Consider the following 113773-nt stretch of genomic DNA (forward strand, 5'->3'; position numbering starts at 1 on the left):
GTACCAGGTCGCACGTTTCGTCCAGGAATTGAGGCCCGGCGTCCTTCCGTGTCGAAGAGGCTGAGTTCCTGAATCTCACCGAAGCTCAGCAAGTCCTTGAGGTCGCTCGAATCGCGTACAGGGTTGATGACCTCGCGATAGAAAACTGTGATCAACATCTTTCCGAGTCAGCAGCGGCGGCTGTCCTACGAGCGGACAGCGAGGCAGGGGAGCAGCCATGTCAGATCTTCCGCGGCACTCTGTCAGCGTCACCGCAGCTGTCTTCCATGAAGACGGACGAGTCCTTGCCATCCGCCGCGAAGACGACGGACGCTGGGTTCCGCCCGGGGGAGTGGTTGAGCTCGACGAGACCCCGGAGCACGCGGTCATCCGCGAAGTGCTCGAAGAGACCGGAGTTCAGGTCGAGCCGGAAAGTGCTGACCGGGGTCTACAAGAACATGAACCTTGGAGTCGTATCTCTCACCTTCAGGTGCCGTCCCATCGGCGGGGAACCGCGGCCGAGCGATGAAGCCCTGGAATCGACCTGGCTGACACTCGACGAGGTGAAGCAACGCATGCCTGAGGCGCGAGGTATCCGGATCATGGATGCACTTCGCGAAGACGGCCCGTTCGTGCGAGTCCACGACGGAACGCGACTGCTGTAAGAGTGTCCCGGCCCGCCCCTTCCGAATGACCAGGACCGGCATAGCTTGGCCGGAGCATCCAAGTCGCGCACGACATCCCGAGCCTGTGACGCCAGCCAAATAGGCGGGTCTCGGTGGAGTTCGACCTCAGAGGACCTTGACGGGTCGGCCACGGTTAAGGTGCTGGCCGCCGTCATCCGGACGATTCAGCAGAGGGCGCAGGCTCTAGCCCGTCCCTCAGAAATACGTCTCCATCACCACGTCGTCCGGTGACGGCACCCACGACACGTACGAGCCCGGCCCCGCTTGATATTGGCGAGCGAGAACGAGCCGAGGGCTTGGACAGTCCCGACTCTCGGGCGTGTTGGGCACGGAAAGATCATTGACATTCGTTAGGGAGGCTTACAAACTATCAACGGCGGCAGTTTCGCTGGGACACATCCTCGGTAGTCGCAGACCTGGGAACGGAGGTCGGACCCGCCCATTGACCCGGATCCACGAGCGGCTGGACCAGTGATGGTTACTAACCGATGCAAACCTTGGCAGCCGGATCAGTCAGATAAAGATGGGAGAACTTCGCATGAGATGTTTCTCTAGGGCGCGGGGTCGAGGGACACGCTTGGCTTCGCGTCTTAGCCTCCTAATCGCCACGGTCTTCACGGTTTCGTTTGTGCACGTGCCGGCATCTTCTGCGCTGGCGGCCCCGAGTCTCACGATCTCCGCAACCCACAGCCTCGCCACATTTCTCAAAGGACAGCCCGACAACACAACCGTGTACTCCGGAACGCTTCGGCTGAAGGTCACGAACTCCGGAGATGGCCCGACCCAGAGCGCGGTTACCGTGTCCGACGTGCTCCCGGTCGGCCTGTCGGCGCTTGTCAACAACGCTGGGTTCGGTGCCGGGCCGGTCGCCGCGTCTGGGAACGGGTGGACCTGCTCCGGCGCCACGTCCATCACGTGTACGCGCAGCGACCCATTGCGCGCGGGATCCTCCTACCCTCCGATCACGATCACCGTGAAAGTCGCCACCAATACAGCGGCATTGCTGACCAACACCCCCACGGTTGCCGGTGGTGGGGACGAGACTCCTGGCTCCGCCACCGATTCCATCCCGGTGACGCGGGACGCCTGTCCCAATGGGTGGTCGCGGGAGGAGGCGGTGTCGTTCGCGCCGCCGGTACCGGCGATTGACTCGGGCGTCCGCAACCCTGAGCGCGCCGACGGGTGCACGCTGCTCGACGTCATCTGGAATGCGGAACCTTTCAAGAACCACGGTAGCTTTGTCTCCACCGTGGCCCACGCGACCAATGAGTTCGTCAGGGAAGGGCTCCTGTCGCCGGCCCAGCAACGCGCGATCCAAAGGGCCGCCTCACGCTCGGACGTGGGGACGAAGAACGACAACCAGATCCCCAACTCCTGCCCCAACCGCCTTGCGATCACCTTCGACGACGGGCCATCGTTCTACCGACCACAGACCCTACAGATCTTCCGTGACAACCAGGTTCATGGAGTGTTCTTCGATCTTGGCATGAGAGCAGAGGCCAACCCGCAGATCGAGAGGTTTACACGGAGCGAGGGCCACGTCCTGCTCAACCACACGTATAACCACACCGATATGAACGCGCTCTCCGACGCGGCGAAGATCGAGGAAGTGCAACACAACGAGGCCGCATTCGATGCGATTGGTGCCCCTTTCACCTTCAAGGGGATCCGAACGCCGTTCGGCAGCGCCAACACCCATACGCAGGAGGTCGTGAGCTCGCAGGGCTACACCTACTTCCTCACCAGAATCGAAACGGGTGCCGACTACGAGCCGGCCACGACCGCGGAGCAGACGCGCGACTCGATCCTCAGCCAACTGCATCCTGGAGCCATCATCGGTCTGCACGATGGCCCGATCGACACGCCAGCCGGGGCCGCGACGGTGGATGCCGTGAGACAGATCCTCCCCGCGGCCCGCGCCATGGGCTACTGCTGGGGCAAGGTCGATCACACCGGCCAGGTCGTGGCCGATCGGTATGTCTCCTCCGGCAAACCCATTCCGCAGATCACCAACCCCGTGCCGTACAACTTCCTGGAACGCCCCGGCACGCCCCCGGAGCCCTGGTTCGTCGCTCCGGACCCCATAGCAATCTCCGCAACCCACGGTCCTTCTACGTTCGTGCCGGGACAGACCGGCACATTGACGCTGACTGTCACGAACACCAGCGGCCAGCCGAGCGATCCCGATCCCATCGGCGGAAGCACGGTCACGGTACAGGACGTGATCCCAGCCGGCCTCACGGCCACGGCGGCGTCGGGTCCAGGTTGGACCTGCAGTGGATCGCGGACGAGAACGTGCACCCGTAGCGACACTTTGGGTCCGCATTCGGACTATCCGCCGATCACGATCACTGTGAACGTAAGCAACAATGCCCCGACGACAATCGTGAACGACCCCACGGTCACAGCTCACGGGCAAGCGTGGAAGGACCAGGCCCGTGACACGATCAGCGTTGCTCGGCCATAGCTTCACGGGGCCAGTCCCCGGACCGCTGTAGTCGGAGCAACTGTGCAAGCGGGGTCGACCCGAAACGGTCGACCCCGCGCGGCAAGCGACGAGTCTCCTCTTCGTCGAGGGAGGCGTGGGTGAGGCGGATGGCGGGTGCCTTGAGGAAACCGGTCATGCGATGCAGCGTGCGCTATCCGTTGGTGTCTTTTAGTGGCCAGCCGTTCTGCAGGTAGACAGTCCGGTTGGCGTTGGCGGCGTCCGCACACGCGGTGATGCGCCGTGCGAGGCGGGAGGCCAGGCGATCGGTCCACTCTCGGGGGGAGGTCCAGGCGACGGCGGTTAGGTCGTCGTCGTGGTGGCGGCCTCGGCCGGGCCGAGGACGCCGCCGTAAGTGGCAAAGGGTGGCCTCGGTCGGGACTGTAGGACAAATGGCTGACAGCGAGGTCGAGGGGCGGCGCTCTCGGTGATGTCCCGCCTGCTCTTGATCTGAGTGACTATTTGAGTGACAACGGCGACGGACGCCCGCAGATAAGGGCGGACGCCCGTGGATGGTTGAGCCAGGTCAGGGCAGCTTGTGACCTACGTGGGCGGTCTCACTCAGGTGTTTCACACCGAAGAGGTCACTGGTTCGATCCCAGTATCGCCCACCACGTTTTCGCAGTTCAGAGGCCGTTTCCCTCCCGGAGGGCAGCGGCCTTTCGCGTCTTCTGAGTGACTACCGTTCCAAGGTGAGCTGGGGTCTCTGCCAGCCGTGGTGGCCTAAGCGCTATCCCCGTCGATGCCATGCGAGGTAGCGCGGGCGCTGCCGAGGCGTGCGGGCTGCTCATCGATCTTCGGGACAGCGCTCAGGAGGTGTGGGCGGTCACCTATTTCGGAGCCCAGACTCACCGGCTGCTACGGGTCGCGGTGTGCAGGCAGTAGGTCGCCAGTTCCTCGGACGGAACGTCGGCGCGCGCCCGCTCTGCGTGGACGGCTTCGGTCAGTGCCGCGCGTACTTATTTAAGGCGTTTGACCGGGCCACTACGCATCCGGCTGTCACGACGACTCGTGGCAGCCGGATGTCGTTCGGTGTTATCCGTCCAGGAGGCCGGCGGGAACGATGGTTTCATGCCGATTCCGCTTGGCGTGCATGTCCCAGAGGATGTCGGCCAGCTCGCCGGGGTCGGCGGCAGCCATGTCGGGCATGGGTTCGCCCTGGGCCCGGCGCCGCTCGTAATCCGCCTCGAAGGGGGTGCCCACGATGCGGGCGCCGATGTAGAGCATGCCGACGTAGACGCCCTTGCCGGCGACCTCGGCCGCGAGCGACTGAAGGTAGTTCCGCTGTGCGGCCAGGGCCACGGGCCAGCCACTCATGTTCGGCCGGCCCCGGACGGCGGCGGCCCCCTGGGCACTGAGGATGGCGCCGTCTCTCCGTTCGACCATGGCGGGCAGGAACTCCCGAACCAGGGCCAGGAGCGTGTGCAATGTGATCGGCATACGGTCCTGAACCTGCTCCGGGGTGAGGTCGGCGGCGGGAACGAATGCCAGGTTCGAGGGCACCGGGCCGTAGTAGAGGGCCGTGGGGTCCCCGACGCTCTCGCGGATCCGGTCGGCGAGCGCCGGGACGGCGTCGGTCTGGTCGAGGTCGGCGGTGATCACATGGGCGGTGATGCCCTCGGCGGACAGATCCTGGGCGAGCAGATCCAGGGGTGCCTGGCGGCGGGCGACCAGGACGGCGTCGTACCCTTCCCTTCCGTATCGGCGGGCGACGGCCTGGCCGACACCCGGACCGGTTCCGAACACTGCGATGGATTTCGTCATGCCGTCCAGCCAACCCCATCGGCGCTCAGACGATCCATGGGAGAACATCCGAAATGCCTTTGCGAACGTCTAAGGTGAGTGTGTGGACGTGCTGACAGACCTACTGCACCGAGCCCGCGCGCAGAACGCCCTGGTCAGGCAGCTGATCCAGCGGCCACCGTGGGGGATGACGTACGCAGACGCGCCGCCGCTCACGGTCGCGGCCACACTCGGCGGCCATGCCACGATCCGGCTCGGGGATCTCGCTCCCACGCGTCTTGCCGCAGGTGACATCGCCCTTATTACTGCCCCTTGCGGGTACACGATCGCGGACGACCCGGCAACCGCACCCCAATTCGTGATCCGCGACGGACGCAAGTACCTCCCCACCGGCGCACCGGCGGACCCACACCCGATGTCGGCCCCCCGCACGTACGGTGCCGGCCTATCCGGAGCCACCGTCATGCTTCGTGGCGTGTACGAGCTGCATGGCGACGTGGCTTCCCGGCTACTGGACCTGCTTCCGCCGCTGGCGGTCGTGCCCGCGGGGCCACGCACCCAGACGACCCTCGATCTGCTCTCCGCCGAGGCCGCCCGCGACGAGCCGGGCCAGGACGCGGTCCTCGCCCGGCTTTTGGATCTGGTCCTTGTGATCGCGCTGCGGGCCTGGTGCACCAGGCCGGAGGCGACGCCGCCCGCTTGGTACCGGGCGCTGACCGACCCGGCGATCGGCGAGGCGCTGCGCTTCCTACACGAGGATCCCACCCACAGGTGGACGGTCGCCTCGCTGGCCGCCAAGGTCGGCATGTCCCGCGCCGCCTTCGCCCAGCGCTTCGCCGCCCTGGTCGGCCAGCCGCCGCTCGCCTATCTCACCGACTGGCGCATGACCCTCGCCGCCGACCTGCTCCGCGACACCCGGCAGACCGTCGCCACCGTGGCCCGCCAGGTCGGCTACCAGGACCCGTTCGCGTTCAGCGTGGCGTTCAAACGCGCCCGCGGACGCACGCCCTCGGCCTGGCGCGGCTCCTCCTGGCCGGCCTTACGGTCAGCGGGCACTGCTCGCCCTCGCGCGACGGGGGGTTGATCACGTGTTGCAGCAGCCGCCCGTACTCCGGTTCTGCCTTGAGGGTGACGATGCGTCCGTCCGGGTCGTCCGTGACGATCAGGAAGACCTTGCCCGGGACCTTGTAGACGTCCAGCTGCTGTGAACGGACGCCCGTGGCTGACCCCGGGCAGCGCCAGTGCCGTGTCGCGCGCTCTGTCCTCGAGCTTCTTGCCGCTGATGGGCATGACGAAGGTCAGGCGCGTCGGCCGTAGGTGCGCGGATCCACGGGCTGCTCGGTCTTGGGAAGCCCGCCGACCACGAGACGGTAGGAGTCGATCACGAGCTCCTTCACTAGCTTCTCGTCGATGGTGCCCCCGCCTTCCACCGTGATCCAGTGCCTCTTGTTCATGTGATAGCCGGGGGTAATGTCTGCGTACCGCTCACGCAGGGCTGCGGCGTCGTCCGGATCAGCTTTCAGGATCACGACGGGGCGCCCCGGCATGTCGGTCATGAGCATGAAGACCTTGCCGCGCACCTTGTAGAGCTCCCAGTCGGGGCCGAAACGACGCTCCAGGTCGGCGCCGGGCAGTTCCACGGTGCAGTCGCCCGCGATCTTCTGCAGCTCCTGTCCGTCCAAGGTGATCAACTCCTCTATCGATTCGAGTGCCCTGACCGCCCGGCCAAGGCCCAAGGTGGCGTCTCCCGCGTGGCCGCCACGAACGGCGGCGCCCGCACGCCGGCAACAGTGACGGAAGCGTCTGATCGCGGCGAAGCTCGTCGGACCGGCCACCACCGCGGCCTGCACCAGTGCCAGGATCACCACCAGCGAATGACGCCGCCCCGCCGATCCCGCGGATCGGTGATCTGCGCCCACACCTGCCGAAGATCGGCTTCCGGGCCCTGGGCCACAGGGCCGTCCTGCTCGGCCAGGACAGTGGCGACGGCCGAGACGGCCGCGGGCATGACAGACTGCAACGACAACGAGGCTCCAGCGAACGAGATGATCTTCGACAATCACACGTTCTGTGGGGCCTTGCTGCACGTAAGGGCCGCGACCCCCCTCCGCGATCACTCTGTGACCCAATCCCCGCGTCTCACCATCCGAGAACGCCGTCAGCCCTGGGGCCTCACTCTGCGGCCCACTTTCCCGAGACCTGGACGCCAACTCGACGTCGCGGCTGGTGTTACGGGGAGAGGGAAGACAGTCCTCTCGCATCGGACAGTGCAGGTCGAGAACCCGATGTCGGGCGACCGCGGACGGCGCTGGGCATCCTGGCCACCAACGATTTGGGGAGCCGACCGGCGACCCGCGACCGACATCGCGCGGGCCGTGATGACCGGCGGCGCCTGCCGCCGGGCTGGTTGTCCGGGGTGGGCCGACATCGAGGACCGAGGTGTCCGCGGTCCTCGTACTTTGGCCACAGTCGTTCCGATGCCGGGGATGTTTAGGCGAAGGTGAACAGCTGGTCGGCTTCGAAGCGCGAAATCGGGGTGGTGTACACCTTCGCGGGGTCAGGGTAGCCGAGGGCCAGCAGCACTGTCGTGGTGTGGCCGGTCTCGCGGATCTTGAAGGCCTTGTCGACACTGGTCGGGTCGAACCCTTCGAGCGGCATGGCTTCGACGTCGAGCTCAGCAGCCGCCATCATGGTCAGACCCATAGCCAGGTAGGTCTGCTTTTCCATCCAGTGGTTCAGGTCCTTGTAGCCGTAGTTGCGCAGGTTGAGGAAGTCGCGGGTCATGAACTCCCACAGCTCGTGCTTTGCCGGGTCGGGGAACCGCCCGTCGACCCTCTCCTTGTCGAACACCTCTTCGATGTGGCTCTCGGGTAGATCTGCCCGGGTGGTGAGGATAATGGTGTGTGAGGCGTTCAGGATCTTCTCGCTGTTGTCCTGGAATCGTTCGCCCAGGTTGGCCGCCAGCCGCTCCTTGCCTTCGGGCGTGGCGAGGACGTAGAAGTGGTTGGCCTGTACGTTCGTCGACGACGGCGTCGAGCGCAGGAACCTCAGCAGCTGCTGAAGTGTCTCCTCCGGGATGGTCTTGCTGGCGTCGAAGTACCTGGTGAGGTGCTTGTTCATGAGCTTGTCGAGATCCATGTCAACCTGCCTTCTTCTTGCGATCAGTGGGTGAGGAGCCGGTGAATCGTGGGGTTCGGGCTAGTTCGTGGTGCGGGCGAGCAGTTCGTTGATGCGGTCGAAGCTCGTACCACCTGTCGTCGCCGAGGCGAGGTCGCCCGCGACGAGCGCCTTCGTGGCTTGTTCGAGTGCGCCCATCGCTTGGGTGTAGAGCAATGGGCCCAAGCTGATGCGCTTGACCCCGGCCTTCTGCAGTTCGGCCACGGTCAGCACCTTGTCCGACGGTGACACGAGGACGTTGACCGGTGTCGGCGCGACCGCGGTGACGATCGCGACGAGGGCGTCGAGGTCGGGTGGGAATGGGGCGTAGAGCACATCCGCGCCGACCTCAGCGAAGGCCGTCAGACGCCGGATGGTGTCGTCGAGATCGGGCCGCCCCTGGATGAAGTTGTCGGTGCGGCCGGTGACGACGATGCGCCCCTTGGCCGCGTCGACGGCGCTACGTATGCGATTGACTGCCTCGTCGAAGTCGCGGATCGGTTGATCGGGATTGCCCGAGGTGTCCTCGACCCCGATACCGGCCAAGCCAGACTCGACGGCGGCCTCAACGGTCGCGGCGACGTCTTCAAGCGTGTCGCCGTAACCGTCCTCGAAGTCTCCGTTGACGGGCAGCCCGGTGAGTCGGCCGAGCAGTCGTGCATGCTCGAGATGCTCGTCGCGGGTGACTTCGTGACGTCCGTCGGACCGGCCGAGCGTGGCGGCGAGCGCCGCCGACGATGTCGCGATCGCCTCGAAGCCGGCATCGGCCAGCATCAACGCCGAGAGGCCGTCCCAGGCGTTCGGCATGACGAGGCCACCGTCGCGGGTGTGCAGCGCCATGAATTTCTCATAGAGTTCGGAGCCCGGCATGTCGAGCCTTTCCTGAATGATCGTTGAGTCGGTGAGGGGTTTGCGGCTGGGTGCGCGGACCGCGTCCAGGTTCCGGCGATCAACCGGTTGGTGGGGTGTTGTTGGCGGCTGCGTGGAGCTTCTTAAGCCGACCCGGCCCCAACAGACGAGATGACGCGCGATGAGTCCGTCGATGATGTCCATGCGCTCTACGAGGTGGGTCTGTTCGCCCGTCGGTGTCTGGCGCGGATCGACTCGCGGCCCTGGACCACTCCAGACCCCATGTCTCCCGACAAAAGCACGGCGGTGGGTGTTTCGATGACGCCGTCGGCCGCGTAGAGGTCGGCGATCTTGCCCGCGTCCTGGGCCAGCACGGCTTCGTGCCAGGCGCGGAACACATGCTCGATCGGGCTCTCGCTCGCCGCGTCGGGCGCCGTCGGCTCCGGGTGCGGGTTTACTGGGCCACGACCGTATCGACCGAGCCGATGGCGGGGATGTCGAGGTCGGTCTGGTTGACGTTGTTGATGAAGTTGGTGAGCAGGAACTGCACTGCCAACGCGACGATCGCCAGGATCTGCGGGTCGGTGTACCCGGCGCCTCGCACACCCGCGAGCTCGGCGTCGCTGACCTGCCCGCGGCTGTCGACCACCCGTTGCGCGAAGCGAGCGGCCGCGGCGCGCTTGGGATCGACCGAGCTCCCGACGCGGCCGAGCTCGATGTCGTCGCCTGACATGCCGCTGAATTTGGTCGCGACGTGGGTGTGTATCGCCAGGCAGTAACTGCAGCCGTTGGCTTGCGACACGGCCAGCGCGATGCTGTGCCGGGTCTTCGCGTCCAGAACTCGGCTCAAGGTGCTTTGCAGAGTCGTGACGACCTCGAGAACGGTCGGGTTCGACGCGATGATCTTGAACATATTCGGGACGAAGCCGAGCTGCGTACCAACGTTGTCGAGTATCCGCTGCGCGCCGGCGGGCACATCCTCTGGGGCGGGAACGTTCAGTCGTGACACAGCGAATCGACCTCCGGTCGCGGTGTGAGTAGTCGTCGTCGAGCCCAAGTCGGGCTCTTAGTGCTTCAGAGTTCCGCCGCAGGCCTTACCTGCGCTGGCCGCAACCTCGCCGGTGGCGTCGGTTGCGCCAGGCGCCCGGTGACGTGCATTGCGAGGGGTGACTCGGTCGCGCCGTGTTCCGGATCTCTTCACAACGGGAACCGTGCAAGAAGGACTATATAGTCCAAAAGCTAGGGTTACAACCACTTGTCGTAACGAAAGCCCCAGCCGCACGGGGCGACGCCATCCGGATCCCCGGCGTGCATCCCGGATGCCGAGTGGCTCAGGAACAGCCATCTGGGAGTTCCTCTTCGGGTGGCCGCCGTCCCTCTACTGATCGGGCATCACCTGCGGCCGCAGAGCTGCCCGGTGGCCGGTCGTCATCCCGGTTTCGGCGCATGGCGCTGGCAGACCGCACGGAATCTCCAGGGCTGCTCGCGCCTGGTCGTGCAGTCGCTAGCACGAGGAGATTTGGACGCTTTCGTCCATCCAATCTATGCTCGTCCAAGTTTGTCGAGTCTGGATGTCAAGAGAACTTGGAGTTACTTATGGGGGGCATTGGTGAATTCCTCCGCGCTCGGCGCCAGGTCACGGCCCCTGACCAGGTGGGGCTGACGGGCGTTGGCGACCGCCGCCGGACGCCTGGGTTACGCCGCGATGAGGTGGCCAAGCTGGCCGGCGTCAGCCTCGACTACTACACCCGGCTGGAGCAGGGAAGAGACCGCAACCCGTCAGATCAAGTGCTCGACGCTTTGGCCCACGCCCTCCAGCTCGACCCGGAGGCTGCCGAGCATCTACACAAACTCGCCCACGCCCGGGAGACCAGGCGCAGGTCCGTCGATCGAGGTGGGCAGGTCACACCTAGCATGCTTCGACTCCTGGAGGACTGGGATCACGCGCCGGCCTACGTGATCAACCATCGGTTGGATGTGCTGGCCAAGAACCGGCGGGCGGCTGCTCTCTTCGCGGGGCTGAGATACAGCGACAACATCATGCGCCTGACCCTTCTCGACCCTGCGGCGCGCGATTTCTACCTGGACTGGGAGAAGGAGGCTTGTGCGATGGTGGCCCACCTGCGTGCCGTGGCGGGGTTGGACTGCGACGATCCTTCTCTTCTTGAACTGGTCGAGGAGTTATCGCGGGGAAGCGAAGAGTTTCGTCAGATGTGGGCTCGCTATGAAGTCCGGGCCAGGACCCATGAGTCGGTTGGCATGCGTCACCGCGAAGTCGGTGACGTGTTCGTCTCCTTTGAAGCCCTCACCATCGACAGTGCCCCTGGCCAAAAGCTCATCGTCTTCCAGGCCGAGCCCGGCAGCCCGTCCGAGGAGGCTCTGGCCACGCTGGATCAAACGCAATCAGCACCGCCTAAGGGGTTCTAACCGATCCTGGAGGCGGGGTGCTTTACGAGGTCGAGCCTAGGGGATTCGAACGCCCGACTTCCGGCTTGCAATGCAACGGCAATACACGTTCGACATGGCATGGAACCGTCACTTGAGCTTGTTGCGCTTTGACGGACACCGTTGGTGTGGTGGTCATTCGCGCGAGTGGCGGTGAACGTCGCTGATGCGCTCACTCAGCTCCCTGTCCCGGACAGCGCGCGGTCCAGGCGTTGGATTGCGGCGTGCGTAGAAGGCGGCACGGGAGACTTCCAGCAGTTCACACGCCCGTTTGACGTTGTGGCCGCCCTGCTTCTCCGCCTCGATGAACGGGTGCACGCTCACCGGGTCTCCTTCGCGAAGAAAGCCGTGGCCCGCTTGAGGATGTCGACGTCCTCGCGCAGCCGGCGGTTCTCCCGCCGCAACGCGGCCAGCTCTACCCGCTCGCTGCTGGCCCGAGTGGCCCGGACACCACGGGGCACGTGGCTCGACATCTCGGGCTCCAGCTCGTGGTTGTTTCTGCCAACCCCAGGTCCCGCCTAACCGCGACCGCCGGATGGCCAACGCGATGAGGTCACTCCTCATCCGTCCGGCTGCGCGTTCTCAAGACACGGGTAAGAAGGAGAGCCCTTCCCGATACCAACGTCTAGTTGAACGCGCAAGCTGACTCTGACTGCACCAACTCGAGCGCCCGGCTACGGCCCGTCGCCTCCGCCGGTGGTCTCGACTTGGAGAGGCCATCGAGGAGTGCGGGGTGGGTGCTTCCTGGTGCCCACGCGGCCAGTCGCGAGGTCGAATGCGGCCAGCCAAAGGATCGATGAGGGGAAACGGAATGAAGGCAGTGGTTGGGGAGACCGTCGTGGCCGAGGCTGCGAACGAGGCGGTAGTCAGGATGGAGGGGAATGCCTACTTCCCGCCGGACTCAGTTGTGACCGGCGTGCTCCTCGACAGCCCAACGCCCTACACCTGCCCCTGGAAGGGGAGGGCGCAGTATCACGACGTCCTGATCGGCGAGATGGTGCTCAGGGACGGGGCTTGGTCCTACCCGGACATAAACGAGTCGGCGGCGGTCCGTGTTGGCCGCGACTTCAGTGGCTATGTCGCTTTCGATGGGCGCCAGGTTCGGATCGAGATCTGACCGAGCTGTCGCCCCCAAGCCGGTCAACGTCCTAGTCAGCCCTCGGGATACGGCTACCCTCGCGGAACTGCAGACGATCGGTGTCCGCCGGATCAGCCTCGGGGTCGACCCCTACACGCACGCCCTCGCGGCCACACAGGCGGCCGCGGCGAAGCTTGCGAAGGGAGACCTGACGGCACTCGCATCAAATCTCAACTTCGGCCACATCATCGACCTCATCGAGGGCTAACACGGCCGCGCAGTCGCGCACTGGGCTCATGGAGCTAGATCGCAACGTGGGCTGTGTTGACTGCCCGCGTGACTCGCGCAGATACACCCCGGGGTGCTTACAGAGCAGAGCCCGGTCAGGAGCATGCCATGAGTGAAGAGAACACATGATCGAAAACGAAGAGGCGACGCCGACACACCACGCACCGCAGGTGCGCCTGGTCACGGGATCGTCGTGCAGCGCGGCCGTCCCGACCCAGCCTGCAGCCGCCCGCGCTGTCGCCACTGCTGCGGAGCCCGGTAGCAGGCGGGGCTGGGCGTCCGTCGGCGCGGTCGCGCTCGGCGCGTTCGTCATCGTCATGACGGAGACGCTGCCAGTGGGGCTGCTGCCGCAGATCACCGACGGACTGCATGTCTCGCTCAGCCTCGCGGGGCTGATGGTGCTCGTGCCGGGTTTCAGCGCCGCGGTGTCGGCGCCGCTGTTCTTCCGCAGCTCCGGCCGCTTCAACCGGCGCTCGGTCATCCTCGTCCTGGGTCTAACGGTGCTGGTGTCGAACGCGGTCGTCGCGGTGGCGCCGAACTTCGTCCTGGTGCTGATCGCCCGTATGCTCTTCGGCGCCACCCTCGGAGCCTTCTGGACCGTGGTCTCACCGGTCGGACCCAAGCTGGTGGGCCCGGCCGGCGGCACTCGCGCCATCACCATCATCGCGGCCGGTATTTCGGGTGGGACGGTGGTGGGGCTGCCTGCGGGACAGTTCCTCGGCGACCTCGTCGGCTGGCGTCTCACTTTCGCCATTGCGGCGGCGGCGACACTGCTTGTCGTGGTTGTGCAGGCGGTCGTCCTGCCGGGTATTCCGCCGGACGGGCGTACGCACCTGCGTGATCTTTTGGGAGTCGTGACGCGGCGGGCCGCCCGGTTTGGGATGGCAGCGGGCGCGATGGTGTTCATCGGACAGTTCGCCGCCTGGACCTATGTCACCCCGTTCCTGATGGACCACACGCATCTGTCCAGCGGCGTGATCTCCCTGCTGTACGTCATCTACGGCTGTGGTGGCATTGTCGGCTCACTCATCGCCGGATCGCTGTTCAAGCGCGGAGTGATCGGCAGCTTCGCCGGGGCGGCGGCGGTGGTGGCCGCATTGCTCATCGGGCTGGCGAGCGTGGGCACCTTACTCTGGCTGGCTGGCCTGTTGCTCGTGCTGTGGGGTTTGTTCTGGGGAATCGTGAACCCGGGAACGCTGGTCTGGATACTCGACGCGGCCCCAGAAACCCCAGAGGCCGCGTCGGCGGTGAATGTGACGAACCTTCAGATAGCCGTGGCGGCAGGGTCTGGCCTCGGCGCGATCCTTGTTTCGTCGACAACCTTGCAGACGGTGTTCCTCACAGCGGGCTTCATCGTCCTTGCCTCCGCCGTGCTCGCCGCGGTGGCGGCGCGGTTCGTAACACTCGCCCGGAGGGAATGAGGAGACCGAAGCGAGGCAGGGAGTGGCCGGGCGCTCAGAGCCCCGGGCGCACTCGGCGCTCTTGGGAGCGACAGTGATCGGGCTCGCTGAGACTTCACGCCCTCCCACAGGGGGTTGCCGAGCAGGGCGTCGAAGCCCGCGTCGGGCCGCCTTCGGCCGTAGGTGTTGAAGAAGACCTCGGGAAACTCGATCTCCCAGTGGAACGGGCGGATGTGTTCCCGGATCGCCGCCGACGCGGTTCGGTAGAGGTCGGAAGGTCATGACCACGATTCAGCACGTTGCGGAACACCGCCCAGCGCTGGCCAATCCCCCGTAGCGGGGACGTCCGCTTTCCGGTACGGCTAACAAGATCAGAGCGGTCGAAGATCAGCCTATTCTCGAAGAAGGGCGCGATCCACCAGTCCACCAAGGCTTGAAGCCGGGTGAAGTCGTCCCCGGCGAGTAAGCGAGCGAAGCGCTGTTCCTTCGCCCTGATCTGGAGGCGGTCATCGGAGGGGTTGATCAACCAGAGCTCGTCGCAGGTCAGGCTCGGGCAGGTCGAACAGGGATGCTGCTCGTCGATGACGTGGTCCGTCGTCTTGGTTCTTTCTCCTTGCGCCCGGGGTGGAGGCACCTCCCAGGTGTCGATGCTCGCCCCGATGACGGCGTTGCCGCAACGCAGATGCGAGTCCAGGAAGGACAGCGGCTTGCCGGCTGCCGCCGTCGCCAGCCACAGCGAGACCTTCGCCAGCTCGACCGCCATCGGGTTGAGGTCGACGTCATAGATGCACCGTTCGGCGATCAGCCGCCGGCACGCGGCACGCTGCGCGTCGTCGAGTTTGTAGTCGAGCAGTTCGCCCTCCCGGGCCCGCGCATCACCATAGGCTTCGGTGAGCCGGTGCACCGCCGGCACCAAAAAGGCCCCGACCCCATGGCCGGATCGCAGATCCGCAGGTCGAGGATCTGCTCGGAGGTGGCGTTCTCGGTGAGCGGGCGCAGCGTCTCCCCGACGACGAAGTGGGTGGGTCCATCGCCGAGAGCTGCCGTGGCGCACGTGTGTCAGGCGGGCTGTCGCACCGCCGTCCCAAGATTGTTGTCGATCAGGTACCGCCAGAGTCCATCCGCGCCGCGGTGCGCGGTATCGCCTGCCGACCCTTCGAGGTGCACGTGCTTACCGTCGGGACCTGTGCCATCAATTGACTAGTCCAGCATGATCTGGGCGATATCGCCGGCACCGAACACATGGCGCGCCTTGGCCTCCAGCGGCAGGCCGAGGCTGATATCGCGCTCGAGTTCGGTAGCGATCTCGGTGCGATCAGTCACGGTTCGCTCCTCGGGCTCCGGCTCCTGATGTGCTGGCCGGGTTTGTCGAATCCCGGTTTGGTCACTGCGAAGTCCGTGGCACCGGGCACGGACAGAAGTGTGTCCGTCGATTGCCGATAGTTCGGTCAGACGGCCAATCCGGCCCCGCCGGACACCACGATCTCTTGCCCGGTGATGTACGCGGCTCCGTCCGAAGCCAGGAACGCGACGGTCTCGGCGATGTCCTCAGGCATGCCGACGCGACCGAACGGGTTCTTTGCCGCCATAGCGGCCAGCATCGCGGCGACCTCATCGGATCCCATGCCGGGTGTGGTCCGCATCATGGGGGTGTCGGTGAATCCCGGGCTGACGGCGTTGACTCGGATGCGGCGTGGGGCGAGCTCCAGGGCCAGCGTTGGGATCATGGTCAGCAGTGCGCCTCGTGACCCGGCTGTGACACTGTTGCCGGGCAGGGCGCGCGTCGCTCCGATACCCGCGGTGACAATGATCGAAGCGCCGTCAGACAGCAGTGGGAGCGTTTTTACCAGAGTGAAGAACTGTCCTTTGGTGTTGACGGCGAACACGTCGTCGAAGGTGGCTTCGTCGCAGGCGTCCAGCGCCATGGGACGGCTGATGCCGGCGTTCAGGAACAGCGTTGTCAGAGTCCCGAATCGTTCGCTGACTTCGGATACCACCCGGTCAGTGTCAGCAAGCGAGCGCGCGTCAGCACGCAATACCAGGACGTCCTCGGGTAGTTCCTCGCGTGCCCGGGCGACGCTTTCCGGACGTTGTCCGGTGACCGCGACCCGGTAACCACGACTATGCAGAACCTCCGCAGTCGCCTTCCCGATCCCGCTGGTGCCACCGGTGATCAGAGCTGCACGTGCCGACATGGTGATCACTCCACATTAGTTATTGCAGTGAATGTCATCGCTGTAGACCGTAATGACACTCAGGACATGACAAGGCCGCATCGATTCCCGTTCAGCGAGAAGGAGTCTCGTGACAAGGGCGGCAATCCCCGACACAGCCGCGCCGGTGATTAGCGAAGCCCTCGCGACACAGTGCTGGCTTGGAACGTTTGGCTGATTGCGCGTGCGGTCGCCAGGACCGCGGGCATCGCGGTGACCTCCGATGCGGCGTTAGGCACTACGTGGCGGTGATCGTCGACGCCACGCTGAAGAGTGGGTCCATCGCCGAGAGCTTCCGTGGCGCACGTGTGTCAGGCGGGCTGTCGCACCGCCGTCCCAAGATTGTTGTCGATCAGGTACCGCCAGAGTCCATCCGCGCCGCGGTGCGCGATATCGCCTGCCGACCCTTCGAGGTGCACGTGCTTACCGTCGGGACCTGTGCCATCAATTGACTAGTCCAGCACGATCTGGGCGATATCCCGTCTTTCGCGATGAACGCGGCCTCCGGGTCGTACAAGGTCATCATCGCGCTGACTTGCCGGAGTTAAATCACTCAAGCAGCGACGCGGCAATGCCTTCGGGTTCAGTAGGGTCTCCTGTTCGTGTTGGTTGAGCAGTCGACGCTACCAGTGCCAGGCGCGGGAGGACACCCCCTTTTGGGACTTTTTCGTCCATGACTTCTCATCTGGTCCTGTTGTCTGGTCGGCTGGCCACGCAAGGTGTCCCTAGCAGCTGACCTCGAAGAATCGTGCCGTTCGTCGTTCGCGTGTAGCTGCCGAGGGCACGACTTGCTTGAGCGGCCTACCACTCCTGGATTAACAAGTGAACTATTTCGACCAGTATTGTGGATGGCTGCACAAGGGTGCTGCGTGCGGCGATGAGCGCATGGACGATGGAGGGGGCGCGGGCGGCGGTCTTGGTCGCGACGGCGGCCAGTTGCAGGCCATCTCGGAGTTTTCTCAGCGTGATGGCCTGGTAGCTCATCAACGCCGTGATGCTGCTCGCCAGGTTGGGATCGCCGGCCGAGTGCGCGGCTCGAAGGCCGGTCAAGTACCAGCGCTGGGCCTTGCCGTCGTCGCCTGCTTCCTGTGCCGTTCAGCCGGACGTCTGTGCGAGCTGGCCAAGGTTCTGGCCGACCACGACCGGCGCTCCGCTCCTAGGGTGGGTGACCATGGTCAACGGAACCGTGGAGCCGGGTTTCGAGCAGGTACGGGACGTTTTCGCCGATGTGCCGTGCTACCCGGGCATGACCACTTCCTTCGGCCGGGAGGCCGTCCTGGAAGCGCGCCAGCTCAGGGCCTAATGAATGGCTGTCGACGAGCCATCGAGAGGTGTAGTGGTCGAGAACAGTGCAGGCGGCATCGAAGTAGATCAGGACGACAGGCCGGATGACTTCGACCCGATGGTGATCCCGGTGATAGGCCTCGTTTCGGTAGTCGATGCCTGAACCGGATACGGCGCGGGGTCCCGGTATGAGCCGGGACCCCGCGTTTCCACGTCAGCCGCTCATGGGAATGACCCGTTGTCCCGTTTATCCCCCCATCGGGGCGAGCAGTTTCTGCATCCGGTCGATCTCGATGCGCTGGTCGGCGTCGACATGGCCGGCGAACTGGTCGATTTCCGGTTCCTGGCCTCCCTTGTCGGCATAGAGCTGCTCCACCATCTGCAGCGCGCCCATGTGGTGCTGAATCATGTACCGGTAAAACAGCCGGTCGAATGTCGCGCCGTTGGCGTTCTGCAGTTCGGCCATCTGCTCCTCGGTGAGCATTCCTGGCATCAGATCGCCGCTCTGGTGGTCGTGGCCGGAATCCACGCTGGGCACCTGCTGGAGCCGCGCCCGAAGCCAGCGCACCATCAGCCCGATCTCATCCTGCTGCGAGACCTCGATTCGCTTGGCGAGTCGCGGGAGGTCCTTGCTCGCGCTACGGCCCGCGACCAGAGCGGTCATCCGCAACGCCTGGGAGTGGTGTCGGATCATGCCTTGCATGAATCGCACGTCGGCGTCGGTGTACTCGCGTCCGTCGGAGCGCGGCACCTCGTCGGCGGGAAGTACCTTGCTGGTCTGTCCTGGCGCTCCCGGCTGAACGACGGTCGCTTTCGGGCCTTCGGCCGTACACGCGGTGAGCGTGGCAGCGATCAACAGGGGCGGAAGGAACCACTGGAACAGTTTCGATGACTTCATGGTCTGCGCTTGCTTCCGAACGTGCTGGGGGCCGGGCTAAACCGGAGAATGTGACACCTATAGCACATTTACCGAAAATTCAGTTACTGTCTCCCCAGCATCGCGTAGATCTTGCCGGATTGGCTGGACATAAGACATCCAGTGGTTAAGTCACGCGGCGCGTAGTCATGCCAGAAAGACCCAGAAAAGGAGGGTGCGACCGATGCATATCGGCCGTACGGCACATTGGGGACGTGCTTGGTTACGCAAACTCAGTGTCATCGCCGCGGGAACGGTCCTGGTGGGACTCATGCCCGCGACGGCGATGGCGGATGACGCCGATCCACGAATCGGACTGGGCGCCGGGTGGCTCGACGCTCAGCAGGCCGCCAGCGGGCTGGAGCTCCTGGCCCACCAGGATCGGCCCGAGGGCTTCTACCAGCCCTCCAACCCGGGCAACCTGTCGTACGCCAACTCCGACATGGCGTTCAGCGGCAAGTACGCGTTCGTGGGCAACTTCAACGGCTTCAACATCTACGACATCTCCGCACCCTCGAACCCGGTTCTTACCACGTCCGTGGTGTGCCCCGGCGGCCAAGGCGACATGTCCGTGTACGGCAACCTCCTTTTCATGTCGGTGGAGGAGACCCGAGGACGGCTGGACTGCGGCACCCAGGGCGCGAGTGGCACGGTCAACCCGGACCGCTTCCGCGGCGTCCGCGTCTTCGACGTGAGCGACATCACCAAGCCGGTCCAGGTGGCCGCCGTGCAGACCTGTCGCGGGTCCCACACACACACTCTCGTCACCAGCAAGAACGACCCGGAGAACGTCTACGTCTACGTCTCCGGTACGGCCGGTGTCCGCTCGGGCGCCGAACTGGCCGGCTGCGCGAACACGGCGGCGACCGACCCGAACACGTCCCTGTGGCGGATCGACATCATCCGGGTGCCGCTGGCCGCCCCGCAGAACGCCTCGATCGTGAACCAGCCCCGCTTGTTCGCGGACCCGGAGACCGGGGCGCTCGACGGCCTGCAGAACAACCCGGCCACTCCTCAGCACCCGTCCGGCTCGAACTGGTCGCCCCGGCCGGTCACCAACCACTGCCACGACATCACCGCGTACTCCGAGATCGGCCTGGCCGCGGCCGCCTGCGCGGGTAACGGGCTCCTGCTGGACATCTCCGACCCGGCCAATCCCGTCCGGCTCGACGAGGTCTCGGACCCGAACTTCGCGTACTGGCACTCGGCCACGCTGAACAACGACGGAACGAAGGTCATCTTCACCGACGAGTGGGGCGGCGGCACCGGGGCGCGTTGCCGGACCACCGACGAGCCTTCGTGGGGCGCGGACGCGATCTACGACATCGTGGACGGCAAGCTCAAGTTCGCCAGCTACTACAAGCTCCCGGTCGCGCAGACGACGCAGGAGAACTGTGTGGCGCACAACGGCTCGCTCATCCCCGTACCCGGACGGGACATCATGGTCCAGGCCTGGTACCAGGGCGGCGTCTCGGCGTTCGACTTCACCGACTCCGCACACCCGCGCGAGATCGCGTTCTTCGACCGCGGTCCGATCAACGCGAGTGCCCTGGTCACCGGCGGCTTCTGGTCCGCGTACTACTACAACGGCCATATCTACGGCAGCGAGATCGCCCGCGGGTTCGACGCGTTCGCGCTGACCCCGAGCGAGCACCTGGACCAGGCGGAGATCGACGCCGCAGCGACGGTCGGCTTCGACAGGTTCAACGCGCAGCACCAGCCCAAGCTGAGCTGGCCGGCGAGCTTCGAGCTTGTGCGGGCCTACTACGCGCAGGCACTGCGCACTGGCACCCTGAAAGCCAACACGGCCGCGAACGTTCGCAAGTTCGTCGACCGGGCGGAGCGGTTCAACGACGGGCCGCAGAAGAAGGCCGCCGTGGCGCAGCTTCGCGCCGTCTCCCACCAGCTCGACACCTCCGTCAGCGCGCAAGCCGCGCTGGCGAAGTCGCTGAACGACCTCGCCGACGCGCTCGACCGTACGGCATAGCGGACGAGAGGGGGCGCCCCGCCCGGGGCGTCCCCTCAACTCCGTCGTGCGATCAGTCGCCGGCGGTTCAGCGTCGGCGATGGCGACGACTGGCAGTGATGATGTGGATGAGCGCCTCCCGGCAGGGTTTGACCCAACGACTGACAGTGAGGTCGGGAGACGGCGCTCTCGGTGATGTCCCGCCGGGCCTGCTCTTGATCTGAGTGACTATTTGGGTGACAACGGCGGCGGACACCCGCAGATCGAGACGAACATCCGTGGATGGTTGGCGCAGGTCAAGGGCGCTTTCGGCCCATGTGGGCGATCTGGCCAGGACGCTTCACACCGAAGAGGTCACTGGTTCGATCCCAGTATCGCCCACGCAGGTCAGAGGCCATTTGCGGCAACGCAGGTGGCCTTTTTCGATCTTCCGAGTGACTATTGCTCCGAGTCGTCCAGGGGGAAGATCCGGTCCATGGCCTGGGCACCTTCGAGCATCACGGGCCGGAGCTGCTTGCGATAGACGGTCTCCGTGACCATCGTGTTGCCGTGGCCCACGAGCCGGGAGATGTGCTCCAGGGAAACGCCGTCGTCGGACGGTAGCGAGACGAAGCTGTGCCGCATCTCCCGAGGCGTCCAGTCGTCCGCGGGTTGACGTCCGCCTTCTTGAGGTCGGTGCGGAAGGCCCGCCGCACGTTGCCCGCGTCGAGCTCGGTGCCGGACAAACCTTGTGCACCACGTGCTTGCTTCCCTTTTGGTGAGGGACCGCCGCGCCCGCAACAGCTAACCTTCTTTACAATTCCTTTCACGGGAGGTTGGCATGCGCCGTCTGGCCGCTCTTGTCTGCTTACTCGTCCCCCTCCTCATCGCGGTCCCTGCCAGGGCCGCGGCCACCCCGATGCAGGTCTACGGGTCATGGCACTGCGGCAACGACGCCTGCATCTGGGGCGCCGTCCGTGATGTGAGCGAGTTCGACCAGAAGAACCACTGGCTCATCGACCGAGGCGACGGCCGTCCCTCGGTCAACGTCGTAGTGCTCAGTTTCGTCCACCCGGTGAAGCTGCTGCACAAGACGACCGACGCCCAGACCCTCGACGGGGTTCCACGCGGCATGACCGCCGACATCGTGAACTACTTCAAGAGCCGCGGCATCCGGGTCATGCTGTCCATCGGCGGCATCACCTACACCGACGCGTGGAACGCGGCCTTGGCGGAGAACGCGGCCCAGTTCGGCCGCAACGCCGCCGAGGTGGCCCAGCGGCTCGGCGTCGGCATCGAGATCGACTACGAGGAGAACAGCGGCGCCGACCTCGCGGGCCTGCAGTCCTTCATCGACGCCTACCGTGCCGTCCTGCCGTACGACGCCACGGGAGCCAACCACGCGGCGCGCCTGACCATCGACCTGGCCGCAGGCGATCGATGGCTGATCGACATCGGCAGAAAGGCGACGGCGGACTGGCTGCGCACCACCGCGCCGGTCCTGGACTACGCCAACGCGATGGTTCCCGCCCGCCAGCCGAGTGCTTCCGCCGCGATCGCCAACTGGCAGGAGCACCTGGACGGCAAGCCGACCTACGCCCCGCCGATCCCGCCGCTGGCTCCCGCCAAGTTCACCGGCAGCCTCTACATCGCCGAGGGGAACAAGGTCCTTCCCGAGTGCACCGCCTTCGGTGCGTCGCTGCAGAACACCACCGGTACCTTCGTCCAGACGGCCGCGCCGAACGGCGCGGGAACGAGCTCGGGACTGCTCGGCTACATGTTCTGGGCGGCGGAGCGGCCCTCCACCCGCGGCGTGACCACCCTGCCGCCCAACACGTGTGAGGGCGGCGTGGGCGGCGGCGCGACGGCTTACTCCATTCCGATTCCGATGCCCGCCCTGCGGCAGAGTTGAGCGCGCGCCGGGGGCCGCCGTGCACCGGCGGCCCCCGGCGATCCGGCATCACCGCGGGCGGAGGGCCGGAGGAGTTCAGAATCGGCGCAGGTTCAGGATCGGCGCAGCTTCAGAGCAGGCCGCGGGAGGTGAACGCGGCACGCACCACGCCGGCCGCCGTGGCGCCACCGTGCCGCTGAGCGGCGGCGACGGTGGCCTCGGCCGCCGCGTGGAAGGTGATGTCCTTGGTGAAGTCGAACTGCGCGTCGATGATGATCGTGCTTGCCGAACGGTCGCCCAGCTTGGTGCGGATCTCGTACAACGCCGAGGACCAGATCTCACCGTCGGCGTGCACCTCGCCGACCACGTCCTCGGGGTAGTGCTTGGTGCCGTCCAAGCGGCGCAGGCAATGCGGGACGCCAGAAGTGTAGGAGACGGAGTCCCAGTCGGCGACGCACGCCTCGGGGGTCTTAGTCGGCGTGCCGGCCTTCCAGCTGGTCACGGCGACGGCGAGATAGTCGCCGAAGGCCTCGCCGATCGAACCTGACTCCAGGGTGGTCCCGAAGCCGGTGACCTGACCGTCCTGCACCGAGTGGCCGTACTCGTGGACGATCACTTCTCCGTCCTCGCCGTCGTCCACGCCGCCCTTGCCGAGGGTGATGTTGGCCTTGTCGTCCCTGAAGAAGGAGTTGTCCCCGCCGTACTGGTTGATCCGCAGCTCGATCCGGCGCTGGTTGACCGGACGCAGCCGGGACCCGAAGCCCAGTGACTGGATGTACTGCTGCGCGGTGGTGACCCAGTAGTAGCCCATCACCTGCTCGAATTGGTCACTGTCCCGGTGCCAGGCGGGGAAGGCCCCGTTCACGACCCGGGCGGCCTTGCCGGTCTCGCTCTTGACCGTGACGTAGCGCCCCGTGAGGGTGCCCGAACCGTCCAGGTCGGTAAGTGCGACTGTGCGGTAGGCCCCGGCGAAGGCGGCGCCGTCGCGGTCCTTGTCATCGGTGAGAGATTCGTCGCCGGTGCTCTGGACGGGGTTGGGGGAGAAGACGGTGGCAGTGGGATCGGCGGCGGCCTGGGCCGCGCTCGGAGTGAGTAGCCCGGTCGCACAGGCGAGAGCAAGGCAGGCGACAGGAATACGGCGTCGGGGGGCGTTCACCGAAGAATCCTCCTTGAATCAGGAACAATCATGGCGAATCTACGGCCGACACGATTTGCTGTCACCCGCCTGACCGATGTCAGAAACGCGGAAAGCTCACTCCTGCGATTATTGGAAGAGACCTTTACGAACGAATGCCGCCCGCTTATCGTAGGGCCGAGAGCTCACGGGGGACAGCAGTGACCACGCAGCATCGGACCCCTGCGGAGGCGTTTGTTGAACGTCCGTCGTGTCCTCGCGATCCTCCTCGTCCCTCTCCTCGTCTCTCTGGCCACGCCTCCCGCGGCGGCCGCCACAGCGGTCGCGTTCGGTTCGGTCGTCCCGGTACCCGTCACCACGACCGCGACCTCCGGGGTGAGCTACGCCATCACCACCTCGACCGCTGTCTACACCGACCCCGCCGCGGCCGGCATCGGCGACCTGCTCGCCGCACTCCTGCGCCGTTCCACCGGCTATCCGATCCCCGTCGCCCCCGCGCCCGGCACCGGCGGCATCTCCCTCCTGCTGTCCGGCGCCCCCGCCACGGTCGGACCCGAGGGTTACCAGCTTGACGTCACCGGCACGTCGATCGTCATCCGGGCGAACCAGCCGGCGGGCCTCGCCAACGGCGTGCAGACCCTGCACCAGCTTCTGCCTGTCGCGGCCGACAGCGCGACGGTCCAGCCGGGCCCGTGGCCGGTGCCCGGCGGCCACATCGTGGACTACCCGAGGTTCGGCTATCGCGGCGCCATGCTGGATGTGGCCCGGCACTTCTTCCCGGTGGCCGCGGTCGAGCGGTACATCGACCAGCTCGCCCTCTACAAGATCAACTACCTGCACCTGCACCTTTCCGACGACCAGGGCTGGCGCATCGCGATCGGTTCCTGGCCGAATCTCGCGACGTACGGTGGCAGCACCGCCGTAGGCGGAGGCCCCGGCGGCTACTACACCCAGGCCGACTACCAGCAGATCGTGGCCTACGCCGCCGCCCGCTTCGTCACGGTCGTCCCTGAGATCGACATGCCGGGCCACACCAACGCGGCGCTGGCGTCCTACCCGGCGCTCAACTGCGACGGCGTCGCCCCACCGCTCTACACCGGCACCGACGTCGGCTTCAGCTCGCTGTGCACCTCCAAGGAGCTCACCTACACCTTCATCGACCAGGTCTTCGGGGAGCTCGCAGCCCTCACACCGGGCCCCTACCTGCACATCGGCGGCGACGAGGCCGCCTCCACCGCGCCCGCCGACTACGCGGCGTTCGTCAACCGGGTCCAGCAGATCGTCGCGGCGCACGGCAAGACCGTCACCGGCTGGCACGACATCGTGAACGCCACACCGCTCCCCTCGACGGTCGCGCAGTACTGGGGAACCACCACCCGCGACTCCGCGGTGGCCACGGCCGCCCAACGCGGCACGCGGCTCATCATGTCGCCGGCCAGCCGGACCTACATCGACATGAAATACAACTCACGCACGACCCTCGGGCAGAACTGGGCCGGCTACATCGACGTCAAGACCGCCTACGACTGGGACCCCGGCGCCTACCTCAGGGGCGTGGCCGCCTCATCCGTGCTCGGCGTCGAGGCGCCGCTGTGGACCGAGACCCTCGTCACGGGAGCCGACATCGACTACATGGCCTTCCCCAGGCTCCCGGCGGTGGCGGAGCTGGGCTGGTCGCCGCAGGCGACCCACGACTGGACGGCCTTCAAGCAGCGGCTCGGTGCCCAGGGCCCGCGCTGGCACGTCATGGGCGTCAACTACTACCACTCCACGCAGATCTCCTGGCCGGGCGGTTCCTGATGCGTCGACTCCTCGCGATCCTCGTCTCCACCCTCACCCTGGCACTGGCCATCGGCGTCGTCGACGCCCGCGCGGCCACCGTCACCTCCACCGAGCTGACCTCCGGCTGGGCACTGCGCTCGGCCACCGGACTGTCCGACACCGGCGCGGCCATCTCACAGGTCGGCTACTCCACCTCGGGCTGGAACCCTGTCTCACTGCCGTCCACGGTGCTGGCCGGGTTGGTGGCGAACAACGTCTACCAGAACATCTTCTTCGGTCAGAACCTCAAGAACGTCCCCGACCTGACAGGGCAGGACTGGTGGTTCAGGGGCGAGTTCACCGCCGCGGCCACCTCCCCGGGGCAGGTCTACTGGTTGCGCTTCAAGGGCATCAGCTACCGCGCGCAGATCTGGTTGAACGGCACTCAGCTCGACGCCAACGCGGTGGGCACGATGGTCGGCCACGAGTACAACGCAACCGGCGTGATCCACCCCGGCGCGGTCAACGCCCTGGCCATTCGCGTCACGCCCCCGGCACACGACTGCAAGGACCTGTCGTTCTGCACCGTCGACTGGAATCCCGAAGCCCCCGACATGAACGCCGGGCTGTGGGGCAAGACGCTGCTGGACACCTCTGGGCCCGTCGCTCTGCGCGACCCCTACGTCAAGACCGTCCTGCCGCTGCCCGCCACCAACGCCGCTGATCTGACCGTCTACGTCGACGCGGTCAACGCCACGGCGGCGCCGGTCACCACCACGATCAACGCCACCATCAGCAAGGCCGGCCAGCCGAGCATCCCGCTCAGCCAGACCGTCACCCTGAACGCGAACGAGCGCCGAGAGGTCGCCTTCGCGCCGGTCCACGTCACCGATCCCGTCCTGTGGTGGCCCTACCAGTTCGGGTCGCCGGAGCTCTACCAGCTCAGCGTCTCGGCGACCGCGGGCGGGGCGACCTCCGACACCAAGGGGATCGACTTCGGCATTCGTCAGTTCACCGACTACCGCACCACCGTCAACGGCACGTCGTTCGCCGGTTACAAGGTCAACGGCCAGAACATCATGTTCCGCGGCGGCGGCTACATGTGGGACATGCTGCAGCGCTGGGACACCAAGACCAACGCCGCGCACATCAAGTACGTCAAGGACATGGGCCTCAACACCATCCGCCTGGAGGGCACGCTCGGCAACGAGGAGCTGTACGACCTGGCCGACAAGGCCGGCATCATGGTGATGCCCGGCTTCGTCTGCTGCAGCGCGTGGGAGAACGACAGCGGATGGTCGGCCGAGCAGGCCCAGGTCGCCCTCGCCTCCCTCGACACCCAGATGCGCGCCACCCGCGCCCACGCCAGCACATTCCTGTGGACCTACGGCAGCGACCAGCCGCCGACCGCCGCCCACCTGACTGCCTACAAGAACCGCGCAACCGCCCTGCACTGGCAGAACCCGACCCTGGACAACGTCGCCACCTGGTCCAACGCGAACGCCGGGATGAAGATGGACGGTCCGTACGTGTGGGAGCCGCCGGTCCTGTGGTGGGACACCACCAAGGCGGGCAGCGCCTTCGGCACCACGGGCGAGGAAGGCACCGAGTCGCCGCCGCCGCTGGAGAGCGTGCAGCGCTTCCTGGCCCCCGCCGACCAGTGGCCGCTCGGCACGGCCTGGAACTACCACGCGGGCAAGGCCGGCAGCGTCTTCGACAACACCGCCCCCTTCACCGCCGGGCTCAACAGCCGGTACGGCACGGCCACCGGCGCGGCCGACTACTCACGCAAGGCGGAACTGCAGAACTACGAGAACACCAGGGCGTTCTTCGAGGCATGGAACTCCCATGAGTACACCCAGTCCTTCGGCACCATCTTCTGGATGCTCAACAGCGCCTGGCCGTCGGTGCACTGGAATCTGTACGACTACTACTTCAAACCCGGCGGCGGCTACTTCGGCAGCAAGAAAGCCAACGAGCCGGTGCACATCGCCTACGACTACGCCACCAAGAAGGTGTTCGTGGTCAACTCCACCCTCACGGCCCGCAGCGGCCTGACCGCGACGGCGACGCTGTACAACATCCCGGACCTGGCCCAGAAGTACACCACGTCGGTGCCCGTCACCGCCGCGGCCAACTCCTCCACCCAGGTTTTGACCATCCCCACCGTCACCGGCCTGTCCAGCACCTACTTCATCCGCCTCCAGGTCAAGGACGCGAGCGGGGCGACGGTCAGCAACAACCTGTACTGGTACTCCACGACGGCCGACACGCTCGGGAACAAGAGCAACTGGTACCGGACCACGCCCAAGAACTCCGCCAACCTCACCGGGCTGAACAGCCTGGCCGGCAATCCCAACCTGAACGCCACCACGTCCAGGGCCACCTCAGGCGGCCAGGAAACAGTCACGATCACCCTCACGAACACGAGCGCGACCAACCTCGCCTTCTTCGTCCGCCCCGAGATCACCGCGGGCAACGGCGGCACCGAGGTCGTGCCGGTCACCTACACCGACAACTACATCTCCCTCTGGCCGGGGGAGTCGACCACCGTCACCGCCGCCTACCAGACGGCCGACCTCGGCGGACAAGCCCCCTACCTGCGGTTACGCGGCTACAACATCCCCACCTCATTCGTCCCTGTTTCCTAGGTCTCCCCAGACAACGCCGCTCTCGACGAGGTGGCACAGCTGCGCGCAGCCCTGAACGGCCTGGTGGCTGAACGCGACCAGCTCGAAGCCGAACTCGCGAACTTGAAGGCGGAGAGCTGAGCTGAACCGCCTGACGCGCAACAAGAGCACGACAGAGGGGCACCGGCGAAAACGCTCGTGCCCCTCTGTTCTCTCTCCTTCAGCGGCGGCCCGTCACCACCGGACACTGACCGACTCCGTCCGGGTCGCCGGGCTGGTAGTCGTCTCCATCCGGGTCATTCGGGGCGCGTCCAGTGAATTTGACTCGCCCTAGGGCGATCAAACGCCAAATGTGTGCCCGTACCCTGCTGCGACCTGCCCAAATGCCCCGGGTGGCGGGACTTGGAATTCTCCCGTATTGCTGATGCAATATGGCCGAAGCTGTTTCCGGCGATCGAGGGGTCCACGGATTCTGAGGTCATGTTCTTCTTGGCGCTCACGTTCGGGCTGCGCGAGGACCCGCTGGGCGCGGTGGAGCGGATGGTCGGATTCGTGGAGGAGACGGGACAGGCGCACGGCGTAGAGCACCCGGTCCAGATGACGGTGGCGACATCGGACGGCGAGCGGCTGTGGGCGTTTCGCTACTCCACCGAGCGTCGTTCGCGATCACTCTTCCACAGCACCCTGGCCCCATGTCTTGGCCAATCCCATAAAGGGCCTTACCTGCGGTATCGGCCAACGTTTGGGTGCCTGGTGAGACGCTTCATAAGCGCCCGGTTCCGGGGGTTGCCGGGCGCCCTCCACCTTGCCGAGAGCCGTCGTTACGCGCCACGGCTGTAAGGCGGGACACTCAATGCCCCGCTCTTCTTTCGGCGAGGAGAGCGGGGCTCTGCTTCACACCCTGGACGGCGTCTTGGTTCGCTGGGTCCGCGATGCAGGGCGGCCAGGCTTCCTGGCCGGAGCTTCCTGCTTGTCGCGGGCGGTCGCGGGCTTGGCGGTCTCGGAGACCTTCCCGAGTTCCTGAGCAGCCTCTCCGCTCACCTGCTTCACGACCTTCCGGCCTCGGACCGCCAGCTCGTCATAAACCACGTTGAGCAGAGCGGTCACGGTGTCGGTGACCTCACGCGCCGGCTCCGGCAGGTTCTCGGCGACGGTCTTGCGGGCCCTACTTGGCAGCTCTTTCGCGGTCTCGCCGACTTCGTGACGGCCCGTGCGCAGCTGCTTGGGCACCTTGCGCAGCTTCTCGACCGCGTAGCTGGTGGCGCCCGCGAAGGCGTAAAACGGCTTGGACTCGGTGAACTGTTTGATCCTTGTGGTGAGCGCCATGGTCACCCCTTCTCTGTAATCCAGTAGGCAGGGCCGTCCGTCGAAGGGACAGCCCACCGATCGGTGGCCCAGCCGCTTGGGTGGCTGGCCTGCCAATCCCTGGCCCGGCTGCCTTGCGGAACGACTCAGAGATCGATCAACGGGCGACCCGCTGATCGTGACGTCGGCCCGAATCGCGGCCACCGCGTCATCGTCGCCCCATACCCACAGCCTCAGCGCTGCTACCTGCAACATGTCCACCAGCAAGCCAAAAATCGGTCACGCCGACCGGTCGTACGTCGCTATGTAGTTAAGACGCGCGCCAGCCCGCCCCCTTGGAGGGTGGTGGTCCGGGGACGAAGCTCATCGGGCACAGGTCCTGTAAGGCGCCGGGGGCAACGCGGTCCTTGATCAGGCCTTGCCCAGGCCAGCGGTATCGGTAGGTGCCGCAACGGGGATCTTCGTGGCGAGCGCACGCCATTCGGGGGGCGGCGGGGGCAGCAGCGCAGCTTCGCGCCGCCGGCCCCTTGGTATCCCTTGTCGGCGAACGTCTTCACGTTGCTGCTGGTGAGTGCGTCGATGAGGCCGACCGTTCGGGCGGCGGTCAGGTCGTGCGTTCTCCCTGGCAGGGCCGGCGAGGCCCAGACGAGCCGGCCGGCGGGGTCAGCCACGACCTGGATGTTCATACCGTGGCGTTTGTGCTTGCCGGAGTAATACCGCTTCTGCTCGGCGACGCGATCGATTGGGATCAGCGTGCCGTCGAGGATGGCGTAGGCCAGTCGAGAAGCTCGGACGGCGGCAGCGTGTAAGTCGTCAGCGAGGGCTGCCAGGAGGTCGACCGACTCCCGCACATAGCGCCAGGCTGTCGTGGTGCCGATGCCGAACTCAGCGGCCAGGCGGGCGTAGGTATCCCCGTTGCGCAGGTGGGCCAGCACCAGCAGCGCTTGCCGGCCCGGATCCAGGCGCCGCCACGGGTATCGACGTTGGGCACGCTGAGCGCGGATGAGATCAGCCAGGCGGACGAGGGTACAGTTCGACAGCGGAATCGCGGCAGGGTAAGACAGCAACGAGGCTCCCGGTTGGGGCATCGGATCTTGGTCGACTGCTGTCTTACCGGGGCCTCCCCTCACCCCGTATCTGGCCTCACTCCCATCACCGTGACCAGCATGATCACGATGGAAAAGGCTCACTTGGAAGTGGCCGCCGGAGTGACGGCGACGATCTCGCGTCACTCCGGCGGGGCATGGGCGTGGGCGGACACCGAGGTCACCCTGCGGGGGACCGATCGTGGGTCAGCCGACGAGCTGCTGCCGCAGTGCGTCGACGTCCATCATGTACCACATGACCTTGAATCGGCCGTCCACGACCTCGTAAAACGCGGTCTCGGCGACGGAGATGCTCGCTCCGTTGGGGGCCAGACCGTTCCACTCCGCCACCGGCGTTCCGGTGTCCAGCGCGCGAGCAGCGATGTGACCGCCCTCCACGAGAAGTTCCTGGACCTCCCAGTGGATGTCCGGGACGGCATCGGTGTGCTTGCGGAACTCGGTGATGATGGCTTCACGGGCAACTGGAGTGCCGCCCAGGATGACCTCGTCGTGAAGGAGCTCGCGCATCCCGTCGAAGTCACGCGTGTTCGCCATCTCCACGTACCGCCCGTAGAACTCGCGCAGCTCCTCTGCAGACATGCCTGTACTCATCGTCAATCTCTCCACTCTGTTGGTAGCCACACCCGTGGTGACGGGTCGATCCGGCCGGCCCCGGAACGGGGCCGCGATCCGATACTTACCTCTCCGCACACCAGGCAAAATGGACCTGCCGAGCCTCGTACTGGCAGGGCGACCCTGTGCCTGCCGCGCGGACCTAGAGTGAGGTTGTGGTTTCAGATTCGAACGAGCTCGCGTGCAGCCTGCGCCTCTGGCGCGGCCGCGTGTCACCCGCCGAGGTAGGCCTTCCGGAGGGCGGCCGGCGCCGCGTGCTCGGCCTGCGCCGGCAGGAGGTCGCCCAGCTTTCCGGGTTGTCGGTCGAATACCTCGCCCGCCTGGAGCAGGGCCGCGCGATCCACCCGTCGCCGTCGGTGCTCATGTCGCTCGCCCGGGTGCTGCGGCTTTCTGACCAGGAGCGCGCACATCTCTTCCGCGTCGCGGATCAGGCCGAGCCGGCCCACGGGAGCATCAAGCGTCACATCACGCCGAGCGTGCAGCGGATCCTGGACCGCCTGACCGACCTGCCCGTCCAGGTCGTCGACGCCTCGTGGCAGTGCATCACGTCCAACCCGCTCGCGTACGCCCTGGCCGGCGACACGTCGGCACTGCCGATGCGTGAGCGGAACCTCGCATGGACCGTCTTCACCGGCGCTCCAACACGCTATATCCGCACCGAGGCCGAGGAGCGCCTGCTCCGCCTGGAACTGGTCTCCGATCTGCGCGAGGCTCGAAGCCGCCATCCGAAGGACAAGCTGCTCGGCGACCTCATCGACGATCTGCTGGAAGTCAGCACAGACTTCGCCGACCTGTGGGAGCAGCGCCTGGCCGCCCCCCAGCCCGGCTTGAGCAGTCGGACGTTCCTGCACCCCGAGATCGGACCGATCACAATGGACAGCGACTTCCTCACGGTACGTGACACCGACCTCCGGTTGATCGTCTACACCAGCGCGCAGGACAGCGAGGCGGCCGGGCAGCTCGACCTGCTGGCGACGATCGGCCTGCAGCCGTTCAGCTGACCGGGTTGGGTGATCAGGTTCTGTCGTCTGCGCTGCGCGAGGTGCCGTGGCCGGTGGTGCCTGAGCCCTTCTTCTTCCCGGCCGATTCCTTGGTCTTGGGGGCAAGACGGCTCCAGGAGGCGAGGTGGCCGGCGGTGGGGAAGCGGCTCATGTCCAGCCCGATCTCGGCGATGATCACGTGTGCGGCGATGCGGCCGATTCCGGGGATCTCATCCAGGCGGTCCACTGCTGCGGCGAAGGGGGTGGCGAGATTGTCGATTCTGGCGTCGACATCGGCGATGTCGGCACTGATGGCGTCCACGCGGAGCCGGGACCCCGGCGTTTGGCCACGTGGAGACGCAGGCATGCCGCAGGGCGTACGGCCGTGCCGCGAGCGGGACCCTGCCTCAGCCTTGCTCGGCGCCACCGTACGGGCCTTCTGCCAGATACGGCCATAGACGCTTTCCGACAGGGGGCCGTCGCGCTCCCCGACAAACAGCTGACCGTCCGGACTCATGCCGTGCTTGGTCGCGTGGTTACGGTCAGTTCACGACCTGAGAATCCCGCGCCCGGATTCCCGTCTGCTCTCTCAGTCCAGTTCGCAGGTCCCGGCGCCGGGCCGTACCAGACCGGTCTCGTAGGCGAGGATGACCAGCTGGACGCGGTCGCGGACGCGGAGCTTGGTGAGCGCGCGAGTGATGTGGGTCTTGGCGGTCAGCGGGCTGATCACGAGCTTCTCGGCGATCTGCTCGTTGGACAGGCCCTCGGCGACCAGGCGGACCACCTCGCGCTCCCGGGGGGTCAGGACCGCGAGGCCGTCGCCGGTGACCGGGGCGGGCCGGTGGGCGAACTGCTCGACGACCCGGCGGGTGACGCCCGGGGAGAGCAGCGCCTCACCGGCGGCGACCACTGCGACCGCGCGGCGCAGCTCGGCGGGTTCGACCTCCTTGGTGAGGAAGCCGCTGGCCCCGGCGCGGAGGGCGGCGAAGATGTGCTCGTCGGTGTCGAAGGTGGTGAGGATGATGATCCGGGTGCCGGGGAGCTCGACGAGGACGCGGCGGGTGGCCTCGATGCCGTCCAGGCCGGGCATGCGGATGTCCATGAGGATCACGTCGGGGCGGGTCGTGCGCGCCAGTCGTACGGCCTCGTCGCCGGTGGCGGCCTCGCCGACCACCGTGAGCTCCCTGGAGCGGCCGAGCAGGCTGCGGAACCCTGCGCGGACGAGGGCCTGGTCATCGGCGAGCAGCACCTTGATCGTCATGTGCCAGAGCCTGTCACAACGGCGGCGCCCCCGACGGGGATGGTCGCCCGCACAGTGAGACCGCCGGTCCAGGAGCGGTCGGTCTTCTCCGGCGGGACACTTTTTCCGGGTGTGGCGGAGCCCTCCGGCGCGGCCGGGCCGATCGTCAGGGTGCCGCCGAGGGCCGCGACCCGTTCGCGCATGCCGGTGAGACCGTGGCCCTCGGTGAATGGCCCGGTGGCGCGGCCGTCGTCGCGGACCTCGACCGTCACCGCCCGCGCGGTGTAGCGCAGCCGCACCGTCACCCGGGTGGCAGCGGCGTGCTTGATGGTGTTGGTCAGGGCCTCCTGGACGACCCGGTAGGCGGCCACGGCGGGCACGGCGGGGACGCGGGCGGGGTCGCCCAGCTCCTCGAGGGTCACGTCGAGGCCGGTCGCGCGGGCGTGGGCGACCAGGTCGGCGACGGCGGCCAGGTCGGGCTGCGGCGCTGCGGCGCCGGAGGGCCCGTCGCGGAGGATGCCGATGAGGGAGCGCAGGTCGGTCATCGCCTTGGCGCGGACCTCCATCGCGGTGCGCAGGGCGTCGCGGACCTCGCTGGGGGACTCGTCGAGGGCGTCGGTGGCGACGTTGAGATGGACGCCGACGACGGCCAGGGTGTGGGCGACGATGTCGTGCAGCTCGCGGGAGATCTGCAGCCGCTGCTCGGCCAGGCGGCGGCGGGCGTCCAGTTCCCGAGCCTCCTTCAGCTGGGCGAGCCGGGCGGCATGCTCGGCCCGCCACAGCAGCTGGCTGCGGCGGGCGTTGCCGACGGCGAGTACCAGGGCCAGCCACAGCGTCTCGGCTCCGCCGGAGGCCAGGGCCCGGGCGGGTGGGTCACCGGCCGTCCAGTCCCAGGTGACGGCGTAGGCCAGGAGGAGCAGGCCGACGCCGACGGCCCAGCGCATTCGGCCCGCGGCGGCGACGGTGTAGCAGGCGACGGTCATCGGCCAGATCCACCCGCCCTCGAACAGCCCCGCGCCCTGGTAGGCGACCAGCGCAGCCGCCGAGAACAGGAGTACGCCCACCGGCCACCGCTCCCGGACCAGCAGCATGCCGCCGAGGAAGAGCGCCAGCGGGACCGTGCTGCCCCAGCCGATCGGGGCCCCGACCGCCGCCAGGCCGGTGAGGATGGCGACGGTCGTCAGCGCGGCGGGCACGAGGGCGACCGCGAGACGGACGGCTCTCCCCGGCGCGACCGGCGCTCCATCTCCTCCGGCGGCGCCGGTCGTTCCGGTCATCGGCGGGCTCCTCCCGAGCGGGTCAGGCCGATCGTGGCGACCGCGATCCAGGCCACGTCGGCGGCGAGCACGATGCGCTCGGTCAAGCCGATGACGGAGGGCAGGGCCCGGGCGCCCATGACATCGACCATAGTGATCACGAACAGGATCATCCCAAGAACCACGGCGGCGGTGACGGCAGTCAGCGCGCCGGGCATGCCCGGTTCGCGCCGCCACCGGCGGGTGAGGAGCACGGCGGCGGCCAGGAAGGCAAGCAGCGCGACCCAGGCGGCCAGACCGTGGATGGTCTCGGAGACCGAAGGGTCGTCCCACCGGCCGGGCGGGTCGGCGGGGAAGACCGCGGCGAGGAGAAGACCGGCGGACCAGATCCCGAACAGCCACGATCCGGTACGGCTCGCGCGAGTGCGGGCGACGCCGACCGTGAAGACCGCCGAGGCGAGTGCGAGGCCGTACATGCCTACGGTGACCAGCCAGCCGGCGTGCGTATTGACGAACCGGCTCACGACCTCGGCGACCGGGCTCATCTCGCGGTTGACCACATCCGAGACCGCGAACGCCACCGCGCAGGCGCCGAGCCCGGCGAGTACGGGGAACCTCATCGCGGGGAATGCGTGCAGCGTCATGTCATGCCCTTTCAAAGGGGGAGCGGGGATGGCACGACGCTACGCACTGGCCGGGCTCCAGACGTCGTCCGCGGGCAGTCACCTTGCGGTACACCGAACGGGATAGGAGTACACCGATCGGAGGACGCCGATAGCGCAGCTGGCCTGCGGGTTGCAGGAGAAGTGAGACGTTTCGAAGACACTCCGGCCTCCGACGTGTCAGAGAGCAGTAGGCCAGGCAAACGTTGCCTGATGTGGCACCAAGTCTCTAGGCAATCTTCCCGTGCAGTTCCCAGCGGGCGGCAGTCGGTGGAGGTCCTTCAGGGTCGGCCGCGCCTGGCTAGCCACGGCCTTGATTCTCAATGCGTTCCCATTGAGGTGGTCGGGTCTGTATAGGCGCAGCTCAAAGCGTTTTCGCGGTAGGACTGTAAAACCGTCGGCTCATACCCCTTCAGTTCAGAGAAGAGGAGGTCGACCACGCCGCCGCGCTCTGTCTCATGCAGGACCATATGCTCCTTGCTCCGGCCGTCTGTCTGGAATGGCGAGGCGTGACGGAAACGCCGACCACGTGTGACCGGCGCTGGACTGGGTGACGAACTGAGTGACAACGACCACGGACGCCCGCAGATGGAGATGGACGTCCGTGGATGGTCAGCGCAGGTCAAGGGCCTCGCGCGGCTAACCCGTCCGCGAGGCGGAGCCGCTCTCGACGCCGGGCGAGCAGGAGAATGATCACGCGCTCGATCCTCGCGGGGTCCGGACGGCGCTGAGCCGACCCGCTGATTCCCCTATGAGGAGGGCCGGATTCATACCGGCGCCTAGCGGGATAATCCGGATCGTCCAGATATAGGTGGCTTGACCGGCACCGGATGCCTCAGGATGGCGGCATGACCGAGCCCCCCGGCGAACAACCCGTCCCTCCCAATCCTCCGCTCGGCGCCGGATACCCCCCTCCAGGCCCATCGACCGGCCCACACCCTTACGCCTCCGGCCCCCAGTGGCCCGGGTATGCGCCGCCCGGCTATCCGCCGGGTGGTCAGTGGCCACCGCCAGGCCCACCGGCCGCGTTCCGTCGGCCGGTGGGCGACCCGACGCTCGCCGAGTGGTGGGAACGGCTTCTCGCCAGGTTGATCGACAGCACGATCCTCAGCGTCCTCATCTCACCGGCCTACGTGCTCCTGGTGTTCTCGATCTCCGACGACTTCCTCGCGATCATGCGGCAGTCGGCCGAGGGCCGTCCCGTCGACGTGCAGGATCTCCTGGCGTTGGAGGTGACGATGTTCAAGTGGGCGTTCCTCATGGCGCCCATCGCGGCCGCCCTGTACTTCGTCTACGACGGGATCCAGCACGCGGTATGGGGTCGCACTCTGGGCAAGCGCCTGCTGAAGATCGAGGTGGTCGCGATGTCCACGCGCGTGCACATCACCCCCGGCGCGGCCTGGCGCAGGGCGGCGGTCTACGCCCTGCCTTCGGCCGTGCCGATCATCGGAAGCTTCTTCGCGCTCGCGAACAGCCTCTGGTTGTTCCAGGACCCGATGGCACGGCAGTGCCTGCATGACAAGGCGGCGGAGACCGTCGTGGTGAAGGCCCGCAGACACGGGACGACGGCCCCGGCCTGAAACGGCCTGACACCGCGAGAACGGCGACGGTCGTCGCCGGACGCGCGCTCGGTGTCAGCCCTTGCCGGCACCGAGCGTCATACCGGCGACGAAACGCCGTCGCAGGGCGAGGGTCCGGCCATTGGCCGAGGTCGGCGGGGCGATATCTATACACGGCCCTGGAGGATCTTGGCCAGTCGCAGCCCGGTCTCTTGGCGGCCATCGGAGCTCGCGGTTCTCACCTTGATCCCGCAGTAGTCCCCGCCACGGCAGGGGAACCAGAGCTCGCCGTGCAGTTCGGCGTAGGTGGCGCCGTCGACGAATCCGCTCAGCGGCTCCCCGATCTCGGCCACGGACTCGTACTGTGCCTTGGGCAGCACCGCCGCGTAAATCGCCTCGTTGATGCCGTCCTTGGCGCTCGAGGCCGTCCAGACGCATCCGCCGAACGTGTAGTCGTGCTGGCCGCCGTCATTCGGGCCGATCGCCTCAGTGACCTCGTTCTTGGTAAGGAAGTTGCAGCTGCTGTCGCTGTTACCGGAGCCTTCCCCTGCGGGGGCTTCCGCACCGGGAATGCCGACAGGGCTGGAACCATCCGAGCCACCGCCGCCGCCGCAAGCCGCGACCAATGCCAGGGCGCCGGCGAGAATCGCAGCGTGCGTGAACTTCCTGAAGACATCCATGGTTTCAATCCTTTTCATATGGGTGTAGTGGCGGAGAATTCCGACGCGTTCGGTTCGAAGGCCACCGCCTGCTCCTGTGCCAGTGCAGCCGCTTGGGCTCCAGGAAGATGGCCGTATTGGGGTGTTCGATGGCTTCGCGTAGCTGGGAGCTGTGTCGGTCGGGGCTTGCATCACCAGTGATAGGCCGGGCCGCTTGCAAAGTGCTTTCAGCGGCCTGACCTTCATCCGCAGACCGCTGGTCAGCCCGGCGATCGCGCTGCTGCACATCGCTCGCAATGACCCGGTGACAGTGATGCCACCGAGGTGCTGGATCGCCTCTTCGCTGCTGCACGCGACAGAGCCCCCGACCTGGTGATGCGGCCGCCAGAGCGACAAGCCCTGGAGGCCACCGCTGCGGCGACGGTGTCCGACGCCATGGTCGGCGACCTGGTCCACCCCCAACTGGACGCCCTCCCAGCGGAGGGCGAAATGTCGCCCATATTCGGACGTATTAGATTTGACATAAAGCTCATTTCGCATCAATAGCGCTCACCACGGGTCGGCGTGGTCAATAAAGAGATAAGCGAACGACAAAAGCCATCGACTGTCGTTTGTCGGCCGCTCGGCGCGGAAAATAAGGCAATGCGTTTATGGCTCACTAAGCGTCGCCATAAGCACGTTTCCCCAATTGTCGGGGAAAGTTAGCGCAAAGGTAAAGGTCCCAAAAGGGGAAATAGCATGCCTAACTTCAAGAGCCTCGTCGGGGTTCTCGCCGTCAGCACCGCGCTGACCGGTGGGGCCGTCGCGCTCGGCACCGCGGTCACCAGCACGTCCGCTAGCGCCACCACCATCACGGGCTGCGGCGGCGGCTGCGGCGGCTCCGGCTGGGGCCGCGGGCACCGCAACCACAACCGCAACTGGAACAAGAACCGCGAGTGGCAGCACGCGCGTGAGCACCAGCACCAGCGTCAGCACCTGCTGCGTGACTTCTCGCTGATCATCACCCCTTTCCAGAAGTCGGACAACCAGGCCATCCCGCAGCAGAAGCAGGACACCGACTCCAAGTCCAAGGCCGAGGCCGAGGATCCGTACTACCCGGGCCCGATTACCACAGGCACCGCTACTCCTCCCGCGCCCGTCATCGGCTAGTGCGTCTTCGATAACGCGGACGTTCGGACCTCATGGTCGGAGCGTGAGCACCGAAGGAAAACGTGCCCGTGCTCGCCGCTGTCGAGTTCGCCTGTTTCCGGGAGCCACGAACGTCCGGCGGGCACGGGCGCGCCAGAAAGCGCATCATCACCGGCGGGTTCGCCGTCTGGAATAGGCGCGACCGTTGGTCTTCTACTCACATCGCATTCTCATGACCCCACTAGGCAACGAAGCGCCCACAAAAGCGTGCGCGTTCGTGTAGCGGGTAACCGCATTCATCAAAGGGAAATCGAATGTTCAAGCTCAGCACCATCATGGGCGTTCTCGCCGCCGGCGCCACGCTGACCGGTGGCGCTTTCATCCTCGGCACCGCCACCGGTGCGGGCGCGTCGGTCGTCATGGGCGGCGTTCCGGCTCCGGCTCCGGTCTCCGTCTCGCGGCCGACGTGCCACAAGACGGTCTGCTTCCGCGAGGAGCGTCACCACAACCGCAACCACAACTGGAACCACAACCGTCAGCGTCAGCACGAGCGTCAGCACCAGCACCAGCGTCAGTACCTGCTGCGTGACTTCTCGCTGATCATCACCCCCTTCCAGAAGTCGGACAACCAGGCGTTCCCGCAGCAGAAGCAGGACACCGACTCCAAGGCGAAGGCCGAAAGCTACCCGACGCCTTACCCCACGGTCACGGTCAAGCCCGTTCCGTGATCTAGGTGCACGGCGACCAGTTGCGCGGGCGCTCGTCCGCAAGGTCGTGAGGGCCGAACGAAACCACGCCCGTGCTCGCCGGCGTCCCGGTGCCTTGGACACCATGACCGGCCGGCGAGCACGGGCACCTGGCGAAGCTCACAGCCAAGGGCCGAGATGGTCCCGGAAGATCGCACACGAGACTGTGCATTCCCGCAAGTTACCGATCAATAGATATCCGCTTTGCCCTACCTTGCCGTGGAACTTCCTACTGTGTCTGGCGTGGAGAACCTCTTAGGTGAGTTCCTCCGTGCCCGACGGCAGGCGACGACCGTCGAACGGGCGGGGCTACTGCGAGGTGCGGGCAGCCGCCGTACGCCAGGGTTGCGCCGCGACGAGGTCGCAATGCTGGCAGGAGTCAGCGTCGACTACTACATGCGACTGGAGCAGGGAAGGGAACGCAGCCCCTCCGATGCTGTGCTGAACGCCCTGGCCGGGGCCTTCGGCCTTGACTACGAGGCCACAGGACACCTGCACGAGCTTGCCCGTTCTGCGCGAGGAAGTTTCAGACGTACGCATGTGGCTGACCGCGTCTCCCCGTCCGTTCTCCGCCTCGTGAACAACTGGGAGAATGTCCTGGCGTTCGTGGTGAACCGCCGGTTGGACGTGCTCGTGCAAAACGCCGCGACCGCAGCCTTTATTGAGGGCTTGTCCGATAGCGACAACCTGCTTCGACTGACCTTCCTCAACCCGGCGTCACACGAATTCTTCCTCGACTGGGAGCAGGAGGCACGGTTCAAGGTCGCCCATATGCGCGCTGCAGTCGGTGCAGACCTCGACGACCCATCGGTTCTCACCCTGGTGGAGGAGTTATCGCGCGCAAGCGAGGACTTTCGCCGAATGTGGGAAAGCCATGACATACAGGTCAAACCGCATGAGATAGGGCGCTACCACCATCATCGTGTCGGCGATCTGACTCTCTGGCATGCGACGTTCTCCATCGACGGTGCCCCCGGCCAGCGACTCTTTGTCGCACATGCCGAGCCCGGCACCCCATCCGACGACGCCCTGGCCAGGTTGTCCGCCACTCAGCTCAGCTAGCACACACACGTAACCTGATCATGAATGCGAGCGGCCCCCGGCATCACCCGAGAGACCGCCCGCAACACCATCGAAGACACGCCCCCACCAGGGCCGCCTGCCCGTATGCGTACGACCCGGGAGGCCGCCCATGCACGGCACTGACCAGCAGAACTACGTCGCTCTTTGCCGCCTGAAGCCTCGTGGCCCGGATTGGCGTTGCTGACCTTCGGTGATGAAACGCCCGCGCGCTTCTTCCGCTCAGGGCGCGCCTCGCTGCGTTCGCAAACGGCAAAGAAGGCGACGACGAAATGGAAATCCAGCAAAGCGACACCGGGATCGTGTTCATCGACCCGCAGAACGACGTGCTGAGCGAGACCGGGACAAGCTGGGCCGAGGTCGGAGCGAGCGTCACTGAGAACGGCACGATTGAGAACATGGAGCGGATCTTCAGGGCCGCGAAGCAAGAGGGCTATGAGGTGTTCATATCCCCTCACTACTTCTATCCCACAGACAACGGCTGGCTGTTCAACGGTCCTCTGGAGGCCGAGGAACTCCAGACCCGCACGTTCGCCCGGAGCGGCCCGCTGGATTTGACCGGTTTCGCCGACTCCGGTGCCGACTGGCTGGATCGGTTCAAGCCATACATCGACGACGGCGTGACGATCGTCGCCTCTCCGCACAAGGTGTTCGGCCCGCAGACCAACGATCTGGTCCTGCAGATGCGCAAACGCGGGATCGGGAAGGTCATTCTCGGCGGCATGCTCGCGAATATGTGCGTCGAATCCCACCTGCGCGAATTCCTCGAGCAGGGTTTCCAGGTCGCGGTCGTCAAGGATGCCACCGCCGGCCCCCGACATCCCGACTGGGGCGACGGCTACCAGGCGGCGATCATCAACTACCGGTTCCTTGCCCATTGGGTCCCGTCGACCGAGGAAGTGACCGGCCGCATGGGCCGGTAGCTCGCGCCGCGCGATCTAGGATCGGGCCATGCCCTTGACCGCGAACGACGTCGACCGGTTCGAGGCCTTCAGGCCGCGGCTGGAGGCCATCGCCTACCGCCTCCTCGGCTCCGCCGGGGAGGCGGAGGACGCCGTGCAGGAGACGTTCCTGCGCTGGCAGGCCGCCGACATCGACCGCATCGAGGTCCCCGAGGCATGGCTGACGAAGGTCCTCACCAACCTGTGCCTCAACCAGCTCACCTCCGCGCGGGCGCGCCGCGAGACCTATGTGGGCCAATGGCTTCCCGAGCCGCTGCTCGCCGGGGACCCGATGCTCGGCCCGGCCGACACCGCCGAGCAGCGCGAATCGGTCTCGTACGCGGTCCTCACCCTCATGGAGCGCCTGTCCCCGAACGAGCGGGCGGTGTACGTGCTGCGGGAGGCCTTCGACTACCCGCACCGGGAGATCGCCGAGATCCTCGACATCACCGAGGCCGCCAGCCAGCAGATCTTCCACCGCGCCAAGAAGCACGTCGCAGACGGCAAGGCCCGCACCGAGGTCGACGAGGCCGCCGCCCGGCGGATCGTCCAGGAATTCCTGGCGGCCGCCACCAGCGGCCAGATCGAGCCGCTCGTGCGCCTGCTCACCGAGGACGCCGGCTCGATCGGTGACGGCGGCGGGAAGGTCCCGGCGGTCGCCAAGGCGATCAAGGGCGCTGTCGCGGTCGCGAGGTTCATGAGGGGCCTGTTCAAACCCGGCGAGGCCAAGCGCGCCCTGGCCGGCGGCACGCCCGAGGTCTATGCCTGGACCGCCAACGGCGACCCCGCCGTCGTGGCCATCGTGGACGGCCGGGTCGTCGGTGTCATGTGCCTGGAGGTCACCGCCGAGGGCATCTCCGCGGTCCACAACCAGGTCAACCCCGACAAGCTCGAACGCGCGACCGCGCATTGGGCGGCCGCCGACCACGGGAAGCCCCTGTTCAACGCCTTCTAATCGCTATGTGAGGTGCTTCACATCGCGTTCCTGTCAGGAAACGGCGGGCCGCCCGGTTCAAGTGGCGAACCCGCGCAAGACAGGAGCAAGGGAATGCAGCACCGCATCGTCGTCCTCGGAGCCGGATACGTCGGAGCCATCGCCGCCGGCCGCCTCGCCAAGCGGCTCCACCGCGAGGACGTCGCCATCACCCTCGTCAACGCCGAGCCCGACTTCGTCGAACGCGTCCGCATGCACCAGCTGGCGACCGGCCAGGACCTCAAGCCCCGGCCATTCAGCGAGATGTTCGCGGGCACGGGCGTCGAACTGAGGCTCGCGAAGGTCACCGGCGTCGACGTCGACCGCAAGACCGTCGCCGTCATCGACGCGAACGGCGCCGAAGAACTCACCTACGACACGCTCGTCTACGCCCTCGGCAGCGGCTGGAACGCCCAAGGCGTCCCCGGGACCGCCGAGCACGCCTATGAGATCGCCGGCCGCCCCGGAGCACTCCGGCTGCGCGAGCGCCTGGCCCGCCTCGACGCCGGGCAGACCGTGGTCGTCGTCGGCGGCGGCCTCACCGGCCTGGAGGCCGCGACCGAGATCGCCGAGGCACGCCCAGACCTGAGCGTCGCCCTCGCCGCCCGCGGCGGCCTCGGCGACTGGCTCTCGCCCAAGGGCCGCGAGCACCTGCGGAAGGTCTTCGGCAAGCTCGGAATCACCGCGCACGAGCACGCCGCCGTCACCGGCGTCGCAGCCGACCGCGTCGCCACCGCCGACGGCACGGCCATCCCGGCCGCGGTCGCCGTGTGGACCACGGGCTTCGCGGTCCACCCGATCGCGAAGGTGACCGCCCTGGAGGTCACCGACACCGGCCAGATCGTGGTCGACGGGACCATGCGCTCGGTCTCGCACCCGGACGTGTACGCCGTCGGCGACGCGGCCATGGTGATGGGCCCCGGGGACAAGCCGCTGCGGATGTCGTGCGCCTCGGGAATTCCGACCGCGTGGCAGGCCGCCGACGCGATCGCGGCACGCCTGACCGGCGCGAAGCTCCCGAACGTGTCGATCCGCTACTTCAACCAGTGCATCTCACTGGGCCGCAAGGAGGGCTTGATCCAGTACGTCACCGCCGACGACCGCGCCGTGCGAGCGGTCCTGACCGGACGGCTCGCCGCCCTCTACAAGGAGCTGATCTGCAAGGGCGCCGCCTGGAGCGTCGCCAACCCGAGGCTCGGGCTGCCGACCCGGCGCCACCGCGTCACGCAGGAGCAGGCCGCAGCGGGCTCGGCCGTCGAGGCGACGGCGTAGAGCACGAAGCGAAGCGAGCGCCATCGAGGCTGCCGCGTCCCAGGCCGGCCCTCCTCGTGAACACCCCTGAAGATCCGAACTCCGTACAGGCCCTAGTAGCCCAGTAGCTCAGTCGCCGACGTGCACGTGCGCGGCCCACCGCGTCGGCACGGCCGGGTAGGCGTCCCTCATGCGGCGCAGTGTCTCGGTTAGCGCGGTGGCCGCGTGAGCGGTGTCGGCGGGCCGGGTGCCGTGCGCGGTGAGCGCCGCGTACACGGCCACGGCGGTCTCGGTGCTGTCCGCGGTGTGCCACAGCGTGCCGATGACGCTGCGGAAGCCGGCGAGGTGGAACGCCGATGTCAGGTTCAGCGGCTCGTCCAGCAGCGCTGGGTCGGGACCGGCCGTGTCGCAAGCGGACAGGAACGCGAGCTGCGCTTGCGTGGTGCGCAGGTCGCGCACGAACGACGGCACGAACATCCCGTCGCTGAGCATCAGCCCGCCGAGGTCGGGGTGCCCGGCGGAGCTGATCGGCCTACCGTGGCAGGCGAAGTGCGCGATCGGGTGCTCGTGCAAGCCCTCCTTGATGGCGTCCGCGGTGGCGGCCGAGTCGAGGAGCACGGTGGAGCCGGGCAGCAGCGCGGCCACCGCCTCGGCCTCGGCGCGGGCGCTCGGCAGCACAGGCATGCCCTTGCGTTCGCCGACACCGACGACGAGTGCGGTGTGGCGGGTGTGGCGCGGCCGGGGTGTGGTGACGGTGTCGGCGAGCGCGGTGAGCGACGGCGTGTATGAGGAGACGACGCGGTCGAACACGGTCTGACCGGCAGCTTCACGGTGCCTGCCCGCCGCGTGCAGCGGCAGCCCCGCCGCGACGCCGATCGGGCACCACCACAGCCGCGCGTCCGTGACCCGCTCCAACACCGGCCCGGCCGTGGTGTCCCACAACCACTCCAGCACGGCGTGCACGTCCAGCTGGGCCTCCTCGCGCCGGTCGAACGAGCACGCCGGGTCCTTCACGTCAGCGAGCGCTTCCCGCAGCTTCCTGACCTGGGTACGGGCTGTGATCTCGGTCATCTGCCGCAGCGGCACGGCCTCGATGGGCTCCAAGTAGTCGCCGGGAACGACGAACGCGGTGCCGGCCGCGCTGACGACCACCGCGGTATGCCCGATCGCGCGGTGGCGCAGCAGTTCGAGGTCTGGCGCCGCCAGCAGGTTCTCGAGTCCGGGGACCGCCCGCGCCTCTGCGACCAGGTGGTCGCGCTTCGCCGCGAGCCGCCGTATCCGTTCGACGGCATCAGGCCGCGGGTCCCAGTCGCGCGTGGAGGTCCGGCCCTGGTACTCCACCTCGATGTGGAATGTCATGTCGGAGTACGAGTCGGCCTCGGCCAGCTCCTGCTCCACCTGGCTCAGCTTTTCGGCGAGCTCCGGCCGGATCTCGCGCAGCTTCGCCCAGCCGCGGCGGATGCCCCACGCGTCGCCGAAGAGCACGGCTCGGCACTGTTCGACAAGCTCCAACGCCCGGTCCAGCTCGCCCGACCGCGCCCCGGCGTCCACCACCTGGTCGGCGAGCCCGTCCAGCTGCCGTACGGCCCGCAGCCGCTGGGATCGCGGCAGCGCCCGGCTGACCGTCGCGGGAATGGCGGCGATCACGCGTTCCTGCGCGTCCAGCGCCGTCGCCGGGTCCGCCTCGGCGAGCATCGCGGCTTGCTGCTGCTCGCACACCATCCGGTGTTGTGCGGAGGCGGCCGGATGCGCGCTGACCGCCCGGAAGTGGGTGATCGCCAGTTCACGCAGCTCATCGGCTCGCGGTCCGCCGAAGGTGGCGAGCTCACGGGCCGAGCGCGCGAGTGCGAACGCCCGCAACGGCCACCAGTGGTGGTCCGGCGGCGTCTCACGGACCGCCTTCTCGGCGAGCTCGAGCGAGTCGTCCAGCGCACCCAGGTCGCCGCAGTGCCGGTACCGGTGGTAGAGCAGGTCGGCGATCGTGCTCTCGATGCGCGCGTTGTCGGGGTGGTCGGGGGCCAGGAGTGCGAGTGCGGCCCTGTAGGCGCGCTCGGCCTCGCGGTACGGCTCCGCGTCTGTCACCTTCGTGGTGTTCGCCTGGGACTGCACGGCGGCGGCGTAGTTGTAGAGCATCCCGATGCGGCGCACGTCGTGCGTCGGGATGATGGCCACCGCCTGCGCACCTGCGTCGACGGCCTTGGCGAACAGGCTGTGGTCCCCGTCCTCGGCCACCTTCTGCGCCGCGAGGGACAACGTCGACCAGCGCAACGGGAGGTTCTCGTCGCCGGGAGGGGTCAGCTCGATGGCCTCCTCCATGACGGTGACGGCCTCCTGGCCGGCCGCCGGGTTGGCGCCGAGCTCGAACTGCCGGACCAGCGCGGACGCCAGGGTGGTGAGCCGCAGTGCTCGCTGACCCTGGTCTCGTGCAGGTAGCTCCACCAGCGCGCGGGCCGCGTCGACCGCGTCTTTCGCGTCGTCGGGGGAGCGGGTCTGGATGGCGATGGTCGAGGTGGCATTGGCGATCGCCGCCTGCAGCTTGGCCCGGCCCGCGTCGTCGGGTGACGTGGTGAGCAGCGCTTCGGTGACAGCGTCGTAGGCGAGTCCGATCGCCGTGGTGTCGCCGCCGAGCTCCCAGAGGTCGTCATGTGTGTGGTAGAGGTCCAGCAGCGCGTCCAGCCTGCCCTCGTGGTCGAGCGGCAGCCCGATGGCGAGCAACCACGCCTGGTCTCGCCGTTCCACCAGCACGCCGGGCCGGATTTCCTGTCGCAGCAGGGTCTCCACCTTGTCGCGCTGCGCCTGCAGAACACGGGGATCGCGGTGGCAGGTCCGCAGGAACCGCGCCACATCCGGCCCGATCTGGCTGCTGACCTCATTCTCGAGCTGGGAGAGCGCGGGCAGCGTCGCCGTGTTGCCGAAGTCCCGCTCCAGCGCGGCGGCGAGGTCGCGGCACGTGACGAACGCGCCGGCCAGGTGGATCGGCGGGGCGCCGTTCGCGTAGAGGTCGGACTCGTACTGCGCGAGCTCGATCACGACGTCGCGCCACACCGGGCGTTCCCGCAGTGCCAGCTGGGCGGCGGCCCGGTAGTCGGCGAGCACTTGACCTCGCCGCCTGCCCGCGTTCCCCTGTGCGCGGGCGCGGTCGACCAGCCGGCGGGCGCGTTGCGGGTCGTCGCGGGGCGTGTGGGCGATCGTCCAGTGCAGCCCGTTGACGACGGGCTCGGCATAGTTGTCCGTGCCGTCGAGCTCGTCGAGCACGAGCAGCAACCTGGCGTGGTCGGCGATGAGCGCGGCAGTCATCCGCTCGTCGTCCACCGCGTCCATCAACGCGGTATAGGCGTTCACGAAGTAGACGAGCGATCCGGGGTCCTGGCGTGCGTGGAAATCCGCCCGTGCCTCCTCCAGCTCCCGGTACTGCTCCGTGGAGGTGACGCGGGCGACCGCGGGATCGCCGGCCTGACCTGTGAGGGAGGCCGCGATCTCCCGGTCGATCAGTCCGTCGAACCCGCTCTGCGCGCGGTACCGGTGCCAGTGCGCCTGCGCGAGGTGCGGCAGCAGGTGCCGCGGACAGTGCTGCGGTAGCGGCAGGACGGCGGCGAGCAGCGCGCCGACGTCGCCGGAGTACTCGAAGGTCTCGACCACCAACCGGACGTTGTCGTACACGCGCAGCCCCCGATCCGTCCCGTTCACGGTAGCGTGACCGGGATCGTGGAGAAGGGGGTTCGGAGATCGGCATGCCACCAACGACCGGTCCGCGCGTCGGAGTCCTGTGCGAGCAGGCGGGGGAGGCGCTGGCGGAACGCGCCGCTCGGTACGGCGTGGCGGACGTGCTCGCCAGGGTCGTCGCGTCGGCTTCTCGTGGTGAAGTGCCCGAAGCGGACCTCGACCTGCTCGACAGCGCCTTCGCCGAGCACGGCATCGACAGCCTGACGCGGACGTACCGCGGTTTCGAACCGTGGCCCGGAGCGCGGGACGTGGTCGTCACGGCGTGGGTGTGCCCGACCGGCGCGTGCCCGCGCGCGGCGACCGACAAGCAGCCGTCGTGCCGGCTCACCGGGCAACCGTTCCGCGAGACCAGGGTCGAGTTGTGAACGCGTTCCTCACGGAGCTCGGCAAGAACCTGGCAGGTCGCTGGGCCGCCGCGCTCGCGCTGCCCGCCGCGGTGTTCGTGGCCGTGGCGGTGGTGGCGGTCGTGCTCGGACCTTCGCACGCACTCGACGTCACGCTGCTCTGGGCGCGGGCGTTGACGGTGTCCACGGGGCCGGCTTTGGTGTGGGCCGCAGCGGGGTTCCTCGCCGCGACCGCCCTGGTGGGCCTGGCGATGACCGCTTTGGGCGGTGTCGTGATCGCCGCGTGGGGAGCGACGGGCACGGGCGCCGGCAGGCCGTTCACCGCGCTGCGCCACCGTCGCTGGGAACGGGCAGGGGCGAAGGCGGATACCGCGGTCAAGGCGGTGCTGGCCGACCAGGGGAACCGCCGGGCCAAGGTCACGGCGCGTCGTGCCGTGCTGCGCCGCGACGCGATCTCCGAGCTCGAGCCGAACTGCCCGACGTGGGCGGGCGACCGGCTGCGTGCCGTCGCCGACCGCGTCCGCCGCGGCACCGGCCTCGACCTGACCACGACGTGGCCGCGGCTGTGGCTGGTGCTGCCGGACGCGGCGCGGGCGGAGGTGACGACGGTCCAGGAGCGGTGCGCCTCAGCCGCCCGCACGCCGGTGTGGGGCTTGGCCTATCTGGTCGTCGGCGTGTACTGGTGGCCTGCGCTCGTGCCGGGGCTTTGGCTGCTGTCGGTGTCGCGACGGCGGATCCGCCGCTCGGTCGGTGTGTACGCGGACCTCGTGGAGGCCTCGGTCGACCTGCACGCTCGTGACGTCGCCAATCAACTCGGGTTCGAGCTGACGGGCCGGCTGACCCCAGAGATCGGCGCGCAGGTGACCGAGGCGCTCCAGAAGCGCTCCTCAAGTAGCTAGGTGAACTGGGGCTCCCGCCCCGAGAGCGCCCTCAACGGTGATCGTTCTGGCGAAGTGACCCATTGTGTGAGGACGCCGCCTCGGAGATCATGAGCTCGGGCCCGAGACGTGAAAGAAAGCCTCACGGCAGCGGAGCGGACGCCCTTGTGGAACATCCTGGCAGTCAGGCGTACCACGAGATGGTGGTGCTCATGCGGCGGATAGGCGGTGGGCGGTTAGCCCGCGCGATTCTCTTCTCGATGATCGCCACTGTCGTCGGCATCGCCCTCGACGCGGCCATCGGCTTCGCCGGTAAGGACTGGACGAACCCCATCGGGCTCGGGTTGGTCGTCGGACTTGTCGCGATCACCGGTGTCATCACGGTCGTGCAGGGGGACGGCGGATCGCCGCCGAGTGCGCCGAGCGATCAGCTCCGTCGGCCTCCCGCCTTCCCGCAGAAGCGGTCGCGCGGAATGCCGGCCTTCGCCGCCGTGCTGCTGGTGATCGCACTGTGCGGAGGCGGCGCGGCCGCCGTGGCCCTGGGCGTGCGTTACGTCGGCGGCTACGTCACCGGCGACGAGACGGGGACCAACGTCCTCAGAGCCCAGAAGAGCACCGCGTCCGGATCCCTCACTCTCACCGTTCGCCGGATCCTGGTCACCTCACATTTCACCCGGGTCGAACTGTCCGCACGCAACAGGGGTTCCGAGTCGCTGTCGCTTCCCGTTTACGGATACAGCCAGCTCAGTGCGGCGGACGGCACCACCCTCAGCGGTGACCCGTTTCGCAGCCGGTGGCCCACGACCGTCCCGCCCGGCGTCCGGGTCGACGGGGTGGTCGTGTTCCCCGGGCACCTGCCTTCGGACACGAAACGGGCGAGCTTCAGCTTCACCCATGTCTTCAGTCTCGAGGCAGACCACGCCACCGTCGCGAACCTCGCCATCAAACCCGCGCCGACGGGATAGAGGGCACAACGACAAGCTCAGGTCCCGGTCAGGCCTGCGGCTGGCCTCGCCGGACGACAGGACACATGCGATGGGAGCCAAGCGGCACAGCACCACCGTGAATCCTTCGACCGTGACGTAGCCGTCTGGTTCAAGATGCCGACCGGATCCGTCTTGCGATGCCGCGCTCCGGCGTATGGACGCGGGCACGTACGGAATGTGCGAGGGATGTGAACGGTGATCCCGGCGAGGCGGTTGGGGATCCTGCCGCAGACTCCGCTCTGCTCGCCCTGTCGGCGCCGGCTGCCGCACGTTTGATCCGTGATCTTCCGGCCGTTACGACGGCGAGGCCGCTCACCAGGCAGGATGCGGATTTCGACGAGGACGGCATCGATAGTCTGGGATGTAACCCCTCCTCCTATCTCTGTTCGAGGCCTCAAGGGTCTGTGGTGAGGTGGTCCGTCCGAGACGGACCGGATGGGGGGGAACATGTCGACGTCATGCCTTTTCCGTCGTCCGGATCGACGGTGGTCTGTGGCGCTGGCGGCCGGGGCGGGGGTGATCATGCTCGCTGCGTGCGGGAGCACAGGATCGGCGGGGCCGGCGGCATCGGGGGGAACGCCCGCCGGGTCGATGCCGGGTATGCACATGCCGAAGGCCGCCGCTCAGCCGGGGAAGGCGGTCGCCGCGAACACGGTGGCGATCAAGAATTTCGCGTTCGCGCCCGCGGCCGTCACGGTGCGGGTGGGGACCACTGTGACCTGGACGAACACCGACGAGGAACCCCACACGGTCTCGGCGACGAGCGGCCCGTTCCACTCGGGCGCCCTGATTAACGGGGCCACGTACCGGTACACCTTTACCAAGCCTGGGCAATACCAGTACCTGTGCACAATCCACCCGTTCATGCACGGCAACGTGGTGGTGACCCAATGACCGCCCCGGGCGACGGCGTACCCGGGCCGGAGGGGATGACGCGTCGCCAGCTGCTGCGCCACAGCGCCTGGTTCGGCGGGGCGGTCGTCCTCGCGGTCTCGGGCGGGGAGGTCCTCAGTCACGTCGTGGGCTCGGCCGACTCGATTCCCGCGAACGCCGCATTACGGTTCGTACAGGTCAGCGACAGCCATATCGGTTTTCGCGGCCCCGCGAACACCGACGTGAGCGGGTCGTTCTCCGACGCGATCGAGCAGGTGAACGGTCTGGCTCACCGGCCGGACTTCGTGATGCACACCGGGGACCTGACGCACCTGGCGACTCCGGCGCAGTTCGAACAGGTGAAGCAGATGATGACCGGACTGAAGACGGGCCATGTGTTCACCGTGCCCGGTGAGCACGACTCCATCGATGACGCCGGGCAGAAGTATCGCCGGGCGCTCGGGGCGGGATCGCGGGGCGACGGCTGGTACAGCTTCGACATCCAGGGAGTGCACTTCATCGCGCTCGTCAACACGCTCAACCTGCGCAAGCTCGGGCATCTCGGTGAGGACCAGATCGACTTCGTCCGGAAGGACGTGGCGGGGCTCGCCGCCGACACCCCGATCGTTGTTTTCAGCCACATCCCGCTGTTCGCGCTGTATCCGAACTGGGGCTGGGGCACGGACGACGCGACGCGGGTGCTGGCGCTGCTTCGCCGGTTCTCGTCGGTCACGTGCCTCAACGGGCACATCCACCAGCTGTTCACCAAGATCGAAGGGAACGTCACCTTCCACAGCGCGACGACCACCGCGTATCCGCTGCCGAGACCCGGCCGAGCGCCCGCTCCGCTGCCGGTAACGCTGCCGGCCGGGAAACTCCGGCACGCGCTCGGCATCCGGGAGGTCGGCTACGTGAAGGGACGGCATGCTCTTGCCGTACGTGACCAGAGCCTCGGGTGACGCTTCCGTGCCCTGGCCGTACGGACGCAGGGGGAGGGGGGTCGGGGACCTTCATGCGCCGTTGGATCCAGAGCAGACACAAACCTTCCGGACCGGCGGACCGGCCACAGCACGAGACCGGCGCGCCGCTGCACCTCGTGCAGGGTGAGACCTACGCGAGCTGGGAGGCGATCTACCTCGACAACGTCCATCGGATCTACCGCCTGATGTTCTCGAAGGTCGGCAATCGGCCGGACGCGGAGGATCTGACCGCCGAGGTCTTTCTGACTGTCCTTCGCCCACTGCGAACGACGGCGACGGTCGGTGAGGTCCGTGCGTACCTGCTCACGACGGCGCGTACGGTCCTCGCGGCGCACTGGCGCCACACGCTCGGCCGCGAGATCACCGCGATCGACGTCGAGCAGGTGGCCACGGAATACGACCACCCGGCGGAGAACACCCGCTCGGCCCAGCTGGTCGAGCGGGTCCTCGCAGCGCTGCCCGTCCGGTACAGGCGCGTTCTGGAGCTGCGGTTCCTGCGTGCGTGCTCGATCGGCGAGACGGCGGCCGAACTCCAGACCAGCGTCGGCAACGTCAAGGTCCTTCAGCACAGAGCGCTCCGGCTCGCGGCCGAGATCGTCCGAGACGATCCGGATGCGGCAGGGTAAGGAGGTGACCATGAAGGGACCACGCCGTTTCGTCGAGAGCCTGCTCAGGGGACGCCGTCCCCGGCGCTTCCCGGTGGACGACACCGACGCCGACATCCTGCGGGCCGCGATCGAGCTGCGCGCCGCCCGCCCCGGCTCCGGCACGCCGAACGAGGAGTTCGTCGTCGGTCTTTACCAGCGCCTTGCCCAGGAGCGCCGCGAGGAGGCCGAGCGGCGGCCCGTGGCGACCCGGCGGCAGATAGTCCTCGGCGGAGCGCTCGCCGCGACGGGTGTCGCGGTGGGGGTGGCGATCGACCGGACGCTGGCCGGCCCCGGCGCGCCGGCGGGAGGTGGCACGCTCATTCCCGACGCCGGTGTGTGGCATCCGGTCGTGGCAGCCGCCGAGCTGCCCGAGGGCGCGGTGCGTGCGTTCGACGCCGGCTCGGTCAACGGTTTCGTGTACCGCAGTGGCGGCCGGTTGCGAGCGATCTCGGGCACCTGCACCCATCAAGGGTGCCGGCTCGGCCTGGAGGCTGGGATGCGGCTTCGCTGCCCGTGTCACCGCGCCCTGTTCGCACTCGACGGCCGGGTTCTGCACCACCGTTTCCCCGGGCCGCTGCCGGCGCTGCCCCGGATCGCGGTCCGCCAGGCCGACGGTGTCGTCCAGGTCTACATCTCGGCCTGACGCTCCGGCGGCTGACATCGACGTGTTTCTGCGTGGCGAGCGTGACTGCTACGGCTGGACCAGCTGCCAGAGTGCCGCTGAGGACCACAGGATCGCGATGAGGGTGACCAGGGTGCCGCCGGCGAGTGGCAAGGCCCAGCCGGGTAGGCGCCGGCTGCGGACGATCAGCATCTTCGCGGCGAATGCGCCGTAGAAGAAGCAGCCGGAGAGGGAGTGCAGGGCGACCCGGGCGCTGTCCGTCTGCACTCCGTAGGCGGTGATGCAGTGGTAGGCGATGGGGAGCGACAGCACGAACAGCACGGCTCCGCCGATGCGGTGGGCGAGGTGTACCGGGCGGGGGGCGGCGCCGGCCCCGGGGAGCCGTTGGTAGATCCAGAGCGCCGATATGAGCTGGTAGACGGCCAGGCCCAACAGGGCGGTGCCGACTTGCGCCTTCAGAAGGTTCGCGTCGTCGCCGCGGCGTCCGAACAAGCTGCCGGCGAAGTCCGGGGTGTGTATCCGGCCGAACGCGTACAAGGCGACCGTCACGGCCACGGTGAGCCCGGCGGCTGTCGCCAGCCGCAGCCAGGCCGGGCGGGGTGAAATCCTCGGCGGGGTTCTCACGTCCGTCTGCTCCCTCCAGTGATCCGACGCCGAGGCCGCCGCAACAGAGCCCGCTCGACGTCGTGCGTATGGCGGCTGCCGTAGCCGACAGCGCTCAACTCTTTTCGATCTTGTTGCCGTTCGGTTCGAGACCGCGGCCGGCCGGGGTCTTCCCGGTCGGCGAACTCGGGACGGCCGGCGCGAGCTTCGACTGGCCGAGCGCGTAGCGGGCGATGGCGGCGCCGAGTTCGTTGCCGGACTCATGGTCGAGCCGGGTGTGCACGCCCCCCCAGACGCGGCTGAGCCCGGCTTCGGTCGCGGTGGCGCTGAAGCTGGTATAGGGCTTGGTGTACGGCCCGGGGTTGCCGCCGGCGGCGGGTGAGGTGAGCGTGAAGGTGTTGCGGTCGCCGTAGAAGGCGGCGAGCACCGTGGCCGCGGCCGTGCTGATGTCGCTGTGCATGCCTGGGTAGGACGGATCCGGAGGGGTGGTGACAAGCGGGGTCCATTTCGGATCTTGCTTGACCTGCGGATTGCCGGCGGCGAGGCGGATCGCGGTGATCGGCCGCCAGAACCGGTATGTGTACTTGGCGTCGTAGATGCCGATGGTCGCATCGGCGATGGTGAGGTTGAGCAGGGCGAACAGGTCCGCCGACTGGTCGATGTCACTGTGGCGCGCGAGGGCGACCTGCTGGGCGATGTCGTACCAGTAGTTCTGGGCGGGACCGCCCCAGAGCTTGGCCAGCGTGGTCTGTTCCGCCGTACGAGTGGTGCTGCGGGCGGCGCCGATGGACTTGACCTCGTTCATGGCGGCCGCGTACGCGGAGCTGTCCGACGGCAGGGGCACGGCGGGACGGAACTGGTGGCCGGTACGGAGGAGGAACGGGGTGACGTCGCCCCAGTGGGTGAACTCCGGCGCCTTGAAGGCGGGCGGGGTCGACCGGTAGTCACCGGGTTTGCCGGTGGTGGCGTAGGGCGGAGGCGTGGCGCCGGCGCCGTCGTGCGCGCGCAGAGTCATGATGGCGTGGGCCGCTTGGGCGCCGACCTTGATGCCCTCCTGTTCGCTACGGCCGTCGGGAATGCCGGCGAGATCGTCGGACAACTGGCGGTCCAGGCCGGCCTTGTGCGCGGGGTACAGGGCGGCAAGGGTGTCGTGCGCGGCCTCCGCGGCCGCCGCGGGGCGTGACGCGTCCAGCGGCGCGGTGAGATCGGAGCCGTAGAGAGGATGAGCGCGGCTGATCGCGTTGACCGCGTCATAGACGGCCGCGCTCATGATGGCGAAGTTGCGGGTGGGGTGGATGGTGGTCGGCTCTGCCTGCGGACTGCGCACGATGTCGAGCAGCGTCCGGTTCCACTCGATCACCACGTTGCCCCGGGCCGGCTGTGCGACGACGTTCGCGGTCGCGAGGGGGGCGGCATGGGCGGCGGGTGCTCCAGCGTGCTGGGCGCCGAGTGCCAAGACGGCCCCGGCGAGCGCGAGCAGAGGCCGCCGCTGAATCACCCTCGCCCCGGCCGCCGGCGCCACAGAGCACCGTCGATCCGGACGACGGAAAAGGTATGACGTCGACATGTTTCCCCCGATCCGGTCCGTCTTGGACGGACCACCTCACCACAGGCCCCTGAGGCCTCGAACAGAGATAGGAGGAGGGGTTACATGTGGCTTTTCCCTTTGCGCCATCCAGGTATTACCCATGCTCGACGTCTCGGGGGCTGTCGTCGGGTGTCCCCGCGTTCGCCGGTTCCTGGTCGGGTGGGCGTTGCGGAGTTCTCGGGACCGTGAAACGGCCGGGCGCCTGTGACCTACATCACTCCCTCAATTCCGGCTGCGGCGACGGATTTTCCTCCGGCGGCGGGTCTTGATGGGGACTGAACCCGATCATCACTTCGGAGTGCCTGATGTCCGATTTCTTCCAGACTGCCGTGGTCACCGGTGCCAGCCGAGGCTTTGGGCGCGCGATCGCCACTGCGCTCGTCGCCATGGGCACCGGCGTCGTCGGCATCGCCCGCGACGAGCAGGCGCTACGCGCCGTACGCGACGAACACGGTGAGGGCTTCACCCCTGTCGCCGCCGATGCCACCGACGAAGCGCTCGCGCAGGACGTGATCCGCGAATACCGTCCCAGCCTGCTCGTCCTCAACGCCGGGGTCACGCCGCACATGGCGCCCCTACACGAGCAGACCTGGGAAACCTTCAGCCGCAACTGGCACACCGACACCCGGCACGTCTTCACCTGGACCCGGGCGGCGCTGCGGGAGCCGCTGACCCCGGCCACCGGCCTCGGCTCGGTCGCCGTCGCGGGCTACGCCGCGCGCCAGGGCCTCGACCCGGACGTCTTCGTCGAAGGCCTGCAGCCGATCCTGACCGCGGACCAGGTCGCCAAGGCCGTCGTGGAACTCGCCGGGGACCCCGGCGGCGCTCCGGAGCACCTGGTCAGCGGCGCCGGACTGCGCCCGATCAGCTGAGCCGCCACAGTGAACCCCACAGCACCCCCGGGAGACGCCGCGATGCCCTCAGACGCCGAGTTCGCCGCCCTGGCCGAGCCGTTCCGGCCGGAACTGCTCGCGCACTGTTACCGGATCCTCGGCTCCATCCATGACGCCGAGGACCTGGTGCAGGAGACCTACCTGCGAGCGTGGCGCGCGTTCGGACGGTTCGAGGGCCGCTCCTCGGTGCGGCGATGGCTGTACAAGATCGCCACCATGGCCTGCCTGACGGCGTTGGAGACACGCTCCCGGCGGCCGCTTCCGTCGGGATTGGGCGCGCCTTCGGACGATCACCGGGTGGCCGCGGCTGCCGGCGAGCCGTCGGCGCCGTGGCTCCAGCCGGCGCCCGACGCGCTGTTCGCCGCCGACGACCCGGCGACCATCGTGGCCGGGAGGACGGGAGTGCGGCTCGCCTTCATCGCCGCACTGCAGTTCCTGCCCGCCCGGCAGCGGGCCGTGCTGACATTGCGTGACGTGCTGGCGTTCCGGACAGCCGAGGTCGCCGACATGCTCGACACGACGACCGCGGCCGTCGACAGCGCGCTCCGGCGCGCCCGGGCCCACCTGGCCGAGGCAGGACCGGTCCAGGACGACCTGGCCGAGCCGGAAGAGGAAACCCGGCGAACCCTCCTCGACGACTACGTCGACGCCTTCACCCGGGCCGACCCCGACGCGCTGGTGAACCTGCTGCGCGCCGACGTCGAACTGGAGATGCCACCGATCCCGACCTGGTTCACCGGCCGGCGTGCCGTCGTCGAGTTCCTGGCCGATCGGGTGCTCAGCCGGGACCTGTGGTGGATGGTGCCCACCCGCGCCAACGACCAGCCCGCGTTCGTCATCTACAAGCGCGCGGGCGACGGCCGGTATGAGGCGTACGGCGTCCAGGTCCTGACCCTGATCGGGGCCCGCATCAGCCGCATCACAGCATTCATGGACCCGAGCCTGGTGCCGACGTTCGGTCTCGCGCCCGCGCTCGCGACCTGAACCGGGCAGTTACGTCGACGCAGGGGCTTGGGGCCGCTTCGTCGTCGGGCTGGGCGTGTCCGGCATTCACCACCACATGGGAGAAAAGGAGATCGTCATCATGACGACAATCGCGGACAGGGCAGTTCTGGTTACCGGCGGCAATCGCGGTATCGGGCGGGCACTGGTCGAGGAGGCCTTGAGGAGAGGCGCGAACCGGGTTTATGTCGGTACGCGCGCGTCCATGGACCATTCGGATGGGCGCGTCACGCCTCTGACCCTGGACGTGACCGACAGAGGGCAGATTCAGACGGCTGTCGATGCGGTCGAATCTCTCGATGTCCTCATCAACAATGCCGGCGTGGCGCTTTACGATGATTTGAGCGATCGTTTCGTGCTCGAGCGGCAGTTGGCCGTCAACCTCTTCGGCACCTTCGATGTGACCCACGCGTTCCTGCCGTTGCTGATGCGTTCCGGGGGAGCGGTCGTCAACAATCTGTCGGTGAACGCCTTCGCCCCCTTGCCGCTCATCCCGGCCTACTCGGTCTCAAAGGCGGCCGCGTTCAACATGACGCAGTCGCTGCGCGCTCTTCTGGCCGGACGGGGCGTGAGCGTTCATGCCGTCCTGACCGGCATCGTGGACACCGATATGAGCCGAGGCGTCGACATGCCGAAGGCCTCTCCGGAGTCCGTCGCGCAACGCATCTTCGACGGAGTGGAGAAAGAGGAGGAGGACATCTTCCCCGATCCCATGGCGGCGTCCATGGCCGAGAGTTGGCGCAGCGGTGCGGCGAAGGCGCTCGAGCGCCAGTATGCGGCGATCGCAGGAGCAGAGCGCGCCAAGTCATGACCTGCCGGCTTGGCGTGTGATGACAGGCGAGACGCCCGTGTCGTCATTCGGTTGAGGGGTGTCCGGCCGGGGGTTGGTGTTCGGAAGCCCATCGAGCCCAGTCGGCGAGGGCCTGCGAGAGGCGGACGGCGGCTTCGATGGTCACCCGCATCGACTGCACCGGAGGGGCGGCGCCGAACTCGCCGCGGTCCTTGCGCTCGGCGTAGGCGCTGTATTGCTCGGCCATACCCGAGTAGAACTCGACCTCCCGGCGTAGATGCCTGTCCAGGTCGTCGGGTTCCATCAGCCAGAAGAACAGGGACCGCAGAAGGGGCTGGAGACGCATGGTGTGGTCGACGTCGCCTTCGGCCAGCCATCGCCGGATCTCGGTCACCCCGGATTCGGTGATCCGATAGGCCGTACGGCGTCGCGGGCCCTCGCTGTCGACCTCGATCAACCCATCGTCGGCAAGTCGCCGCAGCTCAGCGTAGATCTTGGGGTGCTGGGCGGGCCAGATCTGCCCGAGCACCTCCTGGAAGCGGCGGGCGAGGTCGTAACCGCTGGCGGGCCCCTCGGCCAGGAGGCCGAGCAATCCGTAGCGCAGCGACATCGCCGCCTCCTTGTCCGCGCCGACCGCCCTGGCCGACCCCAGAACACATCTTGACATGTCCGATGGTCCATGTGGTTACATGTCCCTAGGTACATGTCCTTTGGATACTGTGAGGTTCTCATGCGAAGCGATAGGTCCGTGCTCGTGACCGGGGCCGCCGGCGGGATCGGCACCGCCACGACACTGCGGCTCGCCGAACTCGGATTCACCGTCTACGCCGGCGTGCGGTCGGAGGCCCCCCATTTGGCGAAGCAGCCGAGGGTACGGGTGGTGCAGATGGACGTCACCGATCCCGTTGCCGTCGAGGCGGCCGCCACGGTGATCACCAAGGAGACGGGCGGCCTGCACGCGGTGATCAACAACGCGGGGATAATCGTCCAGGGTCCGCTCGAACTGGTTCCGCCCGGCGAACTGCGCCGCCAGTTCGAGGTGAACGTGTACGGCCCCGCCCAGGTCACCCAGGCGTTCCTGCCTCTGCTGCGGGCCGGCCACGGACGGTTGATCAACGTCAGCGCCGCCACGGCCCGCGTCGCGTTCCCGTTCATGGGTCCTATCTCCGCCAGTAAGGCGGCGCTGGACTCCCTGTCGCACGCGCTCCGCGTAGAGCTGGCGAGCTGGGGGATTCCCGTGGTGATCGTCGACCCGGGATCGGCGGACACCCCCATCTTCGCCAAGGCGGAGAAGGCCGCCGCCGCGGCCCTGGCGCACACCCCCGCTGACCGGGCCGACCTCTACGCCCCCGCGCTGGAAGCCATGGGCCGGGCGATGGCCAGGCAGAAGCCGGGACCCGTCGACCCGGCGGTGAAACTCATCGTCGAGGCTGTGCAGGCGGAGCATCCCAAGCCCCGGTACGTCGCGAGCAGCGCCCGCGTGATGACCGTTCTGTCGCGCCTGCCCCTGCGAACCAGAGACCGGCTACTGGCCCGTTCGCTCGGTCTCAAGGCCACGCGATAACGGCCCCGCACGATCGCGCTGGTCGTCGCCGGCTTCTGCCCGGGGGATCCTAGAGTTCTGGGTGTTCCTCCAGGCGGGAGACGATCGCTTCGGCGATGACGAGGTCCTGCCAGGACATGCCCGCGCTCTTGAACAGAACGGGCCGGTCGGTGGTGAGTTCCACGTCGCCGGAGACGACCGCGCCCATCGTGATCAGATGCTCCGGGGCGATGGCGTTCTCGTTGACGGCCATCACTACGTCGCCGCATTCGCGCAGCGCCGTCCGCACGTCCTCGACGATGACCTGCGCGCGCCGGAACAGGCCCGCGTCGACCTCCCGGGCGTCGGGCTCGTGGGAGCCCACGGCGATGACGACCGCGTCGTCGCGGACGAGCGCCGAATCGAAAACAGGCACGCGGGAACTGGTGGCGCACACGACCACGTTCGCATCGCGGACCGCGGTCTCGGCTCGGGCGCCACCGGCCGGCACGGCCGCGACATCGGCGTGCCCTGGTGCGGGATATGCCTCTGGACGTCGCACGACATAGGTCACGCTTGCGATCTCCCGGCTCCCGGACAACACCGATTTCAGCGTGGCGGCGTGCCCGGTGGCCTGGGGTCCGGCGCCGAAGATCACGATGTTCGCGGGCTCAGTCGTTCGCGTGAGTGCGGGTCTGACAGCCGCCACCGAGACCGCGGGAGTACGCAGTGTGGTCAGCATGGGGGCGTCGAGCAGAGCCTTGGGGGTGAGCGTCACGGCGTCGAAGAGCACATAAAGGCCCTGGATCCGGGGCAGGCCGGCACCGCTGTTGTGCGGCGCGACGGTGACGATCTTGACTCCGGCTCTGTCGGCGCGTTCGCTGGGCATGATGAGGAACTGCCCGTGGCGGACGTCCACCTGGCTTCTCGCGGGATCGTCGGCGGGGTTCAGCCCTGCACGCAGCGCCGCCTCTATGGCCTCGACGGCCTCACGCGGTGACACGAGCGCGGTGATCTGCTCGGGGCCGACGTTCGGAAACGGCGCGCCGGTCACCGGAGGACGAACCCTTCCCCGAGCGAGTCCTCGGAATCGATCTCGAAGGTGTGCCGGCCGGTCCGGAAGGCCATGCCCGTGACCTCCGGCAGAAAAGCCTGACGGCCGGCGACCGTCTGTTCGCCCGCGACCCGAGCGATGAACCGTGTTCCCACGATGGAGTCGTGGACCAACCGCCGGCCGGGCTGGAGCACGCCGTCCGAGGCGAGTACGGCCACCCGTGAGCAGGTGCCCGATCCGCAGGGTGAACGATCGACCTCACCGTCGGCGAACACGGTGACGTTGCGCTGATGAGGATTGCCCGCGTCATCCACGCCGAGATCCTCGAAGAGGATGGTGCCGTAGATGCCGCTCAGCCGATCGTCCAGCGGATGCACGGCATACGGAGTGTCGTTGAGCAGCCATTTGATCTCACGGCCGACCGCGATGAGTTCGGTGTAGTTCTCCGGAACGACACCGAGGCCGATGCTCGAGGCGTCCAGATGCGCGTACGTCGCTCCGCCGAAGCTGATGTCGACGACCATTTCGCCACGCGAGGTCGAAATCCCGATCCGCTCGTGGAGGCGATAGCTGGGAACGCTGACGAAGTCGACTCCGGTGATCTGCTCGCCCGCACCGTGAACACGCGCGGTCACTCGTCCGGAAGGCACGTCGATGCGTACGTCGGTGACACCTGACGGGTCAGGCTCAACGAGCCCGCTCTGCACCGCCCACACGCCCAGCGCGATGGTCCCGTGGCCACATGCCGTGGAGAAACCGTCCTTGTGCCAGAAGAGCACTCCCAGATGCGCGCCCTCGTCATCAGGCACGGTGAGGAAGCCGCCGTACATGTCCGCGTGCCCCCGCGGCTCAAAGCACAAGAGTTTGCGCAGACCGTCGACGTGCGGGTCACTGATCGCGAACATGCGCTTTTCCGCTACGGTCGCGCCTTCAATGGCCACGGGCGGACGGCTGACGATCCGGAACGGCTCACCGGCGGTGTGGTAATCCGTGGTGGAGATCTCTCGGATGCTCATACGCGGCAAACGTAGCATCCGAGCCTGTCCACGGCCTGTCCGCGCACAGGCCGCCTGTGACGTCTGAGACGGAGTGCCTGACAGCAGCGCGATCGTCTGCTCGAATCTCTGCCCGCACCGGCATGCACAGCGGAAGGGCCCCCCTTGCGGTGGGCCCTTCCGGTCAGTGCGTGAGGCGCCGGATCACCTCTTCTTGATGAGCGTCACGTTGACGGACCGGCTCGCACTTTGACCGGTCGCGTTCTTGAACGTGATCGTGAGATTGACTGGGAGCCTGCCCGACTTGATCAAGGTTTGGCGGTATTCGGGCGCCACCGTCACGGCCATCGTGAAGGTGCTCCCCTTGCGCACCTGATGGGTGACCGTGGTCACCTTGTCGCCAGTCAGGGTGACCGTACCGGCCGTGTTCACGGTGGCGATGATCGTTGCCGTTCCCGCGTCGGCGTCGGTCTCCACCTTGTCGATCTTCACTGCGGGCGGCGGGGTCACGGGGGCCACCGTGTAGGTCACCGGCTTGGAACGCGTCGCGTTGCCGGACGAGTCGACGACCAGCGCCTGGAACGTGACGTGCCTGCCCGCGTCCTTCGAACTCGGCGTCCAGCTGAGCTGATACGGCGCAGTAGTGGTGCTGCCGACCTTGGCGCCGTCGACGATCAGGGTCGCCGACTGGACGGCGAAGTCGTCGGTGCCCCGGATCAGCGGATGCACCGTCGATCCGACCTGGAACTCCGATCCGCGCCCCGGGTCGGCCACTTCGGCCGTCGGTGCGTGGTCGGCGATGCGCCCGACTCCGGTCGGCACCTTGCCCGGCGGCGACGAGCGAAGACCCGTGACGGACACCGTGGCCGCACCTGTGCTGTCGGGGCCGGAGACCGCCTTGAGCCCCGTGCGCGGCGTGTGGCCCGTGCCGAGGTAGCTGCCCGACACGGCGAACGGGGCGCCCTCGCGCACGGCGCTGTTGTCGGCGTTGGCGTTGTACACCGCGAACCCGTTCCCGGTGATGACGTCGCCCGAAGCGGTGAGCGCTCCGGCCGTATCGGTACCGGCGTCGGTCGACAGGATGCCGTACGACTGCGACGGCGCCGGCGTGTAGTAGTTCCCGGTGATCCGGCTGTTGTTCACGAAGCCGGTCACACCGCTGGTGTACTTGACGCCGACCTGCGGGTACAGGCTGTTCGGCTCGCCCTTGACGACGGTGCCGGTCACGTAGCCGTGGTACCGGATGCCGGTCCGGACGGTGTTGTCCGGGCTGCCGTCCTTGCCGCGCGCGCCGTCGAACAGGATTCCACCGGATTGGTAGCCGGTGATCACGCTGTTCGCGACGGTGAGCTCGCTCTCGACCGTGCCGGAGCTCGCGCCCTGGATGACGCCGGTCTTGACGACGCCCCAGCCATGCGGGTGCTCGGCCAGTTCCTGCGCGCCGGTCGCGACCTTCATCGGGCCGACGACGCTGTTCGCGACGCGTCCGGCCGCGCCGAAGTAGGCGATGCCCGCCTCGGCCCAGACCTTGCCCGAGGTCACTGTCACGCCCGAGATGTCGACGAACATCTCGTTGGTGTCGGTCGAGCCGAGAGACTGCCTGGATACCGTGATCACGTTGCCGCCACCGTCACGCAGGTACGGCTGATCGCCCGCCAGGGTCCCGAGCGACTGGTCCGGCTCGATGATCACCTTGTCCGCTCCCGCGCCCTTGATCTTCAAGGGCTTGTTGATCGTCAGGCCGTTCCTCGCGCCCGTCTGGACGGGGTTGGACGTGCTGTTCACCGGGGTCGACGACTCCTGGTAGACACCCGCGCACACCACGATCGTGTCCCAGGGCGCCGCGTGGTCGACGGCCGTCTGGATCGAGGTGAACTGGGCGTTCGGGCACTGCTTCCTGTCGTCGTCGACGGTCCAGGTCGTGTTCCCCTGCGGGTTCGCGACCACGTCGTTGAGCTTGACGTCGCCCGGAGTGTTGTCATAGTCGGCGAGGTAGGCCGCCGGGTCCGGACCGCCGAGGGCGGACCGGCCGTAGCCGGCGCCGTTCGCCTTGTCGCCGTCCGAAAGGATCTTCGATCCGGCCTCGCTCTCCTGGAAGCGCACATCGGCCATCTCGATCGACCCGGACTTCGGCAGGTCACCCACACCGAAGCGGAACTCGAGCTTCGACAAGGAGCCGGTGTCCACGCCCTGTGCCGCGAACTCGCCGAGCGGGACCCGGATCTGGTCGAGGACGATGTGCGTGTTCGGCGTGTTCGTACCGGTCGACATGTGCAGAGCGTTGCCCCAGCGCGGGTCCCCGGCGTCGACGGTGCCCTCGTGACCGGCCGTGTCGCTCAGCGCGATCACGAAATGCTGGGTCGTCGAGCCCGGGTCGTACGACGTCGGCGACTCGTTCGGCCACACCGGGTTCGCCGGGGTGCCGTTCACCGTGGTGTCTCTGGTGTTGTCGCCGCGGTTGTCGGCGCCCGGGTTGCGGAGGTCGAAGAAGTTGACGGCGGCGTCCAGGGCCAGAGCCTTGAGGCCGCGCATGTTCTTCGACGCGGCCGGGATCTGGGCGGTGAGCGTGGCAGCCGAGTTCTGGTCCCACGCGAGAGCGAGCTGACGGCCATAAGAGTGGTTGATCGGACTGTTCTCGCGGGTGCCGCTCTGCCCGCCGAGTGCGCTCGCCGCAGGCAGCGGGCAGGGCTTGGCCGCGGCCGGCAGCCCGCTCTTGCCGAGTTGCGACGGCGCGAAGTCCTGGGGCTCCGGGTTGCACCAGTCGTAACCGCCCGCGGTCGAGACCGGCTTCGGCGCGACACCGGCAGCCTGCGCGTACGGGTCCGCGAAACCGCTGCCGGTCAGGGAGCCGCCGAGGGCGTTGAGGGTGAGGGGGTTCTCCACCTCGGGACGTATCACGTCCACCCGCTCCTGCGGCGCGGCGAAGTAGGTCGTGTTGACCCGCTCGTTGCAGGGGATGGCCATGCCGGACGGACTTGTGGGGCAGGCCGCCGGTGGGACCTGCAGCCCGGTGGAGGTGTTCGAGAGTTCGCCGGTCATGTACGGCTGGAACGCACCCTCACCTCCGACGTAGCGGCGGAGGAAGGAGGCCATCGTCGCCAGTCCGAGCTTCTCCTGGTCGCCCATGCGTGCCGCGTCACCTGAGAACTTGGTGTTCACGGCGGGATTGAGCGGATCGGAGTTGTCGATCGCGTAGTTCAGGTTCGGGTCGGTGTAGCTCGCCGCACCGCTGAGCCGCAGGTTGTGCGGGTGGATGTTGTTGGTCGCGAACGGTGCCGAGTTGCCGCACGCCGCGTCGTTGTTGCCCTGGCCGTCCGCGCCGCCGTCGGCGTACCAGACGGAGTTGTACCAGTTGTGGATCGCACCCAGGTGCTCCACCTGGATCCGCGGGAAGGGATCGCCCGGGTTGACGTACTGGCTGCGCTCGAACAGCCGGGCGCCCTGCAGGTTGGAGACGTCGCCGTCACACATCGGCAGGATCGACATGAACGGCATGCCGTACGGGGCCTTGCGCTCGTAGTCCACCGGCGCCAGCGATATGACACCGCGGATCGGATAGCGCGGGCCGTCGGTGCGGATGCGGTTGTAGTCGAGGAAGTTCGCGACCGCGTCACCACCCCGCGAGTGCCCCATCAAACCGATGCGGGTCATGTCGAGGTGACCGGAGAGCGTCGTGCCGATGGTCGTGTGCGTATCGACGGGCAAACCTCTGGCCCGGCTCGCCGCACTGATCGCGTCGAGGGCGGCGGCGATGAGCATGCGTCGGTTGTGCATGCCTTTGCCCTTGTTGTTGTCCTGCCGCATCATCAACTGGTCCTGCGAGATGGAGAACGTCGTGTATCCCCACGTGGCGAGGTTCTCCGCGAGGTACGCGTAGCCGTTCTCGTTGTGCTTGAACTGCGCACAGGTGGCCTGCGTGCTGTCTTGGCCGGTGTCACACGAGCCGTGGTTGCCGTGCACCAGGATGATCAATGGCGATGGCCTGGTACGCCGGGTCCAGTCCGGCATGTAGAGCTGACCGCGGATCTCGACCTGCTCCGGCGCCTGCGCCGTCCCTGCCGTCGGTGCGGCTCCGTCGGAGTTCGGCTCCTCGATGGTCGCCAGGCCGAATTTGGCCTCTTCGATGACCTGATGCCCGAACGGTCCGCGGGCCGTCGGGTCGGGCAGGCCCGCCGAAGTCGTCGTTCGCGTCGCCGCTGCGGTCGGCGCCGCCGTCGGAGCAGCATTGGCCGGCGCCGCCGTTGCCAGCGAGGTCAGCGCTACCGGGACCGTCAGTGAGACGATCACCCGGAGAAGCACCCGGGCGCTTCTCCGTGTTCGTGCTTTCACAAAGCTCTCCCGAAAAAGGAGTTGAGAAGTTTGCGATCAAGACGCTAACCAGCCGACGTTTCTTCGGAATTTCTTAAGATGCGCGTCTCATTCGGTGAGATGTGGTAATCGGAGCGCCGGCGAATGACGACCGCCCGCACCTCAAGTGCTCCATCGGATTCACCGTCACGACGACATCTGCGCCGCGATCCCGACCTGCCTGAGGAGGCATCGGGGGTCGCCTGTGACGTCGACCGGCAACCCCGCGACGGCGCCTGGGTCGCCGAACTCACCGGCCTGCTCGACTTGTTGTTTGGCCCGAAGTCATGTGTGCCGTCATGCGCAGGGAGCGCCCGCACCCCGGCGCGCGACCGCGTTTCACCGCCATCGACTCATCCGGGCTCAGGGCGTCCAACGCCGATACAGGCGGCGACGTCTGGATCCCGGTCGGCAGGCGCTGCTGGTGATGACGTCTCGCTGTTGAGCTGCGGAAATGCCTACCCCTACGCCCTGGGGTCAAGAGGTTCGGGGCTCAGGCGTCGGGCTGCCGGCCTGCCTCGCTGAGTAGTCGGTCGCCGAGTTCGGTCCGCGAGTAGAGCACCTGCCGGCCCGCCCGGCGCGAGGTGAGCAGCCCGGCGGCGCGTAGCGCCTGGAGGTGCACGCTGATCGTCGGCGCGGAGAGCGCCATCTGGGTGGCGGCCTGACCGGTCGACATCGGCAGGTCGAGCTGGGCCAGCAGGGCGGCCCGGGTCAGCCCGAGGACGCCGGCGAGCGCCGAGCCGGTCTGCTCGGGGTGCTCCTCCCAGAGCCGGCCGAGGCCGCGCGGGGAGTAGGAGACGCTGGGTGACTCTGGCTGCGCGGTCCGCACCAGGACGTCCGGCCAGGCGAAGGCGCACGGCACGAGGAACAGGCCGCGCCCGCCGCAGTCGGCGTGGCCCTCGTAGTACTTGACGATCCTCAGCGTCTGGTCGGCGAACGTCACCGACGGGTGCAGGTTGCTCATCATCCGGTCGACGCCGCCGTCGGCCAGGGCGTCGAGTCGGTAGGCGATGTCGTCGTTGAGCAACGCATCGATCCGCGGCCAGTCTGGGGCGATCGCGACCCGGTGGTACGCCTCGAGCGCCTCCGTGACGGGGCCGATGCCCGCATCCGGCCGGTCCACCAGCGCCTGGAGCAGGGCTCGCCGCCCTTCGCGGCCGGGCCCTTGCTGGGCGACTCGGTGGGCCGCCAGGTGTGCCAACTGCTGTGCCACGATCTCCGGATCGGCGTCGGCGATCTGCGCGAGCGCGTCCGCGAAGGTCGAAGACCGGCGACCCGGCGGCGGCACCAGGAAGTCGGGGATGTAGCCCTCCGGACGCACCAGCGCCCGCAGCAGGTCGAGGTGGCGCTCGCGCAGCCGGCTCGCTCGCTCCGCGAACCTGTCGATCCAGGGACGGTGCAGGTGCCGCCCCTGCCTGCGGGCGGCCAGCGTACGCAGACTGGCGACGGTCTCCATGAGGGGCGAGACGGCGAAGCGCACGCGGGTCAAGTCCGTTGCCGTGAAGTGCAGGTGGATCATGCGGCCGCCCCTTCCGATTAGGCCTGAGCCTAATCATGGCCACGCGCGTGATGGTCGTTGCAGACTGAGGACATCCACCCCGACCACGGACAGGACATCGAAGATGCGCACGCTGATCTACACCGCCTTCGTCTCGCTCGACGGTGTCGTCGACTCTCCCGGCGGCGGCCTCCCCTCCGAGACCCACCGCAGCGGTGGCTGGACGTACAAGGACATCGAGTTCCTCCCCGAGGCGTACGAGCTCAAGGGCCGGGAGACCGAGGAGGCCACCGCGCTGATGTTCGGCCGGAGCAGCTACGAGGCGTTCTCGCCGTTGTGGCCGGACATGGAGGACTTCGCCGCCCTCAAGGAACTGCCGAAGTACGTCGTCTCGACCACCCTCGGCCAGGACGCCCTCGTCGACAACTGGGGTGACATCACGATCCTTCGCTCCCTCGAGGACGTCGCGAAGGCCAAGGAGACCGACGGTGGCCCCATCGTCATCCACGGCAGTGCCACCCTCGCCCGCAACCTCTCCGACGCCGGCCTGATCGACCGCTACCACCTGCTGGTCTTCCCGGTGCTGCTCGGAGCCGGCAAGCGGATGTTCAGCGACACCGACAAGGACAAGCAGATGCTGAAGGTGGTCGAGTCCGAGACGTACGCCAACGGCATCACCAAGTTCGTCTATGACGTCGTCCGCTGAGGTGGCCGCCATGACCCGCGAATCGATGACGGAGGCCCTGCCCGCGGCGTACGAACGACTGCACACGTACGGACCGGAGTTCGGCGGCGACGAGGAGGGCAACCACGGGATGACCAACCACGGCCCGATGGCCGTGGAGGTCATGGTCCGGCGGGGGCTCGACATCGACGTCGAGAACTGGCTCGACCGCTACGTACGTCGCCTGGCGGAGCTGCCCGGCACGAGCGCGGCCATCCAGCCCGGCGAGTGGGGCGCCGCGCTGGGCCAGGCGCGACGGCTGCCCGACTGGGACGCGTACTTCCGGCGCGAACTGACCGAGCGCCCGTGGCAGGAAGTGCTCGCCGGGTGGTGGCCACGTCTGCTGCCCGGCATCGTGGCCGGCTCGACCCATGGCGTGATCCGGGTCAGTCACGCGGTGCGTACACTGCGCGGCACCGATCAGGCCCCGGCACGCCAGACCCTCGACGAGCTGGCCCACGGGCTGGCGTTCTGGGCGGCGCGCTACCGCGAGCTCGCCGGGGTGGTCGCGCCGGAGGGCACTCTCACACCGCAACAGGCCCTACCGGCCGTCACCCGGCTCAAGGACCAGAGCGGTTTGATCGCCCACCGGCTCGACCGGCTCGAGCGCAGCCCGGGCTGGACTGCGAGCCTGCGCGCGCTGGAACCCGCCGCGTCCGCCGAGGAGGTTCCGGCGCGGCTGGAGTCGCTCGTCGACAGCGCCGCCAAGGCGTACCTCATGCTCGGCCACGGCTCGCCGGTCCTGCTGGTCCACGCCGCTACGGCGCCCAACGCCGTGCGGCACGTGCTCCCGGTTCTGCCGACCGAGCAGTGGCTGCCGAGTCTGACGGCGGCCTGGGCGGCCGTGGCGGCGGTCATCGCGACGTACGCCCCGGCCCGGCCGGCCCCTTGCACGGAGATCGTCCGGCGCAATCCCGAGCCAACCCGCGAGGACGCGCTCCAGCGGGCAGCTGAGCACGGCGACGAGCACGTCCTGAAGTTCGCCGACACGGCCGTCGAGTCGTATGACCGCACCGGTGATCCCGGCCTTCTCACCGCGACCCTGTATGTCGGCGAGCTGATCGACCGTCCCTGAGGGCGTCCGTGGTCGGGACGCGCGCGACGGCCCCCGGGGGCGGTGCCGGACTTCGCGGCCTCCTCGAGGCCACAGGGTGGTGGGTTGTCCCCGGGCTGATCGACAGGCACGTCCATCGCTGGGGCACGGGCTCTCATGCGACAACGTTGTCCACGCCGTACGAGTCCGTTCCAGGGCGATTGCGCCCGTGGCGGGGAACGCTGGCGCAGCCCTGGGCAAGGGCGCGGACGAGCATCGTCGTCTCCATCGACGTTCGGCCTGGTCCTGCCGCGTTCGCCTCATCTTGCCGGGGGCGAGTCGGGAAAAACAGGCGAACGGTTTCGTAGCGGCTGCGTGAATAGATCTTGACAACGTTGTCTGCGAAGGCCACCCTTGCCGCTGTCTCTGTCCGGGTGCGCCCCTCCGCGAGCCCACCATCCCCGTTCCGCTCAGCTGGACCAGCTGGTGGGCCGTGCCGCGGGTCCCGACCTACATGGAGGTCCCCCTTGTTGACCACGCTGACTCGCACGGCACTTGCCGCTGTGCTCGGCGGCGCTGTGCTGATCGGTGGCATCACACAGGCAGCGGCGGCGGCCTCACCGCCCGCGCGGGCCGACGTGTTCGCCGACCCGGTGCAATACGTGAACCCCCTGATCGGGACCGGCAACGGCGGCGAGGCCGTCGGCGACATCAACGACTTCCCCGGGGTGGACACGCCGTTCGGCATGATGCAGCTCAGCCCGGACACGGTCGGCTCGGGCGTGGGCTACTCCTACGGCAAGTCATCGATCCGCGGATTCAGCCTGAACCACGCGTCCGCCGGATGCAGCGTGTTCGGGGACGTGCCGATCCTGCCCACGGTCGGCCCCATCGGCACGGATCCGGGGAACGCCTCGGCGACGTTCTCCCATGATCACGAGAAGGCCACGCTCGGCTCCTACGACGTGCTGCTCACCGACTCGGGCGTCAACGTCAACCTGACGGCGACCAGCCGCACGGGCCTGCTCTCGTTCTCCTATCCCGCGGGCAGCACCGCGCAGGTGCTGGTGAAGTCGGGCGCGAGTCTCGGCGGCAACAGCGCCGCGTCCGTCACCGTCGACGGCGACGACGAGGTGTCCGGCTCGGCGACGGCGAACGGGCTGTGCGGGCTGGGCAGCTACACCGTCTACTTCGACATCAAGTTCTCGCAGCCGTTCACCGCCCACGGCACCTGGCAGGGGAAGACCGTCACCGCCGGGTCGGCCGGCGCGAGCGGGAAGGGGTCCGGCGCCTACCTGACCTTCGACACGAGCAGCTCCACGACGGTGCGCGCGAAGGTCGGGATGTCGTATGTGAGCGTCGACGGGGCGCGCAAGAACATGGCTTCCGAGATCCACGGCTGGAACCCCACGCCGGTGCAGCAGCAGACGCGCGCCGCGTGGCGCCAGGCGTTGAACACCGTTCAGGTCGGCGGCGGCACCTCCGCGAACCTGACCACGTTCTACACCGCCCTGTACCACTCGCTGCAGTTCCCGAGCGTCTTCAACGACGTGGACGGCCACTACATCGGCTTCGATGACAAGGTCCACCACGTGCCGGCCGGGCAGACGCAGTACGCCACGTTCTCCGACTGGGACACCTACCGCGCGCTCGCGCCGCTGCAGGCCATGCTGTTCCCCAAGGAAGCCGGCGACATGGCGAACTCGCTGATCCGCGACGCGGAGCAGCAGGGTGGCTGGATGCCGCGCTGGCCGCTGGCGAACGTGAGCACGACCGGCACGATGAACGGCGACAGCGCGGTGCCGCTCATCGCGAACACCGTGGCCTTCGGCGGCCGGAAGGTCGACATCGCCCGCGTGCTGCCCATCATGCTCAAGGGGGCCAACCACTCGGAGGAGCTGGGCTGGGGCTGGCAGGAGCGCCAGTGCGTGGAGGAGTACGTCGAGCTCGGCTACGCGCCGAACGACGCCTGCTCGCAGGGCGCGCACGGCCGGCAGGGGGTCTCTGAGACGCTCGAGTGGTCCATCGACGACTTCGCGATCTCGCAACTGGCGGCCGCGATCGGTGACAAGCACACCGCGGCGCAGTACCAGTTGCGCAGTCAGAACTGGCAGAACACCTTCAATCCCACGACCGGCTACCTCCAGCCGCGAGACGAGCGCGGCGCGTTCCCGAACGGTCCCGCGTTCGTCGCTCCGCCCGCGAACGCCTTCGGCCAGGACGGCTACGACGAGGGCAACGCCGCCGGCTACGGCTGGGAGGTCCCGCAGAACATGGCGGGCCTGATCGCCGCGATGGGCGGGAAGGACGTCGCGATCCCGCGCCTGGACACGTTCTTCAGCGAGATCAACGCCGGCCCGAACGCGCCGTACATGTGGATGGGCAACGAGGTCGACCTCTCCGTTCCGTACGTGTACGACTACCTGGGCCAGCCGTGGAAGACCCAGGCCCAGGTGCGCAGGATCGAGCAGAGCCTGTACCCGCCCACCCCGGACGGGCTGCCCGGCAACGACGACCTCGGCGCGATGTCGTCCTGGTACGTGTGGTCGGCGCTCGGGATGTTCCCGGTGACGCCCGGCCGGGCCGACCTGGCCCTCGGCAGCCCGCTGTTCACCCACGCCGTCGTCCACCTCGGCAACGGCCGGTCGATCGACATCAACGCCCCCGCCGCCGGCGACGACACTCCGTACGTCAAGGGCGTGCGGCTGAACGGGCGCACCTTCGACAGCACCGGGCTGCCTGAGTCGGTCGTGACCCGCGGCGGCCGGCTCGACTTCAGCCTGTCGCGCACACCCGACACCAGATGGGCGACCGGCTCTCACGACGCCCCGCCGTCGTACCAGACCGGCCAGGACCCGGCCATCGGGTTCACCGACCCGTCCGGTCCGGTCACGGTGACCGCCGGCGACACCAAGCAGGTCACCGTGGGCGCGCAGGGCACCGGGCTGCACTCCACGACCGTGAAGTGGACCGCGCACGCCTCTGGCGGCATCACCGTCAGCCCGTCCTCCGGCACGCTTCACGTGGCGGCGGACGGCCGCGCCAGTACGGACGCCACGGTGTCCGTCCCGGCATCGGTCGCCTCGGGCTTCTACCCGGTCTCGTTCAGCTTCACGGCCTCCGGCGGGCAGAAGCTGCCGGGCGGTGTGCTGGTGACGACCGTGCAGGCCGCCGACCACACCGCGATCGTGGCCGACGACCTCGGCAACCCCGACGTCCCCAACGGCCTCAGCGTGAAGGAGGAGGGCGACGGCCACACCACCGCCACCACGGCAGGCGGCCTGCCCGGCCGGACCACCACGGGGGCCGGGTCGTTCTACATGTACTTCAACATCGACAACTCGTTCGTTCCCGGCGGGAAGTACGACGCGACCGCGTACATCAGCTACTTCGACCAGGGGACGGGCAGCTGGGGCATCCAGTACGACTCCTACGGCAACGTGCCCAACAACGCGTACCGGGACTCGGCCCGCGTGACCAACACCGACACCGGCACCTGGAAGACCGCGGCGATCCCGCTGCCCGAGGCCGCGTTCAGCGGCCGTGAGAACGGTGGCAGTGACCTGCGGCTGAACATCGGCGCCGGCAGCCAGGTGATCGGCCGCGTCGCGTTCGCCGTCACCGGCGACAACGTGCTCGCCATGCACCTGGCGTCGGCGCAACCGGTCGCGCCTGCGGTCACCACCCAGCCCGCGGACGCGACGGCCAACGGCGGCCCGGTGTCCTTCACGGCGGCGGCGACGGGCGACCCGCAGCCGGCGGTGCGGTGGCAGGCGAGCCCGCCCGGCGGCGACTGGGCCGACGTCGGCGGCGCGACCAGCACCACCCTGACACTGACCAGCCCGCAGGACTACGCCGACGGCACCCGGTTCCGCGCCGTCTTCACCAACCTGGCGGGCGAAGCCGCCACCGATCCCGCAACCCTGCGTGATTAGCGCCGGAGGTCCCCGTTGACCGTGTGCTGACGGGACGTAACGCACAAAGCGGCGGCCGCCCCCTCGGGGGCGGCCGCCGCCGCAATTCAGCGCGACCGTTCAGCGGGGCACCCTGCGGGTCAACTCACCTAGCGCGTCGGCCGCGAGCGGGGTTCGCGTTCGGCGGGTGAGGAGGCGGACCTCGCGTCGCGGCGGTTGGCGTGCACGCTCGTGATCGTGACGACGCTCAGGACGGCGACGATGACCCCCAGTGAGACCAGAGTGGGAATCTGCGGAACCCACGCCCACAGGCCGTGTGCCCAGTGGAGGACGAGCTTGATCCCGATGAAGGCCAGGATGACGCCGAGGCCGTGATTCAGGTGCCGCAGCTTCGTCAGGACGCCCAGGAGCACGAAGTAGAGGGCCCGCAGGCCCAGCAGGGCGAAGGCGTTGGTGGCGAAGACGAGGAAGGGGTCCTGGGTCACGCCGTACACGGCGGGCACCGAATCGACGGCGAAGACGATGTCGGTGGCGAAGACGGCCACGATGGCCAGTGCCAGCGGGGTCAGGGCGCGGTGGCCGCCCTCGCGAACGACCAGGTGGGAGCCGCGGAAATCGTCGGTGACCCGCATGAAGCGCCGCAGCAGCCGGATCGTGCGCATGGAAGCGATGTCGACCTTCTGCTCTTTCCCGCTGATCGCGTCCTTGAGGATCTTCCCTGCGGTGACGATCAGTATCCCGCCGAACAGCAGGAACGCCCATGCGCCGCTCTGCAGGACGGCCGCCCCCAGGGCGATGAAGATCCCACGTAGCACCAGTGCCCCGACGATGCCGTACAGCAGGACCCGGCGGGCCAACTCGGACGGGACCGCGAAGGCGGACAGCAGCAGCATGAACACGAACAGGTTGTCCACCGAGAGCGACTTCTCCACGACATAGCCGGTGAAGAACTCCGTCGCCACGCGGGACCCGAAGGCCCCCCAAACGAAGACGCCGAAGATCACGGGCAGCGCCAGGTAGAAGAGCGACCAGCCCACCGCTTCGCCCATCCGCACCTCGTGTGGACGGCGTGTCACCACGAAGTCGACGGCCAGCAGCAGTACCAGAGCGACGATGGTGATCGTCCACAGACTCGGCGAACCGATCGTTTCAAGATCGGCTACCGACAGGACCGGCTCGGCGTGCACGCGACCTCCTCGAACGCACTCGGCTGCTCGAGGTCTCCTTCACCTGCACTGTGCGGGCGGCCGCCCGGGGACGTTCCGGCACGTCCGTACTGACCGGATCGGCACTTGGGAAGTACTCCCCTCATCCTCAGGTTAGGCCAGTGCCTGAGCCGCACTTGCGCCGCCCTGTGCAGGGGCTTGGACCGGTCGCAGGCATTTGACTAGGTCCTGACCTGCGCGGATAGTGGAATCAGTGCGGGGGAGTACCCGCCGTTCCAACTCCGATCGCCATTGCGACCCCGAGCACAGGGAGTCGGCGGGCGGCCTTCTCGCGCGACATGGGAGTGCGGGAAGACCTTCGTCCTCGTGTCCACAGCGAGGCGTGGGGGAGGGCTCGATGTCGACCACTGTGCTTCTCGAAGTTCTCGCGGGCGTCCTGCTGACGATCTCCGCGATCGTTACCGTCGCCGCTCTGTGGCCGGAGAGGCCACTTCCCCGGACGCCATCGTCTCCCAAACCGCCCGCTCCATCCCGTCCCCCGGTGACCGGCACAAGGCACCGAGGTGTGGCCGGTCGAATGCGCCGCCACGGGGATGGACACCTGCACCGCCCAGGTGATCACGGCGGCGGTGGGAGTTGTCGGTCACGCAGCCACTTCCGGAGAGCGTGAGCTGATCCACTGTCTTCACCGTGCTTTTGTTCAGCTTCTTTGCGTGGTTGGTGCGGTGGGCCCGGTGATCAGCGGCGCCGCAGTGCCGGGTCGAGCAGCGCGGGCGGGGTGTCGTTCTTCTCGTGTGGGGCCAGGTCGGTGCCGGGAGCGACGATCGCGTCGATCGCGTCGAGCACGTCGGCGGAGAGCGCGGTGTCGGCGGCGGCGAGCTGCGAATGCAGGTGGTCCAGTGTGCGGGGACCGATGAGCGCGCTGGTCACGGCGGGATGCGTGGTCACGAATCCGAGCGCGAGCTGAATCATGGTCAGGCCGGCCTCGTCGGCGACCTTGGCCAACTGCTCGACGGCATCGAGCCTGGCCCGGTTGGCGGGGAGGGTGGTGTCGAAGCGTTGCGGCATGAACGTGGAGCGGCTGGTGGTGACGTCCCGGCCCTCGCGGATCGCGCCCGACAGCCAGCCCGAGGCCAACGGGCTCCACACCAGAACCCCGAGCCCGTACTGCTCGGTCACGGGCAGCACGTGGGTCTCGATACCGCGCTGCAGGATCGAGTAGCTGGGCTGTTCGGTGACGTAACGGCTCAGGTGGCACTCGCGAGCGGCCCACTGGGCCTGCACGATGCGGTATGCGGGGAACGTCGAGGAGCCGAAGTAACGGATCTTTCCCGCGCGCTGCAGGTCGGTCAACGCCGACAGCGTCTCCTCGTCACTGGTGCTCGGGTCCCACCGGTGGATCTGGTAGAGGTCAACGTGGTCGACACCGAGACGGCGCAAGCTGTTGTTCAACTCGGTGACGAGCCAGCGGCGCGAAGCGCCCTGATGGTTGCGCTCGCCGCCCATCGGCAGGCTCGCCTTCGTGGCCAGCACGATGTCGTCGCGGCGGCCGGCGATGGCCTTGCCGACCATCTCTTCCGACTCGCCGCCGCTGTAGGCGTCGGCGGTGTCGATGAGGTTGATCCCGCCTTCGAGAGCGGCGTCGACGATGGCGGTGGCCTCGTCCTGGGTGGTGCGCCCGATCTTGCCGAAGTTCATCGCGCCGAGCGCGAGGGAGCTGACCTGCACACCGGTGCGGCCCAAGGTGCGGTATCGCATGACTGTGTTTCCTCCGTTGCGGGGTGAATCGTGGTGACAGCGCATGGCTTGGTTGTCGGCCCCTGCTCTGACATCATGAGTAAGCGGAACCATGTCCCGTTTGACGATACGGAACGTTGTCCCGTTTAGCAAACCCGGTAATGGAAGGAAGGGCGCGGTGGACGACAGCGACCGAGGCGCAGGGCAAGCGGCCCGGCCCAAACGAGCGGACGCCCGGCGTAACAAGGAAACGCTGCTGGATGCGGCCGCCGCGATCTTCGTCACGTCAGGCGTGGAAGCGCCGGTACGCGACATCGCGGCCAAGGCCGGCGTTGGGACGGCCACGATCTACCGCCATTTCCCCACCCGGGCGGATCTCATCATCGCCGTCTACCGCCACCAGGTCGACGCCTGCGCCGAGGCCGGGCCGGCCCTGCTGGCAACCAGCCCGACACCTCACGTCGCCCTCGGACGGTGGGTCGACCTCTTCGTCGACTTCCTGGTCACCAAGCACGGCCTCGCGGCCGCACTGCAGACCGACAACGCCGGCTTCGAGACGCTGCACGCCTACTTCCTCGACCGCCTCCTGCCGGTGTGCGCCCAACTCCTCGACGCCGCCGCGGCCTCCGGTGAGATCCGTCCCGACCTCAACGCGTACCAACTCATGCGCGGCGTCGGAAACCTCTGCATAGGCGCCGACAGCGACCCCCGCTACGACGCACGCCGACTGGTCGGGCTCCTCGTCGCAGGACTACGCCAACCGAGGGAGCCGTGAGGCGTCGCCAGAATCTACACGGCGGTGATAAAAATCGACGTCGTGTAGAGTTTTGGGCTAAGGGGGCAGTCCAGCTCCTTTCGAGTCCTCTCTGGAGGAGCAGTGCAGAAGCAGAAGTGGCTCATCACCGGCGTCAGTACGGGCCTGGGGCGTGCCTTCGCCCAAGCCGCCTTGGCCGCCGGGCACACCGTCGTCGGAACGGTCCGCTCCGAGGAGGACCTGCGGGCCTTCGAAGGGCTCAAGCCCGGATACGCTCACGGCCGCATCCTGGATGTGACTGACGGCGAGGCCGTCTCGAGTGTGGTCGCGGAAGCAGAGCAGAGCGTCGGCCCCTTGGATGTCGTCGTCGCCAACGCCGGTTACGGCCTGGAGGGCACCTTCGAGGAAACCCCGCTGGCCGAGGTGCGGCGGCAGTTCGAGGTCAACGTATTCGGGACAGTGGCCACGCTGCAGGCGGCGCTGCCCCACATGCGCCGGCGCCGCCGCGGACACCTGATGGCCGTCACCTCCATGGGCGGACTCATGGCCGTGCCCGGCATGTCCGCCTACTGCGGCAGCAAGTTCGCCCTGGAAGGCATCCTCGAGGCACTGGGCAAGGAGGTCGCACAGTTCGGGATCCACGTGACGGCGATCGAGCCCGGCTCCTTCCGCACCGAGTGGGCCGGACGGTCCATGACACGGGCCGCGCAGTCCATCGACGACTACGACGAGCTGTTCACCCCCATCCGTGAAGCGCGACAGAAGGCAAGCGGGAACCAGTTGGGCAATCCGGCCAAGGCCGGGGACGCCGTCGTGCACATCGCGTCGGTCGGCCGGCCGCCGGCCCACCTCGTCCTGGGTTCGGACGCGCTGCGACTGGTCACCGCCGCGCGCACGGCCGTGGACGAGGACATCCGCGTATGGGAGACGCTCTCCCGTACGACCGACTTCGCCGAGGGCGCTCAGCTCTGATGCCCGGCCACCACCCCGCGCGAAGCCGACGCCCCACCGAACGCAAGGGCGATGTCCGGGAGCGGGCCATTCTGGACACCTGCGAAGCTCTGCTCGCGCAAAAGGGCTACGACGCCATGACCGTCGGCGACATCGCCCAGGGCGCCGGCATCACACGCGGCGCCCTGTACTTCTACTTCGGCTCCAAGCAAGAAGTGGTCACGGCGCTCGTGGCCCGAACCGTCGAGCACCTGTGGGAGCGGTCCCGGGCCACTGCGGAGACCGACGAGCCGCGCCAGGCCATCGCAGCAGCCATGCGGCGCACGGTCGAGTTGTGGAACGAGCACGGCCTGGTCATGCGCACGGCGATCGACCTGTCGTTGACCGTGCCGGAGATCGGCGAGCTGTGGCGCCATACAGCTGACTTGTTCATCACGGCCATCACCGCTGTCCTGGAGCGAGCCGGCGTTCAGGCCGGCGCCGAACCAGACCAGGCGTCAGCGATGGCACGCGCCCTGTGCTGGATGATCGAGCGGACCTTCTACCACGCCTCGCAAGAGTCCCGCGAGAAGTTGCAGAAGGCATCTTCGACCTGCGAACACATCTGGCTGATCAGCGCCGGCCTGACCGCCTGACGCACGGCTGTCGCCGACCTCCGGGCGGGGGAGTCTCACCCGGAGCCTGGGGTGATCACGCCGACCTCGTAGGCCAGGATCACCGCGTGCACGCGGTCGCGCAGGCACAGTTTCGCCAGGACGTGGCTCACGTGGGTCTTGACCGTTTCCTCCGCGACCACCAGCCGGGCGGCGATTTCGGCGTTGGAGTAGCCCCTCGCCAGCAGTTCGAGCACCTGGCGCTCTCTCCCCGTAAGAGTCTCGACAGCCGGAGGGGCCTTCTTCGACGGGCGTGGGCGAGCGGCGAACTCGGCGATCAGCCGCTTGGTGATCGAGGGGGCGAGCAGGGCCTCCCCGGAGGCGACGACCCGTACGGCGCTCACCAGGTCGTCGCGGCGCACGTCCTTGAGCAGGAAGCCGCTGGCGCCCGCTCGTAGTGCCTCGTAGACGTAGTCGTCGAGGTCGAACGTGGTCAACATCAGCACCTTGACGGGATCGGTCACGTCGGGGCCGGCGAGCCTACGGGTGGCCTCCAAGCCGTCCATCCGAGGCATGCGGATGTCCATCAGCACCACGTCGGGGTGCAGCCTGCGGGCGGTCTCGACCGCCTCCAACCCGTCGGCGGCCTCCCCGACGACCTCCATGTCCGGCTGGGCCCCGAGGATCATGCGGAAGCCGTCCCTGACGATCCCATGGTCGTCGGCGACCATGATCCTGATGCTCACTTCGCGCCTGCCTCCGGTGCTGATCCGCCATGGCGGGAAATGGTGATCACCCTCTGGTGCTTTCGAGTGGCAGCCGGGCCCTGACGGTGAAGCCTCCTTCGGGATCCGGCCCCGCGGTCAGTTCGCCACCGAACAGGTGCGCCCTCTCCCGCATGCCGATCAGGCCGTTCCCGCCGTTCGGTCCGCCGTCGTCTCTGCCGGCGCGCGCCGCCCCGGCGGCGTGCCCGTCGTCGCGAACCTCGATGCGCAGCTCCTGCCCGCTGTAACGGAGATGGACGCGGACCGGCACCTTGCCCGCGTGCTTGACCGCGTTGGTGAGCGCCTCCTGCACGATTCGGTAGGCCGACAGGTCGACTCCGGCGTACAGCGGGACGGGCTCGCCCTCGATGTCGAGCGTCGCCGGCAGACCGGCCTGCCGTACCTGCTCGACGAGATCGGGCAGCTCCGCCACACCCGGCTGCGGCACGAGGGCCGGCTCGGGGCCGTCCGTCTCCTCGCGCAGCACGCTGAGCAGGCGGCGCATCTCGACCAATGCCCGCCTGCCCGTTTCCGCGATCGTGTCGAACGCCCGTACGGACCCTCGCGCGTCGTGCTCCGCCGCGACCGGCCCCGCCTCGGCCTGGACCACCATCATGCTGACGTGGTGGGCCACCACGTCGTGCAGCTCCCGGGCGATGCGGGCTCGCTCGGCGGTCACCGCGCGCCTTGCCTCGAAGTCACGCTCCCGCGCCAGCCAGATCGCTCTCGCCTCGAGGTCGGCGGTGTGCACACGGCGGATGCGCGCACTGTCGCCGAGCACCCACGCGCTGCCAAGCAGCAGCGCGCCGAATGTGAAGTCAAGGAAGTCGCTGTCGGTCGCGGGGAGCACAGTGATGACCACGATGCTGATCGCGGTCAACACGCCCACGATCATTGAGGCCCGCCTTCCGCACCAGGCGGCGACGCCGTAAACGGCGACCACGCCGGCGAGCGGAACGGGCGTCACCAGGTCCGGTAACGCCGTGGCCCCGTAGGCGGCGGACGCCGCCCCGATCGCCAGGTTGATCCCGAGGGGGTAAGCCCGCCGCCAGGCCAGCGGCAGGTTGATCAGAAGGACGAACGCCACCGCGAGCGGCCCCGGAGCAGGCATGTGCTCAGCGCGCGACTGGGAGAAGAGCGCGATGAGCGAGACCACGGCGAGAAGCACGGCGAGCAGCGCGTCGGCGATCAGCGGGCGGGCCCTGATCCACGCCACGACGCCGGGGGGCTGACGCGTCTGCATGGGCTCAAGTATGTGGCCCGTCCCCTCGGCATGCCTCCCCTGGAAGAGGGATCTTCGGTCGTGCGTCGTCCGGCGCCGGCTGTTCCGCCTCCGTCCCCACAGACACCGGTACGGCGGCGGCCGATCGGGGGCGGGCGCCTGGACAGCCTCCCTCTCAGGAGGGAGCCCGGCCGGGTGGCTCCCCCCGACGGGGGAGGCAAGAGTTGGCGAGCGCAGGGGATCCGGCAGCCGTGGCCCACCGTTTACGTTCCTCGTGTCGGCATCCCGCCGATGACCTGTGAATCCCGGGCCACGACGGCCTTCGCGCCGGCCCGGCATCCCCTCGGAGGTCCTTACATTGATCAATTCTGACCTGGACCCGCCGCCTACCGGCGCCTCCGTGCCCGCCACAGGCCCGGCGAAGTTCGCCCCTCGTCCGTTGGCGGCGTTCGCCACCGTTCCGGTGGTGGCGGTCGTGACGGTATTGGCCGGTCTGCTGACCGCGTTCTCCTGGCGTTACGGCTTCCACCGCGACGAACTGTACTTCCTGGTCGCCGGAGATCATCCCGCCTGGGGATACGTGGACCAGCCCCCGCTGACCCCGATCATTGCCAGGGCGACCACTGCGGTCTTCGGGGTCACACCGGCCGGGCTGCGGGTCGCCTCGACGCTCGCCTGTGCGGTGACGGTGCTGGTGGTGGCACTGGTGGCCAGGGAATTGCACGGGGGACGCCGGGCGCAGGCGATCGCCGCGTTCTCTGCGGCGACGTCGGTGTTCGTCTTGGCGGTCGGCCACATGGTGTCCACGTCCACGTTCGACATGCTGGCGTGGGTGGTGATCGCATGGCTGGCGTTGCGGCTGCTGCGCACCGGGGACGGTCGCCTCTGGGTCGCGATGGGCGCGGCCGTCGGCCTCGCCCTGGAGAACAAGTATCTGGTCGGCGTGCTGGTGGTGGCGCTGCTCGTGGCTCAGCTGGCGCTCGGACCGCGCCAGGTGCTGCGCAGCCGGTGGCTGGGAGTCGGGGTGGTCATCGCGGCCGTGGTGGCCGGGCCCAACCTGTGGTGGCAGGCCGCTCACGGGTGGCCGGAGTTCACCGTCGCAAGCGGGATCAGCGCCGACGACGGGCTTGAAAACCGCTTGCTGTTCGTCCCCATGCAGATCGTGTACCTGTCGCCGTTGTTCGTGCCGATCTGGATCGCGGGGTTCCTGCGCTTGTGGCGCGATCCCGAACTGCGATGGGCGCGTGCGATGGCGCTGGCTTATCCGCTGCTCTGTGCCTCGGTGCTGCTGGCCGGCGGCAAGCCGTACTACGCGCTTCCGCTCCTTTTGGTGTTGACGGCGGCCGGCTGCGAACCGGTGGCCAGATGGATGCGAGGCCGGCGGCGCGTAGGGACGGCCATCGCCGCCGGTGCCGTCACAACCATGGTGAGCGGTCTGTTCTCGCTTCCGGTACTGCCGCCGAACGCGCTGTCAGCGGTGAATGCGATCAACAAGGAGCAGGGCGAGCAGGTCGGATGGCCCGAACTCACCTCTGCGGTAGCGGCTCAGTGGGCCGCCATCCCCGCCGAGCAGCGTCCCCGAGCCGTGATTTTCACCGCCAACTACGGCGAGGCGAGCGCGTTGGTCCGGTACGGCCCCCGGTACAACCTGCCGATGCCCTACTCCGGCCATATGAACTTCGCCGACTGGGGGCCACCCCCTGACTCGGCCGACGGGCCGGTGCTGGTGGTGGGCCTGCGGGACGACGACTCCAGCGGGCGGTTCTTCACCGGCTGCCGGCAGGTGGGCCGCGTGGACAATGGGGAGGGCGTGGACAACGAGGAGCAGAACGCTCCGATCGCCCTGTGCTCCGGCCCGGCCAGGCCCTGGTCGGCGCTGTGGCCTGGATTGCGGCACTACTAGAACGGCGGGCGGGCGGACCCGCTGAGGCCTTTGTCCAGCTCATCCATGGTCTGCGCCGCGCCGAGCGGGGTACGGGCGTGCTCGCCGAATCATTCGCCTGCGTGCCGCCGCAGGCCGGTGGATGAGGCGATCCGGTAGCCGACTCCTCGCGCCGTCGCGATGACCGGCGGGTCGCCGAGCTTGCGCCGCAGCCGGCCCACCGTGACCGTGACGGTGTTGGTGAAACTGTCGGCGTTTTCGTCCCATACCTGCTCGAGCAGGGTTTCGGCGCTCAGGAAGCCGGGGCTTGCCCGCAGGAGCACCTCGAGCACGGCGAACTCCTTCACTGAGAGGTCGAGTCGCAGCCCGTCGCGAACGGCGGTGCGGCGTACCGGGTCCAGCGTGATCCCGGCCACGTGCAGCACGCGGGGCCGCGCGTCCGGTTTGCGGCGGGCCAGCGCCTGGATGCGCAGGATCAGCTCCGGGAAGTGGAAAGGCTTGGCGAGATAGTCGTCCGCGCCCAGGGTCAACCCGCTGACCCGGTCGCCGGGCGCACTGGCCGCGGTCAGCATCAGCACCATCGGCCGTTCCGCCCGCTCGGTGATCATCTGGCATAGCGTGTCGCCGTGCAGGCTGGGCAGGTCCCGGTCCAGGACCACCACGTCATACGCGGTGAGGTCAAGCTTGGCGGCGGCGGTGAGCCCGTCGTGCGCCAGGTCGACGGCCATCCCCTGGTCGCGTAGCCCTTCGGCGACGACCTCGGCGAGGGCGTCGTCGTCTTCGACCACCAGGATCCTCACGCCTCCACCGGCACCTTCGCGGGCGGAAGGGTGATCGACACGAGCAGGCCGCCCTCCGGCCGGGCAAGCAGGGCGAGCCGGCCGCCGTGGGCGGCGGCCACGGCCGCCACAATCGACAGGCCCAGACCCGAGGAGCCCGTACGTTCGCCACCGAGCCGCTCGAAGGGCTGCGCCAGCCGGTCGACCTTCCGTTGGTCGAGGACGGGCCCGCCGGTCTCGACGATCAGTGCCGTCTCCTGTGCGTTCGCGGACCCGGTGATCTCGATCCATCCGCCGTCCTCGTTGTGGGTCACGGCGTTGTCGACGACGTTGCCCACAAGCTGCGCCAGCAGCGCCGGGCTGCCCACGGTCGCCGTCGCCGGCGGCACGTTCACCGTCACACTCAGCCCCTTCCGCCGCACGTCCGTGGACCTTTCCCGCAGTTCGGCGTCGATGAGGTCGCCGAGGTCGACCGGAGCGGCGTCGGCCGGCGCGCCGTGCTGCGCCCGGGCCAGCACGAGGAACCCGTCGAGCAGGTGATCGAGCCGGTCAAGTTGCCGACGCAGGCGGGCCGCGAGCGCCACCGTCGAGGGGGCCGGGTCGGGTTTGGCGACCGCGACGTCCAGCGATGCCCGCATCGTCGACAGCGGCGTACGCAGGTCATGGGATGCGTTGGCGACGAAGCGCCGCTGCGCGGTGAACGACGCCTCAAGCCGTCCGAGCAGCTCATCGATGGTGTCGGCGAGGTCCTTCACCTCGTCCGCCGGACCGGTGACGGCCAGCCGCTGATCCAGGCTGTCGGCGGAGATGCGCCGGGTGACGGCCGCGATGAGCCGCAGCGGCCGCAGGACACGCTTGGCCAGCACCCGACCGAGCAGCAACGAGACGACTGCCATCACGATCAGCGCCAGCAGCGAGCCGACCAGCAGCTGGCGAGACTGCTGCGAATGCACCGCGGCCAGCTGGTCCTCCAACTCCCGGACATGCTGTTGCGTCGCGATGACGCTGCCCTGGCCGGGGAGATCTCCAGCCGGGGAGACGTCGCTCAGGCTGCCGCCGGAGAGCAGGAAGGCCAAGCCCAGCAGTCCGACGCCCGACAGGAGGAACACGACGGCGTACAACATCGTGAACCGTGCTCCCACGGTCCCACTGCGCAGCCCGATCATGCTGCCAGCATGCCCTGGGAAACCTAACAACAGCATGACGGCGCCGGTTCGGGTCGTGTTACGCACCGATCCGTAGAACCGACGGCATGTCGACCACCGAACTCCTCCGGCGGGAATGGACCGCGTACCGCCGCCCGGGGCGCCTGATCGCCCTGGCCGCCGCGGCCCTCACCGTCATCGCAGTGGGCCTGCTGTTCACGCTCAACATCCACTCGTCCTGCCCGGGTCCTTGCCCGGCCCCACCCGTCGCCGGTGACGGCTCCATCGTCAGTGACAAGTTCTGGTTCCTGCATCGTGACCTGAGCCGCGAGGGCAGCCTCACCGTCCGGATGACCTCGATGACCGGGACGATCACCTATCCACCGCCGAAACACGACCAGATCGTGTCCGGGCTGGTGCCCTGGGCGAAGGCCGGGATCATCGTCAAGGACGGCATGCGGGAGGGCTCGCAGTACGCGGCACTCATGATGACCGGCAGCCACGGCGTTCGCTTCCAGCACGGCTACCGGCACGACGTCGCCGGCAGCGCTGGAGGCGTCTCGGCGCAGTCCCCCCGCTGGCTGCGCCTGACCCGCTCAGGCAACGTGATCACCGGCTCCGAGTCCGCCGACGGCAGCCACTGGTACACCGTCGCAACCGCGACGCTCGACGGGCTGCCGGACACCGTGCAGGTCGGCCTGTTCGCCACCTCTCCCGGCGACCTCACGCTCCGCAAGGTCGGCCTCGGCGGCGCGATCGAGGAGGTCCGGTTCACCCAGGCCGTCGGCGTCTTCGACGACGTCACCGTCGAGGGCGGTGTCACCGGCGGGTGGGACAGCGACTCGGTCGGCGAGATGAACCACACCGACTGGGAGAAGTACCACAACGCATCAGGAGCCGTGCAGAAGGACGGCGTCATCACGATCAGCGGCACCGGCGACATCGGGCCGCTCAGTGAGGAGGGTACGCGTACCGTCGAGAACACGCTGCTCGGCCTGCCGGTCGCGCTGATCGTCGTGGTCGTCGTCGCGGCTCGCTACGGCACCCGCACGGCCCGCGAGGCGGCATCCCGGCGAGTGATCGTCGCCCGGGCACTCGTCGTCGCCGGGGCGAACTTCGTCGCCGGTCTTGTCGCGGTCGGCATCGTCCTTCCGGTGGGCATGGCGGGCCTGGAAGGCAACGGCATCGTGGTGCCGTCGCTGCCGGTGCTGACCGGCGCCCGGGTGATCGTCGGCCTCGCGGCAGTGCTCGCGCTCTGCGCCGTCGTCGCATACGGGCTCGGTGTGCGGCTGAACCGCGGCTGGTCAGCGATCCTCATCGGGGTTTCGCTGATCGCTCTGCCCTACGCTGTCACGGCGTTCCCGCTGCTCCCCGACGCGGTCTCCGACTGGCTGCTGCGGCTCACGCCGGCCGCCGGCTTCGCGGTCAAGCAGACGATGGTGGAGTATCCGCAGGTGACGGAGCACTACGCGCCGTCGGCCGGGTACTTCCCGCTCCCCGGGTGGGCCGGTCTCGCCGTACTCTGCGCGTACGCGGTCATCGTGGTGCGGATGGCCGCCGGCCCCACGCCGGCTGCGGACTCCGACGCGGGCACCGACTGGCGATAGTGGACGGTGCGGGGCAGCGGGCCCCGCACCACCTCAGACCGCGCGGACGAGGATGACGCCGTCGGCGTCGGGGACGTTCGAATGAGGAGTTCACATTCGGATTCGGCCCCCGATTCCGGCGGCCGCGGAAAGCATCCGCGAACAGAAAGGTCGAGGCCGACGGACATCGATCCGGGGTGACGGCCATGAAAGATCTATGGGCTGATGACCGGCGGAAACTCCTGATCGTGTTCGCGGCGGTTCCGTGAATCGGTACACCCGGACGAATTCGAGATGACCTCCAGGTAACCGTCGGACGCCGTCCGCGAAGCCGGAAGAGGCGACCGGTTCCCGTATCGGTGAGGGATTTCATTTTCGGTTACGTCATTATCAGCTTTTCGACCGATCGGGCACTGTAGCGCCTGCGGCCGGCATAGTAATTTGCTCCAATGCGTAAATCACGTAAAACGGACTGGTCATCCATCCTGAAACGCAAGGCCGTCTGGTTGGTCGTCGCCGCGGTCGCCGCCGCCGGGCTGCCGGCGGGAGTCGGATCGTCATTCGCGTACGCGTCGGATTCGCACAGGCCCGACAATGCCGTCATTGTCTGGGACCGCAACGCCCAGACAGCGATCTGGGACATCGCCGGTCAGCAGCCGCAGGTCCAGGCACGCAGTTTCGCGATGGTCCACGGAGCCGTTTACGACGCGGTGAACGCCATCGCCGGCACTCCGTACCAGCCGTACCTGACCGCACCGGCCGCCAAGGGAAACGAGTCGACGGACGCGGCCGTCGCGACCGCGGCCTTCCGCGTGCTGAGCGCGCTGTTCCCGGCTCAGCAGGAGAGGTTGAAGACGCAGTACGACGAGTCGCTGGCCGCGATTCCTTACGGCACCGCGAAGCAGCGCGGGATCACCGTGGGCGATCAGGCGGCCGCCGCGATGATCGCCGCGCGGCAGAACGACGGGGCGTTCGGAAGCCAGACCTGGCCCGTCGGCACCCAGCCTGGTCAGTGGCGGCCGACGCCTCCCACGTTGGCCAACGACGGTGCGTGGGTCGGTTACCTCAAGCCGTTCTTCCTCCCCAGCGCGTCCATGTTCCGTACGGCCGGCCCGCCGGCGCTCACCAGCCGGCAGTATGCCCGCGACTTCAACGAGGTCAAGACGATCGGCTCGGTGACCAGTACGGTCAGGACGGCCGACCAGACACAAGCCGCGATCTGGTGGCATGACCGGCATCTCGCCGAATGGGAGATCAAGCGGCAACTCGCGACGACACAGCGACTGAACACGCTCCAGACGTCGCGGATGTTCGCGATGGTCGATCTGGCTGAGGCCGACGCCACGATCGCCTGCTACAACGAGAAGGCGGCGTGGACCTTCTGGCGGCCGGTCACCGCGATCCAACTGGCCGACACCGACGGCAACCCGAAGACGGTGGCCGACCCCACCTGGATGCCGTTGCTCGTCACGCCGCCGCACCCCGATTTCACGTCCGGACATACCTGTTTCACCGCGGCGAGCATGTCGGCGTTGGCGTACTTCTTCGGCCGGGACGACATCTCCTTCAGCGGGTACAGCGCCGATTCGGGTACCACCAGGTATTTCCGCGGCTTCTCAAAGGCGATCGCCGAGGTGATCAACGCCCGCATATGGGGCGGCATCCACACCCGCACGGCCGACCTGCAGGGCGCGAAGATCGGCGCACAGGTCACCGCATACATGGTCGGGCACTACTTCAAACCTAAGAGGTAATCACCCCGGCAGCGCCCATCACCGGCCGGGCGTCGAAACAGACGCCCGGCCGGGTGCCCGGCGGGCGAGCAATGCGGACAACTCGACCGCGATGAGCGGCCGCCGGCGGTGATGGGGGATCGGTGACAACCCGGTCGTTGACATCACCGGCGGCGCGCGACGGGCAAGGGGAAGACCCGCGCACTGATGGTCATTCCTTGTCTCCTGTGTCGCCGCCCAAGGGATAAGCCACGTAGGCGATCGAGTTGCCGGTCGGATCCCAGCTCGGCACGTTCATCGTCCCTTGGCCGCCGAACAGGTGAATGAGATCGCGTATACCGTCCTGATCGAGAATCCGGACGATCACATCCACATTCGGCGGATGACCCAGTGTGCCGGGCGGAAAGCTGATGTAGGCGATCCGCGTGCCGTCCGGAGACGGGTGGGGGAACCAGTTCACCCGCTCATCGCTGGTGAGCTGCTCCGTCGTCGATCCATCCGAGGTGATGCGGAACAGTTGTGCGTGGCCGGGAGTGGAAGCCACACGTTCGGAATTGAAGTAGATCCACCTACCGTCGGGGCCGAACTCCGATCCATCGTCGGGGAAGTCGTCGTCCGTCAACTGTTGATCCGCTCCGCCGGTGACGGGGATGAGATACACGTTCGTGATGGGCTGCCGGTCGCCGCGACGTCGCAACCCGATGTACGCCAAGGACGCGCCATCCGGGGAGATCCCATGCAGGTAGTGGGCGAAATCCGGTCCGTGGTCGTTCGTCACGCGCCGGGGGCGGCCTCCCGACATAGGTACCGCGTAGATGTGACCATCCTGGGCCGACACATAAACAGTCGCGCCGTCCGGGCTGAGAACATGGTCGTTGTTGATCGGCGGCACATCGCCGAGGTCGATCTGTTCCAACTCGGTGCCGCCGGAAACGGGAAGACGGAACAAGAGCCCGTCGGCGTTGATGACAAGCCATTGCCCGTCGCTGCTCCAGTTGGGCGCCTCGAACAGCATGTCCGATGACCGGTACACCAGCCTCCGGTCGCCCGTGTTCACATCAAGCACGTACAGCTCCGCCGATTGTTCAGGCAGAAGGTGTCGATCCATGGAGCTACTCCTGGTTGCCGAAGGCCGAGTGGAACGTCATGATCAAACCGCATGCCCTCACAGATCTCGAGCCGTCCGTGGAGGTAAGCCGGGTTTTTCCGCGGCGCGCCAGACGAGGGCCGCCATCAGCGCCCGAGACCGGGAAACGCCCGTAGTCCGCCAGGGCATGCCGACCTGACGGACTACGGAAGCGACCTGGCGGGGCTCAGCCCTCCTGCAGATCCTTACCGGCGCGGATCAGCTCGGCGTAGCGGTGGCCGCTGGCCTTGATGGTCCTGACCTGGGTGTCGTAGTCGACGTGGACCAGGCCGAACCGCTTCGCGTAGCCGTACGCCCACTCGAAGTTGTCCATGAGCGACCACGCGAAGTACCCGGCCAGAGGCGCGCCCTGACGGACGGCGCGGGCACAGGCGGCGAGGTGGTCCTCAAGGTAGGCGGCCCGCTCGGGGTCCTCGACGGTCCCATCGCCGGTGACCTTGTCGTCCCAGGCCGAGCCGTTCTCGGTGACGTAGATCCGCTCGGCGCCGTACTCGCGGGTCAGGCGCAGCAGCAGCTGCTCCAGTCCGTCAGCGTTCACCTCCCAGCCCATGGCGGTGGTCGCCGCCCCCGGCACCGGCACCTGCCGCGCGTACGGCGCGGGCCCCTGGGGGTCGTCGGCCACGATCTGCCGGAAGTAGTAGTTCAGCCCCAGGTAGTCGAGCGGCTGGGCGATCGTCTCCAGGTCACCGTCCTGAATCGGCAGGTCGACGCCGTAGACCTTGACCATGTCCTCGGGGTAGCCCCTGCCGAGGATCGGGTCGAGCCACCAGCGGTTGACGTGTCCGTCCATGCGGAGGGCGGCGGCGCGGTCGGCGTCGCTGTCCGTGGCGGGCTCGATCGGGCTGAGGTTGTTGACGATGCCGACGGAGGGCGACTTCTTGGCGACGGCACGGATGGCCTGCGTGGCCAGCCCGTGGCCCAGGTGCAGGTGGTACGACGTGCGCACGGCCGCCTCGAGGTCCTTCAGGCCCGGCGCCATCGCGCCCTCGAGGTGGCCGATCCACGAGCTGCACAGCGGCTCGTTCAGCGTGGTCCAGTCGGTGACGCGGTCGCCGAGCGCCTCGGCCACGGCGGTGGCGTAGTCGGCGAAGCGGTAGGCGGTGTCCCGCCGCGGCCAACCGCCCTCGTCCTGGAGCGCCTGCGGCAGGTCCCAGTGGTAGAGCGTCACGAACGGCCGGATTCCGGCCTCGAGCAGCGCGTCGACGAGCCGGTCGTAGAAGGCCAGCCCCTTCGCGTTGACCGCCCCGGAGCCCGTGGGCACGACCCGCGGCCAGGCGATCGACAGCCGGTAGGCGTCCACGCCGAGCTGCTTGATCAGGCCGACGTCCTCCTGCCAGCGGTGGTAATGATCACAGGCCACGTCACCCGTGTCGCCCCCGTCGGTCGCGCCGGGAACCCGGCTGAAGGTGTCCCAGATGGACGGAAGTCGGCCGTCCTCGTCGACGGCGCCCTCGATCTGGTAGGCCGAGGTGGCCACACCCCAGACGAAGTCCCTTCCGAAGGCCGTGAGATCCGGGCCCTCGCCCCCGTGCGACTTCATGTGTTGTTCTCCCTCGTTGTGCGGTGAGTGGTGCGCCGATGGATCGTGTCGTGCGGATCGGAACGGGTCACTTGACCGCGCCCGCGGTGAGCCCCTGCACGAGATAACGCTGGAGGAGCAGGAACCCGGCCACCACCGGGATGCTGACGACCAGCGAGGCCGCCATGATCTGGTTCCAGTAGACGTTGTTCTGCGTGGCGTATCCCTGCAGGCCGACGGCGAGCGTCCGGCTCGCCTCGTCGGTCATGACCGAGGCGAACAGCACCTCACCCCACGCGCTCATGAACGCGTAGATGAGGACGGCGATGATGCCGGGGGTCGCGGCGGGGATGACGACGCGGATCAGCGCGCCGATCGGCCCGCTGCCGTCGACCTTGGCGGCCTCGTCGAGCGCGACAGGGATGGAGTCGAAGTAGCCGACCAGCATCCAGATCGAGAACGGCAGCGAGAACGTCAGGTACGTGATGATCAGGCCGGTGCGGCTCGCGTACAGGTCGACGCCGATCGCGCTGCCGAGGTTCACGTAGATCAAGAAGAGCGGCAGCAGGAACAGGATGCCGGGGAACATCTGGGTCGACAGAACCGTGATGGAGAAGGCCCTGCGCCCGGCGAACCGGAAGCGGCTGACGGCGTAGGCCGCGAAGATCGCGACCACCACCGAGACCACCGACGCGATGGTCGACACGATGAGGCTGTTGACGAAGTAGTGCGCGAGGGGCACCGTCGACCACATGTCGTGAAAGGCGCTGAAGGTGATCGTCGTGGGGATCCAGTGGAAGTCCCCCTGGACGTCCTTCAACGGCTTGATCGACGACGTGATCATCACGTAGATCGGCGTCACCGTGAACAGGCCGAGCAGGCCGAGCCCGATGATGCGCACCCACTTCAGCCATTTGGGGTCACGCATCGCTCCTCCTCCGCGAAGTGATCAGCAGGTAGATCGCCGTGACAAGCAGCAGGAACAGCAGGAGCAGCACGGACATGGCCGAGCCGGTTCCGAAATTCCAGGTGACGAAAGAGCTCTGGTAGATGTGAATCGAGATCAGGTCGGCCTCTTGGGGCGCCGTTTTCCCGAACAGCACGTACGGCGTGTTGAAGTCGTTGAAGGTCCACAGGAACAGGACCAGGACCAGCACCTGGTTGACCGGACGCAGCATGGGAAGCGTGACCGAGCGCAGCTGCCGCATCCATCCCGCGCCGTCGATCGCCGACGCCTCGTACAGATCCCGGGGGATGTTCTGCAGGCCCGCCATCAACACCAGGAAGGCGAACGGCCACCAGCGCCACAGCGACACCACGACGATCGAGGCGAAGCTGTTCTGCCCGATGAGCCAGAACGGCTTGTCGCCGAACAGGTGCAGCTGGTCCACCAGCACGTGGTTGACGAGCCCCGAGTCACGCTGCAGCAGGAAGCTCCAGGTGATCACGCCGGCGTAGACGGGCAGCGCGTACGGCACGAGGAACAACGCCCGCAGGACGCCCCGCCCGCGGAACTCCCCCTGCATCAGCACGGCTCCGGCCATCCCGAAGAACCAGGACAGCGCGACCGTGATCAGGGTGAACGCGACCGTCACGAGGAACGAGTGGAGCAGCGCGCGGCCGACGGGGGCGTTGAAGTCCACCGCCAGGTGGTAGTTCGACCACCCCGCGGAGGGGGCCGCCGACCAGTTCCGAATGTAGAGCTGGGTGAGCTTGATGAAGCTCATGCCGATCCCGATCAGCATCGGAATCAGGTGGACGAGCAGCTCCAGCAGGAGGGCGGGCAGGATCAGCAGGTACGGCAGGCCGAGACGGCGCAGCCTCACCGGTAGCCGGGGGATGATCCGGCCTTTCCTGCCGCCGGATGGTGGCGGAGGCCTCCCCGGGTCTCCGGATCCCCGTCCCCCGCCGGGCCGGGACGTGGCGGACACGACCATTGACGTCCTTCCGATCTTCGATCTTCGTGGTCGGGCACGTGGTGCCGGGCGGTCGTCGTGCACCGCCCGGCACCCCGGGGCAGGTCGGTTCAGCCGGCCATCTGCTGGTTGGCCTCGGTGAGCTTGGCCTTCACGGACTCGTCAGTGATCGGCTTGCCGCTGGCGGCGTCCGCGAACAGCTGGTTCATCGCGTTGCCGACCAAGGTCTCGAACTGGCTCTCATTGGCGACCTGGGGCAGCGGAGCGGCCGTGTTGGCGAGGATCTGCTGGTACGTCTTGATCTCCGGCGTCTGGAACGCCGGGTCGTCGTAGGCGTCGGTGACCGTCGGCAGCGAGCCGTAAGCCTTGTTGAGGTCCTGCTGCGTCTGCTTGCTGGTCATGAACTTCACGAACTTCAGCGCGCCGTCCTTGTTGGCGGCGCTGTCGAAGACGGAGATGTTGATGCCGCCGACCATGCTGTCGACCTGCTTGCCGCCCGAGGAGGGGTCGGGCAGCGGGATCGGCGCGACGCCGTAGTCGTCGGGGGTCATGCCGCCCGTCTTCAGCGTGCCGCTGGCCGACTGCCACATCACCATCGCGGCCTTGCCGCCGATGAAGTCCTGAAGCGCCTCGGTGCCGTTGGAGTACGCGGCGTCGCTCGGGTTGGTGATCTTGTCCGTTGCGATGAAGTCCAGGTACTGCTTGACGGCGGCCACGTTCGCCGGCGAGTCGAACTGCGACTTGCCCGAGCTGTCGAACAGGTCACCGCCGTGCTGCTGACCGAGCGTGAAGATCATGTGGGCGTTCTCGCTGACGCTGGCGCCCTCGACGGCCAGGCCCCACTTGCCGTCCTTGGTGAGCTTCTTGCCGTCGGCGACCAGCTCGTCCCAGGTCTTCGGCGGGTCGGCGATGCCGGCGTCCTTGAACATGTGCTTGTTGTAGTAGAGGGCGTACGCCGTGCTGTAGAGGGGCGCGCCCACCGGGGGCTGCCCGGGGGCGCCCGTCGCCGCGAGGCTCGGGCCGAGGAAGCGCGCCTTGCCGCCGAGGGCGTTCAACTGGGTGTCGTCGAGCGGAACGAACGCGCCGGTCGCCTGCAACGAGGCCGACCAGGTGTTGCCGATGTTGACGACGTCGGGGCCCTTGCCGGAGGTGGCGGCCGCCAGGATGCGGTTGAGCAGGTCGGACCAGGGGACGACCTCGAGGTTCACCTTGATGCCGGTCTCCTTGGTGAACCGGTCGAGCTCCGGCTGGAGGATCTGCTTGTCGCTCTCCAGGCTCGTGCCCTGGTTGGACGCCCAGTAGGTGATCGAAGCCGGCGCGGCGGCGGACCCACTAGTGGACGAGTCGCTGCTGCCGCAGGCCGCGGCGGCGAGCATGAGAGCGCCTGCGACGGCGAAGACGTACGGCTTGCGTGTGAGCACGGGTTGTTCCTCACTAATTCCGGAAGGGACCGCTTCGCCCTCCCAGGCGGCGCGGGTCGGGGGATTCGATCAGCGATGGCTGATCAGAGGGGTGGACAAGTTCATTGCGTGCCGGACCGGCAGGCCACTGGACGGCCCACGGACCACGCGGCCACGGACAGGCGGGCCGACCAGGTCACGGACCGGTGGGACCCATGAGACGGGAGCACGACTACTGGGGGGCACCTGCCGCCGACCACGGTGGCTGGAGCTCGGCCGCGTACAAGCTTCCTATTTAAGAAGCTATGGTGTCAATTGTCACGATTGCATCATTAATGTCCGTTGTGAATTGACCTGTCGGCGGCGACGATCCTCCGCGTCCATGCGGCAGGACTCGATCCAGCTTCGGCCCATCAGGCCGACCTGGGACTCGCTCAGCCTGGCCGCCCCGGGCATTCGGGCCAGGCGTTGCGTCCGCTGGAGCCTCGGCCGTGGGCGGCCGGCGCCGTGGGAGACGGGACGGCAACGGCGATCATCGGCTTGTTGTGTCTCACTGGAGTCTTTCTTGGTATGGCGAGGCGTCCTCGGTGTGAGTGCGCCAAAACGGGCGCAGGAACGCCGACGAGCGGGTGTCTCGTCTGTGGCGTCCCCGGTACCGCGAAGGGTCCGTGTCTATCCGCGGGTCCCGGTGCCCGACTGTCTCGGTCGTGTTGTGAGCTACTGGAGGGGCGTTACCGCAATGTTACGAAGGGGTATTTATTAAAGGTTTTTCGATACCATAGCCCCACGTAGATCGGGGCGTCAACGGTCGAAATGGCGAACGGCCAGGGGGCTGTCAGGACGGCCTGGCCAACATTCCCCGCGGACGGCGGCCGCGTCATACGAGTCCGCCCGTAAGCCGGGGCCGGGAGGGACATCCCGCACTCGCGGGATCAGACGCGTACGGCAGGCATCACAAGCCGAGGCGCGTCAGCGGAGGGTGGACCGGGGGACTACCGGGCGTCGGCGGCGCGAAGGGTCGTTCCCGGCCAGCGCTCGCTGTGAGGCGACCCGAACAGGCGACCCTCGACCTCGTTGAGCGCGCGGCGGACTCCGCCGATGACGGTCGCCCTGGTGCCGAGGGCCGACAGTGCCAGCCGCGGCGGCGGGGTGGCGAGCCCGCGGTAGAGCTCCAGCGTCTGCTCTTCGATCGGTGGCATGAGCCGGTCGGCGGCCTCGGCCGAAAGTCCGCAGATGACGACCAACTCCGGGTCGAGCAGCGTGGCCAGCATCGCGATAGGACGCGCGACGATCGCGCCCACCTGGTCGGCGATTCTTCGGGCGGCGGGGTCGCCGGCGTCGAGTGAGGTGAACACCATCGCGTCCGTCACCTGCTCGGGATCGCCGTGCGCGAGGTCGAACAGCGCCCCCGTCTCCGCCGGGGACGGACCCGCACCGGAGGCGTCGCGCGCGTCGCGGACCGCCTCGGCTCCGAGTTGGGCCACCTTGCGCGCCACCCCTCCGGCGGGACCCATTCCGGACAGCAGGTCGACGGACGTCATCTCGCCGGCCAGGCCCTTGCTGCCCCGCACGAGGCGGCCGTTGACGATGAGCCCGGCCCCGAAGCCGTTCTCGCACACGTCGAGGAGCACGGCGTTGTCGTGGTGGTGGGCGGCGCCCTGCCACTGCTCGCCGATCATCGCCAGGTTGGCGTCGTTCTCGGCGACCACCGGCCACGGGAGGGTTTCTTCGAGCTCGGTGATCACGTCCCGGGTGCCCGCCCGATACTGGGCGGCGGTCGAAGGGGCGTACTCGCGAGACTGGACGGGCGCGGGGATGCTCACGCAGACCTGCCACACCAAGCCAGGATCGATACCGGCGAGTTCGACGAGGTCGTGGGCGATCGACGGCCCGTGGACGGCTGCCTGTGATCGCAGGCTCGGGTCGGCGGCTATGTCGCGCGACAGTTCGCCGCAGATCCCGCCGGTCAGGTCGGCGACGGCCCCCGTGACCCGGCTCTCCCGGATGTCGAGCGCGAGGACGAAACCGGCGCGGGGGTTGATCTGATAGCGGCGGGCGGGGCGGCCCGGCTGCGCGTCCTGGACGAGATCGGTGATCACTTCGGCGACGAGGCCCTGGGCGATGAGCCAGTCGCACGTCGTGTGGACGGTCGGGCGTGACAGGCCGGTGGCCGTCATGAGATCCCCGGCAGTGCAGGACTCCCGCGTACGCATGGCCTCGTAGATCGCGGCGGCGTTGATCCAGCGGATCTGCGCCGCCGACGGAGTGCTCATGCGCCTGGACACCGTGTTCCCTCCTTGCTCCGGCCTGGCGGCAGGGCGTGTGAGTGCGTGGGCGCACGCGGTCAAGTTGCCAACGACCCAAACAGATCCCCGGGCTCTGACTACTACAACTTCGGCAGAGCCGATAGATCACTGTGAGCCCAAGCTGCCGAAGCCGCTGTACGCGGCCCTGGTCGGATCGAAGCCTTGCGCTCGAGTTCTCGCATTGATCGCAAAGGATGCCTTTGTGATGATAGTTGATAGGGGTTCGGTCGAGCCCAAGGCTGAATGCGGCCGTTGACCGCAGGGTGGGCCGTCAGCGACCTCGGCCCATTGGCCGCCGACGACGCCACAGCGCCCTGGGGATGCTCACCCCGGTCGGGTCGATTGGCATGACCGGTCGATTGTCGAGCTGGAAGCCGCCGGTCAGGGCTGGAGCACGTAGCGACCGCGGACCCCGCTCTTCGCCACGGCCCGGTGGGCGTCGGCGACCTGGTCCAGCGGCACGACCGTGTGCACTCGGGCCGGCAGTTCGCCGGACGCGGTGCGGGCGAGCAGGTCGCCCAATCGCGGGCCGTCGGGGTGCGTCACCACGGTGGCTACGGTGATCCCGCGCTCCGCGGCCGGCACGGCGTTCGGCCGGACGCCGACGAACGCCCCGCCGTCGCGGACCAGGGCGAGACCCCGCTCCTGCAGTGCGGCGCCGTCGGCAACCGCGTCCCAGCCCGACTCGGCTCGCGTGGTGAAGCCGGCGCCGAGGCTGCGGACGAACTCCTCGTCCTCGGCTCGGGCCAGGCCGGTCACCCGCCAGCCGCGGTCCTGCGCGAGCGCGGAGACGTACCCTCCGACCGCGCCGGCCGCCCCGGTCACCAGCAGTCGGTCACCGCCGGTGGGCGCGTCGCCGAGCAGGTCGACGATCTGCGCCGCAGCCAGCCCGTTGAGCGGCACCGTCGACGCCGCGACCAGGTCGAGCCCGTCGGGCACGACGGCGAGGTCGGCGGCAGGCACGACGAGCTGCTCGGCGTAGGTGCCGAAGTCGCGGTCGAATCCGACCACCAGACCGGCGACCCGGGTACCGACGGCCAGGTCCCCGCCGCGGCCGGTGGCCACGACGATGCCGGCGAAGTCCCAACCCAGGCCGGTACGCTCCGGCTGATCGATCAGCCCCATGGCGTGGAAGAAGCCATCCGCGACCCCGAGGTCGACGGGGTTGACCGGCGCGGCGGCGATCTCGACCCGGACCTCGCCGGGCCCGGGCTCGGTGACCGGAACGTCAATGATCTCGATCGAGCCGGGTCCGCCCGGGGTGCGCACGACGGCGGTGCGGAAGGTGGACATGCTCATGGGTTCGCTCCTTGTGGGCTTGTGTTCGATGGTCATCCCACATCACTATTGAGGGGTAACTCTCCATGAGGAAGTACGCACCTCGGAGTGCGTAGGGCACCGCCCGGTAGGAAGGAGCAGTCGATGCCGACACTGACGGCAGCCCAGAAGCGGGCACAGGCGCAGGCGGACTACGACGCGTTCCTGGCACGCTGCCCCAGCCGCCAACTACTCGACCGGATCTCCGACAAGTGGGTGACGCTGGTCCTGGCGGCTCTCGGCAGCGACGGCCCGCACGCCTCCGGCGGCAACCGTGTCGGCGAGCCGCGAGCGATGCGCTACTCGGAGCTGGCCCGCCGGCTGGCCGGGGTCAGCCAGAAGATGCTCACCCAGACGCTGCGCTCCCTCGAGCGCGACGGCCTGGTCACCCGCACCGTGACGGCGACCGTGCCGGTCACCGTCACATACGAGCTGACCGGCCTGGGTCTCTCGCTCCACCACATGATGCGCGGCATCAAGGATTGGGCCGAGGCGCACATGGACGAGGTGCTCGCCAATCGCGAGGCGTACGACACCCGCGTCGCCTGAACGCTCAGCCAGCTGGTCGGCGACTTCCTGGCGCGTTGCGCGGATCGCAGACGGCGGACGCAGATGATCGCGTGCCCCGCCGTCCACGCCCGCACACCTGGAAGCCGACCCGAGTGTCAGGCCGGGATGGCGCCGAGTTGCTGCATCATGGCGACGCCGTCGAACTGCGTCCAGATGTCGGTCACGCGACCGTCCTTGAGGCGGTAGAAGTTCATGCCCTCGACCCTGATCGTCTGGCCGGCCGCGGGGATCCCCATGAACTCCAGCTGCTGAGAACCGGTCACGACCCACCGGGTGGCGACGGTGTCGCCGATGGCGACGATGTCCTGCAGGTCTTCCTTCAGGTCGGGGAAGATCGCCTTGAAGCCCGCGACCTTCTGCTTGAAACCGGTCAGCGTCGGCTCGTGGTCGGGTGCTGGATTGTGGTCGACCAGGCCCAGGTCGCAGAGCTCGTCGATCGTCGCTTGGTCGGCCGCGCGAAACGCGTGCTCGAAGCGCGTGATGATCTCGATGTTGTCGGACGAGGCCGGCCCCTCTCCATCCGTCGATGCTGACGGCTTCGCGTCCCATCGGCTGATCTCGCCGGCCGGGTAGGCGCCGAATGCGCCGGTCTCGGCGCCGGTCTTGAGGCTGGTGAGGTAGGCGCCCCAGTTGGTGCTGCATCCGCTCATGAATTCGCCGGCCCGTTGCCAGCCGGAGTGGGTGAACAGAAGTGTGGTGCCGCCCTGGCCGGCGGGTCGGAGGGAGAAGGTGATCCGGGTGTCGATCCAGGTGTCGGGTCCGTCGGTGACCCGCCACACCACTTCGTCCGGGGTGTCGGTCAGGACCCGCATGACGGCGGCGGGCCGCCCGGCGTCGCCGAAGTAGACACTGAAGCCGGAGCCGATGGTGTGTTCACCGGTGAGCGGCCGCCCGGTCCACCAGCGGGCGATGCCGTCGGTGTCGGCGATGAGGTCGTGTACCCGCTGCGGCGGGGCGTCGATGCTGATGCGGTGCAAGATGTCAGGCATTGTGGGTCCCTTCGGTCAGGCGGCGACGAGACGTCGGCCCGGGCTGCCGCCCCCTCTCTTGGGGGGATCTGCAGCACTGACGAACGGCCACGCGCCAGACGGACACCGCCGCTGGGAGAAATCGGCCGGCGGTTGCTGTCCGTCCACGGCGACGCTGTTCGTCTGATACTTGACGCGGCATCGACCCGTGACAGGAGGACTCATGCAGTACGCGTTGTTGGCCTACGCCTCGGCGGAGGAATCGGACCGGGCGACGCGCCCGATTCCGGGTGCCCTTGCAGCACAGCTCGACCGGCCGCACGTCACCGGCTGGGCACGGCTACACGCTGACGAGTCGGCGACGACGCTGCACAACGAGGAAGGACAGATGCTGCTGACCGACGGACCGTTCATCGACAGCAAGGAGTACCTCGCCGGCCTGTTCCTGATCGAGGCCGACAACCTCGACGGGGCACTCGCCATCGCCGGGGAAATGCTCCAGGAGACCAGGCCCGGCACCGCGATCGAGGTGCGGCCCATCATCGACGGACGCTTCCGTGGCGCTTGACGCCGTCTTCCGCGACCAGTGGGGCCGTGTGCTGGCCACACTGGTCGGGATCCTCGGCGACATCGAACTCGCCGAGGAGGCGGCCGCCGAGGCGTTCGCCATCGCCGCCGAACGCTGGCCACGCGACGGGGAACCGGCCAACCCCACCGGCTGGCTGATCACGACCGCACGCAACCGCGCCATCGACCAGCTGCGCCGCCGGCAGGTCCTGGCCGACAAGACGAAGCTGCTCGCCCGTGACATCGAGACCGGGCCACAGCCCCCGGAGGCACTCATGGATGACGCCGCCACCATCCCGGACGAGCGGCTGGAGCTGATCTTCACCTGCTGTCATCCGGCGCTCGCCCTCGAGGCGCAGGTGGCGCTCACCCTGCGGACCCTCGGCGGCCTGTCCACCGACGAGATCGCGCTGGCGTTCCTCGTCCCGTTCGAGACCATGAGCAAGCGACTGACCAGGGCCAAACACAAGATCCGTGACGCGGGCATCCCGTTCGCCGTGCCGCCCGATCACCAACTGCCCGACCGGCTGGCGGCCGTCCTCGCCGTGGTCTACCTGATCTTCAACCAGGGCTGGGGCGGCGGCCGCGTCGACCTCGCCGCAGAAGCGATCCACCTCGGCCGGGCGCTCGCCGACCTGATGCCGGACGAGCCTGAGGTGCTCGCGTTGCTGGCGCTGATGCTGCTGCACGACGCGCGCAAAGCGGCCCGCCTGCGCGACGGGCGGATCGTCCCCCTCGACGACCAGGATCGTGCCCTGTGGGACGAGCGGCAGATCGACGAGGGCCGGGCGCTGCTGCGGCGGGCCATGGCACGAAGGTCCACCGGGCCCTATTTGGTCCAAGCGGCCATCGCCGACCTGCACCTGCACCAGCCCCGTGACTGGCGGCAGATCGCCGTGCTGTACCAGACCCTCGCCAGGCAGACCCGCTCTTCGATCGTCGAGATGAACCGGGCCGTCGCCGTGGCCGAGATCGACGGGCCCGAAGCCGGCCTGGCCATCCTGGACCGTCTCGACCTCGACCACTACCGATACTTCCATTCCACCCGCGCCGAACTCCTGCGTCGCGCCGGCCGCGACGGCGAGGCGCACGACGCGTACCGCCGGGCGCTCGACCTCGCGCAGACCGAGCCCGAACAGCGTTTCCTTCAAGAGCGGCTGGCCGAGACCACGCCCTCCGTCCCACGAGGGCCCGACCGCACCACCACATGATCGGCGTCGCCACAGTGCTCAGCCGGAGCGCGCGTCGTCCGCGAAGTCGAAGCTCAGCCACCGGTCGGGACGCGCGGTGAACAGCACGAAGGTGCCGGCCGGGTCGGAGGTCTCGGCCTCGGCGAAGGCGCGGGCGAGGTCCGGTGGTAGGTAGCGGGAGGTGATGGCCGTCACTTCCTCGACCGAGGGCGTCCCGTCCTCCTCCACCACCGTGCACTCGACCGTGACGTATTTGTAGGGGAACTCGGTCTGTTGCACGCAGAAGCTCAGGGTCCCCGACCGCTGGAGCAGCCGGGTCTTGCGTGCGACCCGGCCTTGAGTGCCGGTGAAGAAAGTCAGGTTTCCGCCGGGCGTGTAGGTGTACCAGACGGGCACGGTGAGCGGGGGACGGCCGTCGTCCGCGGCGACGCTGAGGACGCCGACGTGCGGTAGGGCGAGGAAGTGCTCGCGCTCGGGGGCGGTGAGGGTGCGTGCCATGGCTGCCTCCTGGGCAAGCGGTCAGGGATCGCGGTTCGAGGGCGGGAGGGAGTCACGGCCGCGGCGGTGTGGGGTATTCGTCGCGCGGCCGGAGCCAGCTCATCGTCGGGTCCTGCGGCCAGCCCTCGGGGGAGTCCTCCCACTCTTCCTGACGTCCATAAGGCGTGAGGTCGAGCAGGTTGAAGTCGAGTCGGAGCCGATCGACCCCGCGACCGCTGGTGTAGTAGGTGCGGAAGACCTCCGCGCCGTCGCGTAGCAGCACGCTCAGCCCGAAACCGTTGCCGAGCCCGAGGTCGTCGTAGAAGTCGTCGCCGGCCGAGTACCAGGGCACGGTCCAGCCCGTCCGCCGCCGTAGGACGTCGATCTCGTCCTGTGGCGCGCGGGACATCATGATCAGCCGGGTGTGACGGGCGTTGAGGTGAGACTGGTCGGCGATGTTGTCGGTGAAGGTGGCGCAGCCGGTGCACAGCCAGTCCTGCCCCGGGGCCAGCATGAAGTGGTAGATCACCAGCTGGCGGTGCCCCTCGAACAGGCCGGGCAGATCGACCGTCGAGCGGTCCGGCGCGGTCATGCGGTAGCCGTCGGCGAGGCGGACCATCGGCAGCCTGCGCCGTTCCGCGGCCAGCGCGTCCAGTGCTCGGGTCTGCTCCTTCTCCTTGACCAGCAGCGCCTCGCGCGCGGCCTGCCATTCCTGTGTCGACACGACAGGGGGACGGTTCACGCGAGCTCCTTGTGCGTCTCTTAAGGGAACTTACGACGGCCAACGCTAGCAGAGGTCCGTCTCCTCAAGGAACCCTCTCGGTTATCATCGAGCTCATGCAGCGAACCCGGTTCGGCGACATGGCCTGCTCGATTGCGCGCACACTGGACGTGATCGGCGAGCCATGGTCGCCGCTGATTCTGCGCAACGTCATGGTGGGGATCGGCCGCTTCGACCACCTCCAGCAGAGCCTCGGCATCTCCCGGAAGGTGCTGACCGAGCGGCTCAGATGGCTCGTGGACAACGACGTGCTGGAACGGCGGCAGTATTCGGAGCGGCCGCCCCGGTACGAGTACGCGCTCACCGTCAAAGGGACCGAGTTGTGTGACCTGCTGATGGTGATGGTGCGGTGGGGCGACCGCTGGACGGCAGGCGAGGCCGGGCCGCCGGTGCTGTACCGGCACCATGCCTGCGGGGAGATCGGCCACGTCGAGCTGCATTGTTCCGTGTGCGACCGTCCCATGGACGTCACCGGCATCGACATCCTGCCTGGTCCGGGAGCTGCCATCACCACCTGACTCGTCTCCGCGAGGTGCTTTGGGGCCGGCTCAGCAAACAAGTGGCGCGGCGGGGGTCTTGATCGTCAGGATCGAGTCCATGCTTGCAAATCTGTGGCCCCAATACGGCCTCACCATCTTCACGCCCCGACTCGAGCTTCGCCTGCCCCGTGAAGAGGAACTGGCGGAGCTTGCTCACCTCGCCGGTAGGGGCGTGCACCGCGCGGGCGAGCGTCCGTTCCTGACACCGTGGACCGACGGCAGCCCCGAGGATCGGGCCCGGTTCGTGCTGCAGGAACACTGGGGCAAGCTTGGAGGCTGGAGCGTGGAAGCATGGCGGCTCGGACTCGGGGTCTTCCGCGGTGGAGACCCGCTCGGCGTGGTCACGCTTCGAGCGCGTGACTTCCCGGTTGTTCGGGAGGTCACGACATCCGCGTGGCTGGGAATCGAACACCAGGGCAAGGGCTACGGAACCGAGGCTCGGGTCGGCCTGCTGACGCTGGCCTTCGACCACCTCGACGCACGTGCCGCACTCACCGAGGTGTTCCAGGACAACCATGCCTCTCAGGGCGTGTCCCGCAAGCTCGGCTATGAGTACGACGGCATCTCAGTTGATGCCCGCGGCGACGAGGCTGTCGTATCCGACCGCCTACGGCTTACCCGGGAGAGGTGGATTCAGGAGAAGCGGCCCGCCGTGAGGGTCGACGGGACGGCTGCCTGTCGGCCGCTGTTCGGCCTCTGACGGCATCCGCTCATGCCGCGGAGGGGATCGTGCCCGATCCCGCCTCGATCCTTGCGCGGCGGCGTGGCCGTCGTCGGCGGGTCAGCTCGCCGGACGACAAAAGCAAAGGCAAGGAGATCTCGCTCCTTGCCACTTCCAACGTATAGCGCACAGGGGGGCTTGCGGCAAGACCCGGGTCGTGCCGCAGAATCGGCGGCCGGACACAGCGCCGACGAGGAAGTGGGGGGCACGACGTGGGTGTGTTGTCGATGTACGGGGGAGGCGGCAGCCTCAAACCGACACAGCTCGACGCGCCGGTGATTCGATCGGCCGGCGCAGTGCAACGGAGCACGGCTGCCTCGGAGGTGTCGCAATGATCGAGCAGTACGTGTTGGATCTTCAAGAGGTCGACGAGACGCAGGTCGCGGTCGTTGGCGGCAAAGCCGCGCACCTGGGCGGACTGTCGCGGATCGAAGGCATCCGCGTGCCGGCCGGGTTCTGCGTGACGACGGACGCCTTCCGGCGGATCATGGCGGAAGCGCCGTCGATCGACGAACGGCTCGACCGGCTGTCGCGCCTGAACCCGGATGACCGGGAGGCGATCCGCACGCTCAGCGCGGAGATCCGCCGGACCATCGAAGGGATCGCCATCCCGGGCGATCTGGCGGCGGCGATCACCCGCGCGCTCGCCCAGCTCGGCGAGCAAGCCGCTTATGCCGTGCGATCCAGCGCGACGGCAGAGGACATGCCGACGGCCTCCTTCGCGGGCCAGCAGGACACGTACCTGAACGTCGTGGGGCCGGCGGCCGTCCTCCAGCACGTCAGCCGGTGCTGCGCGTCGCTGTTCACCGAGCGGGCCGTGACCTACCGGCTGCGGAACGGCTTCGACCACCGGAAGGTCCACATGGCCGTGGTCGTGCAGCAGATGGTCTTCCCGGATGCGGCCGGCATCCTGTTCACGGCCGACCCCGTCACGGGCAACCGGAAGGTCGCCACCGTGGAGGCCGGCTTCGGCCTCGGCGAAGCCCTGGTCTCCGGCCTGGTGAACCCGGACGTCTTCAAGGTGCGCGACGGCGAAATCGTCGCCAAGACGGTCGCCGCCAAACAGCGTGCCGTCCACGCCCTGCCGGCGGGCGGGACGCGGGAAGTGGCGATCGACCCGCAGCGGCAGGAGCAGCCGGCGCTGACGGATGCGCAGGTCGTGCGGCTCGTGCAGCTCGGGCGGCGGATCGAAGCGCATTTCGGCCGCCCGCAGGACATCGAATGGTGCCTGGTCGGCGATGACTTCCAGATCGTGCAGAGCCGGCCGATCACCACGCTGTTCCCCATCCCCGCGGCCCGCGACCGGGAGAACCACATCTACCTCTCCGTCGGTCATCAGCAGATGATGACCGACCCCATGAAGCCACTGGGGCTCTCCATGTGGCAGCTAACGGCCATGGCGCCGATGCACGAGGCCGGGGGGAGGCTGTTCGTCGACGCCACCCGGCGCCTGGCCTCGCCCGCGAGCCGCGCCGGCTTCCTGGAGATGGTGGGGAGATCCGATCCGCTGACCAGAGACGCGCTGGAGACCGTCCTCGACCACCACGACTTCGTCCCGGCGCTCCCGGAGACCGACCCCGCCGGGCCGCCGGCCGGGGGCGCGTCCGCCCCGATCGAGACCGATCCGGCCATCGTCACCGAGCTGATCGAGCGCAGCCAGGCCTCCATCGCCGCCCTGCGGCGCGACATCGGGACGAAGACCGGACCGGCGCTGTTCGACTTCCTGCTGGAGGCATTCCAGGAGCACAAGCGAGTCCTCGGTGATCCGCTGAACATGCAGGCGATCATGGCGGGGATGGAGGCCACCTGGTGGCTCAATGACCGGCTGCAGGAATGGCTGGGCGAGAAGAACGCGGCCGACACCCTCACGCTGTCCGCCCCCGGCAACGTCACGTCGGAGATGGGACTGGCGCTGCTCGACGTCGCCGACGTCATCCGCCCGAATCCGGAGGTGGTGGCGTTCCTGCGGGGCGTCGAGGACGACGGCTTCCTGGACGAGCTGCCGAAGTTCGCGGGCGGGACCGAATCGCGCGACGCCATCGAGGCCTACCTCGACCTGTACGGCATGCGCTGCGTCGGCGAGATCGACATCACGAGGCCGCGTTGGCGCGAACGCCCCACCACGCTCGTGCCCGTGATCCTCGACAACGTCAGGAACTTCGAGCCGGGCGCCGCCGAGCGGCGCTTCGAGCAAGGACGGCAGGAGGCGCGGAAGAAGGCGCAGGAGGTGCTCGAACGCCTGCGGGCACTGCCGGACGGGGAGCAGAAGGCCGACGAGACCAAGCGGATGATCGACCGGGTCCGGACCTTCATCGGCTACCGGGAGTACCCGAAGTACGGCATCATCAGCCGCTACTTCGTCTACAAGCAGGCCTTGCTCGAAGAGGCCGAGCGCCTCGTGCAGGCCGACGTGCTCCCCGAGAAGGAGGACGTCTTCTACCTCACGTTCCAGGAGCTCCACGACGTCGTACGCACCAACCAGGTGGATGACAAGCTGATCCAGCAGCGCAAGGACGCGTTCCGGTCGTACCAAGCGCTCACGCCGCCCCGGGTGCTCACATCTGACGGGGAGGCCGTCGCCGGGGCGTACCGACGCGACGACGTGCCGACCGGCGCCCTGGTCGGCCTACCGGTCTCCGCCGGGACCATCGAAGGGCGCGCCCGCGTCATCCTGGACATGGCCCAGGCTGATCTCGAACCGGGTGACATCCTCGTCACTGCCCACACGGACCCGAGCTGGACGCCCCTCTTCGTCGCCATCGCAGGCCTGGTGACGGAGGTCGGGGGATTGATGACACACGGCGCAGTGATCGCACGGGAGTACGGCCTGCCGGCCGTCGTCAGTGTGGTGGACGCCACCCGGCTGATTCCCGACGGGCAGCGGATCCGCGTGCACGGAAGCGACGGGTACGTCGAGATTCTGCCTTGACCGACCACTCACCGAGAAGGCCCGTCCTCCTTGCCGAGCACGGATTCTCCAAGCGGAACTGACCTGCTCGGATGCATCCGGTTCTGCCGCGATCCATCGCGGATCAAGCTTGAAACGCCCGAATCGCGAGCGCGGCGAAGCGGCGGGAGGCGGCAACCCGGGCGTTCGTCGATGTGGCGTGCAGGCCGCCGTTGGCCATCAGCATGAGGATGAGGTCGTCCAGGACGAAGTCGGGCCGCAGGTGGCCGGTGTCCTTGGCACGGCGCGCGAGCTCGGCGAGCGAGGTGAGTGCGTGTTCGCGTCCCGCGGCGAGATCCACGGCGTGGGGGAAGGCTGAGGTGAACGCCGTGGTGAAGCCCCGGTTTCGTGCGTGCAGCTCACAGAGCTTCTCGATCACGAGGCACAGGCCGTGCCACGGATCCGGGTCGGCGAGCCCCTCCTCGACGATGGTGTTGCATGCATGCATCTGCTCGGTGAAGGCCTCGGTGGCCAGCGCCTGCTTGGTGGGGAAGCGGCGGTACAGGGTGGCGGGGCCGACCCCGGCACGCCGGGCTATCTCGCGCATCGGCACGTCCATGCCTTCGGTGGCGAACAGTGCCCGAGCCGCGTCGAGGATGCGCTCGCGGTTGTCCAGCGCGTCCGAACGCAGTGTCTGAGGCAAATCGTCGATCACTCTCTCACTTTAGCTAAACGGACGCCGGCGTCCGTTAGCGTCCCATGCAACTAGAGGCCGCCTGGCTGCGGCTTTGATCGAGCTCACGAAGAGGGACGACAGTGAAGGCAGTCGCGATCGAGGAGTTCGGGGGTCCCGAGGGGCTGGCGGTCATCGACATCCCTGAACCGGCTCCTGCTCAGGGACAGGTGTTGATCGCCAGTGAGGCGATCGCCGTCGGAGGTGTCGACGTCATGGTCCGAAGTGGTGCTCTCGCGGCCTACGGCTTCCGGGAAGGTCATGTCCCAGGCGGCGAGGTGGCGGGGACGGTGACCGCGGTGGGCGATGGCGTCGACCCCGCATGGGTGGGTCAGCGCGTGTGGGCGTTCACCGGTACGGGCGGCGGCTACGCCGAGCAGGCGATCGCGCCGATCGGAGAGGTCGTGCCCCTCCCGGAGAGCCTTTCCGCTGTCGACGCCGTGACGCTCGGGAGCTCCGGGGTGGTGGCCCATTTCGGTCTCTCCCACGCTCATTTCTCTTCGGGCGAGACCGTGCTGGTGCGCGGCGCGGCCGGCAGCATCGGGATCATGACGGTCCAGCTCGCGGCTCGCCGCGGTGCCGGCGCCGTGGCAGTCACCACCTCCTCCCCTGAGCGTGGCCGTCGACTGCGCGACCTCGGTGCGACCCACGTGCTGGACCGCTCGGGGGCAGGAGGGCCGGACGATCCGCCGGGCTACGACGTCATCATCGACGTCGTAGCAGGTGAAGACATGCCTTCGTTCTTCGACAGGCTCACCCCTAACGGTCGACTCGTGGTTGTCGGCGCGGTCGGTGGCCAGCCGCCGGCAGACTTCGGCACGAGGTTGATGACGGCATTCCAGAAGTCGATGTCCTTTGCCGCCTTCAGCGCCGCGACGGTGGCGGAGTCCGCTCGACGTGCGGTGAGGATGGAGCAGTTCGCCGCCGCGGGTCGTGGCGAGCTCCAGACGGTGGTGCACGAGGTGCTGCCGCTGGAGCACGCCGTGCTGGCACACCAGAAGATGGACGCCGGCGAGGTCTTCGGGAGGATCGTCCTGACCCCGTAGTCACCTGATCACGACAGATGACGATTCGGCTCGCGCGGCACGTCAGGCAGGCAGACCCCAGCATGCCGAGCATGGTGGGGTCCGGCGCGAAGGTATTCGAGCGGGTGGAGAGCCGATCGATCAGCGATGGGCCGTTGCGATGAGGCGCCGCAGCGCCGCCTGGGCGGGCGGGCCCCACGTGGCCTTGCCGCCTCGGCGGCCGCGGACGCCGGCTTCCCCGATGAGGATGCCGCCGAGGGCGCGGCGTACCGCCCATCCGCGGGCGCGGCGCAGGGTCGCGGCGTCCGGGGCCGGCTGGTAGGCGTCATGAAAGCGGTCGGCGGCGCCGTCCGGCAGCAGGCTCCAGGCGGCGGCGAGGTCGCCGGCCGGATCGCCCGCGAAGAGGTCGCCGAAGTCGATCACGCCGCAGATGGTGCCGTCCGCGGTGAGGACGTTGGCCGGATGCAGGTCGCCGTGGAGCCATAGCGCCGGGCCGGCCCAGTCGGGCGCGGCGACGGCGTCGTCCCAGACCGCGCGGACGGCGTCCGGGTCGGGGATCAACCCCATCTCGGTGGCCGAGGCGAGCCCCTTGACGAACCCCTCGGAGTAGTCGGCCAGCGGCCCTCCGCGGTCCCGGCCGGCGGGCGCCTGATCGGGGGCGGGTTGGTGCAAAGCCGTCAGGAAGGCGGCCAGGACGTCGGCCGCCTCCGCAGCGCGTGTGACGGGGGAGCGGTCGGCAGGCTCCCCCGGCACCCACGTGGTGACGATCCAGGGTCGTGGAAACAGAGCGGAGGGCTCGCCGAGGCGCTGCGGGACCGGAACCGGCAGAGGAAGGCGCGGGGCGAGGACGGGCAGCCAGGTGTGCTCTTTGCGCAGCAGAGCGTCCGCGGACTGCGTCGCCCAGGGCAACCGGACGGCGAGGTCGTCACCGAGCCGCCATAGCTGGTTGTCCCAGCCACGTGCGCCGAGCCGTACAGGACGATCGGCCAGGTCGGGGTGCTGATCGTGCAGCAGATCCCGCACCAACTCCGCGCTGATCTCGATGTCGGTGTGTGGGGGAGTCACGGCGTCGGGGTGGTGTGGTGGAGTCGGGCGGCGTCGTGACTGGGCGGGGTGCCGTACTGGCGGCGGTATTCGCGACTGAACTGGGAGGGGCTGTCGTATCCCACGCGGTGGGCGATGGCGGTGATGTCGCGGGGGTGCGTTGCGAGCAGGAGCCGGGCTTGCTGGAGGCGGATCTGCTTTTGGAACTGGATGGGGCTCAGCGCGGTGACGGTCTGAAATTGACGGTAGAACGCTGAGGGGCTCATGCCGATCAGCCGGGCCAGGTCCTCGACGCGGAAGGGTTCGGTGTAGTGGTCGCGGATCCAGCGGGCGGCTCGGGTGATGTGGCTCAGGTTGCTGTCGGCGAGGCCGAGTTGGCGGACGGCGCCGCCTTGTTCTCCGGTGATCAGCCGCCAGAGGATCTCGCGTTTGACCATCGGCGCCAGTACCGCCTGGTCGCGTGGCCATTCCAGCAGGCGCACAAGGCGGATCAGAGCGTCGAGTAGGCCTGCTGTCATGTCGGCGACGGCGATGCCCGGTAGTGCTCCCGATCGGGAGCGGGGGAGGTCGCCGGGGCCGGCGTGCAGGAGAAGATCGGCGATCTCGGACGGTTCCAGAACGAGCGCCATTCCCAGCGCCGGGTGCTGCGGGCTGACGTCGACGAAGTGGCCGGTGACCGGCAGGTCGACCGACGCGACCAGGTAGGTGCCGGGTCGGTACTCATGTACTCGGTCGCCCACCATCAGCTGTTTGGCGCCTTGAGTGAGGACCGCCAGCACCGTGCCGGACATCGTCGGTGACGGCGGGCCCGGCCGTTCGGCCTTCGCGATGTGCAGGCCGTCGATCGCGGTGGTCTCATCGGGCCGGACATGACGGGCCAGCAGGGTACGAAGCTCATCGAATCCCATGCCTTGATTCCATCACAGCAACCCGGGCTGAATTCCACATGAGTAGAGGATCGTGCAAGAGCCGGAGAGCTTCGTTCTACCTTTGCCCTCTTGGGCAGGGTGGAATTGGATCAGCGAAGACGCCGGCCGGGTGGCGAAGGATCACCTGGTTGGGAGGATTCTGCATCTGTCCGAACAGGAGCGCTGTCATGAACGTCCGCTATGGGTTCAACGCCACCCTGACCGCCAAGCCCGGCATGGGTGACCGGCTGGTCGACCTGCTGTCGACCGGCCTGGACGAGGGCAAGCCGGCCGCGAGCGAGCACTGCGTCGTCTACCTCGTGTGCCGTTCGGCGTCCGACCCCGACGTCGTCCACGTCACCGAGGGTTGGACCAGCGAGGAGGACCACCACCGGATCTTCGCCGGCGAGGCCGCCCAGGCCATCGTCTCCCAGGTCCAGGATCTGGTTGCCGCGCAATCCCCGTACACCGACTACGTGCCGGTCGCCGGCAAGGCCTTCTGACCCTGCCCGTACACCCCTCCCTCTGACCGGAACACGTCCCGAAGGAATCCCCATGCCGTCCCTCGCACGCCCCGCTCTCGACCCCGAACTGAATGCTCTCCTCGCCGACATGCCGCTCATCCCGGAGATCACTCCGCAGATCCTCACGCAGTTGCGCCGGATGGCCCCGACGCCGATCGAGACCCTGCTGGACGGCCGCGCCGTCGACCGGCGCGAGGTCGCCGTCCCGGGCTCCGACGGCGCGCGGATTCCAATGACGGTCCTCAGCCCGCCCGACGCCGGCCCCGGCGCTCCGTGCGTCTACTGGATGCATGGCGGCGGCATGATCATGGGCGACCTGTTCTCGCAGATCGACATCCCGCTGGAATGGCTCGACCTGCTCAGTGCCGTTGTGGTCACCGTCGACTACCGGCTTGCGCCCGAGGCCGGCGGCATCACCCCTGTCGAGGACTGCTACCAGGGCTTGTCGTGGGTCGCCGATCACGCAGACGAACTCGGCATCGACCCCGACCGCGTCGTCGTCGCGGGCGCCAGCGCCGGCGGCGGGCTCGCCGCAGGCGTCGCCCTCATGGCCCGCGACCGCGGCACCCCCGCGATCGCCGCCCAGATGCTGATCTGTCCCATGCTCGACCACCGCAACGCCACCACCTCGAGTCGCCAGTACTCCGGCGAACCCGGCGTCTGGACCCGCGAGACCAACGCGTTCGCCTGGAACGCCGTCCTCGGCGACCTCACCGATGACCAGGTTCCCGGCTACATCTCACCCGCCAGAGCCGAAGACCTGTCCGGCCTGCCCGCCACCTACATCGACGCCGGTTCCGCAGAGGTCTTCCGTGATGAGGACGTCGACTACGCCACGCGCATCTGGGCCGCGGGCGGCCAGGCCGAACTCCACGTCTGGGCGGGTGGCTTCCACGGCTTCGACGCCCTCTTCCCCGACGCCCGACTGTCGACCGCCGCCCGCCGGACCCGCACTGAATGGCTCGCTCGCACGGTCAACCCCGAGACATCCCTGTAACGACCGCACCCACCAACGCAGACCGCCCATGCTTATGATCCTGGGGCCAGGAGGCGGGTGGTGCCTGGAATCGGCGTGGAATCCGGGGCGGGCCAGGGTCCGAAATGACTTGCAGGAAGGGCGCCGCAGGCCCGCCATGGCTGGGGATGTCGCACCCAGGAGACAAGGCTTGTCGCGGGATCTTTGACAGATCCGATCGGGGCCCCGGGCAAGGCCCGCCGGTAGGTGTCGTTGCACGCCTTTGACCTGGCATTTCCTACCATGGGACGGGATGGATAGTTCGCTGGGAGAGTTCCTCCGTGCTCGGCGCCGGCTCGTCACCGTTGATCAGGTGGGGTTGACCCGTACGGGTGGCCATCGCCGGACTCCGGGGTTACGCCGCGAGGAGATCGCGATGCTGGCCGGTGTCAGCGTCGATTACTACACGCGGCTGGAGCAGGGGCGGGAGCGCAACCCTTCGGATCAGGTGCTCTACGCACTGGCGGGGGCCTTGTGCCTCGATGCTGCGGCCACTGAGCACCTGTACGCGTTGGCGCGTCCGCGGATAGCCGAGAACAAGGATGCTTGCGGGGCCGATCGGGTCAGTCCACACGCGCTGCGCCTCATCGAGTACATGGAACCGATGTCGGCGTTCGTGGTGAACCGCCGGTTGGACATACTGGCCACAAACCGAGTCGCCCGCGCCATCTTCGAGGGATTCGAGTACAACACGAATCTCATCCGGCTGACTTTCCTCGACCCCGGGGCACGCGAGTTCTGGCGGAACTGGGAAGAGGAGGCCGCGGCCAATGTCGCCCACCTGCGGGCTGCGGCGGGTGCGAATCACGACGACCCGCTGCTGCGCGAGCTCATTGAGGAGCTCTCGCGGGGAAGTGACGCATTCCGCCAGCTATGGGCTCGCCACGACGTACAGGTCAGGACCTCGGGGTTCGTACGCCTGTACCGCAGTGAAGTCGGCCAGTTCGACGTGTGGCATGAGGCGCTGCGCTTCGAGAGCTTCCCTCATCTGCGGATCTTCAGCGCTGCACCCGAACCCGGCAGCCCGTCCGAGAGCGCTCTGGCCAAGCTGTGCGCAGCCAAGCAGGCCGAGGACTGAGCTGACTGCAAAGGACGAGCACGTAACCTGATCATGGAAAACGAGCGGGACCCGAGTCATGACCCCCGCCTGCGGTCCGATCCTCCTCAGCGGTCAACCCGCGTTGGCGCGGCGGGCCGTGCTGAACCGGCGTTGGTAGGCGGTGGGGCTGATCGACAGCTTCCTGGCGAAAACCCGTCGCATGCTTTCGTAACTGGGGAACCCTGCGAGGGTCGCGGCCTGCGTCGCGGTGTGTCCTTGGTCGAGCAGTGCCCTGGCCATGTCGAATCGGATGCTTTCCACGTATCGGGCCGGTGTCGTGGACAGCTCGTCCTGGAAAAGCCGGGTGAGGTGCCGGGTGCTCACGTTGAGGTGTTTCGCGAGTTCACCGAGCGAGTGGTCTTCGCGGGGGTTCGCCGTCACCAAGTCGGTGATTTTGCGGAGAGCCGGCGAGCGGGGCGGCGGTCCTTGCAGCGGTGCCGAGAACTGGGACTGGCCGCCCGCACGCTGCATGTACACCACCAGGGCGCGGGCGACGTCGCGCGCCAGGTCGGGCCCGTGGTCCTCTTCGACGAGAGCGAGCGCCAGATCGATGCCGGCCGTCACCCCTGCCGACGTGTACGTGGTGCCATCGCGAACGTAGATCGCGTCGGGCTCGACGCGGCACGTCGGAAACCGGGCGGCGAGTTTGTGCGTGACCTTCCAGTGCGTGGTCGCGCGCTTGCCGTCGAGGAGGCCGGCGGCGGCGAGGATGAACGCCCCGGTGCAGATCGACGCCACCCTGCCGGCCACAGCCGCCGGTATCCGCGCGGCGTCCGCCAGGTCGCCCGGGACGCGGGCGCTCGGATAGAGGTCGGACCCGGCCACCAGTAACGTGCCGAAGGCCGGCTCCGAGGAGACGGCGCCGTCGACCGCGATCCGGACCCCGAGGTTCGACGTGACGCCCGCACCGGTCGGCGACAGCAGCACGATCCGGTAGTCGGCACCGAACCGGTTCGCCTCCTTGAACACCTCCGCGGGACCGGCGACGTCCAGCAACGTCACTCCGTCGTAGACGAGGATCCCGACGTGATGGGGGGCGGCGCTCACCACTCCGGTCTCTCCGGAGCCGGATCCGCGCGGTGATGGCCGGACCCCGGCGGCACCGACCGCCGTCGGGTCGGCGACGCAGGAGGCATGGACACCGTTCATTGGTAGCACACCGTCACCGGAGATCACGGGGACCCCCGTGGGCGGGGTGCTCAACCGGCGGCGGGCGCCGAAGCCATCCTTCCGACCGCCCCTGGGCGGCTTCGCCCTGTCCGAATATGAGTGATTCCTGGCCGGACGAAGGCGGCGCCGCACGCCGATCGGTGGGCAGCATTGAAGTCGGACACACGGTCCACAGCCCGACATACTTCGCGGAAAGCCAGAGGGTCATGCCAGAGGTCATCGCGGGGTTGGAGATTCCTGAGACAGCGGCGGTCGCCGAAGCGACCAGGCTCGTCCAGGTGACGACCACCCCCCTCATCTACCACCACTCCCGGCGGGTCTTCTTCTTCGGCTTGATTCACGCTCACAAGCTCGGGGTGAAACCGGACCCGGAGCTGCTCTACTTGGCGGCCATGTTCCACGACACCGGCCTCTTGACTCCCTTTTCCGACGTCGAGCAGCGCTTCGAAGTCGATGGCGCCGACCACGCGCGCAAGTTCCTCCTGGACCGGGGTTTCTCGCCGGCCGCCGCCGAGACCGTCTGGACGGCGATCGCGCTGCACACCACGCCGGGCATCCCCGACCGGATGGCCCCGGAAATCGCGACCACGCAACTCGGCGTCCTGACCGACGTGCTCGGCTTCGGCCTGGACGGCCTGGAACACGATCAGCTGGACGAAATCCTCGCCGTCCACCCACGAGGGGACTTCAAGAACGAGTTTCTGCGAGCCTACGTCGACGGGCTCAAGAACCGCCCCGAGACCACGAGCGGCACCGTGAACTCCGACGTGCTCGAGCACTTCATCCCCGGCTTCCAGCGCACGACGACGGTCGAGCGCATCATCGGCTCGCCCTGGCCGAGCTGACATACCGGCGAACGATCTTGAAAGGATTCGAGCATGCGAGCGATCACCGTACGAGACCGTGACGCGGGTGTCGGCGGCCTCACCCTGACCGACATGCCTTACCCCCACGCTGCGGAAAACGACGTCATCGTGCGCGTGCACGCCGCGGGTTTCACCCCCGGAGAGCTCGACTGGCCGGGAACGTGGTCCGATCGCGCCGGCCGCGACCGGACACCCACCATCCCCGGGCACGAGCTGTCCGGAGCCGTGGTCGAGCTCGGCTACGGAACCACCGGCCTCACCGTGGGCCAGCGGGTGTTCGGACTGACCGACTGGGCCCGCAACGGATCCCTGGCCGAATACACCGCGGTGGAGGCTCGTAACCTCGCCCCCCTCGCGGCCGACATCGATCACAC

General features: G+C 68.0%; 106 protein-coding genes and 1 pseudogene (1 of these 107 cut by a window edge). 55 read left to right on the top strand and 52 right to left on the bottom strand.

The features are described 5' to 3' along the window. Positions 1-217 precede the first annotated feature (217 nt). Positions 218-508, top strand: coding sequence for an NUDIX domain-containing protein (locus Pmi06nite_RS28475; protein ID WP_308442533.1), 291 nt, complete (start codon positions 218-220; stop codon positions 506-508). A 785-nt stretch (positions 509-1293) separates the two neighbouring features. Continuing rightward, complete coding sequence (locus Pmi06nite_RS28480) at positions 1294-3132, top strand: polysaccharide deacetylase family protein (protein ID WP_203956214.1); 1839 nt, start codon at positions 1294-1296, stop codon at positions 3130-3132. A 1053-nt stretch (positions 3133-4185) separates the two neighbouring features. Here Pmi06nite_RS28480 and Pmi06nite_RS28485 read toward each other — a convergent pair. Further along, positions 4186-4914 carry an SDR family NAD(P)-dependent oxidoreductase gene (locus Pmi06nite_RS28485; RefSeq protein ID WP_203956215.1) on the bottom strand — a complete coding sequence of 243 codons (729 nt, stop codon included), beginning with the start codon at positions 4912-4914 and terminating at the stop codon, positions 4186-4188. Positions 4915-4996: 82 nt separating this feature from the next. Between Pmi06nite_RS28485 and Pmi06nite_RS28490 the strand changes: the two genes are divergently transcribed. Beyond that, the gene (locus Pmi06nite_RS28490) at positions 4997-5977 is read left to right on the top strand and encodes an AraC family transcriptional regulator (RefSeq protein WP_203956216.1); all 981 of its coding nucleotides are present in this window, start codon (positions 4997-4999) and stop codon (positions 5975-5977) included. A 214-nt stretch (positions 5978-6191) separates the two neighbouring features. Here the strand turns inward: Pmi06nite_RS28490 and Pmi06nite_RS42140 are convergent, their stop codons facing one another. The 6 genes from Pmi06nite_RS42140 to Pmi06nite_RS28515 all read right to left on the bottom strand — a co-directional run bounded on the left by Pmi06nite_RS42140 (position 6192) and on the right by Pmi06nite_RS28515 (position 9907). After that, complete coding sequence (locus Pmi06nite_RS42140) at positions 6192-6761, bottom strand: MmcQ/YjbR family DNA-binding protein (RefSeq protein ID WP_239114258.1); 570 nt, start codon at positions 6759-6761, stop codon at positions 6192-6194. Further along, the gene (locus Pmi06nite_RS42145) at positions 6755-6919 is read right to left on the bottom strand and encodes a hypothetical protein (protein ID WP_239114259.1); all 165 of its coding nucleotides are present in this window, start codon (positions 6917-6919) and stop codon (positions 6755-6757) included. The genes Pmi06nite_RS42140 and Pmi06nite_RS42145 overlap by 7 nt, the downstream gene beginning before the upstream one ends. Before the next feature lie 464 nt (positions 6920-7383). After that, positions 7384-8031, bottom strand: a complete 648-nt coding sequence (locus Pmi06nite_RS28500) for a nitroreductase family protein (protein ID WP_203956218.1) — start codon at positions 8029-8031, stop codon at positions 7384-7386. Between the two features lie 60 nt (positions 8032-8091). After that, positions 8092-9102, bottom strand: coding sequence for an isocitrate lyase/PEP mutase family protein (locus Pmi06nite_RS28505; RefSeq protein WP_203956219.1), 1011 nt, complete (start codon positions 9100-9102; stop codon positions 8092-8094). Between the two features lie 5 nt (positions 9103-9107). After that, the gene (locus Pmi06nite_RS28510) at positions 9108-9296 is read right to left on the bottom strand and encodes a nuclear transport factor 2-like protein (RefSeq protein ID WP_203956220.1); all 189 of its coding nucleotides are present in this window, start codon (positions 9294-9296) and stop codon (positions 9108-9110) included. 56 nt (positions 9297-9352) lie between these two features. Continuing rightward, the gene (locus Pmi06nite_RS28515; RefSeq protein WP_203956221.1) at positions 9353-9907 is read right to left on the bottom strand and encodes a carboxymuconolactone decarboxylase family protein; all 555 of its coding nucleotides are present in this window, start codon (positions 9905-9907) and stop codon (positions 9353-9355) included. Positions 9908-10494: 587 nt separating this feature from the next. Here Pmi06nite_RS28515 and Pmi06nite_RS28520 point away from each other — a divergent pair. Then, positions 10495-11325 carry a helix-turn-helix transcriptional regulator gene (locus Pmi06nite_RS28520; protein WP_203956222.1) on the top strand — a complete coding sequence of 277 codons (831 nt, stop codon included), beginning with the start codon at positions 10495-10497 and terminating at the stop codon, positions 11323-11325. A gap of 153 nt (positions 11326-11478) precedes the next feature. On the opposite strand, the gene Pmi06nite_RS28525 is transcribed toward Pmi06nite_RS28520, so the two are convergent. Both Pmi06nite_RS28525 and Pmi06nite_RS28530 read right to left on the bottom strand, forming a co-directional pair. Further along, the gene (locus Pmi06nite_RS28525; RefSeq protein WP_203956223.1) at positions 11479-11667 is read right to left on the bottom strand and encodes a hypothetical protein; all 189 of its coding nucleotides are present in this window, start codon (positions 11665-11667) and stop codon (positions 11479-11481) included. Further along, on the bottom strand, positions 11664-11816 hold the full coding sequence (locus tag Pmi06nite_RS28530) for a hypothetical protein (protein ID WP_203956224.1): 153 nt from the start codon (positions 11814-11816) through the stop codon (positions 11664-11666). The genes Pmi06nite_RS28525 and Pmi06nite_RS28530 overlap by 4 nt, the downstream gene beginning before the upstream one ends. Before the next feature lie 338 nt (positions 11817-12154). Here Pmi06nite_RS28530 and Pmi06nite_RS28535 point away from each other — a divergent pair, with 338 nt between their 5' ends. The 3 genes from Pmi06nite_RS28535 (at position 12155) to Pmi06nite_RS28545 (ending at position 14130) form a co-directional block, all read left to right on the top strand. Further along, positions 12155-12460 carry a DUF427 domain-containing protein gene (locus Pmi06nite_RS28535; protein ID WP_203956225.1) on the top strand — a complete coding sequence of 102 codons (306 nt, stop codon included), beginning with the start codon at positions 12155-12157 and terminating at the stop codon, positions 12458-12460. Continuing rightward, positions 12432-12689 carry an isocitrate lyase/phosphoenolpyruvate mutase family protein gene (locus Pmi06nite_RS28540; RefSeq protein ID WP_203956226.1) on the top strand — a complete coding sequence of 86 codons (258 nt, stop codon included), beginning with the start codon at positions 12432-12434 and terminating at the stop codon, positions 12687-12689. Before Pmi06nite_RS28535 ends, Pmi06nite_RS28540 begins: the two co-directional genes overlap by 29 nt. 145 nt (positions 12690-12834) lie before the next feature. After that, positions 12835-14130: an MFS transporter gene (locus Pmi06nite_RS28545; protein WP_203956227.1), complete on the top strand. Its 1296-nt coding sequence runs from the start codon at positions 12835-12837 to the stop codon at positions 14128-14130. Positions 14131-14224: 94 nt separating this feature from the next. Here Pmi06nite_RS28545 and Pmi06nite_RS28550 read toward each other — a convergent pair whose 3' ends face one another. From Pmi06nite_RS28550 to Pmi06nite_RS28555, 3 genes are all read right to left on the bottom strand, one after another. Then, positions 14225-15013 carry a hypothetical protein gene (locus Pmi06nite_RS28550; protein ID WP_203956228.1) on the bottom strand — a complete coding sequence of 263 codons (789 nt, stop codon included), beginning with the start codon at positions 15011-15013 and terminating at the stop codon, positions 14225-14227. A 296-nt stretch (positions 15014-15309) separates the two neighbouring features. Next, entirely contained in the window at positions 15310-15432 is a 123-nt protein-coding gene (locus Pmi06nite_RS42695; protein ID WP_275409608.1) for a hypothetical protein, read from the bottom strand. Between the two features lie 125 nt (positions 15433-15557). Beyond that, positions 15558-16304 carry an SDR family oxidoreductase gene (locus Pmi06nite_RS28555; protein ID WP_203883076.1) on the bottom strand — a complete coding sequence of 249 codons (747 nt, stop codon included), beginning with the start codon at positions 16302-16304 and terminating at the stop codon, positions 15558-15560. Positions 16305-16570: 266 nt separating this feature from the next. Between Pmi06nite_RS28555 and Pmi06nite_RS28560 the strand changes: the two genes are divergently transcribed. Beyond that, positions 16571-16774 carry a hypothetical protein gene (locus Pmi06nite_RS28560; RefSeq protein WP_203956229.1) on the top strand — a complete coding sequence of 68 codons (204 nt, stop codon included), beginning with the start codon at positions 16571-16573 and terminating at the stop codon, positions 16772-16774. Between the two features lie 349 nt (positions 16775-17123). On the opposite strand, the gene Pmi06nite_RS28565 is transcribed toward Pmi06nite_RS28560, so the two are convergent. Next, complete coding sequence (locus Pmi06nite_RS28565) at positions 17124-17372, bottom strand: hypothetical protein (RefSeq protein WP_203956230.1); 249 nt, start codon at positions 17370-17372, stop codon at positions 17124-17126. Positions 17373-17493: 121 nt separating this feature from the next. Between Pmi06nite_RS28565 and Pmi06nite_RS42700 the strand changes: the two genes are divergently transcribed. After that, positions 17494-17625, top strand: a complete 132-nt coding sequence (locus Pmi06nite_RS42700) for a hypothetical protein (RefSeq protein ID WP_275409609.1) — start codon at positions 17494-17496, stop codon at positions 17623-17625. A gap of 3 nt (positions 17626-17628) precedes the next feature. Continuing rightward, on the top strand, positions 17629-17769 hold the full coding sequence (locus Pmi06nite_RS28570) for a hypothetical protein (RefSeq protein ID WP_203956231.1): 141 nt from the start codon (positions 17629-17631) through the stop codon (positions 17767-17769). A gap of 84 nt (positions 17770-17853) precedes the next feature. Here the strand turns inward: Pmi06nite_RS28570 and Pmi06nite_RS28575 are convergent, their stop codons facing one another. Beyond that, positions 17854-18462: a DUF305 domain-containing protein gene (locus tag Pmi06nite_RS28575; protein ID WP_203956232.1), complete on the bottom strand. Its 609-nt coding sequence runs from the start codon at positions 18460-18462 to the stop codon at positions 17854-17856. Positions 18463-18793: 331 nt separating this feature from the next. Here Pmi06nite_RS28575 and Pmi06nite_RS28580 point away from each other — a divergent pair, with 331 nt between their 5' ends. Beyond that, positions 18794-20509 carry an LVIVD repeat-containing protein gene (locus Pmi06nite_RS28580; RefSeq protein ID WP_203956233.1) on the top strand — a complete coding sequence of 572 codons (1716 nt, stop codon included), beginning with the start codon at positions 18794-18796 and terminating at the stop codon, positions 20507-20509. Between the two features lie 417 nt (positions 20510-20926). Here Pmi06nite_RS28580 and Pmi06nite_RS28585 read toward each other — a convergent pair whose 3' ends face one another. Then, positions 20927-21112, bottom strand: a complete 186-nt coding sequence (locus Pmi06nite_RS28585; RefSeq protein WP_203956234.1) for a site-specific integrase — start codon at positions 21110-21112, stop codon at positions 20927-20929. 196 nt (positions 21113-21308) lie between these two features. Here Pmi06nite_RS28585 and Pmi06nite_RS28590 point away from each other — a divergent pair, with 196 nt between their 5' ends. Further along, positions 21309-22379, top strand: a complete 1071-nt coding sequence (locus tag Pmi06nite_RS28590) for a glycosyl hydrolase family 18 protein (protein WP_203956235.1) — start codon at positions 21309-21311, stop codon at positions 22377-22379. Positions 22380-22488: 109 nt separating this feature from the next. Here the strand turns inward: Pmi06nite_RS28590 and Pmi06nite_RS28595 are convergent, their stop codons facing one another. Beyond that, positions 22489-23514 (bottom strand): M36 family metallopeptidase, encoded by a 1026-nt coding sequence (locus Pmi06nite_RS28595; protein WP_203956236.1) that lies wholly within the window; start codon positions 23512-23514, stop codon positions 22489-22491. Positions 23515-23730: 216 nt separating this feature from the next. Between Pmi06nite_RS28595 and Pmi06nite_RS28600 the strand changes: the two genes are divergently transcribed. From Pmi06nite_RS28600 to Pmi06nite_RS28610, 3 genes are all read left to right on the top strand, one after another. Then, positions 23731-25293, top strand: a complete 1563-nt coding sequence (locus Pmi06nite_RS28600) for a beta-N-acetylhexosaminidase (RefSeq protein WP_275409610.1) — start codon at positions 23731-23733, stop codon at positions 25291-25293. Next, a complete protein-coding gene (locus tag Pmi06nite_RS28605) occupies positions 25293-27905 on the top strand; it encodes a glycoside hydrolase family 2 protein (protein WP_203956237.1) in 2613 nt (870 codons plus the stop codon). The genes Pmi06nite_RS28600 and Pmi06nite_RS28605 overlap by 1 nt, the downstream gene beginning before the upstream one ends. A 381-nt stretch (positions 27906-28286) precedes the next feature. Beyond that, on the top strand, positions 28287-28724 hold the full coding sequence (locus Pmi06nite_RS28610) for a class II glutamine amidotransferase (RefSeq protein ID WP_203956238.1): 438 nt from the start codon (positions 28287-28289) through the stop codon (positions 28722-28724). A 54-nt stretch (positions 28725-28778) separates the two neighbouring features. Here Pmi06nite_RS28610 and Pmi06nite_RS28615 read toward each other — a convergent pair whose 3' ends face one another. From Pmi06nite_RS28615 to Pmi06nite_RS28625, 3 genes and pseudogenes are all read right to left on the bottom strand, one after another. Then, positions 28779-29210: a hypothetical protein gene (locus Pmi06nite_RS28615; protein ID WP_203956239.1), complete on the bottom strand. Its 432-nt coding sequence runs from the start codon at positions 29208-29210 to the stop codon at positions 28779-28781. A gap of 494 nt (positions 29211-29704) precedes the next feature. Further along, positions 29705-30256 (bottom strand): annotated as a pseudogene (locus tag Pmi06nite_RS28620) (transposase family protein); the annotation flags it as partial. Positions 30257-30481: 225 nt separating this feature from the next. Beyond that, the gene (locus tag Pmi06nite_RS28625; protein WP_203887760.1) at positions 30482-30874 is read right to left on the bottom strand and encodes an ester cyclase; all 393 of its coding nucleotides are present in this window, start codon (positions 30872-30874) and stop codon (positions 30482-30484) included. A gap of 188 nt (positions 30875-31062) precedes the next feature. Between Pmi06nite_RS28625 and Pmi06nite_RS28630 the strand changes: the two genes are divergently transcribed. Next, positions 31063-31908: a helix-turn-helix transcriptional regulator gene (locus Pmi06nite_RS28630; RefSeq protein WP_203956240.1), complete on the top strand. Its 846-nt coding sequence runs from the start codon at positions 31063-31065 to the stop codon at positions 31906-31908. Between the two features lie 13 nt (positions 31909-31921). Here Pmi06nite_RS28630 and Pmi06nite_RS28635 read toward each other — a convergent pair whose 3' ends face one another. The 4 genes from Pmi06nite_RS28635 to Pmi06nite_RS28650 form a co-directional block, all read right to left on the bottom strand. Next, complete coding sequence (locus Pmi06nite_RS28635) at positions 31922-32209, bottom strand: transposase (protein WP_203956241.1); 288 nt, start codon at positions 32207-32209, stop codon at positions 31922-31924. 267 nt (positions 32210-32476) lie between these two features. After that, a complete protein-coding gene (locus Pmi06nite_RS28640; protein ID WP_203956242.1) occupies positions 32477-33148 on the bottom strand; it encodes a response regulator in 672 nt (223 codons plus the stop codon). Continuing rightward, positions 33145-34404 (bottom strand): sensor histidine kinase, encoded by a 1260-nt coding sequence (locus tag Pmi06nite_RS28645; protein ID WP_203956243.1) that lies wholly within the window; start codon positions 34402-34404, stop codon positions 33145-33147. Before Pmi06nite_RS28645 ends, Pmi06nite_RS28640 begins: the two co-directional genes overlap by 4 nt. Beyond that, complete coding sequence (locus Pmi06nite_RS28650) at positions 34401-35027, bottom strand: DUF998 domain-containing protein (protein ID WP_203956244.1); 627 nt, start codon at positions 35025-35027, stop codon at positions 34401-34403. Before Pmi06nite_RS28650 ends, Pmi06nite_RS28645 begins: the two co-directional genes overlap by 4 nt. 1058 nt (positions 35028-36085) lie before the next feature. Between Pmi06nite_RS28650 and Pmi06nite_RS28655 the strand changes: the two genes are divergently transcribed. Next, entirely contained in the window at positions 36086-36625 is a 540-nt protein-coding gene (locus Pmi06nite_RS28655; RefSeq protein WP_239114260.1) for an RDD family protein, read from the top strand. 146 nt (positions 36626-36771) lie between these two features. On the opposite strand, the gene Pmi06nite_RS28660 is transcribed toward Pmi06nite_RS28655, so the two are convergent. Next, positions 36772-37284 carry a hypothetical protein gene (locus tag Pmi06nite_RS28660; protein WP_203956246.1) on the bottom strand — a complete coding sequence of 171 codons (513 nt, stop codon included), beginning with the start codon at positions 37282-37284 and terminating at the stop codon, positions 36772-36774. A 717-nt stretch (positions 37285-38001) separates the two neighbouring features. Between Pmi06nite_RS28660 and Pmi06nite_RS28665 the strand changes: the two genes are divergently transcribed. The 6 genes from Pmi06nite_RS28665 (at position 38002) to Pmi06nite_RS28690 (ending at position 43403) form a co-directional block, all read left to right on the top strand. Then, positions 38002-38412, top strand: coding sequence for a hypothetical protein (locus tag Pmi06nite_RS28665; protein ID WP_203956247.1), 411 nt, complete (start codon positions 38002-38004; stop codon positions 38410-38412). A 293-nt stretch (positions 38413-38705) separates the two neighbouring features. Continuing rightward, entirely contained in the window at positions 38706-39119 is a 414-nt protein-coding gene (locus Pmi06nite_RS28670) for a hypothetical protein (RefSeq protein WP_203956248.1), read from the top strand. Between the two features lie 261 nt (positions 39120-39380). Further along, positions 39381-40199, top strand: coding sequence for a helix-turn-helix domain-containing protein (locus Pmi06nite_RS28675; protein ID WP_203956249.1), 819 nt, complete (start codon positions 39381-39383; stop codon positions 40197-40199). A 320-nt stretch (positions 40200-40519) separates the two neighbouring features. Further along, positions 40520-41140 carry an isochorismatase family protein gene (locus Pmi06nite_RS28680; protein WP_239114261.1) on the top strand — a complete coding sequence of 207 codons (621 nt, stop codon included), beginning with the start codon at positions 40520-40522 and terminating at the stop codon, positions 41138-41140. A gap of 28 nt (positions 41141-41168) precedes the next feature. Next, positions 41169-42113 (top strand): RNA polymerase sigma-70 factor, encoded by a 945-nt coding sequence (locus Pmi06nite_RS28685; RefSeq protein WP_203956251.1) that lies wholly within the window; start codon positions 41169-41171, stop codon positions 42111-42113. A 93-nt stretch (positions 42114-42206) separates the two neighbouring features. Further along, a complete protein-coding gene (locus Pmi06nite_RS28690) occupies positions 42207-43403 on the top strand; it encodes an NAD(P)/FAD-dependent oxidoreductase (RefSeq protein WP_203956252.1) in 1197 nt (398 codons plus the stop codon). A 108-nt stretch (positions 43404-43511) separates the two neighbouring features. Here the strand turns inward: Pmi06nite_RS28690 and Pmi06nite_RS28695 are convergent, their stop codons facing one another. Then, positions 43512-47069 (bottom strand): CHAT domain-containing protein, encoded by a 3558-nt coding sequence (locus Pmi06nite_RS28695; protein WP_203956253.1) that lies wholly within the window; start codon positions 47067-47069, stop codon positions 43512-43514. 44 nt (positions 47070-47113) lie between these two features. Here Pmi06nite_RS28695 and Pmi06nite_RS28700 point away from each other — a divergent pair, with 44 nt between their 5' ends. From Pmi06nite_RS28700 to Pmi06nite_RS28730, 7 genes are all read left to right on the top strand, one after another. Continuing rightward, the gene (locus Pmi06nite_RS28700) at positions 47114-47470 is read left to right on the top strand and encodes a hypothetical protein (RefSeq protein WP_203956254.1); all 357 of its coding nucleotides are present in this window, start codon (positions 47114-47116) and stop codon (positions 47468-47470) included. Next, positions 47467-48348 carry a hypothetical protein gene (locus tag Pmi06nite_RS28705; RefSeq protein WP_203956255.1) on the top strand — a complete coding sequence of 294 codons (882 nt, stop codon included), beginning with the start codon at positions 47467-47469 and terminating at the stop codon, positions 48346-48348. Before Pmi06nite_RS28700 ends, Pmi06nite_RS28705 begins: the two co-directional genes overlap by 4 nt. 239 nt (positions 48349-48587) lie before the next feature. Next, entirely contained in the window at positions 48588-49292 is a 705-nt protein-coding gene (locus Pmi06nite_RS28710) for a hypothetical protein (protein ID WP_203956256.1), read from the top strand. A 627-nt stretch (positions 49293-49919) separates the two neighbouring features. Then, entirely contained in the window at positions 49920-50207 is a 288-nt protein-coding gene (locus Pmi06nite_RS42875; RefSeq protein ID WP_203956257.1) for a plastocyanin/azurin family copper-binding protein, read from the top strand. Beyond that, complete coding sequence (locus Pmi06nite_RS28720) at positions 50204-51145, top strand: metallophosphoesterase family protein (RefSeq protein WP_203956258.1); 942 nt, start codon at positions 50204-50206, stop codon at positions 51143-51145. Before Pmi06nite_RS42875 ends, Pmi06nite_RS28720 begins: the two co-directional genes overlap by 4 nt. A gap of 53 nt (positions 51146-51198) precedes the next feature. After that, the gene (locus Pmi06nite_RS28725; RefSeq protein ID WP_203956259.1) at positions 51199-51792 is read left to right on the top strand and encodes an RNA polymerase sigma factor; all 594 of its coding nucleotides are present in this window, start codon (positions 51199-51201) and stop codon (positions 51790-51792) included. A 10-nt stretch (positions 51793-51802) separates the two neighbouring features. Beyond that, on the top strand, positions 51803-52456 hold the full coding sequence (locus Pmi06nite_RS28730) for a Rieske (2Fe-2S) protein (protein WP_239114263.1): 654 nt from the start codon (positions 51803-51805) through the stop codon (positions 52454-52456). Positions 52457-52504: 48 nt separating this feature from the next. On the opposite strand, the gene Pmi06nite_RS28735 is transcribed toward Pmi06nite_RS28730, so the two are convergent. Next, positions 52505-53059 carry a DUF6529 family protein gene (locus Pmi06nite_RS28735; protein WP_203956261.1) on the bottom strand — a complete coding sequence of 185 codons (555 nt, stop codon included), beginning with the start codon at positions 53057-53059 and terminating at the stop codon, positions 52505-52507. A gap of 94 nt (positions 53060-53153) precedes the next feature. Further along, a complete protein-coding gene (locus tag Pmi06nite_RS28740; protein WP_203956262.1) occupies positions 53154-54536 on the bottom strand; it encodes a vanadium-dependent haloperoxidase in 1383 nt (460 codons plus the stop codon). A 395-nt stretch (positions 54537-54931) separates the two neighbouring features. Between Pmi06nite_RS28740 and Pmi06nite_RS28745 the strand changes: the two genes are divergently transcribed. The 3 genes from Pmi06nite_RS28745 (at position 54932) to Pmi06nite_RS28755 (ending at position 57332) form a co-directional block, all read left to right on the top strand. Next, the gene (locus Pmi06nite_RS28745; RefSeq protein ID WP_203956263.1) at positions 54932-55498 is read left to right on the top strand and encodes an SDR family oxidoreductase; all 567 of its coding nucleotides are present in this window, start codon (positions 54932-54934) and stop codon (positions 55496-55498) included. Between the two features lie 42 nt (positions 55499-55540). Next, complete coding sequence (locus tag Pmi06nite_RS28750) at positions 55541-56503, top strand: sigma-70 family RNA polymerase sigma factor (RefSeq protein ID WP_203956264.1); 963 nt, start codon at positions 55541-55543, stop codon at positions 56501-56503. Positions 56504-56579: 76 nt separating this feature from the next. Further along, complete coding sequence (locus Pmi06nite_RS28755) at positions 56580-57332, top strand: SDR family NAD(P)-dependent oxidoreductase (protein WP_203956265.1); 753 nt, start codon at positions 56580-56582, stop codon at positions 57330-57332. Between the two features lie 43 nt (positions 57333-57375). Here the strand turns inward: Pmi06nite_RS28755 and Pmi06nite_RS28760 are convergent, their stop codons facing one another. Further along, positions 57376-57978, bottom strand: coding sequence for a PadR family transcriptional regulator (locus Pmi06nite_RS28760; RefSeq protein WP_203956266.1), 603 nt, complete (start codon positions 57976-57978; stop codon positions 57376-57378). Between the two features lie 63 nt (positions 57979-58041). Here Pmi06nite_RS28760 and Pmi06nite_RS28765 point away from each other — a divergent pair, with 63 nt between their 5' ends. Next, positions 58042-58875, top strand: coding sequence for an SDR family oxidoreductase (locus Pmi06nite_RS28765; RefSeq protein ID WP_203956267.1), 834 nt, complete (start codon positions 58042-58044; stop codon positions 58873-58875). A 49-nt stretch (positions 58876-58924) separates the two neighbouring features. Here Pmi06nite_RS28765 and Pmi06nite_RS28770 read toward each other — a convergent pair whose 3' ends face one another. From Pmi06nite_RS28770 to Pmi06nite_RS28785, 4 genes are all read right to left on the bottom strand, one after another. Beyond that, entirely contained in the window at positions 58925-59887 is a 963-nt protein-coding gene (locus Pmi06nite_RS28770; protein WP_203956268.1) for an ornithine cyclodeaminase family protein, read from the bottom strand. Beyond that, complete coding sequence (locus tag Pmi06nite_RS28775) at positions 59884-60903, bottom strand: proline racemase family protein (protein WP_203956269.1); 1020 nt, start codon at positions 60901-60903, stop codon at positions 59884-59886. Before Pmi06nite_RS28775 ends, Pmi06nite_RS28770 begins: the two co-directional genes overlap by 4 nt. Before the next feature lie 183 nt (positions 60904-61086). Beyond that, positions 61087-65181, bottom strand: coding sequence for an Ig-like domain-containing protein (locus Pmi06nite_RS28780; RefSeq protein WP_203956270.1), 4095 nt, complete (start codon positions 65179-65181; stop codon positions 61087-61089). 541 nt (positions 65182-65722) lie between these two features. Beyond that, complete coding sequence (locus Pmi06nite_RS28785; protein WP_203956271.1) at positions 65723-66748, bottom strand: ArsR/SmtB family transcription factor; 1026 nt, start codon at positions 66746-66748, stop codon at positions 65723-65725. Between the two features lie 103 nt (positions 66749-66851). On the opposite strand from Pmi06nite_RS28785, the gene Pmi06nite_RS28790 reads away from it, so the two are divergent. The 3 genes from Pmi06nite_RS28790 to Pmi06nite_RS28800 all read left to right on the top strand — a co-directional run bounded on the left by Pmi06nite_RS28790 (position 66852) and on the right by Pmi06nite_RS28800 (position 72419). Then, positions 66852-67433 carry a dihydrofolate reductase family protein gene (locus Pmi06nite_RS28790; RefSeq protein WP_203956272.1) on the top strand — a complete coding sequence of 194 codons (582 nt, stop codon included), beginning with the start codon at positions 66852-66854 and terminating at the stop codon, positions 67431-67433. A gap of 10 nt (positions 67434-67443) precedes the next feature. Next, positions 67444-68526 carry a questin oxidase family protein gene (locus tag Pmi06nite_RS28795; protein WP_203956273.1) on the top strand — a complete coding sequence of 361 codons (1083 nt, stop codon included), beginning with the start codon at positions 67444-67446 and terminating at the stop codon, positions 68524-68526. Positions 68527-69014: 488 nt separating this feature from the next. Further along, positions 69015-72419: a GH92 family glycosyl hydrolase gene (locus Pmi06nite_RS28800; protein ID WP_203956274.1), complete on the top strand. Its 3405-nt coding sequence runs from the start codon at positions 69015-69017 to the stop codon at positions 72417-72419. A gap of 128 nt (positions 72420-72547) precedes the next feature. Here the strand turns inward: Pmi06nite_RS28800 and Pmi06nite_RS28805 are convergent, their stop codons facing one another. Together Pmi06nite_RS28805 and Pmi06nite_RS28810 are read right to left on the bottom strand one after the other, a co-directional pair. Next, the gene (locus tag Pmi06nite_RS28805) at positions 72548-73585 is read right to left on the bottom strand and encodes a TerC/Alx family metal homeostasis membrane protein (protein WP_239114264.1); all 1038 of its coding nucleotides are present in this window, start codon (positions 73583-73585) and stop codon (positions 72548-72550) included. Positions 73586-74302: 717 nt separating this feature from the next. Further along, positions 74303-75322, bottom strand: coding sequence for an aldo/keto reductase (locus tag Pmi06nite_RS28810; RefSeq protein WP_203956275.1), 1020 nt, complete (start codon positions 75320-75322; stop codon positions 74303-74305). A 157-nt stretch (positions 75323-75479) separates the two neighbouring features. Here Pmi06nite_RS28810 and Pmi06nite_RS28815 point away from each other — a divergent pair, with 157 nt between their 5' ends. The 3 genes from Pmi06nite_RS28815 to Pmi06nite_RS28825 all read left to right on the top strand — a co-directional run bounded on the left by Pmi06nite_RS28815 (position 75480) and on the right by Pmi06nite_RS28825 (position 77641). Then, complete coding sequence (locus Pmi06nite_RS28815) at positions 75480-76076, top strand: TetR/AcrR family transcriptional regulator (RefSeq protein WP_239114265.1); 597 nt, start codon at positions 75480-75482, stop codon at positions 76074-76076. Positions 76077-76178: 102 nt separating this feature from the next. Beyond that, positions 76179-77027, top strand: a complete 849-nt coding sequence (locus Pmi06nite_RS28820; RefSeq protein ID WP_203956277.1) for an oxidoreductase — start codon at positions 76179-76181, stop codon at positions 77025-77027. Continuing rightward, positions 77027-77641 (top strand): TetR/AcrR family transcriptional regulator, encoded by a 615-nt coding sequence (locus Pmi06nite_RS28825; RefSeq protein ID WP_203956278.1) that lies wholly within the window; start codon positions 77027-77029, stop codon positions 77639-77641. The genes Pmi06nite_RS28820 and Pmi06nite_RS28825 overlap by 1 nt, the downstream gene beginning before the upstream one ends. A 35-nt stretch (positions 77642-77676) precedes the next feature. Here Pmi06nite_RS28825 and Pmi06nite_RS28830 read toward each other — a convergent pair whose 3' ends face one another. Both Pmi06nite_RS28830 and Pmi06nite_RS28835 read right to left on the bottom strand, forming a co-directional pair. Continuing rightward, on the bottom strand, positions 77677-78345 hold the full coding sequence (locus Pmi06nite_RS28830) for a response regulator (protein WP_203956279.1): 669 nt from the start codon (positions 78343-78345) through the stop codon (positions 77677-77679). 46 nt (positions 78346-78391) lie between these two features. After that, complete coding sequence (locus tag Pmi06nite_RS28835; RefSeq protein WP_203956280.1) at positions 78392-79606, bottom strand: sensor histidine kinase; 1215 nt, start codon at positions 79604-79606, stop codon at positions 78392-78394. A gap of 337 nt (positions 79607-79943) precedes the next feature. Here Pmi06nite_RS28835 and Pmi06nite_RS28840 point away from each other — a divergent pair, with 337 nt between their 5' ends. After that, positions 79944-81488, top strand: coding sequence for an ArnT family glycosyltransferase (locus tag Pmi06nite_RS28840; protein ID WP_203956281.1), 1545 nt, complete (start codon positions 79944-79946; stop codon positions 81486-81488). Between the two features lie 89 nt (positions 81489-81577). On the opposite strand, the gene Pmi06nite_RS28845 is transcribed toward Pmi06nite_RS28840, so the two are convergent. Both Pmi06nite_RS28845 and Pmi06nite_RS28850 read right to left on the bottom strand, forming a co-directional pair. Continuing rightward, the gene (locus Pmi06nite_RS28845) at positions 81578-82267 is read right to left on the bottom strand and encodes a response regulator transcription factor (protein WP_203956282.1); all 690 of its coding nucleotides are present in this window, start codon (positions 82265-82267) and stop codon (positions 81578-81580) included. Further along, on the bottom strand, positions 82264-83412 hold the full coding sequence (locus Pmi06nite_RS28850; RefSeq protein WP_203956283.1) for a sensor histidine kinase: 1149 nt from the start codon (positions 83410-83412) through the stop codon (positions 82264-82266). The genes Pmi06nite_RS28845 and Pmi06nite_RS28850 overlap by 4 nt, the downstream gene beginning before the upstream one ends. A gap of 86 nt (positions 83413-83498) precedes the next feature. Between Pmi06nite_RS28850 and Pmi06nite_RS28855 the strand changes: the two genes are divergently transcribed. Then, positions 83499-84998 carry a DUF1349 domain-containing protein gene (locus Pmi06nite_RS28855; RefSeq protein WP_203956284.1) on the top strand — a complete coding sequence of 500 codons (1500 nt, stop codon included), beginning with the start codon at positions 83499-83501 and terminating at the stop codon, positions 84996-84998. A 428-nt stretch (positions 84999-85426) separates the two neighbouring features. Beyond that, positions 85427-86731 (top strand): vanadium-dependent haloperoxidase, encoded by a 1305-nt coding sequence (locus Pmi06nite_RS28860; RefSeq protein ID WP_203956285.1) that lies wholly within the window; start codon positions 85427-85429, stop codon positions 86729-86731. Positions 86732-86921: 190 nt separating this feature from the next. Here the strand turns inward: Pmi06nite_RS28860 and Pmi06nite_RS28865 are convergent, their stop codons facing one another. The 7 genes from Pmi06nite_RS28865 to Pmi06nite_RS28895 form a co-directional block, all read right to left on the bottom strand. Further along, on the bottom strand, positions 86922-87818 hold the full coding sequence (locus Pmi06nite_RS28865) for a TolB family protein (protein ID WP_203956286.1): 897 nt from the start codon (positions 87816-87818) through the stop codon (positions 86922-86924). Positions 87819-88023: 205 nt separating this feature from the next. After that, positions 88024-89397: a GH1 family beta-glucosidase gene (locus tag Pmi06nite_RS28870; protein ID WP_203956287.1), complete on the bottom strand. Its 1374-nt coding sequence runs from the start codon at positions 89395-89397 to the stop codon at positions 88024-88026. Between the two features lie 67 nt (positions 89398-89464). Beyond that, positions 89465-90304 (bottom strand): carbohydrate ABC transporter permease, encoded by an 840-nt coding sequence (locus tag Pmi06nite_RS28875; RefSeq protein ID WP_203956288.1) that lies wholly within the window; start codon positions 90302-90304, stop codon positions 89465-89467. Then, positions 90297-91202: a carbohydrate ABC transporter permease gene (locus Pmi06nite_RS28880; RefSeq protein ID WP_239114266.1), complete on the bottom strand. Its 906-nt coding sequence runs from the start codon at positions 91200-91202 to the stop codon at positions 90297-90299. Before Pmi06nite_RS28880 ends, Pmi06nite_RS28875 begins: the two co-directional genes overlap by 8 nt. 200 nt (positions 91203-91402) lie before the next feature. Beyond that, entirely contained in the window at positions 91403-92713 is a 1311-nt protein-coding gene (locus tag Pmi06nite_RS28885; RefSeq protein ID WP_203956290.1) for an ABC transporter substrate-binding protein, read from the bottom strand. Positions 92714-93684: 971 nt separating this feature from the next. Continuing rightward, entirely contained in the window at positions 93685-94977 is a 1293-nt protein-coding gene (locus Pmi06nite_RS28890; RefSeq protein WP_203956291.1) for an ROK family transcriptional regulator, read from the bottom strand. Between the two features lie 402 nt (positions 94978-95379). Beyond that, entirely contained in the window at positions 95380-96297 is a 918-nt protein-coding gene (locus tag Pmi06nite_RS28895; RefSeq protein WP_203956292.1) for an NADP-dependent oxidoreductase, read from the bottom strand. A gap of 123 nt (positions 96298-96420) precedes the next feature. Here Pmi06nite_RS28895 and Pmi06nite_RS28900 point away from each other — a divergent pair, with 123 nt between their 5' ends. Continuing rightward, positions 96421-96864, top strand: coding sequence for a winged helix-turn-helix transcriptional regulator (locus tag Pmi06nite_RS28900; RefSeq protein WP_203956293.1), 444 nt, complete (start codon positions 96421-96423; stop codon positions 96862-96864). Between the two features lie 116 nt (positions 96865-96980). Here Pmi06nite_RS28900 and Pmi06nite_RS28905 read toward each other — a convergent pair whose 3' ends face one another. Beyond that, positions 96981-97874 (bottom strand): ester cyclase, encoded by an 894-nt coding sequence (locus tag Pmi06nite_RS28905; RefSeq protein ID WP_203956294.1) that lies wholly within the window; start codon positions 97872-97874, stop codon positions 96981-96983. Positions 97875-98076: 202 nt separating this feature from the next. Here Pmi06nite_RS28905 and Pmi06nite_RS28910 point away from each other — a divergent pair, with 202 nt between their 5' ends. Next, the gene (locus Pmi06nite_RS28910) at positions 98077-98421 is read left to right on the top strand and encodes a YciI family protein (RefSeq protein ID WP_203956295.1); all 345 of its coding nucleotides are present in this window, start codon (positions 98077-98079) and stop codon (positions 98419-98421) included. Then, the gene (locus Pmi06nite_RS28915; RefSeq protein ID WP_203956296.1) at positions 98411-99631 is read left to right on the top strand and encodes an RNA polymerase sigma factor; all 1221 of its coding nucleotides are present in this window, start codon (positions 98411-98413) and stop codon (positions 99629-99631) included. The genes Pmi06nite_RS28910 and Pmi06nite_RS28915 overlap by 11 nt, the downstream gene beginning before the upstream one ends. Before the next feature lie 18 nt (positions 99632-99649). On the opposite strand, the gene Pmi06nite_RS28920 is transcribed toward Pmi06nite_RS28915, so the two are convergent. Both Pmi06nite_RS28920 and Pmi06nite_RS28925 read right to left on the bottom strand, forming a co-directional pair. Next, positions 99650-100108, bottom strand: coding sequence for a pyridoxamine 5'-phosphate oxidase family protein (locus tag Pmi06nite_RS28920; protein WP_203956297.1), 459 nt, complete (start codon positions 100106-100108; stop codon positions 99650-99652). A gap of 52 nt (positions 100109-100160) precedes the next feature. Beyond that, positions 100161-100829: a DUF899 domain-containing protein gene (locus Pmi06nite_RS28925; protein WP_203956298.1), complete on the bottom strand. Its 669-nt coding sequence runs from the start codon at positions 100827-100829 to the stop codon at positions 100161-100163. Positions 100830-100924: 95 nt separating this feature from the next. On the opposite strand from Pmi06nite_RS28925, the gene Pmi06nite_RS28930 reads away from it, so the two are divergent. The 3 genes from Pmi06nite_RS28930 to rph all read left to right on the top strand — a co-directional run bounded on the left by Pmi06nite_RS28930 (position 100925) and on the right by rph (position 105057). Next, a complete protein-coding gene (locus tag Pmi06nite_RS28930) occupies positions 100925-101386 on the top strand; it encodes a winged helix-turn-helix transcriptional regulator (protein ID WP_203956299.1) in 462 nt (153 codons plus the stop codon). Between the two features lie 79 nt (positions 101387-101465). Beyond that, positions 101466-102107 carry a GNAT family N-acetyltransferase gene (locus Pmi06nite_RS28935; RefSeq protein ID WP_203956300.1) on the top strand — a complete coding sequence of 214 codons (642 nt, stop codon included), beginning with the start codon at positions 101466-101468 and terminating at the stop codon, positions 102105-102107. A gap of 352 nt (positions 102108-102459) precedes the next feature. Beyond that, entirely contained in the window at positions 102460-105057 is a 2598-nt protein-coding gene (gene rph / locus Pmi06nite_RS28940) for a rifamycin-inactivating phosphotransferase (protein WP_203956301.1), read from the top strand. 103 nt (positions 105058-105160) lie between these two features. On the opposite strand, the gene Pmi06nite_RS28945 is transcribed toward rph, so the two are convergent. Continuing rightward, positions 105161-105730, bottom strand: coding sequence for a TetR/AcrR family transcriptional regulator (locus tag Pmi06nite_RS28945; protein WP_239114267.1), 570 nt, complete (start codon positions 105728-105730; stop codon positions 105161-105163). 101 nt (positions 105731-105831) lie between these two features. Between Pmi06nite_RS28945 and Pmi06nite_RS28950 the strand changes: the two genes are divergently transcribed. Continuing rightward, positions 105832-106794, top strand: a complete 963-nt coding sequence (locus Pmi06nite_RS28950; protein ID WP_203956302.1) for a zinc-dependent alcohol dehydrogenase family protein — start codon at positions 105832-105834, stop codon at positions 106792-106794. Positions 106795-106914: 120 nt separating this feature from the next. Here Pmi06nite_RS28950 and Pmi06nite_RS28955 read toward each other — a convergent pair whose 3' ends face one another. Together Pmi06nite_RS28955 and Pmi06nite_RS28960 are read right to left on the bottom strand one after the other, a co-directional pair. Next, positions 106915-107838 (bottom strand): aminoglycoside phosphotransferase family protein, encoded by a 924-nt coding sequence (locus tag Pmi06nite_RS28955; protein WP_203956303.1) that lies wholly within the window; start codon positions 107836-107838, stop codon positions 106915-106917. After that, complete coding sequence (locus tag Pmi06nite_RS28960) at positions 107835-108725, bottom strand: AraC family transcriptional regulator (RefSeq protein ID WP_203956304.1); 891 nt, start codon at positions 108723-108725, stop codon at positions 107835-107837. The genes Pmi06nite_RS28955 and Pmi06nite_RS28960 overlap by 4 nt, the downstream gene beginning before the upstream one ends. A 188-nt stretch (positions 108726-108913) precedes the next feature. On the opposite strand from Pmi06nite_RS28960, the gene Pmi06nite_RS28965 reads away from it, so the two are divergent. From Pmi06nite_RS28965 to Pmi06nite_RS28975, 3 genes are all read left to right on the top strand, one after another. Then, a complete protein-coding gene (locus Pmi06nite_RS28965; RefSeq protein ID WP_203956305.1) occupies positions 108914-109228 on the top strand; it encodes a putative quinol monooxygenase in 315 nt (104 codons plus the stop codon). A gap of 52 nt (positions 109229-109280) precedes the next feature. Next, positions 109281-110246, top strand: a complete 966-nt coding sequence (locus tag Pmi06nite_RS28970; protein ID WP_203956306.1) for an alpha/beta hydrolase — start codon at positions 109281-109283, stop codon at positions 110244-110246. Positions 110247-110517: 271 nt separating this feature from the next. Next, positions 110518-111342: a helix-turn-helix domain-containing protein gene (locus Pmi06nite_RS28975; protein WP_203956307.1), complete on the top strand. Its 825-nt coding sequence runs from the start codon at positions 110518-110520 to the stop codon at positions 111340-111342. A 93-nt stretch (positions 111343-111435) separates the two neighbouring features. Here the strand turns inward: Pmi06nite_RS28975 and Pmi06nite_RS28980 are convergent, their stop codons facing one another. Next, the gene (locus Pmi06nite_RS28980) at positions 111436-112512 is read right to left on the bottom strand and encodes a GlxA family transcriptional regulator (RefSeq protein ID WP_203956308.1); all 1077 of its coding nucleotides are present in this window, start codon (positions 112510-112512) and stop codon (positions 111436-111438) included. Between the two features lie 227 nt (positions 112513-112739). Between Pmi06nite_RS28980 and Pmi06nite_RS28985 the strand changes: the two genes are divergently transcribed. Both Pmi06nite_RS28985 and Pmi06nite_RS28990 read left to right on the top strand, forming a co-directional pair. Beyond that, complete coding sequence (locus Pmi06nite_RS28985; RefSeq protein WP_203956309.1) at positions 112740-113378, top strand: HD domain-containing protein; 639 nt, start codon at positions 112740-112742, stop codon at positions 113376-113378. Between the two features lie 33 nt (positions 113379-113411). Then, on the top strand, positions 113412-113773 hold the beginning of the coding sequence (locus tag Pmi06nite_RS28990; protein WP_203956310.1) for an NADP-dependent oxidoreductase. It continues 577 nt past the right edge of the window; only the first 362 of its 939 coding nucleotides appear in the window; it begins with the start codon at positions 113412-113414; its stop codon lies beyond the right edge, outside the window.

Origin of the sequence: Planotetraspora mira (genome assembly GCF_016863275.1) — a bacterium.
Classification (GTDB): Bacteria; Actinomycetota; Actinomycetes; order Streptosporangiales; family Streptosporangiaceae; genus Planotetraspora; species Planotetraspora mira.

Excerpts from the sequence above, each read along its gene's own strand:
- Pmi06nite_RS28605 (WP_203956237.1), top strand. The coding sequence starts at position 25,293 with ATGCGTCGACTCCTCGCGATCCTCGTCTCCACCCTCACCCTGGCACTG.
- Pmi06nite_RS42700 (WP_275409609.1), top strand. The coding sequence starts at position 17,494 with ATGGTCAACGGAACCGTGGAGCCGGGTTTCGAGCAGGTACGGGACGTT.
- Pmi06nite_RS28670 (WP_203956248.1), top strand. The coding sequence starts at position 38,706 with ATGTTCAAGCTCAGCACCATCATGGGCGTTCTCGCCGCCGGCGCCACG.
- Pmi06nite_RS28935 (WP_203956300.1), top strand. The coding sequence starts at position 101,466 with ATGCTTGCAAATCTGTGGCCCCAATACGGCCTCACCATCTTCACGCCC.
- Pmi06nite_RS28785 (WP_203956271.1), bottom strand. The coding sequence starts at position 66,748 with ATGATCCACCTGCACTTCACGGCAACGGACTTGACCCGCGTGCGCTTC.
- Pmi06nite_RS28905 (WP_203956294.1), bottom strand. The coding sequence starts at position 97,874 with ATGCCTGACATCTTGCACCGCATCAGCATCGACGCCCCGCCGCAGCGG.
- Pmi06nite_RS28580 (WP_203956233.1), top strand. The coding sequence starts at position 18,794 with ATGCCCGCGACGGCGATGGCGGATGACGCCGATCCACGAATCGGACTG.
- Pmi06nite_RS28755 (WP_203956265.1), top strand. The coding sequence starts at position 56,580 with ATGGGAGAAAAGGAGATCGTCATCATGACGACAATCGCGGACAGGGCA.
- Pmi06nite_RS28615 (WP_203956239.1), bottom strand. The coding sequence starts at position 29,210 with ATGGCGCTCACCACAAGGATCAAACAGTTCACCGAGTCCAAGCCGTTT.
- Pmi06nite_RS28970 (WP_203956306.1), top strand. The coding sequence starts at position 109,281 with ATGCCGTCCCTCGCACGCCCCGCTCTCGACCCCGAACTGAATGCTCTC.
- Pmi06nite_RS28645 (WP_203956243.1), bottom strand. The coding sequence starts at position 34,404 with ATGACCGGAACGACCGGCGCCGCCGGAGGAGATGGAGCGCCGGTCGCG.
- rph (WP_203956301.1), top strand. The coding sequence starts at position 102,460 with ATGATCGAGCAGTACGTGTTGGATCTTCAAGAGGTCGACGAGACGCAG.
- Pmi06nite_RS28870 (WP_203956287.1), bottom strand. The coding sequence starts at position 89,397 with ATGAAGTCGCACGGGGGCGAGGGCCCGGATCTCACGGCCTTCGGAAGG.
- Pmi06nite_RS28540 (WP_203956226.1), top strand. The coding sequence starts at position 12,432 with ATGGGCGCCAGGTTCGGATCGAGATCTGACCGAGCTGTCGCCCCCAAG.
- Pmi06nite_RS28985 (WP_203956309.1), top strand. The coding sequence starts at position 112,740 with ATGCCAGAGGTCATCGCGGGGTTGGAGATTCCTGAGACAGCGGCGGTC.
- Pmi06nite_RS28585 (WP_203956234.1), bottom strand. The coding sequence starts at position 21,112 with ATGCGGCACAGCTTCGTCTCGCTACCGTCCGACGACGGCGTTTCCCTG.
- Pmi06nite_RS42875 (WP_203956257.1), top strand. The coding sequence starts at position 49,920 with ATGCCGAAGGCCGCCGCTCAGCCGGGGAAGGCGGTCGCCGCGAACACG.
- Pmi06nite_RS28730 (WP_239114263.1), top strand. The coding sequence starts at position 51,803 with ATGAAGGGACCACGCCGTTTCGTCGAGAGCCTGCTCAGGGGACGCCGT.
- Pmi06nite_RS28975 (WP_203956307.1), top strand. The coding sequence starts at position 110,518 with ATGGATAGTTCGCTGGGAGAGTTCCTCCGTGCTCGGCGCCGGCTCGTC.
- Pmi06nite_RS28590 (WP_203956235.1), top strand. The coding sequence starts at position 21,309 with ATGCGCCGTCTGGCCGCTCTTGTCTGCTTACTCGTCCCCCTCCTCATC.
- Pmi06nite_RS28760 (WP_203956266.1), bottom strand. The coding sequence starts at position 57,978 with ATGTCAAGATGTGTTCTGGGGTCGGCCAGGGCGGTCGGCGCGGACAAG.
- Pmi06nite_RS28685 (WP_203956251.1), top strand. The coding sequence starts at position 41,169 with ATGCCCTTGACCGCGAACGACGTCGACCGGTTCGAGGCCTTCAGGCCG.
- Pmi06nite_RS28810 (WP_203956275.1), bottom strand. The coding sequence starts at position 75,322 with ATGCGATACCGCACCTTGGGCCGCACCGGTGTGCAGGTCAGCTCCCTC.
- Pmi06nite_RS28530 (WP_203956224.1), bottom strand. The coding sequence starts at position 11,816 with ATGTCGAGCCACGTGCCCCGTGGTGTCCGGGCCACTCGGGCCAGCAGC.
- Pmi06nite_RS28790 (WP_203956272.1), top strand. The coding sequence starts at position 66,852 with ATGCGCACGCTGATCTACACCGCCTTCGTCTCGCTCGACGGTGTCGTC.
- Pmi06nite_RS28720 (WP_203956258.1), top strand. The coding sequence starts at position 50,204 with ATGACCGCCCCGGGCGACGGCGTACCCGGGCCGGAGGGGATGACGCGT.
- Pmi06nite_RS28650 (WP_203956244.1), bottom strand. The coding sequence starts at position 35,027 with ATGACGCTGCACGCATTCCCCGCGATGAGGTTCCCCGTACTCGCCGGG.
- Pmi06nite_RS28795 (WP_203956273.1), top strand. The coding sequence starts at position 67,444 with ATGACCCGCGAATCGATGACGGAGGCCCTGCCCGCGGCGTACGAACGA.
- Pmi06nite_RS28725 (WP_203956259.1), top strand. The coding sequence starts at position 51,199 with ATGCGCCGTTGGATCCAGAGCAGACACAAACCTTCCGGACCGGCGGAC.
- Pmi06nite_RS28775 (WP_203956269.1), bottom strand. The coding sequence starts at position 60,903 with ATGAGCATCCGAGAGATCTCCACCACGGATTACCACACCGCCGGTGAG.
- Pmi06nite_RS28640 (WP_203956242.1), bottom strand. The coding sequence starts at position 33,148 with ATGACGATCAAGGTGCTGCTCGCCGATGACCAGGCCCTCGTCCGCGCA.
- Pmi06nite_RS28690 (WP_203956252.1), top strand. The coding sequence starts at position 42,207 with ATGCAGCACCGCATCGTCGTCCTCGGAGCCGGATACGTCGGAGCCATC.
- Pmi06nite_RS28900 (WP_203956293.1), top strand. The coding sequence starts at position 96,421 with ATGCCGACACTGACGGCAGCCCAGAAGCGGGCACAGGCGCAGGCGGAC.
- Pmi06nite_RS28500 (WP_203956218.1), bottom strand. The coding sequence starts at position 8,031 with ATGGATCTCGACAAGCTCATGAACAAGCACCTCACCAGGTACTTCGAC.
- Pmi06nite_RS28765 (WP_203956267.1), top strand. The coding sequence starts at position 58,042 with ATGCGAAGCGATAGGTCCGTGCTCGTGACCGGGGCCGCCGGCGGGATC.
- Pmi06nite_RS28555 (WP_203883076.1), bottom strand. The coding sequence starts at position 16,304 with ATGTCGGCACGTGCAGCTCTGATCACCGGTGGCACCAGCGGGATCGGG.
- Pmi06nite_RS28535 (WP_203956225.1), top strand. The coding sequence starts at position 12,155 with ATGAAGGCAGTGGTTGGGGAGACCGTCGTGGCCGAGGCTGCGAACGAG.
- Pmi06nite_RS28825 (WP_203956278.1), top strand. The coding sequence starts at position 77,027 with ATGCCCGGCCACCACCCCGCGCGAAGCCGACGCCCCACCGAACGCAAG.
- Pmi06nite_RS28920 (WP_203956297.1), bottom strand. The coding sequence starts at position 100,108 with ATGGCACGCACCCTCACCGCCCCCGAGCGCGAGCACTTCCTCGCCCTA.
- Pmi06nite_RS28505 (WP_203956219.1), bottom strand. The coding sequence starts at position 9,102 with ATGGACATCATCGACGGACTCATCGCGCGTCATCTCGTCTGTTGGGGC.
- Pmi06nite_RS28965 (WP_203956305.1), top strand. The coding sequence starts at position 108,914 with ATGAACGTCCGCTATGGGTTCAACGCCACCCTGACCGCCAAGCCCGGC.
- Pmi06nite_RS28625 (WP_203887760.1), bottom strand. The coding sequence starts at position 30,874 with ATGTCTGCAGAGGAGCTGCGCGAGTTCTACGGGCGGTACGTGGAGATG.
- Pmi06nite_RS28700 (WP_203956254.1), top strand. The coding sequence starts at position 47,114 with ATGCCACCAACGACCGGTCCGCGCGTCGGAGTCCTGTGCGAGCAGGCG.
- Pmi06nite_RS28545 (WP_203956227.1), top strand. The coding sequence starts at position 12,835 with ATGATCGAAAACGAAGAGGCGACGCCGACACACCACGCACCGCAGGTG.
- Pmi06nite_RS28485 (WP_203956215.1), bottom strand. The coding sequence starts at position 4,914 with ATGACGAAATCCATCGCAGTGTTCGGAACCGGTCCGGGTGTCGGCCAG.
- Pmi06nite_RS28895 (WP_203956292.1), bottom strand. The coding sequence starts at position 96,297 with ATGAGCATGTCCACCTTCCGCACCGCCGTCGTGCGCACCCCGGGCGGA.
- Pmi06nite_RS28875 (WP_203956288.1), bottom strand. The coding sequence starts at position 90,304 with ATGCGTGACCCCAAATGGCTGAAGTGGGTGCGCATCATCGGGCTCGGC.
- Pmi06nite_RS28930 (WP_203956299.1), top strand. The coding sequence starts at position 100,925 with ATGCAGCGAACCCGGTTCGGCGACATGGCCTGCTCGATTGCGCGCACA.
- Pmi06nite_RS28910 (WP_203956295.1), top strand. The coding sequence starts at position 98,077 with ATGCAGTACGCGTTGTTGGCCTACGCCTCGGCGGAGGAATCGGACCGG.
- Pmi06nite_RS28520 (WP_203956222.1), top strand. The coding sequence starts at position 10,495 with ATGGGGGGCATTGGTGAATTCCTCCGCGCTCGGCGCCAGGTCACGGCC.
- Pmi06nite_RS28710 (WP_203956256.1), top strand. The coding sequence starts at position 48,588 with ATGATCGCCACTGTCGTCGGCATCGCCCTCGACGCGGCCATCGGCTTC.
- Pmi06nite_RS28855 (WP_203956284.1), top strand. The coding sequence starts at position 83,499 with ATGTCGACCACCGAACTCCTCCGGCGGGAATGGACCGCGTACCGCCGC.
- Pmi06nite_RS28745 (WP_203956263.1), top strand. The coding sequence starts at position 54,932 with ATGTCCGATTTCTTCCAGACTGCCGTGGTCACCGGTGCCAGCCGAGGC.
- Pmi06nite_RS28660 (WP_203956246.1), bottom strand. The coding sequence starts at position 37,284 with ATGGATGTCTTCAGGAAGTTCACGCACGCTGCGATTCTCGCCGGCGCC.
- Pmi06nite_RS28860 (WP_203956285.1), top strand. The coding sequence starts at position 85,427 with ATGCGTAAATCACGTAAAACGGACTGGTCATCCATCCTGAAACGCAAG.
- Pmi06nite_RS28570 (WP_203956231.1), top strand. The coding sequence starts at position 17,629 with ATGGCTGTCGACGAGCCATCGAGAGGTGTAGTGGTCGAGAACAGTGCA.
- Pmi06nite_RS28750 (WP_203956264.1), top strand. The coding sequence starts at position 55,541 with ATGCCCTCAGACGCCGAGTTCGCCGCCCTGGCCGAGCCGTTCCGGCCG.
- Pmi06nite_RS28665 (WP_203956247.1), top strand. The coding sequence starts at position 38,002 with ATGCCTAACTTCAAGAGCCTCGTCGGGGTTCTCGCCGTCAGCACCGCG.
- Pmi06nite_RS28980 (WP_203956308.1), bottom strand. The coding sequence starts at position 112,512 with ATGAACGGTGTCCATGCCTCCTGCGTCGCCGACCCGACGGCGGTCGGT.
- Pmi06nite_RS28865 (WP_203956286.1), bottom strand. The coding sequence starts at position 87,818 with ATGGATCGACACCTTCTGCCTGAACAATCGGCGGAGCTGTACGTGCTT.
- Pmi06nite_RS28835 (WP_203956280.1), bottom strand. The coding sequence starts at position 79,606 with ATGCAGACGCGTCAGCCCCCCGGCGTCGTGGCGTGGATCAGGGCCCGC.
- Pmi06nite_RS28960 (WP_203956304.1), bottom strand. The coding sequence starts at position 108,725 with ATGGGATTCGATGAGCTTCGTACCCTGCTGGCCCGTCATGTCCGGCCC.
- Pmi06nite_RS28850 (WP_203956283.1), bottom strand. The coding sequence starts at position 83,412 with ATGATCGGGCTGCGCAGTGGGACCGTGGGAGCACGGTTCACGATGTTG.
- Pmi06nite_RS28475 (WP_308442533.1), top strand. The coding sequence starts at position 218 with ATGTCAGATCTTCCGCGGCACTCTGTCAGCGTCACCGCAGCTGTCTTC.